Annotated in this window: 98 protein-coding genes; 53 read left to right on the forward strand and 45 right to left on the reverse strand. The window is 61.7% G+C overall.

Going from position 1 to position 105830, the window contains the following annotated elements:
- The 9 genes from H8B14_RS18955 to H8B14_RS18995 form a co-directional block, all read left to right on the forward strand.
- Positions 1-450: TraG/VirB4 family ATPase (locus H8B14_RS18955; protein WP_458363602.1), on the forward strand; the 450-nt coding region annotated here is incomplete at its 5' end.
- The gene (locus tag H8B14_RS18960) at positions 447-1553 is read left to right on the forward strand and encodes a hypothetical protein (protein WP_187317251.1); all 1107 of its coding nucleotides are present in this window, start codon (positions 447-449) and stop codon (positions 1551-1553) included. The genes H8B14_RS18955 and H8B14_RS18960, both read left to right, overlap by 4 nt.
- Positions 1554-1570: 17 nt before the next feature.
- Positions 1571-2200 carry a hypothetical protein gene (locus H8B14_RS18965; protein WP_187317252.1) on the forward strand — a complete coding sequence of 210 codons (630 nt, stop codon included), beginning with the start codon at positions 1571-1573 and terminating at the stop codon, positions 2198-2200.
- A gap of 65 nt (positions 2201-2265) precedes the next feature.
- Positions 2266-3030, forward strand: a complete 765-nt coding sequence (locus tag H8B14_RS18970) for a conjugal transfer protein TraK (RefSeq protein ID WP_187317253.1) — start codon at positions 2266-2268, stop codon at positions 3028-3030.
- Between the two features lie 27 nt (positions 3031-3057).
- A complete protein-coding gene (locus H8B14_RS18975; protein ID WP_187317254.1) occupies positions 3058-3966 on the forward strand; it encodes a DUF4138 domain-containing protein in 909 nt (302 codons plus the stop codon).
- Between the two features lie 49 nt (positions 3967-4015).
- Positions 4016-5395 carry a conjugative transposon protein TraM gene (gene traM, locus H8B14_RS18980; RefSeq protein ID WP_187317255.1) on the forward strand — a complete coding sequence of 460 codons (1380 nt, stop codon included), beginning with the start codon at positions 4016-4018 and terminating at the stop codon, positions 5393-5395.
- A 27-nt stretch (positions 5396-5422) separates the two neighbouring features.
- Complete coding sequence (locus H8B14_RS18985; RefSeq protein ID WP_187317256.1) at positions 5423-6310, forward strand: hypothetical protein; 888 nt, start codon at positions 5423-5425, stop codon at positions 6308-6310.
- A gap of 4 nt (positions 6311-6314) precedes the next feature.
- The gene (locus tag H8B14_RS18990; RefSeq protein ID WP_187317257.1) at positions 6315-6854 is read left to right on the forward strand and encodes a hypothetical protein; all 540 of its coding nucleotides are present in this window, start codon (positions 6315-6317) and stop codon (positions 6852-6854) included.
- Positions 6855-6870: 16 nt separating this feature from the next.
- Positions 6871-7257 (forward strand): hypothetical protein, encoded by a 387-nt coding sequence (locus H8B14_RS18995; RefSeq protein WP_187317258.1) that lies wholly within the window; start codon positions 6871-6873, stop codon positions 7255-7257.
- Between the two features lie 134 nt (positions 7258-7391).
- On the opposite strand, the gene H8B14_RS19000 is transcribed toward H8B14_RS18995, so the two are convergent.
- A complete protein-coding gene (locus H8B14_RS19000) occupies positions 7392-8729 on the reverse strand; it encodes a type II toxin-antitoxin system HipA family toxin (RefSeq protein WP_187317259.1) in 1338 nt (445 codons plus the stop codon).
- The gene (locus tag H8B14_RS19005) at positions 8726-9073 is read right to left on the reverse strand and encodes a helix-turn-helix domain-containing protein (RefSeq protein WP_187317260.1); all 348 of its coding nucleotides are present in this window, start codon (positions 9071-9073) and stop codon (positions 8726-8728) included. The genes H8B14_RS19000 and H8B14_RS19005 overlap by 4 nt, the downstream gene beginning before the upstream one ends.
- Positions 9074-9415: 342 nt before the next feature.
- On the opposite strand from H8B14_RS19005, the gene H8B14_RS21210 reads away from it, so the two are divergent.
- Positions 9416-9967, forward strand: coding sequence for a heavy metal-binding domain-containing protein (locus tag H8B14_RS21210; protein ID WP_187317261.1), 552 nt, complete (start codon positions 9416-9418; stop codon positions 9965-9967).
- A gap of 86 nt (positions 9968-10053) precedes the next feature.
- Here H8B14_RS21210 and H8B14_RS19015 read toward each other — a convergent pair whose 3' ends face one another.
- The 12 genes from H8B14_RS19015 to H8B14_RS19070 all read right to left on the reverse strand — a co-directional run bounded on the left by H8B14_RS19015 (position 10054) and on the right by H8B14_RS19070 (position 24061).
- On the reverse strand, positions 10054-11031 hold the full coding sequence (locus H8B14_RS19015; protein WP_261990100.1) for a DUF4396 domain-containing protein: 978 nt from the start codon (positions 11029-11031) through the stop codon (positions 10054-10056).
- 78 nt (positions 11032-11109) lie between these two features.
- Positions 11110-11745 (reverse strand): DUF305 domain-containing protein, encoded by a 636-nt coding sequence (locus H8B14_RS19020; protein WP_261990101.1) that lies wholly within the window; start codon positions 11743-11745, stop codon positions 11110-11112.
- A gap of 123 nt (positions 11746-11868) precedes the next feature.
- On the reverse strand, positions 11869-12609 hold the full coding sequence (locus H8B14_RS19025; protein WP_187317263.1) for a DUF6577 family protein: 741 nt from the start codon (positions 12607-12609) through the stop codon (positions 11869-11871).
- Between the two features lie 22 nt (positions 12610-12631).
- Positions 12632-15109 (reverse strand): TonB-dependent receptor domain-containing protein, encoded by a 2478-nt coding sequence (locus H8B14_RS19030; RefSeq protein ID WP_187317264.1) that lies wholly within the window; start codon positions 15107-15109, stop codon positions 12632-12634.
- A complete protein-coding gene (locus tag H8B14_RS19035; protein ID WP_187317265.1) occupies positions 15090-16457 on the reverse strand; it encodes an HTTM domain-containing protein in 1368 nt (455 codons plus the stop codon). Before H8B14_RS19035 ends, H8B14_RS19030 begins: the two co-directional genes overlap by 20 nt.
- On the reverse strand, positions 16457-17566 hold the full coding sequence (locus tag H8B14_RS19040; protein WP_187317266.1) for an imelysin family protein: 1110 nt from the start codon (positions 17564-17566) through the stop codon (positions 16457-16459). The genes H8B14_RS19035 and H8B14_RS19040 overlap by 1 nt, the downstream gene beginning before the upstream one ends.
- Positions 17567-17659: 93 nt before the next feature.
- On the reverse strand, positions 17660-18811 hold the full coding sequence (locus H8B14_RS19045) for a DUF4856 domain-containing protein (RefSeq protein WP_187317267.1): 1152 nt from the start codon (positions 18809-18811) through the stop codon (positions 17660-17662).
- Positions 18812-19173: 362 nt separating this feature from the next.
- The gene (locus H8B14_RS20955; protein WP_315984853.1) at positions 19174-19710 is read right to left on the reverse strand and encodes a DUF6122 family protein; all 537 of its coding nucleotides are present in this window, start codon (positions 19708-19710) and stop codon (positions 19174-19176) included.
- A gap of 349 nt (positions 19711-20059) precedes the next feature.
- Positions 20060-20635, reverse strand: a complete 576-nt coding sequence (locus H8B14_RS19055) for a DUF305 domain-containing protein (RefSeq protein WP_187317268.1) — start codon at positions 20633-20635, stop codon at positions 20060-20062.
- A gap of 138 nt (positions 20636-20773) precedes the next feature.
- Positions 20774-21397, reverse strand: a complete 624-nt coding sequence (locus H8B14_RS19060) for a helix-turn-helix domain-containing protein (protein WP_187317269.1) — start codon at positions 21395-21397, stop codon at positions 20774-20776.
- A gap of 9 nt (positions 21398-21406) precedes the next feature.
- Positions 21407-21784 carry a cupredoxin domain-containing protein gene (locus tag H8B14_RS19065; RefSeq protein ID WP_187317270.1) on the reverse strand — a complete coding sequence of 126 codons (378 nt, stop codon included), beginning with the start codon at positions 21782-21784 and terminating at the stop codon, positions 21407-21409.
- A gap of 3 nt (positions 21785-21787) precedes the next feature.
- The gene (locus tag H8B14_RS19070; RefSeq protein ID WP_187317271.1) at positions 21788-24061 is read right to left on the reverse strand and encodes a heavy metal translocating P-type ATPase; all 2274 of its coding nucleotides are present in this window, start codon (positions 24059-24061) and stop codon (positions 21788-21790) included.
- A gap of 379 nt (positions 24062-24440) precedes the next feature.
- On the opposite strand from H8B14_RS19070, the gene H8B14_RS19075 reads away from it, so the two are divergent.
- The 18 genes from H8B14_RS19075 to H8B14_RS19155 all read left to right on the forward strand — a co-directional run bounded on the left by H8B14_RS19075 (position 24441) and on the right by H8B14_RS19155 (position 41469).
- The gene (locus H8B14_RS19075) at positions 24441-24923 is read left to right on the forward strand and encodes a hypothetical protein (protein ID WP_187317272.1); all 483 of its coding nucleotides are present in this window, start codon (positions 24441-24443) and stop codon (positions 24921-24923) included.
- Positions 24924-25055: 132 nt separating this feature from the next.
- Complete coding sequence (locus tag H8B14_RS21215; protein WP_261990102.1) at positions 25056-25187, forward strand: hypothetical protein; 132 nt, start codon at positions 25056-25058, stop codon at positions 25185-25187.
- Between the two features lie 68 nt (positions 25188-25255).
- Complete coding sequence (locus tag H8B14_RS19080) at positions 25256-26203, forward strand: heavy metal-binding domain-containing protein (protein ID WP_187317273.1); 948 nt, start codon at positions 25256-25258, stop codon at positions 26201-26203.
- Between the two features lie 63 nt (positions 26204-26266).
- Entirely contained in the window at positions 26267-26995 is a 729-nt protein-coding gene (locus H8B14_RS19085; protein WP_187317274.1) for a DUF305 domain-containing protein, read from the forward strand.
- 88 nt (positions 26996-27083) lie between these two features.
- Positions 27084-27641 (forward strand): heavy metal-binding domain-containing protein, encoded by a 558-nt coding sequence (locus H8B14_RS21220; protein ID WP_187317343.1) that lies wholly within the window; start codon positions 27084-27086, stop codon positions 27639-27641.
- Positions 27642-27745: 104 nt separating this feature from the next.
- Positions 27746-28993 (forward strand): TolC family protein, encoded by a 1248-nt coding sequence (locus H8B14_RS19095; protein WP_187317275.1) that lies wholly within the window; start codon positions 27746-27748, stop codon positions 28991-28993.
- A gap of 12 nt (positions 28994-29005) precedes the next feature.
- On the forward strand, positions 29006-29635 hold the full coding sequence (locus H8B14_RS19100) for a hypothetical protein (protein ID WP_187317276.1): 630 nt from the start codon (positions 29006-29008) through the stop codon (positions 29633-29635).
- Between the two features lie 12 nt (positions 29636-29647).
- Positions 29648-30793, forward strand: a complete 1146-nt coding sequence (locus tag H8B14_RS19105) for an efflux RND transporter periplasmic adaptor subunit (RefSeq protein ID WP_187317277.1) — start codon at positions 29648-29650, stop codon at positions 30791-30793.
- 34 nt (positions 30794-30827) lie between these two features.
- Positions 30828-31337 carry a YybH family protein gene (locus H8B14_RS19110; protein WP_187317278.1) on the forward strand — a complete coding sequence of 170 codons (510 nt, stop codon included), beginning with the start codon at positions 30828-30830 and terminating at the stop codon, positions 31335-31337.
- A gap of 103 nt (positions 31338-31440) precedes the next feature.
- Entirely contained in the window at positions 31441-34662 is a 3222-nt protein-coding gene (locus H8B14_RS19115) for an efflux RND transporter permease subunit (protein WP_187317279.1), read from the forward strand.
- Between the two features lie 3 nt (positions 34663-34665).
- Positions 34666-34977, forward strand: a complete 312-nt coding sequence (locus H8B14_RS19120) for a DUF6122 family protein (RefSeq protein ID WP_187317280.1) — start codon at positions 34666-34668, stop codon at positions 34975-34977.
- Between the two features lie 12 nt (positions 34978-34989).
- Positions 34990-35619, forward strand: coding sequence for a helix-turn-helix domain-containing protein (locus tag H8B14_RS19125; protein ID WP_187317281.1), 630 nt, complete (start codon positions 34990-34992; stop codon positions 35617-35619).
- Between the two features lie 86 nt (positions 35620-35705).
- The gene (locus H8B14_RS19130) at positions 35706-36041 is read left to right on the forward strand and encodes a four-helix bundle copper-binding protein (RefSeq protein ID WP_187317282.1); all 336 of its coding nucleotides are present in this window, start codon (positions 35706-35708) and stop codon (positions 36039-36041) included.
- Between the two features lie 160 nt (positions 36042-36201).
- Positions 36202-36846 (forward strand): hypothetical protein, encoded by a 645-nt coding sequence (locus tag H8B14_RS19135; protein ID WP_222840656.1) that lies wholly within the window; start codon positions 36202-36204, stop codon positions 36844-36846.
- Between the two features lie 161 nt (positions 36847-37007).
- Complete coding sequence (locus H8B14_RS19140; protein ID WP_187317283.1) at positions 37008-37214, forward strand: heavy-metal-associated domain-containing protein; 207 nt, start codon at positions 37008-37010, stop codon at positions 37212-37214.
- A gap of 94 nt (positions 37215-37308) precedes the next feature.
- Positions 37309-37506, forward strand: a complete 198-nt coding sequence (locus H8B14_RS19145; protein WP_187317284.1) for a hypothetical protein — start codon at positions 37309-37311, stop codon at positions 37504-37506.
- A 318-nt stretch (positions 37507-37824) separates the two neighbouring features.
- Positions 37825-39027 (forward strand): DUF2231 domain-containing protein, encoded by a 1203-nt coding sequence (locus H8B14_RS19150; RefSeq protein ID WP_187317285.1) that lies wholly within the window; start codon positions 37825-37827, stop codon positions 39025-39027.
- Positions 39028-39033: 6 nt separating this feature from the next.
- Complete coding sequence (locus tag H8B14_RS19155) at positions 39034-41469, forward strand: multicopper oxidase domain-containing protein (RefSeq protein ID WP_187317286.1); 2436 nt, start codon at positions 39034-39036, stop codon at positions 41467-41469.
- Positions 41470-41484: 15 nt separating this feature from the next.
- Here H8B14_RS19155 and H8B14_RS19160 read toward each other — a convergent pair whose 3' ends face one another.
- Positions 41485-42411 (reverse strand): toxin-antitoxin system YwqK family antitoxin, encoded by a 927-nt coding sequence (locus tag H8B14_RS19160; protein WP_187317287.1) that lies wholly within the window; start codon positions 42409-42411, stop codon positions 41485-41487.
- Between the two features lie 154 nt (positions 42412-42565).
- Between H8B14_RS19160 and H8B14_RS19165 the strand changes: the two genes are divergently transcribed.
- Positions 42566-43246, forward strand: a complete 681-nt coding sequence (locus tag H8B14_RS19165; protein ID WP_187317288.1) for a hypothetical protein — start codon at positions 42566-42568, stop codon at positions 43244-43246.
- Between the two features lie 100 nt (positions 43247-43346).
- The gene (locus tag H8B14_RS19170; RefSeq protein ID WP_315984854.1) at positions 43347-44306 is read left to right on the forward strand and encodes a site-specific integrase; all 960 of its coding nucleotides are present in this window, start codon (positions 43347-43349) and stop codon (positions 44304-44306) included.
- A 102-nt stretch (positions 44307-44408) separates the two neighbouring features.
- On the opposite strand, the gene H8B14_RS19175 is transcribed toward H8B14_RS19170, so the two are convergent.
- The 10 genes from H8B14_RS19175 to H8B14_RS19220 form a co-directional block, all read right to left on the reverse strand.
- Positions 44409-45149: a DUF6602 domain-containing protein gene (locus tag H8B14_RS19175; RefSeq protein WP_187317289.1), complete on the reverse strand. Its 741-nt coding sequence runs from the start codon at positions 45147-45149 to the stop codon at positions 44409-44411.
- Positions 45146-47284, reverse strand: coding sequence for a ThiF family adenylyltransferase (locus H8B14_RS19180; protein ID WP_187317290.1), 2139 nt, complete (start codon positions 47282-47284; stop codon positions 45146-45148). Before H8B14_RS19180 ends, H8B14_RS19175 begins: the two co-directional genes overlap by 4 nt.
- Positions 47277-48239, reverse strand: a complete 963-nt coding sequence (locus H8B14_RS19185; RefSeq protein ID WP_187317291.1) for a nucleotidyltransferase family protein — start codon at positions 48237-48239, stop codon at positions 47277-47279. Before H8B14_RS19185 ends, H8B14_RS19180 begins: the two co-directional genes overlap by 8 nt.
- 151 nt (positions 48240-48390) lie before the next feature.
- Positions 48391-48612 carry a DUF2188 domain-containing protein gene (locus H8B14_RS19190; RefSeq protein ID WP_187317292.1) on the reverse strand — a complete coding sequence of 74 codons (222 nt, stop codon included), beginning with the start codon at positions 48610-48612 and terminating at the stop codon, positions 48391-48393.
- Positions 48613-48909: 297 nt separating this feature from the next.
- Positions 48910-49962 carry a type II TA system antitoxin MqsA family protein gene (locus H8B14_RS19195; protein ID WP_187317293.1) on the reverse strand — a complete coding sequence of 351 codons (1053 nt, stop codon included), beginning with the start codon at positions 49960-49962 and terminating at the stop codon, positions 48910-48912.
- Positions 49949-50353 carry a type II toxin-antitoxin system MqsR family toxin gene (locus tag H8B14_RS19200; protein WP_187317294.1) on the reverse strand — a complete coding sequence of 135 codons (405 nt, stop codon included), beginning with the start codon at positions 50351-50353 and terminating at the stop codon, positions 49949-49951. The genes H8B14_RS19195 and H8B14_RS19200 overlap by 14 nt, the downstream gene beginning before the upstream one ends.
- A gap of 109 nt (positions 50354-50462) precedes the next feature.
- The gene (locus H8B14_RS19205; RefSeq protein WP_187317295.1) at positions 50463-53915 is read right to left on the reverse strand and encodes a class I SAM-dependent DNA methyltransferase; all 3453 of its coding nucleotides are present in this window, start codon (positions 53913-53915) and stop codon (positions 50463-50465) included.
- Between the two features lie 547 nt (positions 53916-54462).
- A complete protein-coding gene (locus H8B14_RS19210; protein WP_187317296.1) occupies positions 54463-58284 on the reverse strand; it encodes a LamG domain-containing protein in 3822 nt (1273 codons plus the stop codon).
- A gap of 12 nt (positions 58285-58296) precedes the next feature.
- On the reverse strand, positions 58297-58974 hold the full coding sequence (locus H8B14_RS19215; protein WP_187317297.1) for a hypothetical protein: 678 nt from the start codon (positions 58972-58974) through the stop codon (positions 58297-58299).
- A 595-nt stretch (positions 58975-59569) separates the two neighbouring features.
- Positions 59570-60196: a recombinase family protein gene (locus H8B14_RS19220; RefSeq protein ID WP_187317298.1), complete on the reverse strand. Its 627-nt coding sequence runs from the start codon at positions 60194-60196 to the stop codon at positions 59570-59572.
- Positions 60197-60312: 116 nt separating this feature from the next.
- Between H8B14_RS19220 and H8B14_RS19225 the strand changes: the two genes are divergently transcribed.
- Positions 60313-63282, forward strand: coding sequence for a Tn3 family transposase (locus H8B14_RS19225; RefSeq protein WP_187317299.1), 2970 nt, complete (start codon positions 60313-60315; stop codon positions 63280-63282).
- A gap of 1232 nt (positions 63283-64514) precedes the next feature.
- Positions 64515-65444 (forward strand): replication initiation protein, encoded by a 930-nt coding sequence (locus tag H8B14_RS19230; protein ID WP_187317300.1) that lies wholly within the window; start codon positions 64515-64517, stop codon positions 65442-65444.
- Positions 65445-65796: 352 nt separating this feature from the next.
- Here H8B14_RS19230 and H8B14_RS19235 read toward each other — a convergent pair whose 3' ends face one another.
- The gene (locus H8B14_RS19235) at positions 65797-66564 is read right to left on the reverse strand and encodes an MBL fold metallo-hydrolase (protein WP_187317301.1); all 768 of its coding nucleotides are present in this window, start codon (positions 66562-66564) and stop codon (positions 65797-65799) included.
- A 63-nt stretch (positions 66565-66627) separates the two neighbouring features.
- The gene (locus H8B14_RS19240; protein ID WP_187317302.1) at positions 66628-67209 is read right to left on the reverse strand and encodes a TetR/AcrR family transcriptional regulator; all 582 of its coding nucleotides are present in this window, start codon (positions 67207-67209) and stop codon (positions 66628-66630) included.
- Positions 67210-67747: 538 nt separating this feature from the next.
- Here H8B14_RS19240 and H8B14_RS19245 point away from each other — a divergent pair.
- From H8B14_RS19245 to H8B14_RS19305, 13 genes are all read left to right on the forward strand, one after another.
- The gene (locus H8B14_RS19245; protein ID WP_222840661.1) at positions 67748-69112 is read left to right on the forward strand and encodes an Nramp family divalent metal transporter; all 1365 of its coding nucleotides are present in this window, start codon (positions 67748-67750) and stop codon (positions 69110-69112) included.
- Positions 69113-69193: 81 nt separating this feature from the next.
- Complete coding sequence (locus H8B14_RS19250; RefSeq protein ID WP_187317304.1) at positions 69194-70081, forward strand: transporter; 888 nt, start codon at positions 69194-69196, stop codon at positions 70079-70081.
- A 27-nt stretch (positions 70082-70108) separates the two neighbouring features.
- Positions 70109-70579 carry a hypothetical protein gene (locus H8B14_RS19255; RefSeq protein WP_187317305.1) on the forward strand — a complete coding sequence of 157 codons (471 nt, stop codon included), beginning with the start codon at positions 70109-70111 and terminating at the stop codon, positions 70577-70579.
- 80 nt (positions 70580-70659) lie between these two features.
- Entirely contained in the window at positions 70660-70989 is a 330-nt protein-coding gene (locus tag H8B14_RS19260) for a DUF6660 family protein (protein ID WP_187317306.1), read from the forward strand.
- 195 nt (positions 70990-71184) lie between these two features.
- Positions 71185-75588 (forward strand): CusA/CzcA family heavy metal efflux RND transporter, encoded by a 4404-nt coding sequence (locus tag H8B14_RS19265; RefSeq protein ID WP_187317307.1) that lies wholly within the window; start codon positions 71185-71187, stop codon positions 75586-75588.
- Between the two features lie 34 nt (positions 75589-75622).
- Entirely contained in the window at positions 75623-76801 is a 1179-nt protein-coding gene (locus tag H8B14_RS19270) for an efflux RND transporter periplasmic adaptor subunit (protein ID WP_187317308.1), read from the forward strand.
- Positions 76802-76844: 43 nt separating this feature from the next.
- Complete coding sequence (locus tag H8B14_RS19275) at positions 76845-77174, forward strand: YnfA family protein (RefSeq protein ID WP_187317309.1); 330 nt, start codon at positions 76845-76847, stop codon at positions 77172-77174.
- Between the two features lie 5 nt (positions 77175-77179).
- Positions 77180-77794, forward strand: coding sequence for a hypothetical protein (locus H8B14_RS19280; RefSeq protein ID WP_187317310.1), 615 nt, complete (start codon positions 77180-77182; stop codon positions 77792-77794).
- A 48-nt stretch (positions 77795-77842) separates the two neighbouring features.
- Positions 77843-80104 carry a heavy metal translocating P-type ATPase gene (locus H8B14_RS19285; protein ID WP_187317311.1) on the forward strand — a complete coding sequence of 754 codons (2262 nt, stop codon included), beginning with the start codon at positions 77843-77845 and terminating at the stop codon, positions 80102-80104.
- A complete protein-coding gene (locus H8B14_RS19290; protein WP_187317312.1) occupies positions 80101-80997 on the forward strand; it encodes a cation diffusion facilitator family transporter in 897 nt (298 codons plus the stop codon). Before H8B14_RS19285 ends, H8B14_RS19290 begins: the two co-directional genes overlap by 4 nt.
- Positions 80998-81043: 46 nt before the next feature.
- Entirely contained in the window at positions 81044-82465 is a 1422-nt protein-coding gene (gene lpdA, locus H8B14_RS19295; protein WP_187317313.1) for a dihydrolipoyl dehydrogenase, read from the forward strand.
- A gap of 12 nt (positions 82466-82477) precedes the next feature.
- Entirely contained in the window at positions 82478-83206 is a 729-nt protein-coding gene (locus H8B14_RS19300) for a DUF305 domain-containing protein (RefSeq protein ID WP_187317314.1), read from the forward strand.
- Positions 83207-83264: 58 nt separating this feature from the next.
- Entirely contained in the window at positions 83265-83993 is a 729-nt protein-coding gene (locus H8B14_RS19305) for a DUF305 domain-containing protein (protein ID WP_187317315.1), read from the forward strand.
- 275 nt (positions 83994-84268) lie between these two features.
- On the opposite strand, the gene H8B14_RS19310 is transcribed toward H8B14_RS19305, so the two are convergent.
- The gene (locus H8B14_RS19310) at positions 84269-85252 is read right to left on the reverse strand and encodes a lipid A deacylase LpxR family protein (protein WP_187317316.1); all 984 of its coding nucleotides are present in this window, start codon (positions 85250-85252) and stop codon (positions 84269-84271) included.
- Positions 85253-85442: 190 nt separating this feature from the next.
- Here H8B14_RS19310 and H8B14_RS19315 point away from each other — a divergent pair, with 190 nt between their 5' ends.
- A complete protein-coding gene (locus H8B14_RS19315) occupies positions 85443-85805 on the forward strand; it encodes a DUF3703 domain-containing protein (protein ID WP_187317317.1) in 363 nt (120 codons plus the stop codon).
- 95 nt (positions 85806-85900) lie between these two features.
- Positions 85901-86347: a DUF5990 family protein gene (locus H8B14_RS19320; protein WP_187317318.1), complete on the forward strand. Its 447-nt coding sequence runs from the start codon at positions 85901-85903 to the stop codon at positions 86345-86347.
- A 10-nt stretch (positions 86348-86357) separates the two neighbouring features.
- On the opposite strand, the gene H8B14_RS19325 is transcribed toward H8B14_RS19320, so the two are convergent.
- The 11 genes from H8B14_RS19325 to H8B14_RS19375 form a co-directional block, all read right to left on the reverse strand.
- The gene (locus H8B14_RS19325) at positions 86358-86603 is read right to left on the reverse strand and encodes a GDCCVxC domain-containing (seleno)protein (protein WP_187317319.1); all 246 of its coding nucleotides are present in this window, start codon (positions 86601-86603) and stop codon (positions 86358-86360) included.
- Positions 86604-86613: 10 nt separating this feature from the next.
- Complete coding sequence (merTP, locus tag H8B14_RS19330) at positions 86614-87243, reverse strand: mercuric transport protein MerTP (RefSeq protein ID WP_187317320.1); 630 nt, start codon at positions 87241-87243, stop codon at positions 86614-86616.
- Positions 87240-87617, reverse strand: a complete 378-nt coding sequence (locus H8B14_RS19335) for an ArsR/SmtB family transcription factor (RefSeq protein WP_187317321.1) — start codon at positions 87615-87617, stop codon at positions 87240-87242. Before H8B14_RS19335 ends, merTP begins: the two co-directional genes overlap by 4 nt.
- Positions 87618-87724: 107 nt before the next feature.
- Positions 87725-88567 carry a GNAT family N-acetyltransferase gene (locus H8B14_RS19340; RefSeq protein WP_187317322.1) on the reverse strand — a complete coding sequence of 281 codons (843 nt, stop codon included), beginning with the start codon at positions 88565-88567 and terminating at the stop codon, positions 87725-87727.
- 52 nt (positions 88568-88619) lie between these two features.
- Positions 88620-88817 (reverse strand): hypothetical protein, encoded by a 198-nt coding sequence (locus tag H8B14_RS19345; RefSeq protein ID WP_187317323.1) that lies wholly within the window; start codon positions 88815-88817, stop codon positions 88620-88622.
- A gap of 38 nt (positions 88818-88855) precedes the next feature.
- A complete protein-coding gene (locus tag H8B14_RS19350; RefSeq protein WP_187317324.1) occupies positions 88856-89167 on the reverse strand; it encodes a hypothetical protein in 312 nt (103 codons plus the stop codon).
- A 38-nt stretch (positions 89168-89205) separates the two neighbouring features.
- Positions 89206-90546: a Fic/DOC family protein gene (locus H8B14_RS19355; protein WP_187317325.1), complete on the reverse strand. Its 1341-nt coding sequence runs from the start codon at positions 90544-90546 to the stop codon at positions 89206-89208.
- A gap of 92 nt (positions 90547-90638) precedes the next feature.
- Positions 90639-90929 (reverse strand): hypothetical protein, encoded by a 291-nt coding sequence (locus H8B14_RS19360; RefSeq protein WP_187317326.1) that lies wholly within the window; start codon positions 90927-90929, stop codon positions 90639-90641.
- Between the two features lie 43 nt (positions 90930-90972).
- Complete coding sequence (locus H8B14_RS19365) at positions 90973-93111, reverse strand: TraM recognition domain-containing protein (RefSeq protein ID WP_187317327.1); 2139 nt, start codon at positions 93109-93111, stop codon at positions 90973-90975.
- Positions 93112-93151: 40 nt separating this feature from the next.
- Complete coding sequence (locus H8B14_RS19370; protein WP_187317328.1) at positions 93152-94177, reverse strand: DUF5712 family protein; 1026 nt, start codon at positions 94175-94177, stop codon at positions 93152-93154.
- A gap of 4 nt (positions 94178-94181) precedes the next feature.
- Complete coding sequence (locus H8B14_RS19375; RefSeq protein WP_187317329.1) at positions 94182-94619, reverse strand: hypothetical protein; 438 nt, start codon at positions 94617-94619, stop codon at positions 94182-94184.
- A 747-nt stretch (positions 94620-95366) separates the two neighbouring features.
- On the opposite strand from H8B14_RS19375, the gene H8B14_RS19380 reads away from it, so the two are divergent.
- Both H8B14_RS19380 and H8B14_RS19385 read left to right on the forward strand, forming a co-directional pair.
- Complete coding sequence (locus H8B14_RS19380; protein WP_187317330.1) at positions 95367-96095, forward strand: ParA family protein; 729 nt, start codon at positions 95367-95369, stop codon at positions 96093-96095.
- Positions 96095-96622, forward strand: a complete 528-nt coding sequence (locus tag H8B14_RS19385) for a hypothetical protein (protein WP_187317344.1) — start codon at positions 96095-96097, stop codon at positions 96620-96622. Before H8B14_RS19380 ends, H8B14_RS19385 begins: the two co-directional genes overlap by 1 nt.
- On the opposite strand, the gene H8B14_RS19390 is transcribed toward H8B14_RS19385, so the two are convergent.
- From H8B14_RS19390 to H8B14_RS19415, 6 genes are all read right to left on the reverse strand, one after another.
- Complete coding sequence (locus H8B14_RS19390; RefSeq protein WP_187317331.1) at positions 96609-96905, reverse strand: hypothetical protein; 297 nt, start codon at positions 96903-96905, stop codon at positions 96609-96611. The two genes, H8B14_RS19385 and H8B14_RS19390, sit on opposite strands and share 14 nt — an antisense overlap.
- A 102-nt stretch (positions 96906-97007) precedes the next feature.
- Positions 97008-98303: an ArdC family protein gene (locus H8B14_RS19395; RefSeq protein WP_187317332.1), complete on the reverse strand. Its 1296-nt coding sequence runs from the start codon at positions 98301-98303 to the stop codon at positions 97008-97010.
- A gap of 298 nt (positions 98304-98601) precedes the next feature.
- Positions 98602-98862: a hypothetical protein gene (locus H8B14_RS19400; protein WP_187317333.1), complete on the reverse strand. Its 261-nt coding sequence runs from the start codon at positions 98860-98862 to the stop codon at positions 98602-98604.
- A 368-nt stretch (positions 98863-99230) separates the two neighbouring features.
- Positions 99231-101510 (reverse strand): toprim domain-containing protein, encoded by a 2280-nt coding sequence (locus tag H8B14_RS19405; RefSeq protein ID WP_187317334.1) that lies wholly within the window; start codon positions 101508-101510, stop codon positions 99231-99233.
- An 87-nt stretch (positions 101511-101597) separates the two neighbouring features.
- Positions 101598-101996 (reverse strand): hypothetical protein, encoded by a 399-nt coding sequence (locus H8B14_RS19410; RefSeq protein ID WP_187317335.1) that lies wholly within the window; start codon positions 101994-101996, stop codon positions 101598-101600.
- A 45-nt stretch (positions 101997-102041) separates the two neighbouring features.
- Positions 102042-102467, reverse strand: a complete 426-nt coding sequence (locus tag H8B14_RS19415) for a hypothetical protein (protein WP_187317336.1) — start codon at positions 102465-102467, stop codon at positions 102042-102044.
- A 232-nt stretch (positions 102468-102699) separates the two neighbouring features.
- Between H8B14_RS19415 and H8B14_RS19420 the strand changes: the two genes are divergently transcribed.
- The 4 genes from H8B14_RS19420 to H8B14_RS19435 form a co-directional block, all read left to right on the forward strand.
- The gene (locus tag H8B14_RS19420) at positions 102700-103176 is read left to right on the forward strand and encodes a hypothetical protein (protein WP_187317337.1); all 477 of its coding nucleotides are present in this window, start codon (positions 102700-102702) and stop codon (positions 103174-103176) included.
- A 53-nt stretch (positions 103177-103229) separates the two neighbouring features.
- A complete protein-coding gene (locus H8B14_RS19425; RefSeq protein ID WP_187317338.1) occupies positions 103230-103643 on the forward strand; it encodes a hypothetical protein in 414 nt (137 codons plus the stop codon).
- A gap of 9 nt (positions 103644-103652) precedes the next feature.
- Positions 103653-103979 carry a hypothetical protein gene (locus H8B14_RS19430; RefSeq protein WP_187317339.1) on the forward strand — a complete coding sequence of 109 codons (327 nt, stop codon included), beginning with the start codon at positions 103653-103655 and terminating at the stop codon, positions 103977-103979.
- Positions 103948-105830, forward strand: a 1883-nt coding sequence (locus H8B14_RS19435; RefSeq protein WP_187317340.1) for a TraG/VirB4 family ATPase, incomplete at its 3' end; no start/stop codon positions are given. The genes H8B14_RS19430 and H8B14_RS19435, both read left to right, overlap by 32 nt.

Here is a 105830-nt window from a genome sequence, read left to right on the forward strand (position 1 = left end):
ACCAGCAGCAAGATTGGCCCGGCCATCATCAACAACTCGGCCACCAAGATTATCCTGCGCCACGTCAACCCCGACTCGCTGGCCCAGCTGCAAGCCCCGCTCGGCCTCACCGGCCACGAGATGGATTTGATTAAGTCGGTGCGCTCCACGGACGCGCTGCGCGAAATCTTCATCAAGCAGGGCGCCAAGGGCAAGATATTCGGGGTGGAAGCCTCGCCCCAGCTCGATGCCATTCTCACCTCCAAGCCCGTGGAGCGCAACTACCTCAACAAGCTGGTGAAGTTCTACCAGCAAACCAACCGCAAGCCGGTGCTCGACAAGAGCGGCCGGCTGCAGCTGGACGCCGAGGGCAACCCGCAGTACGAGCCCGTCAAGGTGCAGCGCCTGGACTACGCGGTGGACCAGTTTGTGGAAGATAAACAGGCCCGTACGGGCGTGCTGGCCAAATGAGCGGCCTCTACCTGATGGTCGCCTACGGGGCCGACCCGACGTTTCTGAGCGCCTGTGACCAGACCCTGCAAATCGTGCTGCGCGCCTGCCGCTTCATCACGCCCACCTTCATGCTCATCGCCCTGCTCTACACGGTCGGGCGGGGCTTCCTCTCGGGCCACGGGCTCTCCATGGACTGGGGTCCCATCCTCAAGGCCGTGTGGATATTTTTCCTGCTCTTTTTCTACCAGGAGCTGATTGACACGCTCAGTTCGGGCGTCGCCAATTTCACCCGGCTCTTTGCTACCCCGGACGGCTCGACGGCTGCCTCGGCGCTGGGCGCCACCATCAGCAGCGCCGACACCCTCTCGCAGAAAACGGTGGTCGAGCAAGGGGTGGACGAAATCAGCAACCTGCTCAAAACCATCACCTCGTTCAGCTTAACCAACATTCTGCTGCAGCTGGTGACCGGAGAGGTGGTGCTGTTGATTCGGCAAATCATGCAGTTCATCCAGCAGTTCATCCTCGGGTTCCTGTTTGTCTGCGGCCCCATTTCCATTTGCCTGTCGGTCATTCCTTCGTTCGGCCAGCTGGCGATGAAGTGGCTGCAAAACTTCCTGGCCGTGCAGTTCTGGGGGCTGTCGTTTGCCCTGCTGGACCTGCTCTACACCTACTACACGTCCTCCAATACCACGTTCGGCGGGGTGTTCGCGGGGCCGGCAGCCGTCGAGCAAGACACCAAGCAACTGGTGGTGTCGGTCGCCTTCATCATGCTGTACCTCATGGTGCCCTACCTGACCAGCCTCATCATCGGCTCCTCGGCCGCACAAAGCTTCGTGGGCTCGGTGGTGGGCATGGCCGCTTCGGCGGCCGCGGCGGGCGCCGGCGTCTCGGCCGGCATGAACGGCGGCGGCCACGGCGTATCCGGCGCCATCGGCCGGGCCATGGGCGGCGGCAGCAAAGCGGCGGGCGGCGGGGGAGGTGATGGGGGTGGCAGCTCTGGCGGCGGAACACCGGCTCCAAGTGGCGGCAGCTCGGCTTCAGCGGGCCTGCCCACCATCACCATGTCGGACGCGCTGAACCCTTCCTACCGGCAACGCCCCTCCGGGCTGTGGACGGTTTAACCAATCCTTCTTTTCCGATGAACCATTCAACCCGTTACCTGGCCCTGCTCGCCCTGGGCCTGGCCAGCGCCTGCCAATCCCAGGAGGAAAAGGCGGCCGCGCAACTTGTCGACGCGCTGCAAACCAGCGCCAGCAGCCCCGCTGAGCAAGCCAAAGCGGACGCCTGGAAAGCCGCCACTACCCTGCCTCCGGCCCTGCCGGCGTCGGCAGTGAACGTGGAGCCCGGGGTAGCCCAGATGCTGCCCGAAGAAGGCTATCTGGAGCTGGTTTCGGTCACCAGCCAGGTCCCGATTGCGGCCATCCTCGCCCTGCCCGCCGGCTTGCGCAGCGCCCAGCGGGGCTACCCCAAAGTAGGGCCGGGCTACCGCATCCCCTTTGCGGCCGTGCTGCGCTGGAAGCCCATGGGCTTTGGCAAGAGCAAGCCCGGCATCGGCAAGCTGCAACTGCCTTCTGCCCGGGATTCGCTGCGCGGCTTTTTTATCAGCGACATCGACCGGGGCGGCCAAGTGGTGCCGATGCGGCCCGCGCAGCGCGTCACGGTTCAGGGGGTGCTCTATGCCTATGCCAGCCCGGATGGCGGTAAAGACGCCGGCCTACTAACCTACCCCTACCGCGGGCTACAAATCTCCCTGCCCCTGGCCAAATAAGGGGCCGTGGGGATGAAAATCCCGGCTTCCTACATCCCCTCTTGATGACTTAACCCGCATTTGCAATGGATTCTGCCAAAAACCTAAGTACCTCTTTTTCCACCATGCGCAACCTCGCCATGGGGAGCGTGCTGGCCCTGCTGCTCGTGGCCCTCGCCGCCGGCTTTCTGGTGTACCGCGCCTACGAGAACAGCGGCCGCCGCGTGTACGTGGTCGGCCAGACCGGCTCGGTGGCCGCGCTGTCGGCGCCCACCACCGAAACGCACACTGCCTACGAGGCCCGCAACCTGGTGCGCAACTTCATGCTGACCATGTTCGGGCACGACCAGTACACCTACAAAACCAACCTGGATGCCGCCCTGCCGCTCATCGAAGGCCGCGGGGGCCGGCGCATCTACGACGGGTTCACCCGCGGGCAGGTGCTGCAGAACTACGAGCGCTACGCCGCCCGCAACGTGGTGACGGTGGACAGCGTGAGCGTGGACATGAACCACCGGCCCTGGTCGGGACGGGTGTACATCAAGCAGCGTATTTTCATCGGGGGCGAGCAGAAAGAGCCCCTGCCGCTGGCCGCCAAGTTCAACCTAGCCGAAACCAACCGCTCGGACGCCAACCCCTACGGCCTGCTGATTACCAACTTCGATTACATCCCCTACAACCCGCAGGTGTCGCGCGAGGAGCTGCAAGCCCTGAAAGAGCAGGAAGCCGACCGGCAGCGGGCCCTGCAGGAAGCCCAGCGCAGCGCGGGGGCAATGGCTCCCGACGCCGGCCTCGCTCCGGTCTCGCCTGTGGCCCCTGGTCAGGCCTCCCCGGTATCGCCCGGCAAATAAGTCTCTCCCTTCCTAAAGCGTATTCCCATGTTGTCTAAACTTCTGCTGGCCCTGGGCCTGCCGGTGCTGCTGGCTTCGGCCAGCTCAGCCCAAACCACTTCTGCTACGTCGGCCCTGCTGCGGCCGGCCTCCTCTGCGGCACACGGCGCTCCAACCTTGCTGGACGTGGCTGTGTCGGACAGTTCCACCACCTACCTCGTGTTCAGCGGCCCCGTGTCGCTGGTCGACGTGGGCATGGCAGGTAACTACCTGGTCAAGATTGAAGCCAACGCCGTGTTTGTGCGCGCCCGCCGCAAGTCAGCGCCGCCCACCCCCATGCTCATCCGCTTCGGCAGCAAGTACTGGATGGGGCGGCTGGTGTACGTGAACCGGCCCGTTCTGCAGCTCTACGACTTCCAAAAAGACGGGGCCTTGGGCCTGGGCAGCGGCGCAGGCTCCGTGGCGGGCTCGGCGCCGGAGAATGAGTTGGCCTTAGACAAGGAGCGGGAAAAGAAAGCCGCGGTGGAAGGCAAGCTCTCCGCGCTGCGCAAGTCCAAGGAGGAGCACCAGGCGGTGGCCGTGGTCGACAACGACCTGGTGCTCTCGTTGGCCAACGTGCGCAACGACCGGGACTTTACCTATCTGCGCTTCAAAGTCATCAACCACTCGGCCATCGACTACAACGTCGATTTCACCGACTTCCAGCTGGTGGAAAACGCCCAGAAGAAGTTTCTGGCCAAGAAAAAGAACGAAGCGCGCCGCCCACTGGCCCCTTCCGGCGGCGGGACCAATCAGGTCGTGTCGGGCCGCACCACCGGCTACCTGACCTACGCCATTCCGCTCTACGCGGCGACCGACCGGGGTTACCTGGAAGTGACGCTGCGGGAGCTAAACGGGGCCCGGGTGCTGGTGCTGCCCGTGCCGTCGCGGGTCATCAATCGGGCTTCCACCATCTAACCCAGCCCCACTTATGGAACCTGCAAACCCACATACTCAATCTCATTCCATGGCCTCAGCTGAGCACGACGACCAGGAACGCCTGGGAGCGGACCGGCCTACTGTTGACAGGTCGAAAGCAGCTCCGCTGGAGCTGCTGCGCAACAACTGGATACCCCTGGCCGGCCTGCTGGTTTTGCTGGTCGCCGGGGGCCTGTTCCTCTGGCTGCGCTCGGCCGCGCAGGCCGCCCAGCAACAGAAGGAAGTCGTGGCGGCGGCTTCGGAAAACATTGAGCCCGAAATCAAGGCGGCCCCCACCGAGCCGGCCGCCCCTGTTTCCCCCTCGGCGCAAATCGAGCAGCAGCGGCGGCTGGAGCAGGAGGCCCAGAGCACGCCGGTTCGCCCCAACACCGACGAAGTAGTAGAAGCGTTTGTAGCTGACACTCTGGGCCAGGCCCTGCGCCGCAAACGGCGGGCCGCGGCGGCTACCCTCACCGCCCGACGCCGGCAGGAGGAGGCCCGCTTAGCCGCGGCCGACGTGGACACGATTGAAACGACCCTGCAAGACCCCACGACGGGTTCGTACCACGCGCAAACGCTGGTGGTCCCTCGGCGTCGACCCGGCCAAGCGGTAGGCGCTTCGGCCCGCCGGGCGAGCTACCGGGCTGGGCGGGGCCTGCGGGCCGGGCTGCTGCCCGCGACCGATATTGACGGCACCCCGTTTGAAACGGACCCGGACGTGCTGGCCATGCTGGGTTCCTCGCCACCCGAAACCCGCGCCGCCTACGAGCGCATGACCGGCAAACGGTTTCGCGACCCCAAAGCGGCTGCGCAGACTCTGGCCAACCGCGCCAACGCTGCCGGCCGGGATGGCTTCAACACCGTCAAGGTGGGCAACTCGGCCCGGATGATGGCCCAGGGCAGCCAGGCCGAGCTCACGCCGGACGTGTTCTTCAAGTGCGTCATCAACGGAGAGCAGAAGGTGCGCACCGGCTCGGTGGTCCTGCTGCGCCTGCAGGAAGACGCCGTGGTGTCGGGCGTGACCTTCCATAAGAATTCTGTTTTTGCCGGCATTGCCAGCGTGGGCACCAACAACGTGATGCTGGAAGTCAACCGCCTCGGTCCCACCCGGGTCGCGGCCAGCATATACGACTACAACTACCTACCGGGCATCATGATAGACCCGGTCAAGCGGGTCGCCAAGGATGCCAGCCTCGCCGGCCAGGACCTGCAGCAGCAGTCTATGCAGGAAGTAAGCACCGCCATCGACCGCTCGGCCTCGGCCGCCAACTCGGTGGTGGGCGTGGGCGGGCGCGTGGCCATGAACGTGCTCAGCCGCCCGAAAACCCGCAACAAGCTGCGGGAGGTGCTGCTGCCCGACGGCTACCCCATCCTAATTACCACGGCCGCCGCCGGCCAGCTGGGGCCGGCTACGGCGTCGGGACGCTAACCCTTTCCATTCACTCATTCTACAACCATGAAAAAGACTCTTTTTCCGGCCCTCGTGGCTGTCGCGTTGCTACTTGCCCCGGCTGGCCAAGCCCGGGCGCAGATGGTCGTTAACGACCCCGTGCACATGGGCGTGCACATTGGGGACTTCGCCAAGCGCCTCGCGCAGTGGACTGAAACAGTCAAAAACTACCAGGTCGTCAAGGATGCCCGCCAGATTGCCGGCGTCACCAAGGACATTACCAGTGAGGTCCGCAGCCTGACGCAGGAAGCCCTGGACTTGCAGAAGCAGGTGCAGGCGGACTTGCGCAAGGTGCAAAGCATCCAGGATTTGCGCCTCTCCAACCCGCAGGAGCTGTTTGCGCGGGCCCTGGCCATGTCGGGCCGGAGCCAAACCAACCAGATGATGCCGGTTTATGCCAAAGCCCAGCGCCTGCGGCAGGCCCTGCAGCTGACCAACCCCGCGCAGGACGTGAACACCATGTACGACGTGTTTTCGCGCTTCGGGGCTAGCTCAACCGACCCCAACGGCAACCTGACCAGCGACCAGTACCAGGCCAAGCGCGAGGAGTCGACGGTTTCCCTGTTTGCAGCCGAGGAGATGATGGCCAAGCGCAAGCTGGCCATGGCCGTGAACTACTACAAGATTGCCGACGAGATGACCGCGCAGAGCGTGGAGATGCAGGCCACCCTGAAAAACCCGGGCCGCTACGCCATGACGGAAGGGGAGCGGATGGCCGCGCTCAACTCTTCGAATGACAACATGATTAAAGCCATGCAGCTGCGCGAGCAGGGGGACCGATTGTTCATGGAAGCCTCGCAGGCGGGGCCGGCCCACCAGGCTGCCGAAGCCGTGTACGCCTCGACCCTCAGCCGGAATGCGCTCATTAAAATGGACCGTAACCGGCCGCGCTAGCCCTATGAAAACGCTTCTTTTGGTGGTGCTTCTACTGGCAGGGGCTGGCATATTGCCGGCCTCCGGTCAGCGCCACGTTAAACACATTGCAAGCTGGGGTGCCCACGTCGGCCGCTCGGAAACGGGCGACTACTACGAGCTGAGCTACACGCCCATGCTCACCAACCGCCTGGCCCTGCGCCTGAGTGGAGGCTACGAACACGGCACGCTGCCGGCGCGCGGGGAATACTCGGTTTACCAGGGCCGCGTGCTGCTCTCCCCCCAGCTGTTCCGCCTCGGGGAAGTAGCTTACTTCCACCTGCTGCTGGGCGCGGGCGCCGGCTACGAGTGGACCAACCAAAACGGCAGTGGGGAGCTGGCTACCGGGTCGGGTGAGCCCCAGCGCGTCACCTACGGCCCGCAAGCCGGCCTCGAAGCCGATGTCTTCCTGGGCAATCGCCTGTCCCTGGTAGCCACCAGCACCAAAGGCTACCTCTTCAATAACCCGCTCATTGACCGCTGGCCAGGTATGGCCAGCGGCGGCCTGCGCTATCACTTCCGCTAACTTTCCTTTCTGACCTATGAAACGACTTGCCTATCTGCTGCTGAGCTGCGCAGCCCTGAGTGCGGCCTCCGGCTGCTCAAAAGATGACGCTACTCCCTCCGGGCCAAAAGAATACCAGGTAGAGTACAAGGTCACCTCGAACGCCCCGGTATCGGACTACCTGAGCTACACCAATGAAAGCGGCGGCAACACGACGCTTAACAACACGCCCCTGCCGGCCAGCTACCGGTTTAAGCGCACCATGAAACGGGGCGACAACCTGACCATCCTGGCCAGTATCGACGGGGGCACGGCGGCATCCGAAATCACCTGCGCCATTTTGCTGGATGGCAAAGAGGTGAAAAAGGAAACGGGGCGGGGCGTCGACGCGCAGGCCGTTCCCGTGTATGTCATTGGGCAGTAGGGGAGGTCATTTTCCGCTACTCGCTTCCTTGAAAAATCCCGCTTCTTTGGCACTATGTGCGCGAGGCAAGGGGCATGCAGCAGCCTCAAAGAATTCCCATTGAGCCCTTCGGCGTCCCAGCGGTATCGATACTGCTAGGATGCCGAAGGGCTCAGTTGATTAAGGCCTTTGAAGAGCTGCAGGCGGTGCGTTTTGGCAATATCCTGTTGCTGTTTCTTCGGCACGCCAGCTTCGGCCGCAAACCTGGGCCAACCAGCTACTGCGTCGACTACCTGCTGAATTATCTCCCGGGCCTTTTTCACCTGCACGCTCTTGGCCAGGTGCAGAAAATCTTCTTCCGTAAAATCGTCGACCTTGTCCGCCAGCCTCATCTGGTGCTGGCTGGACCATTGCCCCGTTGGGTTGTAGGAATGCGTCACGTCGTAGGCTGGGGACAAGCTCCACTTGCCCGCCGGGTTCATCAGGAAGGAGATGTTCTTGGTGTGGTCGTCCTGGTTGCGCGCCACCACGTTGAACACCAAGCGCCGGTAGAGTTCCTCTATGGCCGGGTGCGGCAACTGAAGCTTCCGCAAGACCTGAAAAGCCTGCTCGTAAGTGTACTCCCCGGCCCGGTTGTAGTCGAAGTGCGCCAGCCCGCAGAGCGTTTGCATGTGCAGCCGCTGGTTGCCGCCTGCCCGGTCGAATCGCCGCGTCATGAAGTGCGCCCGGCCATTCTCTTCTTCCAGTCGGCAGTCGGTCATCTCTATCCCCGCCTGCCGGGCCATCAGGTGGTAGGCGTACTCGATGCGGCCATACCCGGCCGGGTCGCCCAGGCTGGCATTGGTCACCCCATCGAGCTTGAGCAGCCAGTGTTCAAAGCCTTCGGGGGCATCGACCTGCCCGGAGCGTACTTCCTTGGTGACGGAATTATAGGCAATAACAGCCTTGGCCCGGGCGCCGCCGGCGGAAGTGCCCACGCTGATGATTTCGGCCAGCCCCTCGGCGGCGTTGGCAGCCAGCGACGTGTGCAGGCCCTCCCGGTTGGTGAGCACCTGCCGGGCAAATTTCACCAGCTCGCCCACTTCCAGCGAGGCGCCCTTTTCCAGCGCGGGCTGCGAGGCCGGTTCGTACACCAGCGCGCCCATGCCCCGGTGGCCGAGGTAGCACAGGTGCTCCACCGGGGTAAAGGAAGCCGCGTCCCGTCCCTTGGAGGCCAGCCAGGCGTCGATAAGCTGGCGCCCGTACCGGTCGGGCAGGCTGTCGGCCAGCAGCCCGGGCAGCCCCTGGAAAGTGTCGCGGTTGAGGACGGGAAATTGAAAAGGCGGCGGCCGGCGCCCCTTGGGCAGCGGCATGGTAACCGGTGCCAGCTCCAGGCCGCTCCGGATAAAAGCAGGCTCGTATTCAAACACGCCCAGGCGGCGTTTTTCGTCCCACAGTACGGCCCCAACAGATTGGCCCCAGATAGATACCGTGGCCGTTATCAGCGCACTCATACTCCCGTGGTTGAAGAGTTGTCGTCGCGGCGGCTGGCCCGCTGCCGCTGCTGGCGTGCCAGGCGCACGGCCTGCAAGGGGCTGATGGTGGCCGACTCTTCCAGCACTTCCAGCACATCGAGCCGCCCCAACGCGCGCAGCAGCTGCACCAGTGTCAACGTGGAAGCGGGCCGGCCGTTTTCGACCTGGCTGATGGTCAGCCGGCTCAGGCCCGTTTGCACCGCCAACTCCTGCTGGGTGATGTCCTGATTCAGCCGAATAAGCTGCAGGTTGCGGCCGATTTCTTGTACTGCGGCCACGTCTGACAAAGCGTACCAGTCCATAATGATGCGTTTAAGCAGCATTAACTACCATTTCACGCGTTAATGCTACGTGAAGATAGCAATAATGGGGCAAAATACAAGCAGGTGAGTACGCTAGTAATGATACGTTCAGCTTGCATTACTGACATTTTTGGCATCTAATGATACGCGAAGAATGCATTAATCCAACAACCAGAAAAGGGCGATGGTTGTGCTCCGCCGATAAGACTGGTCGCGGAGCTATCTACTCCCACTGCCACTTCTTTGAGGAAATTGGCACAAATGATGATTAATAACCGATTAACCGGCATCATACCGGCCGTACTCTCCCCATGGGCTAATGCTCGCCCTGCCGGCTCCTAGAATCCACCCCACCTTTACTTCATGAAAATCTCGCACTTTCTGCTGGCAGCTACGTTGCTCGCCGCCCCGCTTTCTCTTTCGGCTCAGCACAGCCACAAGCCCGGCGCGGCCGCCCACGGCCATAAGGCCGCCGGCGAGACTCACGCCCACAAGTCTCCCCACGGCGGCACCGTGCGCACAGCTGGTAAGTACCACATCGAGCTGGTGCAGCACGCCAACGAGGTGCACGTGTACCTGCTCGACAGCAAGGAGAATTCACTGGACGTTAACCGCACCACCGGCTCCGTCATGCTGCTCAGCACGACGGGTAAAACCAGCACGGTAAAGCTCACGCCCGCCGGCGACCATTTAGTGGCCGCCCTGCCCGCCGGCTCGATGCTGCGCACGGCCATCGTGAGCGTGAAAGCCAACGGCAGCTCGCTCAGCGCCCGGTTTGAAAAGCTAGACGCAGCCGCCAAAGCCGGCAAGATGATAGGCACGGCTTACGAGTGCCCCATGAAGTGCGAAGGCAGCGCAAGCGACAAGCCCGGCAGCTGCCCCAAGTGCGGCATGGCTCTCGTGAAAAAAGCCTAAAAGCTGCTTAACTGCTGCAAGCCAACGTCCTGCCGCTTGTTTTAGCCAGCGCGGCCCCATAACTCGTTTGGGGCAGCGCTGGCTATTTACATTCGGTGGCCCGGCATGTCCATGCCGGGCATGGCTTCCATCGGCTCGCCGGGGCGCATGGACAAATCGCCGTAGCGCGCCGCCAGCCAGTAGCCGACCGCCAGCATCACCAGCGTTATCAAGGTGACCACCGCTTTGCGCAAGCCCGATACGTGGACTCCACCTTCCATGCTCATAGGCATCGCGGCCATGGCGTGCCCGGCGTGCGCAGTGGCGGGGGACGCAGTGTGTGGCATGCTGGCCATGGAGTGACCAGCGTGCGCCGAAGCGCTGACTTCTTCCCGTGCTGCGCCGCCTTTGCCTAATGCGCGCTCGGTGCCCATGCCGTGCTTGAGCTGATTCTTAACCAGCCAATAATTAACGGGGTAGGAGACCAGCACGCCCACGAGCGTCGCCGCCGACATGGCCGCCCAGAACCAGGGCGAAGTGGCTTCCATGGCTCGCATGTCGCGGGTCATCAGCACGACCATGGTGGGCAGCATGCCGGCCATCATGGCGTTCATCGACATCCACTCCGGCAGAAAGGATTGGCGCAGGGCCTCCCAGTAGCTCAGGCCCATCATGTCCTTCATGAACAGGGCCTGGAAGATGAACAGGCCGAAGCCAAAACCGGCGGCGTACTCTATCCAGATGTCCACGCCCATGCTCAGCCCAAAGTAGCCGGTAATGGCGGCGGCCACGATGATACCCGTCGCATCACCCGCCGCGCAGTGAATCGTCGAGCCCACGGCCTGCTTCCACAGCGGCGCTATAAAGGCCTCGTGGGTACCCGGCGAAGGTTCGCGGCAGGAAAACCAGTAGATGAGCAGGCCCACCGGGCCGGTGTAAAGCGTGACCAGCACCCAGCCCCACTTCATGACCTTCATCTCCGGGGTGCGGGTGAACAAGTCCCAGGCCACGTAGAGCACCGAGAACAGCGTCAGGCCAAACCAGAGCCAGAGCGCCCAATCCGGGGCCCAGGGGGTAGCATGCATTTCCATAGGGGCGGGGGTTGAAGTAAAAAAGCAGCGAACCGGAAGGTCCGCTGCTTAGGGATACGAGCGAGGGAAGCGCTAGTATTTTTTGTTGGCTAGCAGAAAGTCCTGCAGCATCTTGATTTCCATCTTCTGGTCGGTGATGATTTGCTGGGCCAGCACCCTGGTGGCGTTGTCGCGGCCGAACTTGAGCAGAGCGTCCGAATTCTCAATGGCAGCTTGGTGGTGGTCAATCATCAGCTGAGCAAAGTCGAAGTCCGGGTCGCCGGTGAGGGGGCGCAAATCCACAGCCTTCATCATCTGCATCATGTTCATCATCTGCAGGGCGTTGAACTCGGGCACAGCCGGGGCGTGCGCCGGGTGGCCGGCCAGGAAGGCGTTGAACTGGGCGATTTCGGCCTGCTGCTTGTCGATAATCGACTGAGCCATGGCCTTCATCTCGGCGCTTTTGCCGCTTTTAATCTCCTCCTGGCTGTTTTTGATGGCTATCTGGTGGTGCATAATCATCATGGTGGAGTAGTCGTTGTCCGGGTCCTGCGTTTTGGGCATGGACTCCATCATGGCCATCCCCTCGTGCATGTTGCGCATAAACACGCTCTCATCGTGGCCGATAAGCTCCAGGCCGTTATCGTCGTCCTTGTCGCAGCTGGTGAAAGAAAGGGTGGCCCCGAGCAGGCACAGTGCGAGCAGGGGCATTCGAAATATCTTGTTCATGGGTAGCGGTTGTTGGTGAAAAGCAGCTACCCTTAAAAACGGCAAAGCATAAGCGTAGATTTACGACAATCCTGCCCCGGCTTGCATAATTTGGCGGCTCACGCGGGCCAGAACCCACTTAACTCACGCGGCCGTGGCCAGCAGGGCTTGCCACCGCGGGCCTGTGTTGCGGCGCGTGGCGTATTGCAACAATTGCTCGGTGTGCAGGTGGTAGCGAATGCCTAGCACGGCAACGGCCCGGGCCAGCGCTTCATCCGAAGGCACCAAGCCGGGCGTTTCGGCGACGTCTACGAGCATTTTTTCCAGGCGCGCCGTCGTCACGCCGCCCACCCGGCGCACGAGTGAGGCCCGTTGCACGGGCCGCAGCAGCACAAATTCCCGGCCATCGGAATCTACTGGGCTACTTTCATCGGTTAGCTGAAATTCGGCGGAATCACGGATAAGCCGCGTGGCCCACTGCACCTCGGCCCAGTTGACCTCCACTACTAGACGCGCCGGAATCTCAGGCATCGCCGGCCGCAGCCACTGCGTGGACCAGAGACTGCCGAGCGGCAGGACTAACCGCTCTTGCAGCAGTTGCCACAACGCAACATGTTGCGGCGCCACCTCGGGCTTGAAAGCGGCCGGGGCCTGGGCACCGCCAAACGCCACCAAGCCGGGTGCTACCGGGTGCAGCAACTGGCTGCGAACCAGCCCCTGACGGATAGTAGGCCACACCTCGGGCGTTAGTGCGGGCAGGGCCCGGTCAAAGAAGGCCTGCAGCTCGGCTTCCGCAACCTGTGCACGGCCCAGGAAATGGCCCCGCAGCTGCGGCCAGGCCCGAAGCAACTGTTCGTATTGGGGAAGGGATTGTTTGGTTTGCATGGCGTTTAAGGCTAAACCGTCACTACCATTTGACCGCCACCGTCAGAAAATAGCTACGGCCATCCGAAGGCAGGATACCTGGGCCAGGGTAGCCCGTGGCGCGGCGCGTAAAGTAGCGGGTATCGGTCAGGTTATTTACGCTGCCTTCCAGCTTCAGCCAGCGCCGCTCCCACGATACGGAAGCGTCGAGTAGTTGGTAGGCCGGTACCAAGCCAACGACTGCCAAGCTGGGGTCCGGGCGGGCATCGTTCGGACTATTGGGGGCGTTGGTGGCTTCCGAAAACTGGTCGGAGAGGTAGGTAAACTGCACCGAAGCCTTCACGGGGCCAAAGCCGCCCTGCATGCCGGCCTTTAAGTTGACGTTGGGAACAAACTCTACTTGCTTGCCCACTACCTCCCGGTTCTGACTTTGGGTGTAGCGGCTGCGAATCACTGACACGTTGCCGAAGGTGGACCAGCGCCAGCGGCCGGGCTCGGCGCTCGGACGCAGCACCCGCAGCATGTCGGCTTCGGCGTAGGACTCGACCCCTAGAATCAGAGCCCGGCCGATGTTGTCGCGGTAGCGATAGGGGCGGTCAAAACGGTCGGAGGTGCCCACCTCACCGATGCGGTTGTTATAAAAAAGCGCAAACAAGCTCAAGTCGTAGGTCAGCCACTGGCCTTGTTCGCCGCGCAGTCCCAGGTCGGCGGAATAGCCCTGCTCATCCTCCAAGTCCGGGTTGATGACCAGCGCGCTGTTGACAATCTGCATATCGCCAAAGGTGATGGAGCGGTAGTTCTGCGACACGTTGGCGTAGAACTCACGCTGCTCCACCGGCTTGTAGGAGGCCCCCAGCCCGCCAATGACAAAGGAGCGGGGGCTGATACGCTGCTCGTCGGTGGTTCGAACATCCGTGATGTTGCCGGCCAAATCCCGTGACACCGTCTGGTAGGAGCCGTCGGCGCGGGTGCGGATGTACTCCACACGCGCGCCGGGCGTGAGCGAGAAATGCTCACCGAAGTAGAAGATGTTCTCCGCAAAGACGGCCGCGTTGTAATTCGGGAAGCGGTAATCCGACGAGGCCGATGGAGCGTTGAGGCCCGCCGCCGGCTCCTCAAATCGGAATTCCGCCCGGCGGCCGGCCGGGCCGGCGCCCTGGATGCTGTGGTTGTAGCCCCGATAAAGGCGCGTGCCCACCAGCAAGACCCCACTTTTGGTTTCGCCTAGGTCGTAGCGAGTCAGGTAGCGGGCTTCGGCGCCCACGTTGCGGAAGTCGCCAGTGATGAGCTCGCGCTGCTGGGTGTCGGCGTCAGGCCGCTCGACGAAGTTGGTGCGAAAGCCCAGGGCATTGCGCGAAGCCAGCAGCCCGAACGTCGTCACATTCAGGTTGGACCGGGGGCTCAGCTTCCAGTCGGCCGAGAGGTTAAACAGGTTCCAATCCACTTCAAACCAGTTGCGGGCCCGGTTACTCTGCCGGGGGTCGTCGGCAAACTGCCGGTCGCTGAGCCCGCCCGGCTGCTGGGCCAGGTAGTCCATGTGGGTGACCTGGGCACCGACCTTGAAGTTCTCCGTGAACTGGTAGCGTACATCGGCGTAGGCGGTTTTGCTGTCGAAATTCGAGTTGGGCCGCCACCCGTCGCCGCGCTTGTACTGGGCAAAGGCATAGTAGCTCAACTTCTTAACCGTGCCGCTGACGCTGTTAAAGGAGTTGAAAAAGCCGAACGAGCCCGCCGTTTGCCGCGACACCACCGATACGGTCTTGTCGGGCTCGGGTGCGCGCAGCTCGAAGTTGAGCAGGCCGCCGAACTGGGTGCCGTACTGCAGCGAGGCGGCCCCACGCACGAGCTGGATGCGCTTGACGGCCTCCACGGGCGGGGTGTAGTAGCTTTCGGGGTAGCCCAGCGCGTCGGCTGAGATGTCGTAGCCGTTCTGCCGCACGTTGAAGTTGCTGGTGCGGTTGGGGTCGAGGCCGCGCCCCCCGATGCTAAGCTGCAGGCCACCCTGGTCGCTTTCCCAGATGTTGAGCCCCGCCACCCTCGAATACACCTGCCGGGCGTTATTAGTGGCCAGGTTGGCCACCAGGTTGTCGGGCACGATGACCTCGGTTTTCTTGGCCGCGAAGATGGCTGTGCCCTCCACCTCGCGCAGGCGCTGCTGCCCGAAGCGCGACTGGGGTGCGGCCACCACTACTTCCTGGAGCTGCCGCTCGCGGCGAATCAGCGTGAATTCCTGTACGCTGCCGTCCGCAGGCACTTCTACCACGGCTTTGAAGGGCTCGTGGCCGATGGAGGAGAATTGCAGCTGCTGCCGGCCGGGGGCCAGCTTCGCCAGCGTAAACAGGCCGACCGAGTCGGTGCGGGCAATCTGGCGGGAGCCGCGCACGTACACCTCGCAGCCCACCACGGGGCGGTCCGTGCCCGCTTCACGCACCCGGCCCTGCAGGCTCACCTGCTGGGCAACGGCCGTAAAGCCGGAAAGCACACCTACGGCCACCACGGCGCTATAAACCGGTAATCTCATCGTCGAAAGGTAAAATCCAGGGCTTGGGCCGCAGGTCGTCTGCGACGCGGGCCAAATCCACGGTGGGGTCGATAAAGCTTTTGCCCAGCCGCCCGTTCAGGCTCACGTAGGCATCGGCGTATACTTTGGGGTTCTGCACTCCCTGGCCGGCGTAGTAGTCGCGCAGGTAGTGGGCAAACTGCACCAGCATGTCGGGCTGGGTGCTCATCATCTTTTCCTGCAGCACGCTCAGGTGGGCGCGGTTGTCCACCTGCCGGATGCGGCCCGTCACGCCATCCACGACCTTGAACTGCACGTAGCCCATTTTCTCCATCAGCATTACCCGCCAGGAAAACCGGTACCCTTCTTCGGTCCAGAACAGCTCGTGGGGGTAGAGCAGGTAGCGAAAGGGCAAGACCAGTTGCACCACGAAGAACACGCCCAGGGTCAGCAGCAGCAGCTGCCGGCGGGCCGGGCCGTAGCGCAGCGGCGTGGGGGGCAAGGGGGCTGTGGGGGAGAAGCGCAACAGCCCGCGCATGCGCTGCAGCACCCGCTCGTGCCAGTCGGCCGGAAAGAAAACCAGGGCGGCCACCATCATCACGTAGGGAAACATGCCGATGGGAAATAGCACGGCCGTCAGCACGTGAAACACGACCACGGTGGCGTAGGCCCAGGGCCGGGTGCGCCGGTTGAGCAGGAAGAACGGCACCGTCAAATCGTAGAACGCGCCAAACCAGCTAAAGGCGTAGGCCACCCACACCTGCCCCAGCAGCGGGCCAATCAGGGGCAAGTCGTTTTTGGCCGGCAGCCAGATGCGCAGCGGCATGGCTTCCAGGAGCCAGTCGGAGTTGAGCTTGGCCAAACCCGCGTACACGTAGACGATGCCCATGAGCAGGCGCAGCGCGTCCACCGTCCAGCGCGGCACCTCGCTGCGCCAACGGGCTGGATTCAGGTGGGTGTCGAGGGCGAAGTAGCGCCCGGCCGGCAACAAGGCCAGCAGCAGCGCCGCCAAACTCACGAAGTAGTAGTGGTTCAGGTAGGTGCTTTTGTCCATGAGCTCGATGTAGGTGAAGCTCAGAAACACCCCCAGCGCGGCCGTGCGGTACCAGTAGCCCACGGCCATGAGCAGGGCGCACAGCCCGCAGAAGGCAAACAGCCCGTAGGTGTAGACGCCCAACGGGCGCACCCACTCAAAGCCGTAGTAGGGGAAAAAGAACTTGGGCTGCAGGTATAGCTCGGCTATCCAGCCCTTGGCCCAAAAACGCACCACGCTGGCCAGTACCAGCAGGCCAAAGGCCATCCGGAACGTAGCCAGCGGGGCGGCTGGGGTGTAGGCGTGGAGGTAGCGTTGCAGCCGGCTGGTCTGCATTAGTCGCCGTCGTTGTCCACGTAGGTTACCGTGACGCTCAGGGCCGAGGTCATGTCCACCTTGAGCAGGCGCACCGCTTTTTGCATCTCGTTGTAAGAGGCCACGGCGTCGGCGTTGCGGGCCGTGATGGTGGCGTGCAAGTCAGGGCCCAGCGCGGCCAACTGCTGCGCCGAGATGCCGAACTGGGTGTTGATGATGCTGGTCAAACTCTGGCCCGTGCGGCTGTCCTTGGCGCCAACCGCATCCAAATAGCTTTTCAGCGAGGGCTGGCCTGTACGGCCGTTAAAGAACTGCTGCACCGCGGCGTGGGCCGTGGTGGCTAGCTGCAGGGGCAGGGCGCCGCGCTGGTAGTAGGCTTCGATTTTGGCGGGCAGCGGCGCCCCGGTCATGGCGCCGGCCGGAATACCTATTTTGCCCGCGCGCAGGTAGCGCTCAAAGTACAGGGAGTAGGCGTTGATGACCCGCGACAGGGACGAGCTGGCGTCAGTGCCGGTGTTGTTGATGAAGGTATCCCGGTAGGAGCCGTTCCACTGCGCGTACACCGTGCCGAAGGTTTGCTCCATCTTGGCCACCACGTCAGTCAGGTAGCGGCGGTGGCTGGCCGAGGAAGCGTACTGCTGCGCGATGGCCGCGTCGCCGGTGGCCACGCCGTTGAGCAGGTAATCCAGCGTGGGGAAGCCCTGCTGGGGAATGGCCGTCGACAACTCAAAGTCGTAGGTGCCCGTGCTGATGTTGCGGTTGATACCCGTCACGTCGGCCGGGTAGATGTTGAAGTGGTTGCGCAGGCTGACCTGCTCGGCGGGACCAAACTCGTAGAGTTCCACCTTCTGCCACTCCACGTACGCCGCCTGCCAGGCCTGGCGCACGTCGACCAGCGTTGCCGTGGTAGGCGCCGCCGTGAAGGCGGAGGTCTTGGCCTTCAGCGCCACCAGCTTCTCGTTGAAGCGCTGGTAGCCGGGCTTCACCAGGCTGTCAGCCCAGTGCGTGAGCAGGGCCTTGCGGTCCGGGCCCGTGCTGGGCTCGGGCGTAGCGCCGGGGTCTTTCTGGCAGCTAATGATACCAACGGCCAGCAACAGCAGCGTGAGGGCAAACAGCAGGGACTTTTTCATGGAAAGCTGATTTCGTAGCGAAGGCCAACCCGCCTGGCAGCAGCGCTGACAAACGGGTTGGCCTAACGGTTTCGCCGGGTAGGCGGTTCCGGATTACTGCAGGTTAAACTTGGTCTTGATGGCGTTAATGGCCACGTCGGCCTGGGCATTGGTCAGGCTCCAGGCCCCGTTGGTGCCGGCGGTCAGGGGATTGAGAACCCCATCGGAGAAGGCCGCGTCGGCGCCGTACTTGGTGCAGAAGCGCAGCGAGTAGATGAAGCCGAGGCCTTCGCCCAAAGCGTGGGCCTTCACGGCCGGGTCGGAGGCGGCCTTCCAGTTGCTCAGGTACGACACGGCCGAGAGGGCAATGGTCTTTTCCAGCTCGGTGCGGATGATGGCGGCCTGGGCCTGCACGCCGGCGGCGTCGTTGTTAACGATGGCGGCGCGGCCTTTCAGGAAAGCCATGTACACGCCGGGCGACGCCGGGCCGTTCTTCTCATTCAGGTAGCCGGCCAGGAACCGCTCGCGGGGCGTCAGGTTGATGTCGGTGGTCATGATGGCGTTGCTGGTCAGGTAGCCGTAAGCCAGGTCCCAGTTGTGCTCCAGCTCCGAGTAAGCCTTGCCGTCCACCACTTTGCTGTTGTTGGCTTTCAGGGCGTTGTCGGTCAGCATTACGTTGCCAATCTGGTCGAGCAGCAGCGCGCCGAGCAGGGCCTTCTGAATCACTTGATTCACTTCGACACCTTTCTCGTCGACCAGGTAGCGGCCAATGCGACCGGCAACGCCGGGGGCAGCAACTTGGTTGACCGACTGGCTGGCGGTGGCCAGCTTGGTAATCTGCTGGTCCATGTAGGTACGAACAGCTTCGGCCTGCGTGCCGCTCATTGACGCAGCCGTGGTGGCGCGCAGCGACAAGCCCGAAGCGTTCAGGCCGGCCCCGGTGAAGTAGCTGCCCGTGTTGGCGTACATACCCCGCAATTTGGCTACATCCAGCGTCTGCGGTGCAGCCGGCGGCGCAACGGCTACCAGGGACATGTAGGTGTTAAACTCGGTGAACATGTCCAGCCGCTGGTTCGAAGTCACCAAGTCAACGGTGCTCTGGCCGCTGGCATCTTTAAACGACTCGGTGTAGCGCGAAGTAGCCGTCAGCGTGCTGGCATCCATCTTGGTGCGCAGGGCTGGGGCTGTTTCGTTGTCGTTCTTGTCACAGGAAGAGAAACCAAAGGCAAGGGCAACCAGCGCGAGCGAAGCGTATTTAAAGGACATGAAACGGGGGTTAGAGTGATGACAGGGCAAAGGTAATTTCTTATTTGGAATGATTACAGATAGTGGCAGAGTTTTTTACTTAGACAGATTTTAAACAACCACCCTTCGTCATCAACGGCAACTGCTTCACACCATGTTTTAGTAGCTTTTATGCTGACCATCCCCCCAGCTCCCGTTCCCTATCATAATGCTTTCATGAGGCTCAAACGCCATTTTTCAATGCTTTAAGCACTGCTAATCCCAGATTGAGTTCTTTGTTTGACACAAAGGGACAGAGGTAATTCGCCTAATTTGGAAGGTGAGTTAACCTTCGCTTGCATAATTTCAAGCAGCAAGGTTTTACTACGCTCAACTGCCTCACCTTACTCGACTACCTCACGGCCCAGTATCTTTTTCACCCAGTTGCGCAAGGCGTAAATCCGGGAGCTGAGGTAGCACTCGTTGCAGTGGCTGAAGTTCCACAGGCAGTCCACCGTATCGGTGAACAGGTGGAAAAGCAAGCCCACGGCGACCGGTTGCAAGGCCGGCAGCAGCAGGAGCAGCGCATACACCGGGAAGGCGTAAAACGAGTGCAGCGGATGATACCCCACGCTGCAGCGCAGCGGGTCGAAGATGGGCTTGGCCAGCAGGTGGTCCAGGTCCATGAGCATCGTGGCCAACATCATCAGGTAGGCGGCCTGCCACATCGCGGGGAAAAACACCAGCGCCAGCACCGCCGGAAAAAGAAAGTGCAGGCTGTAATGCACCAGTGTCTGGGCGCTGAACAGTTTGGTCGGGAATTGCCGGCGCAGCCCGCGTGGTGGCGTTGGCTGGGTAGCGCGGCGCACAGTGTCCCCGGGCGCTGCTTTGGCACTCTCCCGGCCCGGCTCGGCAGCCGGCGCCCTTTCGACTCGAGGCACAGGGACTTGCGAACTTATGACTGGAGGCTGCACAGCTACCTCTGTCCGCCGCGGCGGGGTGACGGGGCGCGCAGGGGCCGTGAGGACCGTGGCCGAGTCAACGCGCGGTGCCGGTCGCGGGTGGCGGTACCCGGCGGAAGCAGGGAACGCCGGGACAACAGCGGTCCGGCAACCGGCAAGCCCCAGGCCAACAGCCACGGATACGACAAGGCGGAAAACAGGCAGTGGGGGCATCGTGAACCTTTTCATGAAACGAGCCGGTGAGTGCCCCTGGGCTGCCCACCACTCATTAAAAGCAAAAAAGGCAGCCCGGGAAGAGCTGCCTTTGGGGAGAGGGCAAAGCCTATTGTTACCGGTTGCGCGTCAGCCAGTTTTGCAGCGTGGCAATCTCCTGGCGCTGGTCGGTGATGATGGCCTGCGCTAGCTGGCGCATTGTGGCGTTGCGGCCGTGCTGGAGCAGCGCCTCCGAGTTGTCGATGGCCGCCTGGTGGTGGTCTATCATCATTGCTGCGTAGTCCACGTCGGTGCGCATGGTCATGGTGCGGGCGTTGCTCGCGGCCATCATGCGGTCCATGTTGGTTTTCTGGATTTGGTTGAACTGCGGCACCAGCGGCTGCATGGGCTGGTGCCCACCCAGGAACGTGTTGAATTGCGTGATTTCGGCGCGTTGCTTGGTAATGACGTCCTGGGCGATGGTTTTCATCTCCTGGTTGCTGCCCGCGCGAAGCTCTTCCTCACTCATCCTGATGGCCGCGTCGTGGTGCAGCACCATCTGGGCGGCAAAGTCGTGGTCGGGGTCCTGGGTCTTGGCCTGCGCGTCCATCTGCGTCATCATGTCCATCATGATTTTCATCAGCGGAGTGTCGTGCTTCATGTCGTCCATGTCGTGGTCCATTTTGCAGGCCGAAAACAGGGAAACAAGCACAAGCAGGGACAAAATAGGCAAACGGAATAAGCGGTTCATGCGCACGGTCGGTGGGGTCTGATGGTGAGCATTATAAACGCCCCGCCTACACGCCCGGTTTTTACACCGTTGGCCTTTTTCCTTGCATAATTTCGGAGGCTACAGCAGCGAGTCCAGGCTGCGTCGGGCGTGGCTGGCAGGCCCAAGCCGCTGAAATTCCGAGGGCGTCAGGCCCGTGACCTGCCCGAACTGCCGCGAGAGGTGGGCCGGGGAGCTATAGCCCAGCTGCCCGGCCACCTGGGCAATGCTCAACTCGCCGTAGCCGATGAGCTCCTTGGCCCGCTCCACCTTCTGGCGGATGATGAACTTCTCGATGGTCAGGCCTTCCTCCGACGAAAACAGGTGCGACAGGTAGTGATAGTCGCGCCCCAAATGCTGGACCAGGTAATCCGAGTAGGTCAGCAGGCGCGGGCCGGGCTCGGGATAATGAATGAGCGTCACCAGCAGGGTCTTAATCTGCTCCACGAGCTGGGCCCGGAGGTCTTCGAGCAGGGCAAAGCCCGCCGCCTGCAGGCTAGTTCGCACGGGCTCCAGGTCCGGCTCCTGGCCGTCGGCGGTGCTCACGTCGGCTTCGCCCAGCACCACGCGGTGCACCTTCAGGCCCAGGGCGGTTAGGTCTTCCGTCACCACCCGGATGCACTGGGGGCACACCATGTTTTTAATCAGCAGCCGGTGGGTGCCGGGGGCAGGCAGGGTGAAGCCGGAGCGGAGTTGGGAGTTCATGAGCGGCATCTATTTTACGACTAAGCTACCGCGCAGCATGCCCATGCCGCAGGTGAACGTAAAGGTACCGGCCTGCTGGGGCAGCAGCTCCACCAGCGTGGTCTTGAAAGCCGGCAGGTCGCGGCGGATGCTGAAGTCAGGCATCAGCAATTCCTCCGAGCAAGAGTTTTCCTCGTCCCGGTAGAAGCTCAGCTGCACGGGCTTGCCCCGTTCCACCTCAATCACGTCGGGCGAGTAGCCCCCCTTGACGGTGATGTCCACTTCCTGTACGCCGCTTGACGTGGAAACGGCCGCAGCCGTCTGGCGGGCGGAAAAGAAGAAGTACCAGATGACGAAGGCCGACAAGGCCAGCCCCGTCAAGGTCACGATGATTTCAGAGCTGTCCATAACTTAGTTTTTAGCGGGGGAGAAGCTGCGCAGGCGCAGCGAGTTGGTAAGCACCGACACCGAGCTCAGGGCCATGGCCCCGGCCGCGAGCATGGGCGACAGCAGTAGCCCGAAGAAGGGGTACAGAAGTCCGGCCGCGATGGGGATGCCCAGCGTGTTGTAGATGAAGGCAAAAAACAGGTTCTGCTTGATGGTGCGAATGGTTTGGCGCGAGAGCTCAATGGCCGTGACCACGCCTTGCAAATCCGAGCGCATGAGCGTGATGCCGGCCGCTTCCATAGCCACGTCGGTGCCGCCGCCCATGGCCAGGCCAATGTCGGCCTGGGCCAGGGCCGGCGCGTCGTTGATGCCGTCGCCCACCATGGCCACGATGCGGCCCTCGGCCTGCAGCTCTTTCACCTTACCCGCTTTGCCGCTGGGCAGCACCTCGGCGAAGTAGCGCTTGATGCCCACTTGCCCGGCCACCTGCGCCGCCGTCTGGGGGTTGTCACCGGTCATCATCACGACCTCCAGGCCCATGGCCTGCAGCCGTTTAATGGCCGCGGCGGAGGTGTCGCGCACGGTATCAGCTACGCCGATGAGGCCCACGGCCTGCTTATTGACAGCGACGTACAGCACGGTCTTGGCCTGGCCTAGCAGCTCGTCGGCCTGCCGGCGCACGGCGGCAGAAAGGGTGATGCCGGCCTCATCGAGCAGGCGGAAGTTGCCGATGAGCACTGCCTGCCCATTCACGGACGCCTGCGCCCCCTTGCCTTCGATGGCCTGAAAACCGGTGGCGGAAATCGCCATGGCCTGCTGGGCATCGGCGTAGCGCACCACGGCTTCGGCCAGTGGGTGCTCGCTCTGCCGTTCCACGGCCGCCACAACCTGCAGCAGCTGGCCCGCATCCTGTCCCTCGGCGGGCACGAAGTCCGTCACGGCTGGCTCACCGCGGGTGATGGTGCCGGTTTTGTCGAGCAGCACGGTGTTTACCTGGTGGGCCTTTTCCAGCGCCTCGGCGTTGCGGATGAGCACGCCGTGCTCGGCGCCCTTGCCGGTGCTGACCATGATGGCCGTGGGCGTGGCCAGCCCCAGCGCGCAGGGACAGGCAATGATGAGCACGGCCACGAAGTTGACCAGGGCCAGCGGCAGGCGGGCCTCCACGGGCGCCAAATCAAACCACAACACGAACGTCAGGATGGCAATGACCACCACCGTGGGCACGAAGATGGCGCTGACCTTGTCGGCCAGCCGCTGAATCGGAGCCCGGCTGCCTTGGGCGTCCTCCACCAGCTTCACAATCTGCGCGAGCATGGTGTCGGCCCCCACTTTTGTCACCCGGAAGCGAAAAGAACCGGTTTTATTCAAAGTAGCGCCAAACACCGGGTCGCCGGTTTTCTTCTCCACCGGCAGGCTCTCGCCCGTGAGCATGGCCTCGTCCACGGCCGACTGGCCTTCCTCGATGATTCCATCAGTAGCCACCTTCTCACCGGGACGCACTATGATGAGGTCATTGAGCTGCACCTGCTCGATGGGTACGTCCACTTCCTGGCCGTCGGGGCGCACCACCCGGGCCGTCTTCGCCTGCAAACCCATCAAGGCCTTGATGGCGGCGGAGGTCTGGGTTTTGGCGCGTAGCTCCAGCACCTTGCCCAGCAAAATCAGGGCAATGATGGTGGCCGTGGTGTCGTAATACACTTCGGGCATGATGCCCCGGCGCATAAACCAGCCCGGCACCACCGTAGCCGCGAGGCTGTAGAGAAACGCCGCGCCGGTGCCCACGGCAATGAGCGTGTCCATGTTGGCGGCCCGGTGCTTAAAGCCGTTCCAGGCCGAGGTGAAAAATTCGCGCCCGCTGTAAAACAGCACCGGCAGCGTCAGCACCAGCAGCCCATAATTCAACCACTGCATGTTGACGCGGGCCATCATGGCGGGCCAGAGCATGAGCATGCTCAAGGGCATGATGACGATGGCCAGCACCGTGGCTACCCAGAAACGACGCTTGAGCTTGACATAGGCTAGAGCCTTTTGTTGGTCGATTTCCGCTTGCCGGTCCGCGGCTGACGTATCGGGGGCCCGCTCGGTGACGCCGTAGCCGGCCTTGACCACGGCCTCTTTTAAAGTTGCTGGAGAGGCCTGCGTCGGCAGGTAGTCGATGGTGGCTTTTTCGGTGGCGAAGTTCACCATGGCCCGCTGCACGCCGGGCGTGCGGGAAAGGGACTTCTCGACGAAGGACGCGCAAGAGGCGCAGGTCATGCCTTCGATGTCCAGGGTTTCGGTTTTGGTAGTTGGTTCCATAGAAATAAGCAGCTGTGGTGCTGCAGTGGGCCGGGCAACGCGCTGTTGTCCGGGTTAGAAAGCACAGTACAAAGGAACGGCGCTCCCGCGGCGGGGTTGGTACGGAATCTCACTTGAAACTTGCATAATTTGCACGTGGCGGGCCGGTAATGGATTTACATAATCCGGCCGCAGGCTTGCATAATTTTGCGCTGGCCGAATGGGACCGTTTCGGCTAATCGCCACTTAAAACACCCTGGTGGCCCTTTGCGGCCCTTTTTTTCAGGTTAAGCGGCCACCCGCCGGGACGGCCCGGAAACTCTTTATTTAGAAATGGGGTAAATAGGCGGTACCGCCTTTTCGTGGAGAAGTCTACTTTTGCGGTTGCTTAGCGCCTCTCATGTTCCGTAGCCTGTTCCCTTTCCGCCGTTTGCTGGCGACGAGCTTCCTGCTCGTCTTCGTCAACGTGTTCGTGGGCCAGTGCTACTGCGCAACCCTGAACCCGGTGCAAGCGGCCCCGCTGGCTAAGGTCACCCCGCCGCAGAAGCCTTCGCATCCCGGCTGCCACGGTCACGGCAAAGGCCCGGCCCAGCAGCAGCCCACAAAGGCCAAGCATGACCATGCCAAGCACAACTCCAAGCCTGCGGGCCAGGATGACTGCTGCAAGGACAACTCGGCCGCTATTCTTAAGTCGCTCGCCACGCCTAGCGAAAAGCAGCTGCTGGCGTCCGCGCCGGCCCTGCTGCCGGCCAGCAGTGACTTCTTTTTCCGGCCCGCGGCCGGCGAGTGGGACCGCACGCACTCGGTCGTTCTGGTGCTCCGCGAGCACCTGCCCCCCAAAATACCCGACATCCGAATCTTTATTCAGTCCCTGACGGTCTGATTGATTTGACGTGCCCAAGGCTCGCCCTGGCATAGCGCTGCTATGTCCGGGGCGGGCCTTTGCGTTGTCGTGTCCGCCCGGCGCCCGGTTGCGCCCCCCTCCCTCATCTTCCTGGTTTTACCCCGCCCAACAATGAAGAGTTGTTGCGAAGAAGCCGGCGCCCCCGCTCGCAAAGGACCGGTTCGCCGCCTGCTTTCCTACCTGCTCTACGCCGTGGTCGCCGCCGTGCTGGGCTTCGTGCTCTGGCAGCAGTGGCAGGCCTAACGCCGCGCCGAGAGCCCCCGGGCCAGCTGATTCCAGCGCCCTTACCTGTTCAACCCTATTCCCTTTTTATGTACCGCATACCGCTTTCCCTGCTGGCCTTGGCCAGCATCCTTACCGTCACCAGCTGCTCGTCCGAATCGGAGTCCAGCAAAACCACCGACACCGTCACCACGCCCACCAACGGCCCGGCCGAAGGCACCGCCGAGCACGGCGGCGGGCACACCTACGCCTGCCCCATGCACCCCGAGGTGACCAGCACCAAGGAGGGCGAAAAGTGCCCCAAGTGCGGCATGAACCTGGAGCACAACGACAAGGTGGCCAACGGCAAAACCTACGAGATGAAGCTCGTGCCCACGCCCACGCAGGTGACGGCCGGGCAGCCCACCACCCTGGCCTTCACCCCCGTGGAAACGGGCAAGGGCTCAGCCCCTGTGCCGCTGGACGTGGTGCACGAGAAGAAGATTCACCTCATCATCGTCAGCAAAGACCTCGGCCAGTTCTACCACGAGCACCCCGAATACACCGCCGACGGCGACTACAAGGTGCAGTACACCTTCCCCAAGGGCGGCGAGTACGTGCTGTTTCAGGACTATACGCCCACCGGCGCGGGCCACCAGCTGGGGCGCCAGCCCCTCACGGTAAAGGGCGCGGCCTATGCCCCGGTCAGGTTTAAAAATGACGACATGCAGTGGGAAAAGGACGGCTACAAGGCCACGCTTGCCTTTGATAAGGATTTGAAGGTGGGCCAGCTGCTGGGCATGAAAATCAACATCAGCAAGGATGGCCAGCCGGTAACCGACCTGGCTAACTACCTCGGCGCGCTGGGCCACGTGGTGGTCATCAGCGAAGACACCGAGCAGTACCTGCACGTGCACCCCAACGACCAGGCCGACAAGGGCCCCAACATCGGCTTCAACACCAATTTCGAAAAGCCCGGCCTCTACCGCGTCTTCCTGCAGTTCAACCACGCGGGCAAGATTCACACCGGCGACTTCACCGTCAACGTGAAGGCCTAGCGTGCGGGCTTGGCCCCATCCCTGCTTTCCCACTTCATTTTTCCACTTACCCCAACCAAACCCATGAAAAAGTCCGCTTTTTTCCTCGCCGCCCTCTGCTCGGGCTCCCTGCTGGTGGCCAGCTGCAGCAACGACAAAGCTGCCGATTCAACGGCCACGACCACCGAAACGACCACCACCGAAGGCGTCGCCTCCGGTGATATGGCCGGTATGGACCACTCGGCCGGGGCCGCGGGCAGCGCCGCCGCGGGCGGAGACTCCCCCCTGATGGCCTCGATGAATGAGATGATGCAGAAGATGGAGGCCAGCAAGCCCAAGGGCAATACTGACCACGACTTTGCACACCACATGCTAGAGCACCACAAGGGCGCCGTGGCCATGGCCGACATTGAGCTGCGCGACGGCAAGGACGCCACCATGCGCCAGATGGCCGAGAAAATCAAAGCTGACCAGCTCAAGGAAATCACCGAGCTCGAAGCCGTGGCCACCCGCCTCGACAGCGCCCCCACCAACTACAAGCCCAACGACCCCGCCGACCCCTTCACCAGCAAGATGAAGGCCTCGATGGACGGCATGATGCAGAACATGCCCAAGCCCGTGGCTAACCCGGACATGAACTTCAACATGCTCATGACGGTGCACCACCAAAGCGCCGTGGACATGGCCAAAGCCGAGCTGGCGCACGGCAAGGACACCAAGCTCAAGGAGATGGCCCAGATGATGATTACCGCCCAGGAGAAGGAAATCGCTGATTTCAAGGCCTGGCACGACCAGAACACCGACAAGATGTAATTCCCGGCAGCCGGTGGCGCCGCCGCGTGGCGGGTGCCACCGGCTGCCATCCTCACCCATCCCCACCATAACAGCTATCCCGTTTCCCATGAAGATTGTAAAGATTTCGTTCGTTGCTGCCGCGCTTTTCGCCCTCGCTCCCCTGGCCTCGCAGGCCCAGCACGCCCACGGCGCGGGTGCCGCAGACAAGCACATCGCCCCCGGCGAAACCCACGCCCACGCCTCGCCGCACGGCGGCATGGTGCGCTCGGCCAAGCCCTACCACATGGAGCTCGTGCAGCAGCCCACTGAGCTGCGCATCTACCTGCTGGGCGACAAGATGGCGGCCGTGCCGAACAAGACCCTGACGGGCTCGGTGATGGTACAGACCACCGACAACAAGACGACGACCGTGCCACTGACGGCCGGCGGCACCGACTACGTGGTGGCCAAGCTGCCCGCCGGTGCCAAAGCCCGCACCGCCATCGTGAGCCTGAAAAACGGCGAGCAGGCGCTGAACGTGCGCTTCGACAAGCTGGACACGGCGGTCAAAGCCGGCAAGTCGGTGTCGGCTGCCTACACCTGCCCCATGAACTGCGAAGGCTCGGCCAGCGACAAGCCGGGCAGCTGCCCGAAGTGCGGCATGGCCCTGGTCAAAAAGGCATAGACGGAGCCTGTTTTTCGGACGCAGTGCGTCCGGGCCCTTCTCCGTCTTGGGTCGTCTGCTGCTGCAACGGCGGGCGGCCCTCTGACTGGCATTAACCTGATTATATGAAGTATCTGAAAATGACAAATGGCGGGCGTTGGCTGCTGGTGCTGGCCCTGGTGCTGCTCGGGCTGAGCCCGGACGAGGTGCGCGCGCAAACGGTCGTGAGCCTGGACAGCGCCGAAGCCCAGACCCTGCGCCGGCACCCGCGGCTGCGGCAGTCGGACCGGGAAATCGAGGAGCAGCGTGCCCTCAAGCGGGGCTCGTTTGCGCCCGCCAACCCGGACTTTTTGTTCTCGGCCCCCACGGGCGAGATGTGGGCCCCGGGCGTGGTCCAGACTATCGACCTGCCCAACGTTTACCGGCAGCAGTCTAAGGTGGCGCAGGCCGGCATTACCCTGGCCGAGCGCAACCGCGACGTGAGCCGGGCCAGCGTGCTGCGCGACACCCGCCTGGCGTACTTAAGCCTCCAGTTCGCGGAGGCGCAGGTGCGGCAGCTCACCTACCAGGATAGCTTGTTCCGGGTATTGAGCCTGGCTACCGAGCGCCTGTTCAAGGCCGGTGAAGTCACCTCGCTGCAGCGCATCAGCACCGACGCCGAAGCCCGGCAGGTGACCGTGCAGCTGCAGCAAGCCACCGCCGACCGGCAGGCCGCCCAGCGCCGCCTGGGCTTATTGCTGGGGCGGCCCAACGAAGCGCTGGCCACCAGCACTGACCTGGGCCGCACCGGCGCGGAGCTGGCCCAAACGGGCACCGCGCTACTCGCGGGTCTGCCTGCCGAAGACAGCAGCGCCTTGGTGCGCAGTCCTACGCTAGCGGCCGCGGCCCAGAACGTAGCCTTGAGCCAGTCGGGCATCAGCTTGGTACGTGCCCGGCGCACCCCGGCGTTAACGGTGGGCTATCAGAACCAGGCCTTTGAGAACTCCGCCATCAAGTACCGCTTCCAGTTTGGCGTGTCCGTGCCCATCTGGTTCTGGACCTACCGCTCCCAGCTGCAGGCGGCTACCGCCCGCTCTCAGGCGGCCAGCTACCAGCTGCAGGCCCAGCGCCTGGAGCTCAGCAGCCAGTACCAGCAGGCCCTGGCCGATACGCGCAAATTCTCCGCTTCGCTGGGCTACTACGAGCAAACCGGCCTGCCGCAGTCGCGGGCCATCATCAGCCAGTCCCAGCGCCTGTTCCGGGCCGGGGAAGTGAGCTACCTGCAGCTCATTTTGAGCTTGAACCAGGCTTTTGCCATCCAGAACACCTACCTGACCACCATCCGCGACTACCGCCAGGCTTTGGTCGAGCTTAACTACCTGCGGGGCGAATAACCGTCAACCATCATGAAACAACTCCTGATTTTGCTGCTGGGCCTGCTGCTGTGCGGCACAGCCTACGCCCACGGGGGCGAGGACCACGGCGACGGACCCAAAGCGGGCACGGCCGCGGGCGCGACGTCGTTTTCGGTGGCCGCGCTCTCCGAGCAGTTCGAGGCGCTGCTGCGCTACGAGCCCCTGGAAGGGGGTAAGCCCGCCGATTTGCGCCTGTTCCTGTCCGACTACGCCACCAACGCCCCCATCAAAGGCGCCAAGCTCACGCTTACCACCCCGGAAGATGCCAACCTGAAGTGGGCGGTGACCGAGCAGGAGCCGGGCGTGTACCTCGTGGAAGGCCAGTTTCCGGCCAACAAGGCCTACAGCTTCGCCCTCAACGTCGTGGCCGGCGAGACGGCCGACCTGCTGCTGCTCGAAGGCATCAAGGTCGGCGAGAAGCTGCCCGTGGCGGCCGCCGCCCCCGTCGCGGCCACGTCGCTTTTCTCGTCCTGGAAAACCATCCTGGCGTTGGTCGGCGCCTTTGTGCTGGGCATCGGCCTCACGGCCCTGCTCATGCGGCGCCGGCGCCAGCCCCCGGAGCCCGCGCTGCAAACCTCGGAGCAGGCGTTGACGGCCAGCCGCCGCACCCCCTTTCCTTAATGCTACCCCGATATGAAAACCAAGCATAAATTCCTGGCGGCCACGGCCGCCGCGGGACTGGTACTGACGGTACTGCTCCCTCCCCCCGGCCTGGTACAGGCGCACGGGGGCGAAGACCACGGCGGCACGGCCAAGGCCAGCACCGGCGTAGCGTCCACCGACGAGGTGCTGCTGCCCAAGGAAAGCCAGTTCCTGTTCGAGGTCCGCACCAGCCTAGCTGCCTTCTCGACTACTTACAGCCGGGCTACGCTCTACGGCACGGTATCGGCCGCGGCTGGTGGCGAAGGCCGCGTGGTGGTGCCCCAGACGGGGCGCATCGTGAGTCTCGCTGCTCAGGTTGGTAAGACGGTGCGCGCCGGGCAGACGCTGGCCGTTATCGAGCAAACCCTGGACGCCACCCAGCAAATCGGGCTCAGCACCGAGCGGGCCAACGCTCAGGCCGAGCTGAGAGCGGCCCAGCAGGACTACGCCCGCCTGCAAAGCATCGCCGACATCGCCGCCCGCAAAGACGTGGTGGCCGCCGAGCTGCGCCTGCGCCAGGCCCGCCAGAACGCCAGCATCCAGAACGGCCAGGCCGGCCAGCGCCGCGTGTCCATCACCTCGCCGGTGAGTGGTACCGTGGACGTGTTTAACCTGGCCGTGGGCCAGCAAGTCAACCAGGGCGACGAGTTGTTCCGCGTCATCAACCCCGGCAAGCTGCGGGTGGAAGCTCAGGTGTTTGCCCAGGATTTGGCTAAGGTCACGCCCGGCGCCCGGTTTCGGGTCGAAGGCCTGCAGGGCCAGTCCGGTGTACCCGCCAGTCTCGTGGTATTCTCGAACGTGGTGAATCCGGTGAACCAGGCCCGACAGCTGGTGCTGGAGCTCGATGCCGCCGAAGGCAGCGCCTACCGCGCCGGTCAGGCCGTGAACGTGCAGGTGGTGGGCCAGACCGGCGGCGGTACCCCGCAGCTGGTGGTGCCCACTTCGGCCATTACCGATTTGAATGGCAAGCCCGTGGTGTTCGTGCACACCGAGCCCGAGCGCTTCAAGATTCGCTTCGTGCAGCCCGGGGCCGTCAACGGCCAGCAAACGGTGCTGGTGCAGGGCCAAGTCAACGAAAACGACCGGGTGGTGACCACCGGCACCTACCAGCTCAAATCCATTTACCTCAATCAATAGGTACCGCTCCGCGGTGACTGCTTCCTCCTTCCCCATGAAAAACCTCTTTGCTCCCGTGGTGCTGACCGCCACGCTTTCACTTGCCACTGCCAGCGTGCAAGCTCAGACGGCCCCGGCCGCCAGCTCCGCCGACGAGGCCGCCGTGAAAGCGGTGCTGACCAAGTACCAGCAGGCCGTGCAAAAGCTCGATACCACGGGCACCGCCCGCCTGTTCACGGCCAACTCCCAGGTGTTCGAGTCGGGTGGGGTGGAAGGCACCTACCGGCACTACGCCGAGCACCACCTGGCCCCGGAGCTGAGCGAGTTCAGTGCTTTCACCTTCAGCGATTACAAAGCCGCTGTGCAGGTAGACGGTCCCTACGCCTTCGCGACGGAAACCTACACCTACACCATCAACCTCAAGAAAGACCCCAAGGAGAAAGAGGCCAAGGCGCCCATCGTGCGCCGCGGGGTGGCCACGTCCGTGCTGCGCAAAAACGCCGCCGGTCAGTGGCAAATCATGAGCACTCATACCTCGGCCCGCACTCCCCGCGTCAAAAAATAAGCTGTTCGGCAGGCTTGGGCGACTGCCCGGTTCGCTGCCTATTCCGGGAGGAGAGGGGCCCCACCCGGCCGCTCTCGCTTCTTCCTCTTTGCGCTAACCACCGATGCTAGACAAGATAATTCGCTTTGCCCTGCAGAACCGCCTGCTCATGCTGGCTTTTGCCGTGGGACTGCTCATTGCGGGTAGCTACACCGCAAATCAACTACCCGTGGACGTACTGCCCGACCTGGACCGGCCCCGCGTAACGGTGTTTCTGGAAGCGCCCGGCATGGCCCCCGAAGAAGTGGAAGCCCTGGTGACACTGCCCGTGGAAACCGCCCTGAACGGCGCCACCGGCGTGTCGGCGGTGCGCTCCAACTCAGCCATTGGCCTCGGGATGGTGTTCGTCGAGTTCGACTACGGCACCGACATCTTCACCGCCCGCCAGATAGTTAGCGAGAAGCTGCAAACCACAGGCGAGCAACTGCCCCAGGGCGTTACGCCGGTGCTGGGCCCCATTTCCTCGGTCATGGGGCAAATAATGCTGGTCGGGCTGTCGGGTGGGAAGGAGACGAACGCGGCCGACCTGCGCACGCTGGCCAACTACACCGTACGCCAGCGCCTGCTCAGCATCCCCGGCGTGGCCCAGGTCATTCCCATCGGCGGCGACAACCTGCAGTACCAAGTGCTGCTGGATATGCCCCGCCTGAACGCCACCGGCTTGACCGTGAACCAGGTGGAAGAAGCCCTGCGCCAGTCCAACCTGAACACCACTGGCAACTTCTTCGACCGCAACGGCTCGGAAGTGCTGATTCGCAACCTAGGCCGGCTGCGCTCGGTGGCCGACATTGAAAATATCATCGTCGGCTACCGCGAGCAGTCCCCTATCCGGGTAGCAGACATTGCTAAGGTGGAATTCGGGGCCCGCTTCAAGCGCGGCGACGGCAGCGTGAACGGCAAGCCGGCCGTGATTCTGAGTATCGAAAAGCAGCCGGGCGCGGCCACCGTGGGTTTGACCGAAGCGGTAGAAAAAGCCCTGGTCGAGCTGAAGCCCTCGCTGCCCAAGGACGTGCAGGTCAATACCCGCTTGTTCAAGCAGTCCGAGTTTATCGAGTCCTCGATTACCAACGTGGAGGAAGCCCTGCGCGACGGCGCCATTCTGGTCGTCATCGTGCTGTTTGCCTTTCTGCTGAACGTGCGCACTACGTTCATCTCGCTGGTGGCCATTCCGCTGTCCTTGCTGGTCACGGCGCTGGTGTTTCGCTTTGCCGGCATTAGCATCAACACCATGACGCTCGGCGGCCTGGCCATTGCCATCGGCGAGCTGGTGGACGACGCCATTGTGGACGTGGAAAATGTGTACCGCCGCCTGCGCGAAAATAAGCAGAGGGCGAACCCACAGCCGGTTCTGAAAGTCATTTACTCGGCCAGCTCCGAGGTGCGCAACTCCATTGTGTACGCCACCATCATCGTGGTGCTGGTGTTCCTGCCGCTGTTTGCGCTGGAAGGCATGGAGGGCCGCATTTTCGCGCCGCTGGGCATTGCCTACATCACCAGCATTGTGGCCTCGCTGTTCGTGTCGCTCACCGTCACGCCGGTGCTGTGCTACTACCTGCTGCCCAAGATGAAGCAGATGGACCACCCCGAAACCGACGGCGGGCTGGTGCGCTGGCTCAAGAAAAAAGACACCCGCCTGCTCGGCTGGGGCCTGCAGCACCCCAAAGCCATCCTTGGGGTGACCGGGGCGCTGTTCGTGGCGGCCATGACACTAATTCCCTTCTTCGGCACCGAGTTTCTGCCGCCCTTCAACGAAGGCTCGCTCACGGTCAACTTCTCGGCCCCGGCCGGTACCTCGCTCATCGAGTCCAACCGCCTGGGCAGCCTGGGCGAGCAGCAGATGCTCAAGATTCCGGAAGTGGCCTTCACCGCCCGCCGCACCGGCCGCGCCGAGCTCGACGAGCACGCCGAGTCGGTGAACAACTCGGAAATTGAGGTGGCTTTCAAGACCGAAGCCGAGCTGGAAAAAGAGGGCAGAACCATGCGCAGCCGCGACGAAATCCTGGCCGACATGCGCGACAAGCTCAGCTTGATTACGGGCGTGAACGTCAACATCGGCCAGCCCATTTCCCACCGCCTCGACCACCTGCTCTCGGGCGTGCGGGCCCAGGTGGCCATCAAGGTGTTCGGCAACGACTTGCTGGAGCTGCGCCGCTATGCCAACGAGGTGCGCACTGCCGCCAGCACGGTGCCCGGCGTGGTGGACCTGCAGGTGGAAAAGCAGGTGCAGATTCCCCAGCTGCTCATCCGGCCCAAGGACGACGCCCTGCGCGCCTACGGCATGGCGCGCGGCGAAGTGGTACGCGACCTGGAAACCCTGTTTCAGGGGGCGGTAGTGTCGCAGATGCTCGACGGGCAGAAGCGCTTCGACCTGGTGGTGAAGCTGCCCGAAGCCCAGCGCAACGACATTGCCGCCATCGGCCAGACGCGCATCGAAACGCCCAGCGGCGCCATGATTCCCGTGAGCCAGGTGGCCGACATCGTCTACGAACCGGGCCCGAACACCGTCAACCACGAAAACACCCAACGCCGGATTACCATCTCGCTCAATGTGGCCGAGCGCGACCTGGGCTCCACGGTCAAGGAAATTCAGGCTAAGGTGAATTCGCAGGTGAAGCTGCCGCCGGGCTACTACCTCACCTACGGCGGGCAGTTCGAAAGCCAGCAGTCGGCCTCGCAGAAGATTCTCTGGCTGAGCTTGTTTTCGCTGGCCGGCATTTTCCTGGTGCTGTTCTCGCACTTCAAGTCCAGCTACATGGTGGGACAGATTATGCTCAACATTCCGCTGGCCCTCATCGGCTCGGTGGTGGCGGTGCTGCTCACCGGCGGCACGTTCAGCATTGCCTCACTGGTGGGTTTCATCACGCTCACTGGTATTGCCTCGCGCAACGGCATCATGATGATTTCGCACTACATCCACCTCGTGGAGCACGAAGGGGAGAAGTTCGGCATCCCGATGATTATCCGCGGCTCCTTGGAGCGGCTGGTGCCCGTGCTGATGACGGCCCTGGTAGCGGCCCTGGCCCTGGTGCCGCTCACGCTGGCCAAGGACGCGCCGGGCAAGGAAATCCTCTACCCGGTAGCCACCGTCATCCTCGGTGGCCTGCTCAGCTCCACCTTCCTCGACATCATTGTGACGCCGGTAGTGTTCTGGCTGGTAGGGGAGAAGGCCCTGGCGCAATACTTCGCCTCCCACCAGGAAACGGGTTTGGATGACCACCCGCAGGAGCTTGACGCGCAGCCGCTCACCCCACCCTCGGATTTGAATCCGGTGCTGCCCATCCGCTAGGCGATGCTGCACGCTTTTCTGCACATCACGGTGCCGGGGCTGTATGCCCTGGCCTTTCACCGCCCCCACTGGCGGCGGATTTGGGCGGTGCTGGCCGCTGCCCTGCTGCTGGACCTGGACCACTTATGGGCCACGCCCTTCTATGACCCGAACCGCTGCAGCATCAACTTCCACACCTTTCACACCTACTGGGCCATCGGCGGCTACGCGCTGCTCTTGCTGCCCGCCCGCACGCGCATCTGGGCCGTGGGCTTTCTGCTGCACATGGTGCTGGACTACACCGAATGCTGGCAGCGCGGCATTTACCTGCCTTAATCTTTCTTGCTAATGCCCAATAGCCCCGATTCTGCTTTGCCCACCACCGTGCTTTACATCAAGCACATGGTGTGCGCGCGCGGTATTCGGGTAGTGCGGCAGGAGCTGGAGGGAATCGGATTGCAGGTACTCGACGTGCGCCTGGGCGCGGCCACGGTAGCGGGCACGGCCGAAGAGCTCGACTGGCCCCGCCTGCGGGCCACGCTGGAAGCGGCCCGGTTTGCGCTGCTTGAAACCTTCCACCAGACCTTGGTGGAACGCGTGACCGTGGCCGTGAACCGCCTGCTGCGCGAGCCCGGCGAAAGCCTGCGGCACCGGGCCTTTGGGGCGGCCGTGGCCCGGGAGCTGGGCCTGACCTACGGGCAGCTCAGCGCCGCCTTTGCCCGCCTAGTGGGCGACAAGACGCTGGCGGCCTACATTCTTAGTCAACGCCTGGCCTATGCCCAGGAGCTGCTGCTTTCCTCTTCTCTGAGCGTGGGCCTCATTGCCCGGCGCCTGGGCTATGCCAGCCTGGCACATTTCTCCGGCCAGTTCCGGCGTTTGGCCCGCTGCTCGCCTTCCGCGTATCGCCGCCTGCTGCGGGCCGAAATGATTCCAGTAGTCAGCGAGGCGGCCCCAAATCATGCAAGGGAAGGAGAGTAATATGTAAAACCGTAGGCCACAGAGCAGGTATACTTAGGCAGCGACCCGGTTGGGTTGCCTCGTTCGTTCACCTACACCCCTTTCCCATGCATACCCAAAACCAAAGCCTGCTCGACGCCCTCAATGCCTGTATCGCCGCCTGTGAGCATTGCGCCACGGCCTGCCTGCAGGAAGACAACGTGAAGATGATGGCCCGCTGCGTGCTGTTGGACCGCGACTGCGCCGACATCTGCGCCCTCACGGCCCGCTTCACTGCCCGCGGCTCGGAGCACGCCGCCCATCTGCTGCGCGAGTGCGCTGAAATCTGCAAAGCCTGCGCCGACGAGTGCGAGAAGCACGGTGCTCACTCCGAGCACTGCCGCGAGTGCGCTGAGGCGTGCCGCCGCTGCGAGCAGGCCTGCCGTCAGGGCATTGCCGCTTAATTATTCCGGAAACCATGTGAAGCCAGCCCGTCACGTACGGGCTGGCTTTTTCGTGGGCAACGGCGGGAAATTATGCTGTTTCGCGGCCTAATTCTGTACGCCTGTCCTGAGCGACGCCCCTACTTTTACGGGGTCGTTTACCCCCTCAACCGCCCTGCTGATGACGATGGCTCCCGCCCTGCGCAAATTCATGCTCACCGCCCACATCACCTTTTCGGTGGGCTGGCTGGGTGCGGTGGCCGTGTTTCTGGCCCTGGCCATCACCGGCCTGACCAGTTCCGACGCGCTGCTGGTGCGCACGGCTTACCTGGCCATGGGGCTGAGCGGCTGGTTTGTCATCGTGCCCTCCAGCCTGGGCTCATTGGCCACCGGCGTGGTGCAGGCATTGGGCACACCCTGGGGCTTGTTCAAGCACTACTGGGTCTTGGTCAAGCTGGTGCTCACGGTGGGCGCCACGCTGCTGTTGCTGCTGCACATGCAGCCCGTTACCTACCTGGCCGAGGTAGCCGCGAAAACCAACCTCTCGGCAAACGACCTGCGGAGGCTGCGCCTGCAGCTACTGGCCGATGCAGCTGCCGCGCTGGTGGTCCTGCTGGCGGCTACGGCCATTTCAGTGTACAAGCCCTGGGGGCGCATTGGCAAGTGGCGGCAGCAACAGCAGGCTCACGCCCAGGCTGTGGCCGCGGGCCACGCAACTGCGCTGCCGATGCCTTGGGGCCGCTATTTGCTCGTCGCCGGGCTGGTACTGTTGCTGCTCTTTGTCGTAGGCAAACACCTGTTAAACGGGGGCATGGGTCACCATTAAAGCGCGGCCTGCGCCGTTGCAACGAGGGCTGTCGGTGGAATAGCAGCTACAAATCATGCAAGCCTGAAGCCTAATTCTGTACCCCTTCCCGGGCACGTGCCGCTACTTTTGGGTGTTTTAATCCCGAACCCGCCCACCTAGGGCGCCACGCATTTACTCCCATGAAAACGCTCCATTTCAACACCAACATTAACTGCGGCGGCTGCATCAAAGCCGTAACGCCCACCCTCAATGGCGAGAAGGGCATCACTTCCTGGCAGGTCGACACGGCCAACCCCAACAAAGTGCTGACCGTGACCGGCGACGTGACCGAAGAGCAGGTGTTAGCCCTGGTGGAGGATGCCGGCTTCAAGGCTACCAAGGCCTAACTTCTCTTTTGAGTGCTACCCACGACGTACGGACCGTGGCTTCTTGAACGACCCCGCGGCCGTACCGGCGGGCCCATCTTAACCAGTAGAACCGATGAAACGCAAGATGATGATGTTCGGCGCCGCGGCGCTGCTCTCCGGCGGCGCCCTGTTTGGCTTCACCAGCCCCACAGCCACCGCGGCTGACTGCCCACTGAAGGGAACCCCCGATTGCCCGCTGGTGCAAAACTGTGCCCAGGCCGGCACTCCGGCCTGCACGGCGGGAGCTCCTAGCTGCTGCGCCGCTAAGTAAGCTACCCGATGCTGCTATAAAACGCCTGGCCCTGTGGCCGGGCGTTTTTGTTTAGGCACCCCTTGAGCGGCCTGCAGCCAGGACTGAGGCACCTACTCAGCTACCGTGGTGCTTGAAATTATGCAACTGGGTGGCCCTTTGCGTATAAACATTGTCGCGGTTTGACTCCGTATGGTACCCAACAGGGAAAGCATTGACCACTTGGCTAGGACCAGTGGTTGGCGCGGCCTCTCCATTACCCATTAGGATTTGCCCTGGCGCTGCTGCTTGCGGTGAGCCGGGGTTTTTCCGTGTACCGGCCTTATTCAATTCGGCTCTATGTTTTCAGATTTTCCCAATCTGCACCCCCTGGTGGTGCACCTACCCATCGTCCTTATTATGCTGGCCGCGGCATTGCAGGCCCTGCTGGTATTCAAGGACTGGCCCCAGGTGCGCTGGATTGCGCTGGCCGTAATGGCCGGGGGCTTCGCCGGGGCGGTGGCGGCCAGCACGGTGTTTCATGCCATGCCCCTGGGCTTGTCACCCCGGGCAGCGGCGGTATTCGCATCCCACGAAAAGTTTGCCAGCTACACCACCTGGCTCTCGGGCATCACGCTGCTGCTGGCCGGCATCGGATTTTACTTTAAGGTGCAGCGCCGGGCCTACGAGGTGCTGGTGCTGGTGGCGGCGGTGGCGGCGGCCGGCGCGCTTTCCGTGGCCGGGCACCGGGGCGCGCAGCTGGTGTACGTGGAGGGCGTGGGGCCTAAGGGCAACCTGCTCGACAAAAGCCACGGCCACGGCGGGGAAGAAGAGATGCCCGGCATGGACATGCCTACTTCCGATGCGGATGCTCATAATGAGGAGCCCAGCACGACCGACGGTACTCACCAACCATCGGCCACGATGCCGGACAACGCCCAAGCCGGAATGGAGGGCATGAACATGGACCCCAAGCCCGCCCAGCCAGGCCAGCGCAGCCGACCTATTGGTCAGATGGAAGGCATGAATATGCCCAACCAGCCGCGGGGCGGCCAATCGCAGCCGGCCCGTAGGGCCGCCCGGCCGGAAACCATGGCGGATATGCCGGGGATGGACATGCCCGGCATGGGCACGCCGCGCTCCTCTGCTCAAACGCCCGGCCGCAAAGCGCAGCCCGCGCCAATGGACATGGGCAACATGCCGAGCATGGACATGGGGCCCACCCGCCCGAAAAACACGTCCCGGAATCAGCCTGCCACGGGCAATATGGGCCCGATGAAGGGCATGGAAAACATGCCTGGAATGCAGCCCGCCGGCGGTCAAAAGCCCGGCGCAACTCGCCAACAACCGAACGACATTTCGGGAATGCCAGGCATGAAAAAGGGCGAGTCCATGCCCGGAATGGGCGATATGAAGGGGATGGACATGAAAAGCAAGGATGGGAAAGGCATGGACATGAAAGGCGCCGGAACCATGCCCGGCATGGCCATGCCCAGCCCGATGGACAAGTACCGCTTCGAGGACAACAACCCGGCGCGCACCCAACCCAAAAGCAATAACTAAGTGACGATGCGAGTACTCTTTCTACTGGCTGCGCTGCTGGCCAACCTGCCCGCCTGGGCGCAGAGCATGCCGGGCATGCGCATGGGCAAGGGCACCGAGCCCCACCTGACCCAGTCCGCGCCCCCGGCCGCCGAGCTGCAAGGCAAAGTCGTGACGCCCCGCACGAGCTACGTAGGCAAGCGGGTAGAATACGACTTATACGTCGACGAGCGCCTGGTCAACTTCACCGGCCGTACCCGTCGCGCCATCGGCATTAACGGCCAGATTCCGGCCCCCACGCTCACCTTCAACGAGGGCGACACGGCCGTAATTCGGGTGCACAACCAGATGCACATGGAAACTTCCATCCACTGGCACGGCATCCTGCTGCCCAACGAATACGACGGCGTACCCTACCTCAACACGGCCCCGGTCGAGCCCGGCGGCACCCACACGTTTACGTTTCCCCTGATTCAGAGCGGCACCTACTGGTACCACTCCCACACCATGCTGCAGGAACAGGACGGGGTGTACGGCTCCATCGTCATTCACCCCAAGCGCATACCCTACGAGATGAAGGAGTACGTGCTGGTGCTCTCCGACTGGACCGACCACAAATCCAAGGAAGTGCTGCGCTACCTTAAGCGCACCGGCGAGTGGTTTGCGGTGCAGAAGGGGGCCACCCAGAGCTACGGCGAGGCCCTGGCCGCCGGCTACTTCAAAGACAAGCTCAAGCAGGAGTGGGGCCGCATGCCGGCCATGGACCTGACCGACATCTACTACAACAAATTCCTCACTAACGGGCAGGAAAAGGGCTACTTCAAGGATGCCAAGCCCGGGGAAGTGGTGCGCCTGCGCGTCATCAACGGCAGCGCCTCGTCGTACTTTTTCCTGCAGTACGCCGGCGGCCCCATGCAGGTCATCGCCGCCGACGGCATCAACGTGGAGCCCTTCCCGGTTACCAAGCTCGAAATAGCCACGGCCGAAACCTACGACCTGCTGGTGACCGTGCCCGCCATGGGCGCGGCCGAATTCCGGGCCACGGCCAACGACATTACGGGCTACACCTCCACCTACATCGGGGCGGGCGAGCCGATGAAAGCGCCCGACCTGCCCCGCATCAACTACTTCCAGATGATGCGCGAGATGAACAGCATGGAGGGCATGAGCGGCATGGACATGGGCGGCGCCGGCATGACCAAAGAGCAGAGCAGTGGGGAGATGAAAGGCATGAATATGAAAGGGATGGACATGTCGGGCAGCCACGGGCAGAAGCCGGCCAGCCCGGCGGCAGGCTCGGCGATGCCGGGCATGGACATGCAGCACGGGGCCGCGCCCGCCGCCACGGCGCCTTCGCCGCAGAACCGCCCCCAGAACGCCCAGGAGAAAGCCGGCAAGAGCATGGGCAGCATGCAGGACATGGGCAGCATGGCGGGCATGGACATGGGGGGCATGAGCGGGATGGCTGGCATGGGCGGCAGCGCGGGCGATTTCAACTACAACCAGCTGCGGGCCCTTAATCCCACCACCCTCGACTCGACCAAGCAGTGGCGGGAAATCAACCTGACCCTGACCGGCAACATGCTGCGCTACGTGTGGTCATTCGACAACAAGACCCTGTCCGAGGCCGACAAGATTCCCATCCGCAAGGGAGAGAACGTGCGCATGACCTTCACCAACACCACCATGATGCGCCACCCCTTGCACCTGCACGGGCACTTTTTCCGGCTCGTCAACGCCCAGGGTGCCTACTCGCCCATGAAGCACACCTTCGACATTCAGTCCATGGGCAAGGTCACCATCGAATTCGACGCCAACGAGGAGCAGGACTGGTTTTTCCACTGCCACATCCTCTACCACATGATGGCCGGCATGGCCCGCATCGTGAGCTACGAGGGTACCCCGCAGAACCAGTACGCCCGCACCGACTACAAGGAGCTAAAGAAGGAAGATAACCGGCCCTACCTCTGGGCCGACCTGATGGCGCACTCGCAGGGCGCTTTTCTGGAAAGCACGCTCTCCAACAACCGCAACGCGCTCGAATTCGAGGGCCGGGTAAACTACCAGGGCAACTTCGAAACCGAAACCCACCTGCTGCGCTACCTCGACAACCGGCAGTTTCTCGCTGCCTTCGTCGGCTTTGATTACCGCAACAACCGCACGCTGCTGGCGGAAGGGGAGCGGAACACCAAAAACAACCGGCGGGTGTTCGACGTGGGCCTGTACTACCTGCTGCCGCTGCTCGTGCGCTCGGAGCTGCGCCTGGACAGCAACGGCAAGGTGCGCCTGCAGCTGGAGCGCACGGACCTGCCCCTGAGCAACAACTTCTTCGCCGACCTGCTGGTGAACACCGACCGGGAATACAACGTGGCCTTCCGCTACATGGTCAGCAAGTACGTGTCGCTGAGCACCAACTACGACAGCGACTACAAGTGGGGCGCTGGCCTGACCCTGCACTATTAACGGGCAGCCGGCTCCCTACTTGCAGGTTTGCACCAGCGCCGTCACGCTCAACGTCGCCGTGGCGTCCGTGGTGTAGTTATCGTTGTTCACGCACACGTAGAGCCGGCGGATGCCGGGCGGCAGGCTGATGGGCAGGGTTTCCTGGGGGGTGTTGGACGCCACGCGCAGGCAGTTCTTCACGTCCTTGATGTAACCTTTCGTGTCCAGAAACTGCTGCGCCGACGCTTCGTCGGGCGTGATGTACCAGTGGCACTTGGTGCTCACGGTGGGCGGCGCATTGTTGCCCTGCTTCGTGAGGGCCGTAGCCGCCGTAGTCAGTAAGGCGGGCGCGGACATGCCGCCCGTCCCGACGACGCCCGCCAGGGCCAGGGCCGTGGACCACGACACCGGGGGCTGGCCTTCGTCGCGCACATCCAGCTTGTAGACGATGCCCACCGTGCCTTCGGGAATATCCACGGTGAAGACCTTGCGGCTGATGTGCATGCAGTTGCTGCAGTGAATGGAGGCGGTACTCAGCGGCAACGCCTCCTGCATGACCGACTTGCACTTGATTTCCCGTCCATCGTCGCGCCAGCTGCGAAAGTCGGATTGCTGCACGCCGTTGACGTACGTGCCCTTAAAGCTAACCTGGCCGTTTTCGTGCCAGCCGCAACACAGTCCGGTGGGCTTGTCGGGGGATTCGCTGGCCATCTTGCCTTCCCACTGCTTTTTCCAGGACGGATAAAAGTAGTCCCGCACCGTGCCAATGGTTTTGCCAGCGTCGTCGTGCCGGGCAATGCGGGCGTAGCTGACTTCTTCCAACGTTTCGGTGCGTTCCCAGTCCCGGTCGAAGTAGACTGTATCGGCGGGCGGCAGCGAAACCGCGGCGGGCTTGGGTCGCTGGGCGAGCGTGGGAATGCTGACAATCAGAAGTAGAAATTGAAGAATGTAAAGTTTTGCCATAGAGACTTTGCTAGTAGAATAAGCGGAAGGGCGGTCGGTAAAAGTACTAACTAGATGCTTTTACACTAATTAATGCCGCCCAATAAAATGGTCAGTAGCTGGCCACGTATTTTGGTAGGCTAATTCCACCCCCTATTACCCTTTACTTGCGCTCATGCTACACGCTACTACCCCTCCAGACAAGAATGATGCTTTCGTTACCAAGCTACTTGATAAGTTGAAGGCTGAGTTCGAACCCGAGTTGGTACCTATACGGCCGGAGCCTTATGCCAAATCGCTAAACTGCTTTGCCAATGTTATGGAAAAGGTGAAGTGGGATGGCGGGCGAATTCACTACGGATGGGCTATCCACAAAACAACTATCCTGTGCGAAGCGGAAAGGCATGCGGTCTGGGAAGATGAGCAGGAAGAGCTCACGGACATCACCCCAACTGAAGTGCAGGCCGAACACACGCTTTTCGTTTCAGACCACGAAGGGTTCGAGTATACCGGCCAAGACACGGACAATGTGCGAATCAACATCACCGGCAACCCAGTGGTAGACGATTTCATTCGAGTTAACGAAACGCTTTCCAGGATTCACGCCTACGGTACGCGAGCAGATGACATGTACATGCAACTTCCTGACGCTGCCATGGAGCTTCACCAATACTACGACGCGTTGAAAAATGTCTTGCAGGGATTCATTTACATGGGCGGTACGCCCAAGAAGCATTGTCTGTGCAAAGGACCTGACCGCTACAGAAACTGTCACGGCAAAAGTATTGGCCCACGCATCAAAGCAGACCTGCGACAGCTCAAGACTATTCTAGGTGAACCAGGCCGCTCGGCATAGGCCATCAATAAGGTATGATAAGTCTTAGTTATCATACCTTATTCATTACTTTTGGGAACCGACCACTTATCGCGTTTTCACTCCTTATATATAGGCTGCCGTGAGCTCCGTTCCCGTCGTTCCCTCATCGCCCAGCTCCATGGGCCTGGCGCACCTGACCCAGCACACGACTCGGTACGTCGAAGCCGGCTTGCAAGGCGCGCCCAATACGGCCCGGGCGTACGCCGGCGACTGGCGCCGCTTCACCGAGTGGTGCACCGAACACGGACAGGTCGCGCTGCCGGCGTCGGTGGATACGCTTGCCGGCTATGTGACGCACCTGGCCGAAGCCGGCAAAAAAGTGTCGACTATTCAGCGCAGCTGCGCGGCTATTAGCAAAGCCCACGCCCTGCGTGACCTAGCCTCACCCACGGAGGACAAGAAATTCAAGGTGCTGATGGACGGCATCAGCCGATTGAAGGGCGTTCGGCAAAAGCAGGCGCCAGCGTTTTCGCTGGCCAGCTTCAAGCGCATCCTCAAGCACCTCGATGCCAGCACGCCGGCCGGCTTGCGTGATAAGGTCATCCTGCTCTTAGGCTTTACCGGCGCCTTCCGGCGGTCGGAGCTGTCGGCGCTAGACCTGGACGACTTGACGTTTTCCGAGGACGGGCTCACCATCAACCTCAAACGCAGCAAGACCAACCAGCTGGGGGAAGCGGAAGAAAAGGCCATTTTCTACTCGCCGGACCCCACCCTGTGCCCCATTCGCACGCTGCAGGCTTGGCTACGGTTGCTAGAACGCACGTCGGGACCGATTCTGGTCTCATTCCGCAAGGGCAGCCGGCTCACAGACCGGCGGCTGACCGATGTGCACCTCAACAAAATTGTGCAGCGGCACCTGGGCCCGAAGTTTACAGCTCACTCGCTACGGGCTTCCTTCGTGACGGTGGCCAAGCTCAACGGCGCCGACGATAGCGAGGTGATGAACCAGACAAAGCACAAGACGAGTGAAATGATTCGCCGTTATACACGCCTCGATAATGTGCGCCAACACAATGCCGCTCAAAAGTTAGGTCTGTAATTCTCAAATTAACACTAGCTAATAGTTCAGACACTAGTACATCCCCACCGGTGGAAGGAAGTATTGTATAGCCCAGACGTGGTAGTTGCTACTTGAAAATTGCTACATCGACTCGAGGGCCCGAGCATATTTCTCGATATCAATTGCAGGAACGGTGCCTAGTTTTTGAAGCCTGGACAAGAGCTTTAGGAAGAAATAAATTAACGCTTCTTCAGGAGTGCTGATTTCCCTAATGTTGTCCGCATCCGCATTATAATGGATGTTAAAGCCTCCTTTATCCAGCACACACCCGATATCAATGTGACTACGGGAGTCAAGACTATCAATTACATTAATGAACGGTTCACCAAATGCCTCACTCCATGTTGAATCCAAGCTTAGCATGCCGCCGATGATATTGAAATGCTCGCGCGGCTCTTGGATACAACCATCAGCGTGATATACGGGGGCATTAGTACGGGTGAGCAATCGTACTGATTTTATCTTCTCACCCGCATATTCCAGCGTCTTCTTATCGAAGTTTTGTTTGACTTCAAACACAGCATACACGCTTTCCGCTGGAATGTGGTCCATGCCATTCACGGTCCACACGAAAGGGGAGTACTGCCGGTCATGAATCACTAAATCTATCTGGTGACTCATGAAGCCATTATGGTCTACCACGAATGCCTTACTGACACAGTACCGTTTCGGCAGGTACTCCTGGAGCCAGGAGCGCCAACTCTCTTCAGTTACGTCGCCCATTGAGGGTGCATGGGCAACGAGTTGGCGGTTGGTGGTTAGTTTGAGAGACATCTGCTTCTGCAGACTATTGAAGGCAGCTTTTAAGTCGAAATGGTTCATGCTGGGGACTGACTATAATTGTGGAGCTTGCCTTTGTGTTGGACGAAAAAATGGGGCACCACCTGATGCTGTTTGGTTTGGGCGATGAGTAGCAGTGGGGTACTGGCTCGCACCTGAGGGTGGGCCGCCAGTCGGGCAATGGTGGCTTTATCCGTTGAGCTAGGCTGGGAAGGACCATCCGGGTGCGAGTGCCAATCGCCGAGGTATTGCAGTTGCTCGGGTAGTGCTTGCAACTGCCGGTTAATGCAGGCCGGGTCAGGAGCGAATGAGGCAGGGGAATTCTTGAATTTGGTCGGAATAATAATTCGGCTGACGATGGCGCAACCACCGTCTTCCGAATAATTTCCTACCAGCACCCCTCCAAACTCTTTCGGATGATGCAGCAGGGTTAGTTGTTTAATTTGCTCTAGGCACTCGCCGGTGATAACCAGCCGCAGACCTAGCTGATTTTGAGTGTAATGCTGGTCGGCGCTAACCTGGATGCCACGACCCGGCACATGGTGCAAGCTGAAGGTGCGGAATGATTTTCTTTGACGGGCCATTTCGGCTAATTCACTAACAGCAAGTCCAACCATTGCTTCGATATTGGCGCCGGCCGCCCGGAACGTAGGATGCCAACACCCTGCCCCTTCGCGAAACTCAGGATAGGCGGGTCGGCCCACATGAGCCAATAACTGCTCGCGCCGCTCCTGCAGAGAGCATTCGTCACCCCCAGCTACTGCAATCAATTCTTCGGCTCCTTCCGTGACGGAGATATGAACGACCCGGGTAGCTGGCACGGCGTGATGGAGCGTGGTGAGCACCTCATTGTTGGCGGAGCAGTCGAATATCAGGTCGTATTTATCCAGCCATGCGGTGGTTTTCGCCCAGTTGTGGGCCCCGGGCGCGGTGTTCGGTATGCTGTCGTGTATTTGGACTGAGACGTAGGGAGAAAGAGCTTGCAGGTGCTGCTGCAGGGCCAAGCTTTTGGCCGCGCCGGCATCCCGGAACCGGTAGCGGCTTCGGCAAATGTTACCTGGCGCAACCAAGTCTGATTCAGCAAAATCTAGTTTTCGCTGGCCACCCCTCACCAAGGTTTCTGCTATGCAGCTGCCTATTGCGCCAACACCAATAATTAGAACTCGACTACCAACAAGCGCTTCCGTCAGTTGCCCACGCCCAAAGAAGCGAGAGTAGGCGGCATTGCTAGCTTCACCCCAGACCAGTCTTTGCTTGCTCAAAGCCTCAAAACGGCTTCGAACGGCGAAGGTCGATGAGTCCCGCCGAAGCAGACTGAGGGGGAGAAACAAAGTGTCCCACGTTATTTCCTGCCCACCGCTGCCCGGTATTGGGTAGCCGACAGCGAGCATGAATCGGTTGCCCAAGGTAATTGGCGACTGACGACGAAACCCGTGGTCCAATCCTAGCTGACGCAACTGCGTGTAGAAGTCTTCCGGTAGCAACGGCAATAGGTCCTTCCAGTGTTCGACACGCAGCTTGTGCCGCAGGACGGGCTCCTGGCTCAGCAATGTCCACATGCCAGCGTAACGGGCCTGCTGAGCGTTGGCAGCCCACCGAGCTGCAACATTGCCTAAGCCGGAACCAAGAAAAGCAGGCGCTTGTGTGGGCAGGTCAACGGCGGTATTGGCGGGGCGAAGCAGTGAATAAGCAAACGTGCCGCTTTGCTGGGTGGCGAAACGGTCCGCAGTATTGTCCGTGGGTTCCTCGTCGAACAGGAGATGGCCGCATTTGGCTCCGCGAATGGGAATATACTCGTAGTGCTCGTCAATTTCCTCCTGCACGTAATACCGCGTCAGCCAGCCGTGCAGCTGCTGTATTTCCTGCGCCAGGCGAGTAGGCAGATGGTTGATGGTGGGAGTGGTCAGACAGAGAAAACCGCCGTGCAGCGGGAGCTTGGCAACGCCTTGGTGCGCGTAGCCCACTATTTCTTTGGGCCAAAACAATACTTCTCCCTGCGGGTAGGCTTCGGGCACGTGCACGGTGAAATGCACGGGGCCTTTGGCCGTTTCTACCCTGATGCCACCGACGTGCCGGGCTGGAGCCGCTTCGAATACGAAGGGCTCCAGCAAGGTTACGTTGGGTTCAGCTGCGAAGAACGTGTTGAAGAACCGTGTATCCGCAACGTTATCAACCATAGGTAGTAGCGGGATAGGTGGTCTGCTTCACGGCCGCGTTTTGCTCGTAGCGGCTGGATGCCTTTGCGGGTTCCTTGTCCTTGGGCTTATCCTCGCAGGGGAACTTGGGATTGACCGGGAAATAGAATTTGAGCTTATTACTGTCGGCCTCAATCTGTTTCAGTGCCCGCTTCATTTCCTTGGCCAGCTTCTTTTTCTGACGGTCGGTGAGGCTGTTGGTGACGTTGTTGCCGGAGTTGCCGGGGTCAAGCAGGTTGATGGTTTCGATGTTGTCCCTGATGAACTCCATCGTAAGCTTCAGCCGGTCCCACCGGCCGCTGGGCACGTTGGCTTCCCCCTTATCGTCGAACGACTTGATGGTAAGCAATTCCAACAGAAACGACTTTAGCTTGGTGAAGTGCTCGAATTTCCAAGCCTTCAATAGCTTGACCGTTTCGCGCTCTTTCTTCCGGCCCTTGATGTGGTCGATTTGCTTGGCGATGTTGGTTTTCATGCGGCCCGACGAGTCCTCGTCGTTGAGGCATAAGTTCAGGTCGAAGCAGCTCGTGTCATCGTCGCTGATGCGCCGGCCAGGCGTGATGTCGAAGTTGAGTACCTCGTCGTCGACCAAGAAGAACAAGCCGACCGAGACCTTTTGGGCCCGCACTTCGGTAAGGTCGCCTACTTCGTCGCTGAACTCGTCGCTTTCGAGGTATTCCAACACGTCGTCGTACATCACCCGCAGGGTGGTGAAGGCGCTGCGCTTAAAGTTCACGCACAAGTCCATGTCAAACTTGATGTTGATGGCCGTGTGCTTGGCGTAGGAGCCCGAATGCTGAATGCAGCGGATGTTGCTACCGAATTTGTTTTCCAGCGCGGCCTGCACCTTGTCGCGCTTTTTGCGGTAGCGGTCAGCCAGGCTTTCGTTATCCTCAACCAGGTCTTCTTCCAGGTTGATGCCGTAGGAGCGGTGCACGCAACCTAGGTAATCGTTCTTGTTTAAGTCCGCCATAACGGTTTTAATGGGCATGTAAGGGGTGGCCTCCTTCCGCAACAGGGCTGCAGAGGGTGGTAGCAGTAGCCCGGCGCCACTACGGTAGTAACGCCGGGCAGTGCAAAAAATGGGGTTAGCCTTTGCTGGATTCCGGGTCGCTGCCGTAGCTGTTCTTTTCCCGGATTTGACCATTGCGGCCGTGAATCAGCATTTCGCTGCCGCGGCTAGTGGCCATTTGCCGGGCCACCTGAATGGCCTGGACTTGGGTGGAAACAATGGTGGCAGCGCGGGATGCGCCAGCGGTTTTGACGGCCCAGCCAGTGGAGCGGGGCACGACATGCAAGTTCTTGGCCATGGATAAGGGCTTCAAGAATGGGGCCCACACAGGTAAACTCAGTGGTGGGCGATGCACCGGGCCAGACACAAGGGCGCACTATTGCAGGGCAACAAACATCTGTTACCTTCGTGGCCTCGTATAATCTCACGGTAGGGGTGCGCGGCCGGGGAACCAATCCCGGCACCAGTAGTTCGGGCGCCAACCTTCTTTTACTGCATTTCTACCATGCCGGCTGCCACTGACCTGTGGCAGCCGGATTGTTTTATAAGGGGTTTGGTCAGCAAGGAATTGTTTAAGCGTGTAATGAAAAAACGCCTACGCTAAACGCAAGGCGTTTAGGTCGTAGGCGTAGGTTTGGTAGCTGATGATGTTTTTCTGGGCCTCATTATCCTGCCAGGCTTTCTCTTCATGGCTGAGGTCCTCAATTTCGCGGCGGGACTTGCGTCCCAGACGTTGCAGCACGACGGCCAGCACGTGACGTTCAGACTCGCTGAACACATCCATGTTGGGTTTACGAGCTGCTTTATAAGCCAGTACCGGCGCGCCGTTGTCGGACTGCACCAAGCTGGGGTGGAAGCCCGCGGTAAGTTGACCCCGCTGCACCATTTCCTGCAAACGCTGCCCGTATTCCTGCGGAACGGGGCCGTGCTGCACGGCGCGGTAACGCTGGCCGGTGATGGCCCGGGCGGTGAGGCGGTAGTGGTAGAAGTCGGAATAGAAGAGCAGCTTGAGCAGCCGCACTTTGAAGAGGTTGTCGAGGTAGTTGAAGAAGAACAGCACCAACTCGGCGAACTTCTCCGCGTCGGGCGTAACGTAGCCGGTGTACTGGTCGGGTTCTTCGACGGTGATGGGTGGCGTGCTACGAATCATGAAGCCACCAACCCGGTGCGATACTCCTTCCTGGTCGATTAGCTCCAGCAGGCGGTTCACCAGCTTCAGGTATTCGTTGGGGCGTAACTCGCCGCGCTTTTCTTCCACCATTCCCCGGAACGTGCTCGGGTTGCTGGCCAGGCGCAACAGGTTGGCCGTGGAGGCACTGGGTACTTCGCCGTCTTCGTAGTGGCGGTACTGATTAGCGCCCAAACCCAGGAATAAAGACATACGGGCGGCGGTCAGGTCGTACCGCTCGCGCATAGCGCGGATTTGCTCAGGAAATAGGATGGCATGCTTCTCCCGGTACTGGTTGTAGACCTGGGCGGTGTTGAGATTAGCCAACTCGGGAGTAACAAAACGCTCGCCGGTATCCTCGCACTCGTAAAAGTGGTACGTATAGTCGTAGCTCTCCTTGCGAAAAACCTGGGCATCGGATTCCCAGCGCAGGATGGCGTAGCCGTCGGAGAGGGGGCTTTCGATTCTAGGCTGAATCATCGGTTGGGGGCAAAGGGTGAGGCTTGCGCTTCAGAGGATAAATGATGGAATGCTCGGCCAGATGAAAGGAAATACAGATAACCGAGCGGCTGGGGCGTCCTAAATGTACTTTGATGTAGATTTCGTAGCCGCGAAGCTCGCGGCCGAACACCCAAACGGGCGGGTTTCCAGCCTGCTGATTAGGCGTGGGACCCTGGAAATAATCGGTGGATTCCAACTCAAGCAGGCAGCTGCGAACATTGTCGCCGTTGATACCGAGCTTGAGTAAGGTTTTTGAGCTGTTTTTGTCACGGTCGACGATTATGAAACCGAAGAACTTGAGCTTGTCCTTGAACTCGCGGAGGTATTCGGCGACCTCACGAAGCGGGGGAACTGCGCTGGGTATATTCAAAACTACGAAGTATTACGCAAAGTTCAACTTATTAGTTGATGTTTTGCAATTGTAGGGATACGCACGGATAAACCACATCAGCTACGTGGGCGTTAGGAAGGGCCCGGCATCAGGCAGCGTAGGCGTCTTCTTCGATAAGGTGACGAACCAGGCCAAGAGTGACCAGGGTATCGAGTAGCGGCTGGACGCGAGCTGGGCCTGCTCCGCGAAAGCGCTTGGCCACCTGGGCGGCTGTGAGGGGCATTTCGGCTAGCTGGATAGCCGTGCGAAGGGCTTGCATCTGCTGGGCGAGGTCCTGGGGCCAGGCGTTGGAGGCCTCTCCTACCCCGTTCACAGGTAGCGCTGCGGCGTCCGATAACTTGGTGGCTTTGTTGCCTTTGGCCGCCGCAGTGGGCGCAGGCAGGATAAGGCCGGCCTGCACGGTTTCGGGGGCCTGATAAGCGGGGCGGAGGTAACGGACGTGACCCCCTTGCTCCTCGCGGGCGCGCTGGTGGTTGAGGTGCACCAGTCGCTGGAGCAGTTCGGGAGCAGACAAGTCAGTAGGCCAGCCGTAGGCTTCGGCCACGGCGGTATCGAGCTGCTGGTGGAGACTGAGCACCACGGCGGCCAGGCCGTGCTGGTGTACGGTTTCTTCCTTGGCCGTAAGGGGCTGGCCGGCGCGCAGCTTCTCGACCACGTTGTAGAGGTCGGTGAGGGCCAGCGTGGGATGCAAGGCCTGCTGGCGCTTGCGGTGCGCATCCAGCGCCTCGGCCAGTGCCCGGATGCGCTCTTGCTGTTCTACTGTGGCTTTGGGGAAGGGAAACGGTTGAAAGCAGCGGGAGCTCGTGTATACGGAGTCGTTGCCGACACCAAGCCAGCTACCACTAGCCATTGCCCATTCAACGTGAATTCGGCTTGACAAGACCCCTAAATTGTACGCATCATCAAAAGCAATATTGACAAGCTTGTGGTCTGGGGCTATATCGACATCCAGAAATTGAAATATGCGGTGTTTGGCCGTTTCTGGTGTGGCAATGTAGCGAGTCAGACCTTGTGTGGCCGCACGTAAGCCTTTGCGGGTTTCGCCGAACTGCCACCAGATTTCCTTGAGCTTTTTGCGGTTGTTTTGGTCGCGGTCGGGCTTAACGTGGGTATAGACGTGCTGGTACACGGCCGGATAGTCGCGGATGACATCGGCTTCGTTCAGGCCAAACAAGTCAATAAGGTACACGCCACGCGGCCGGGCGGTCAGGTCTTTGCCGTTGCGGTAGGGCCGGATGCGGGTTGCAAGGCCAGCCACCGTGCCCAGGCCCAAAGTGTGGGCCTGCGCCTCAGTCACGATAAAGCCCGCACCGGCCAGCATCATGCCGTTGCTGGAAACGCCTTCATTCGCCTTCAGCGCTTTGACCCCAGCCACGTCGGCCCCCACCGTAAAGTCGGCGTTGATAATGCCCTCGCTTTCCACCAGCTCCACGGTGTGGGCATCGTCTTCGTCGGTGACCGACTCGCGCACCAGGGTGGCCAGCTTGCCCACCTGGGTGCCGGCCCGGCCTACGCTCATGGCGATGCGCACGGCCGCGCCGTTGGCACTATCCACCCACGGGTGGTCGGCAATGGCGAACGTCAGCGATAGCGGCGGAGCCGCATCGAGGTGGCGCTGGATGAGGCGGCGGTTAAAGGTTTGGGTAATGGAGTTGGTGGTGATGAAGCCGAAGGACTCGGCCTGACCCTGCCGCACTGTCTCAGCGGCCCGCTCCCACCAGTACATCACCAAGTCGGCGGACTCGTCCACTTTGCCCTTGTACACTTTGCGCAGCGTATCCACGTAGGCGTCGCCCAGCGCGCGGCGCATGGCTTTATCGCCGACAAACGGAGGGTTGCCGATGATGAAATCAGCCTGGGGCCATGCGGCAGGCCCGGCCTGGGTAAAGTCGGGTTCGTAGCTCAGTACGGCATCCTGCTGGCGGATATTCTGGTAGCTATCGAGTAGGGGCTCGGCCAGCTGGGTGAGGCCGTGGGTGCGCAGGTGCCACTGCAGGTAGCCGATGCGCAGCACCACGTCGGCAATGGCGGCGGCCCGCGGGTTCAGCTCCAAGCCCAGCAGCTGGCGGGGGGAGACGGTGGTGGCCCCACCCAAATCGAGCAGGCCCGACTGGCCGAAGCGGTTGATGGCCGTAATTACCTCCCCTTCCAGCCGCTTGAGGTGTTCCAGCGTGACGTAGAGAAAGTTGCCGGAGCCGCAGGCTGGGTCGAGAATCTTGACCGTGGTGAGGCGGGTGAGGAAGCGCAGCAAGTCTTGGCGGGCGGCTCGCTCCCCAGCCGGGCCGGCAGTTTCGTCGAGGCGGCGGGCGCTGGCGGCCTGAGCGGCGGCCCACTCGCGGCGCAGGGGCTCCAGCACGGTGGGCAGCACCAGGCGCTCCACGTAGCGGCGCGGGGTGTAGTGCGCCCCGAGGCTGTGCCGCTCTTTGGGGTCGAGGGCGCGTTCGAGCAGGGTGCCGAAGATGGCGGGTTCCACTTCAGTCCAGTCGGCGGCAGCGGCACGCAGAAGCAGGTGAATCTGGGGCTCGGTGAGGGGCAGCGTGGTGGCCTCGTGAAAGAGTTGGCCGTTAAAGCGGCGCAGGCGGGCCCGCAGGTCGCCGGAGAAGCCACCGGTGTCCATCGTATGCCAGAGGCTTTGCAAGGCGTCGGGCAGCAGCTGGCGCAATTCCGGAGTGCTGGCATACTGCTGCAGCAAGCCGGTGAAGCTGGCGCGGGGAATCAGTTCTACGTCCTCAGCAAACATAGTAAACAGGCAGCGCATCAGGAACTGGGCCACGGCCTCGGAGGCATGGCCAGCGGCTTCGAGCTGCTTGCTCAACTCGGCCAAGTGAGCAGCGAGCTGACGGGTGACCTGGGCCGCGCGGCGGCTGGGGTCGAGCTGCTGCGGGTCGGTGAAGAGCAGAGCCAGGCGCTGGCGCACTACTTCGTCTTCGAGGGCGGTGAGCGGGATGCGGAAGGCCTCGGTGCCGCCGCCGGCGGGTAGCGTGGGCTTGTAGCCGGGAATGCCGGTGAGCAGGTCCAAGAACTGCGTGAAGCCTTCGGCGGTACCGGCGAAATTGGCGTAAAGGTCGAAGCAGTGGCCCACGTCGGCCACGATGACGAAGGGCGGGCGCGGCTCCTGTGCGGGCAGGGCCTGCACATAGCGCAGGGCCTGGTTGCGGGCCTCGGTCATCATCAGGTCCCACTTGCGGGTGCCGCGGACGGCGTGCCCCCGGCGGCGACGCTCCTGGGGTGCCTGGCCAAGTGCGGCCGCGTCGGCGGCATCGGCCCGTTGCTGGTCGTCGGGTGAGTTGGTGCCCTGCTTGGTTTCGAGCACGAAGCAGCCGCGCTTGTAAAGGTCGAGACGGCCGGTGCTTTTTTTGGCCCCATCCTGAAACGTGACAGCCCGCTCGTACACATAGGCATCCTGGGAAGCTAGCTCGCCGGAGGGCTGTGGTGGCTCGACGCCAAGCAGGGCGCAAAGCTCGTGCAGGAAGGCTTGGTAATTCGCGCGCTCGGCGCCGCCGCTGCGCAGCCAGCGGGCAGCAAAATCAGAATAGGTCACGGGTAGAAGGCTACTTTGCCTCGTCGCCTTCTCCGGGCGGAAGGAGAAGGCAATGGAGAGCGAAAGATTGGGATGGCGGTCAGGCAGCTAAAGTACAAGACTGCGGCGCAGGCAGCAACTAATCGTTTTGATGTATTCATGCCGTGAACACCTTCATTTAATTCTAGCTTATGAAAAGTGGTTCTATGTGGGTTAAACGGCGTCTGGGCAAACTGTGTATGAGCACGCCAGGTGGTTAGGTTGGGCCCAGGCCCGGTCCCAATAGACTGCTACTGCTTTTCCGAGTTCAGTGGGTTAGCAGCGAAAGGATAACTATTGTAAGCTGCCGACTCTGCTCGACCGTCCGGTGCGGATTTGCTTGTCTAGGTTTACGAAGCACAAGAATCAGCTGTTCTGCCCCAAAAAGGGGTTCTTCTTCCAACGGGGCGGATTTACACGTTAAGGAGAAAACTTCAACATCAAGATATGAAATGAAGGTGCCTCTTTTTAAACACAACTGCCACGCTGGTTTCAGCGTGGCAGTTGTGTAAAGACCGTTTAGCACAATCTATTCCACTTGGAGGCGAATGAATTCCTGACCAGTCGGACTCTCGACCGTAATCAAGTAGAGGCCAGGTAGTAGTCCCCGTAGCGGCAAGGAGACCGTGTGACGGCCTGCCTCCAGCCGTGTTTTAGGCAGGGCTTCTGCGCGTTGATTTCCTGACAAGTCCAGAATACGAACCCGTACAAGCCCTGCAGACGGTTGGGCAAAGTGTAGCGTCGCTGTGTTGCTAGCTGGATTGGGCGTGACGTGCAACGACGCCAAGTGAGATATTCCTTTCTTCGTGAGGCCTAGAGACATCGCGCTACGCGATTGGCCCATGGTGTCGGCCACCGACCCACGCGAGAAATCTCCACTTTTGGTCGTCATGTTTGCGCCGGTTATCCGGAAGTTGCCTTGCACGGCACAGGGCAAGCTGCACTTGCTTAACCACGACGGATCATCCGCGCCCTCCACGTTGCTGGTACCAAGTACGCCGGGGACCAAGGGCATGCCATGGCCAGTAGCCCCACCGGCCCCATCGCCTACTTGCTGGCCCGTTGCGTCCTGAAAGTCATAATAGACAACCAAGCCAAATTGGGGGGCCGCCAGCTTCGAGGTAAAGTTTTGCCGGATCTGGTCATCCGTACGGCTGGAATTCCACACCCGCACCTCACCGAGCATACCGGTGTAATATTCGCTGAATCCACTGCCGTATGGGTCACTGGCGCCCAGGCTCAAGGCCCCGCCCGCATTGGGGCTGCGCGACGTACTCGGCGAGTAGGCTACTGCTTGTCCATCAATAAAGAAGCGCAGGCGGTTGGTTCCGTCCCGGCTTACGCCTACGTGGTGGCAGGCCCCATCGGTAGGAATGCGCATGGAAGCTTGCCCATATCCAAAGTTGACACCCTCCAATTGCAGCAATAAGTAGCCGTCAATCAGCGTGAGTAAGGCCCCCTCCAAACCATAGGTTTTGGCTGGGTTGGAGCGTCGGTTGGACAAAATGGTCTGGCCCCCGCCCATTTGTGGATTAACCGGCCGGATATACGCCTCGATGGCAAATTGCTGACCGAGACCGTTCACGTAGGAACCCGTATTGGGAATGGTCACGACATCATTGCCATCAAATGACAAAGCTTCGTTGCCGCCACCAATGTTTACAACCCCACTGTTTTGAATGTTAACGATGCCGCAAGCAGCTACTTTGTTTGTACAAGTAAGGCCAGTAGGTAGCCCCACTCCGGCCATCACGCCCATCCGAGCACCATTATCCACGTAAAGCGTGCTGCTGCCAGTTAGCGTTACGTTGCCTCCTTCTTCCACGCAGATATGCCCACCCCATCGAATAAAAAGGTCGCCATCCACCAGTAACGTGCCGCCGTTGCGTACTAGCAACGTGCCGTTTTCCCAAATATTTAGCGTTGAACCGGCGTGTACACGTACAGTTGCGCCAGCCTCCACAGTCAGATATGTGCCTTGAAACAGGTTTACACCAGCTGTCTGGTAAGGAGATGTTGAGCCAATCTCCATTTGGCTTCCTTGTCCAACCGTCACCCTTGCGAGGTCACGCAGATCGATATTCAAATGGTCATTACGTTTCGTGTAGCGCACCAATGAAGGCATGGTGCCATTATACCACCTCGGGCGAGGGCTACCGTGTAGTAATAGCGCGGCTCCGTTGGTTACCATTACGGGATCGCTAAGGGTAACGCCATTTGCATTAATCGTTTCAACGCCAATAAGGCGACCTGAAGTATCATACTCCTCTCTCACGTAGGTGGTCACGTTGTAGGACGAGCCGCTCCCGTTCAATTGGCCGGTATCCGTGCCATCGTACGTGTGTGTGTGATTGCCCGCTAACGTGCCCGGAAAATTGCCGGTGAAATAAGGCGTTTGTACTGTTGCCAAGGGCGCAATTTCATCCGTATTTAAAATGCGGAAGGATGCACTATTTATGGGGGCAGTTGAAAGATTGAAATTATAATACCAAAGGTTGCGGATATTCTGATTTTCTGCAAAACTGGTGTTGTTATCTCCCAAGAGTGCATTGTAATACTCTGTCACGGAGTAGCGAATGCGGTTGATAAATGGTCTCAGCAAACGCGCAAACGACATTTCATACTGCTCCACATAGCCTGTCATGGGGTCAGCGGGGTCTTGGTATACACCTGGTCCACCAGGGTTATTATATAAAGCAAAATTATTTGGCCCGTCCCACAGATCTAGTAATGTATTGCCAAACGACTGTTCGCTAACAAAAGGGTGAGTTAAATTTCGGAAAGTAGAGCTTCCAAAATTTATTTGCTCATGATAGTTTCCTGCCAAATAGCCGCTACCGGCTTCTTGGTCTAAGGCTCTAAACGTCATTTCATCCATGATGTATGCGAACCCATTTGCAAATCCCTCTTTAAGTGTGCGTAAATGGTGATTGTTGTTGTACTGTCCAGAGTGTTCTGAGTCTCCTTGAGCAGATGGAAGGGAATTCTGCAATTCATGTTGAACGAAGTGCCCAAATTCATGCATAACTACAAATTCAGATGCCCTTGAAATTGCACCTAGTTCAATATTTCGATTTTCATCTCTATAAACGCCTCTTTCGCCATCAACTAGCACGATCTTCAAGTCATGCGACAAACTTTTCCCAGTGTTCGTTAGAGCTGCTTGCGTGTAATCCCACGAGATTTTTGCCCACGTATATACTTTTCCAGCTTGGGGCTCACTTAACTCCACATCGTGTCCAACTGCAGCAGGTTGACCGAAGGTAATTTGAGTGATGATAGACTGGTCCGAATTGTAATTGATCGTTCTCAAGGGAGTGACAGTTGTTACAAATCGGTCAAATGCCCATGATTCTTTCACCCGAACATTCTCGCCCCCGTCCGTCATCATAATCTTTAAATAGACCCGAATATCTTTGGAGTTTGAAGAGCATTTTTCAAACTGGACAGAGCTGCTGTTGCCACTGGAGATATAGCCTTGCTCGTCGGTATAATAAGTTCGGATATGCTGGTCTGGTGCTGCGCTATGGTACTGCCAAACCTCTACGCGGGCGCGACGGATAGGTAAGCGTACATTCAAGGGTTTATTATCTGGGAGATGCCATGTAAATAAGCGCTCATCTACCAGTCGCCCTTTGTAACGGCGATACCCTATTCCACAATCATCGCGGTATTGCGGACCAGCCAAGGTGTCGGTGTTGTATCCTGTGAAGGATGTATTCCGCATAGGAATGGCATAAGCTAGTCCCTCTACATATTCCATATCGAATACTTCTCCGGCACTTGCCTGATAGCCCTGCGGGATATCCGAAACGGGAATGTCTTGCTGAGCTACAGACTGACGATTTTCAAAAGTCCGGCCATCGTCTGTGAGCCACATTCGTCGCAACTTTTTGTAATCAAGTTGGTCCCACACCTCCACGGTATTATACGGAGTGAAGTACACATAACAGGCTCGGTTATATTGTTGCACTTTGCCGGCTTCGTCGGTGTGCTCCATCATCACCTTGACCTCCACCGGATAGAACGGCAAACGGCGCCGGTCATAGGTTAAGTACAAATTGTTTGTTTGCGTTGCGCCGGCGGTCAGTGCGGTTGAACGGTTGGCCTCGGACGCATCAAAGGCAAAAAAGCTTTTGTTGTCGGTTATAGAACGCCAATCATTACTGGTGATGGTCTGGTTCGCTGTGATAGAAAGCGCAACGGTAAGCTGTCCATCTACTATAGGTGCCTCAAACGACTGAAAACTAAGTCTGTAAGGAGCCGGGCCAAAGTCAGTCGTGTCGTTTTGACCAAATGCTGAGGCATAGGAAAGCCAGGCTACCAAAAGTAGCAGTAGAATTTTTTTCATAAAGAGAAGGGATTAAGGGGTGATTTTATAGGCGATGAGTTCCCACGTGCCCAGTTGTGTATATACTAAACGAGTATAGCCTATGCCACGCGAAAGCTGATAGCGGCGCAGGAAGTTTGCCGTTGTGGAATCGCGAAATGATATAGCAAAGTGTAAGCTATGCCGGAATTGACCAGCGGGCACTGTAACAGCCATTGTGTCGAGTAGCATGGGACCAGCAGCAGTCAGTCTTGTTCCAGGAGATGGAAGCGGAAAAGACAAAATCAGACCGGGTGAATACATATTTCCCGCTTCAGTAGCTTGTTGAGCCCCCCATTCGTCACCAGTATACAAGCTACTAATATGCTCGAATCCCGTAAAATTCTGTAATGAACTAAGTCCCCGAAAAAATGATCGATTCGAATGGCTGAAGTTACATTCGTAGATTTCCACGCAAGTCGGTAGTCCAAACGTGTTTTCGCCTGGTTTAAACAGCCGCTTCTTTACTGAAAAAGCCCGAACAGTGTCTAAGATAGCCGGTACACTGCCTCGTTGTTTATATACCCAATAACTTCCCTCTGGGAAATACCAATAGTTTAGGAAGGCTTGAGGAGCTTGCCCTACCTGCGGGCATTCTTGTATCACTTCTTCCTTTCGACAAGAGGCTAGACATACTGATAGCATGAAAATGCTAGGTATAATCTTTTTCATATGTGATATTGTAGATGAAAGTAAACAAGTGGAAGAACAGGACGCATCCATGTGCTTGGATAAGAATAAAACTCGATAGATAACAAACTTGAAAACAAGTGTAAGAAGGATTGAGGAAGATTCCTAACTGGCAAACTATTTGGTAATCAAGCGCTAGGTTACGCGGTTCTGATGACATACCGGCCATTGACAATACAAGGCCACTTAGGGCAAGGCGTTGCTACAGCAGCAAGCGTATCAAAGCAGTGAGCACTTGTTGATGTGTGGCGGCTGACACGGGCAACGCCGTTAACCGGGCTAGCAAAGTCGCAGGAGAGGGCACCGGTTGCCCATCGGCTGAACGGGTCGGCCAGGCATGCGCCGCCCAGGTTTCGAGTACATAGCGAAACTGTTCTGTCAGGCGGTCCAGACGGGCTTGTCGATAGGGCGTCTGTGGCGGCAGGCTGAGCACTTGCCAATAAATAGACCGCAGCATGACGGTGGAGGAAGGATAGCTAATCTGTTCGGGCATTTCGGTGAGAGGGCGATGTTGGTACCCGAGGCGACACGAACTGTCGGTTGTCAATCAGGCATCTGGATACAGGGTCGGTTTGGGCTATTTTTCCCCAGGGAATGTGCGTGAGCGCTGGACGTATTTATATACGGTACCATACGCAATAGCTGTTTGCTTGCTAATCTGGTTCATCGACACACCTGCCGCATGCAGCTGGGCGATTTTCTGTTGCTGATCTAGCGGCAACGTCGGCCGGGAAATGGCCTTGCCTTGTGCTTTGGCCCGCGCCATGCCGGCGCGCACGCGCTGGCTGATAAGCGCACTTTCAAATTGAGCCAGCGAGGCCATGACGTGGAAAATCAATTCACCCGTTGGCGTGGTGGTATCGATGTTTTCCTGGTAGGAGATGAAGTCCACCCCCAGGCTTTGGAACTCCTTAAGCGCGTTAACCAGCGCTTGGGTGGAGCGGGCAAAGCGGTCGTAGCGCCAGACCAACACGATGTCGATTTGGCGCTTCTTGGCAGCGGCCATCATCGTTTTATACTCGCGCCGCTCCTCACTCGTGCCGGAAGCCTGGTCCACGTACTCGGACGCTACAGCGAAGCCCCGGTGCTGGGCATACTCGCGCAGGGGCCGCAGCTGCGTCTCCGGGTCCTGGCCTTTGTCCAGGGTGGAGACGCGGGCGTAGAGGGCTACGCGCTTGGGTTGGGCAGTGGGGGAAAGAGGCATTGGTGGCTATCGAAAAGGAACTCCTTTGTAAAGCTACTTTTTTGGGTGTAAAATCGGCCCGGACACCCCCAAAAAAGGGGGTGCGTTTCGACACCCTTTTCGATAGGCCGCCGCCCATGCCGCTCGACTTCCTCTCTGCCCCGGAACGGCTGCGCTACCAGACCGTGCCCGCCACCTTGCTCGAAGCCGATCTGCGGCAGCAGTTCCACCTGACGGAGGCGGACCGGCAGTTCCTCGCCTCCTTTCGCGGGGCGGCCAACCGGTTGGGCGTCGCCCTGCAGCTGGGGCTGTTGCGGCTGATGGGCTTTCTGCCGGACACCTGGTGGGAGCATCTGCCGCCCGACGTGCTGCCGTTCGTCGCTACCCAGCTGCAGGAGGAGTCGCCGGGGCTCAGCGCGTACGGCACCCGCCAGCAAACCCGCAGCGAGCATTTTCTGGCCGTGCTCAAGCACCTGGGCTTTCGCAAGTGGGAGCCGCTGGACATGGCCTGGCTGGAGCCCTGGCTGGTGGAGCGGGCCCTGGAGCACGACGACGAGCGGGTGCTGCTGGCCATGACCTGCCTGCGGCTGCAGCAGGAGAAAATCGTGCGCCCCGCCATCGGCACGCTGGAGCGGCTGGTGGGCAGCATGAGCGAGCTGGCCTACCAGGAAACGTATCGGCGTTTGGTGCCGCTGTTGAGTGAAGACGTGTGCTGGCAACTGGACCAATTGCTGTTGCCGGATGAGGCCCTGCGCATCACCCGCCACCGCTGGCTGGTGCAGATGGCTACGGTCGGCAATCCGGCCGCCATCACCACGGCCCTCGATAAGCTCCGCTACCTGGGCGAGTTGGGCGTGCCGGCCTGGGAAGTACATAGTCTGCACCCGAACCGGCAGAAGCGCCTGGCCCTGCTGGCCCGCAACCGCTCCAACCGCCACCTCGAACGCCTGCCCGCCCCCAAGCGCTACCCGCTGCTGGTGGCGTTCCTGCGCGAGAGCTACCTGACGCTCACCGACGAGGTGCTGAGCATGTTCGATGCCTACTGGGAACACAGCCTGGCCAAGGCCCGCCGCGCCCACGATCAGTACCAGCAGCAGATTGCTGCCGCCAAAGACACGGCCCTGCGTACGCTGGCTCAGGCCGTGGAAATCGTACTCGACGAGGAGCAAACTCCGGCCGGGCAGGTGCGCCCGAGTGTGTTCGCCCGCATTCCCCGCGAGCAGCTGGTTCTGGCCTGGGAAGCGGTGCAAACGATGCTCTACCCGACTCGTCATTCCCACCTTACGTTCCTGGCCAGGCGCTACAGCCTCTTCAAACAATTCACACCCCGGCTGCTGGCGCAGATCAGCTTCCAGCACGGCTTTACCGGCGACGACTTCCCGGCCGCGCTGGAATTGGTCGCCGACCTGCAGGCGGGCCGCCGCCGGAAGCTGCCAGCCGCTCTGCCCACGGGCTTTTTGAAACCGACCTGGCGCAAGCTGGTCGTCGCGGAAGACAGCCCGGAACCGGACGTGCGCCACGCCTACGAGCTGTGCGTGCTCTCCACGCTGCGTGATCGGCTGCGCTCGGGTGACGTGTACGTAGCCCCCTCGCATCAGTACGCCGACTTGAGCAGCTACCTGATTAGCCCGGCCGAGTGGGAGCGGGTGAAAGGCGAGTTATGCGCCCAACTGAACCTGCCCGCCGTCACCACGGACCGGCTCACCCAACGTTTGCAGGAGCTACAGGAGCTGCTGGCCCCGATGCAACAGCTGCTGGAAGCCGGGGGCGACGTGCGGCTGGAGGACGGGGAACTGGTCGTGGGCCGGGTCAGCGCGGAGGAAGTGCCGGCCGCAGCCCAGGCCCTGCAGCAGGAAATCAGCCGCCGCTTGCCGGTGGTAGATTTGACTGACATTCTGGTCGAGGTCAACACCTGGCTGGGCTTCACCGACCACCTGCCGGGTCTGGAACACGCCCCGCGCGGTGAGGGGCACGATACACGCCTGCTGGCCGGAGTGCTCGCGCTGGGTTGCAACATTCCGCTCACCGACATGGCCCGCAGCACAGGCCTGCCCTACCAGTCGCTCTGGTGGACGGCCTCCAATTACCTGCGCGACGACACGCTCAAAGCGGCCAATACGCTCCTGGTCAATGAGCACCACCGGCAGTGGCTGGCTTCGTACTGGGGCAGCGGCACATTTTCCTCCTCGGACGGGCAGCGTTTCGCCGTTAGCGGTAAGGTGCGTAATGCCCGGTCCCTGCCTACCTACTTCGGCACCGGCCGGGGCGTGACCATGCAGACGCACTCCTCGGATCAATACTCGCAGTACGGCAGCAAGGTCGTGCCGGCCACCTTGCGCGACGCCACCATCGTGCTCGATGAGATTGTCGATAACCAGACCGAGTTGGCCATCGTCGAGCACACGACCGACACGGCGGGCTACTCGGACATCATCTTCGCGCTGTTTGATTTGCTGGGCCTGTTTTTCTGCCCCCGCATGCGGGACCTCGCCGACCAGAAGCTCTACAAAATCCGGGGCGCGGATTGGACGTATCCCGACCTCAAGTTTACGGGTACCCTCAACCCGGACTACATCCGCCGGCATTGGGACGAGCTGCTGCGGCTGGCCGGCTCCATCAAGTCCGGCCGGGTAACGGCCTCGCTCTTCATCAGCAAGCTACAGGCCTATCCCCGGCAAAACCACCTGACCTACGTGCTGCAGGCCTACGGCCAGCTCATCAAGACCAACTTCATCCTGCGCTACCTGCAGAGCCAGCCGCTGCGGCGGCGCATTCACGCCCAACTCAATAAAGGAGAAGAACTGCACGCCCTACGGGCCTGGCTGTGGTTTGGCAGTGAGGGCGTGATCCGGCGCAAGCAACAGGAAGAGCAGGCCGAAGCCGCTCGCTGCCTGACGCTGCTCACCAACTGCGTGCTGCTCTGGAATACGGTCTATATGCAAGAGGTCCTGCAGCAGCTGCAAGCCGAAGGCTATCCGGTGGACGAGGCCCATTTTGAGTATCTCTCGCCCAGCCGCTACGAGCACATCAACCGGCTGGGCAAGTATTCCTTCGAGAATCCGGCGCAGGCGGACCCGCAGCACCGTCGACCCTTACGCCAGCCGTAAGCGCCCTTCAGGGGCGGTAAAATTCCTTAGCGTGTAAATCCGCCCCGTTGGAAGAAGAACCCCAAAAACAACTCATCAAACAGCTGACGCAGCTCGCAGAGACTTCTTTTAACACAGTTAGTAAACTTGGTTGCACAGAGCGAAAGGATAGAAAGGGTAAGCCGAAGTTGAACCTAGGAGTTTCCATCTGACGGAGAAGAGTGAGTAAAACCAACATAGGAGGCTGCAAACGCATACCATTTCTACCCTTTACTGGCAGGCTGTTGGGTCAGTAGTAAGTACAGGCGGGACTGCTTAGTAATCTGTTCCAGAAGTACCATGCTGCATTGCGGCTTATAAAACCTATTAGTTCACGTACTGGGTAAGCCGAACTGTAATCCGATGGGTCGGCTAAAGAATAGGTTTTATAAGTGCAGGGGGTGCCATAGATGCTACTACCTTGCCTAGCGATGCCCACGGGGTCATGCCAAGAGTCGCTGAAGAAGCTGTTGTGAGCTTCCTACGAGACTTATAAAATCTATTAATGAGCCCTGATTGAGCTTTCCGCATGGTTTATAGGTTACCTTTGAGGTATACAGGAATGTTCTAAATAGTAGAAAAAGGTAAAAAATTCTTTAAAAAGTGCAATCCCATTTTGTGCTTGTTTAGACTCCCTTTTTTGTTGTTTTCGTTCGGGTATCGCCCTAAACCACCACTTTATAAGCTTTTGTACTCTAGCTTCAACAAGCTTGTGAGTATTTTAAGTATTTAAGGTATTTGCAGGGCTCGCAACTTTTTGTACCTCAGTATCTTAAGCGGCTTTAGTAATAGGTTTCATAAGCCAACTAATAGGTTTCATAAGCGGGGTAATAGGTTTCATAAGCGGGGTAATAGGTTTCATAAGCCAAATTAATAGCTTTGATAAGCTAACTAATAGAGGTGGAATCCATGGCTATCATTACACCCTATGCTGGCGAACTAATAGATTTTATAAGTCACTGGTGAAACAACGCTCCTGAAGCTCCCTTCTGACCGGCTGCGAACTAATAGCTTTTATAAGTCTAACTAATAGCTTTTATAAGCCTCGCCGAAAACTCGCGACCAGCTAACTAATAGGTTTCATAAGTCTAACTAATAGCTTTTATAAGTCAGCACCACCACAGGCATTCCGGCTGCTCATAGATTCAGGATTTGGCTCTATTAGTTTCCGATTTAAGCCGTATGTTTGCTTGGTATCACCCCAGTAGCTGCGTATGGCCGCGCCCGAATCCACCGTCCCGATAGAAATTCGGCAGCATAACGCGCTGACGACGGCCCGCTACGAGATGAGTGCCTGCGAGATGGACATCGTCTTCTCGCTCCTCTCTAAGCTCACCAAGCAGGACAAGGCCGGCACCATCTACGAAATCCGGGTCCAGGAGCTGATGGAGATGACCGGGCGCACCTGGAACTACAAGCAGCTGCTCGAATCCACTGAGAACCTCAACAGCCGGGTCTATCACATCGAGACCGGCAAAACCCTGCTGCAGGTGAGTCTGCTGGCCTCGGCGCTGTACCGCAAGGGCGAGGGCACCATTGAGCTGGAGATATCCGAGCGCATGCGGCCTTTCCTCATTGACCTGAAGAGCAACTTCACGTCTTACCGCCTGCAGGCTGCCTTTAGCCTGAGCAGCAAGTACGCCAAGCGCATCTACCAGCTGGCCTCGCAGTGGAAGGACATCGGGGAGACTAAGACCTACTCCCTGGATGAGTTCAAGGGCATGCTCAAGCTCAAGGACCCAGCTGGTAAAGAGCCCGAGCAGTACGCCCAGATTTCCTCCTTGCAGAAGTACGTGCTCGACGTGGCCACGACGCAGATAAACGAGCACACCGACTTGCGCATCAAGTACGAGCTCCTGAAAAAGGGTCGCTCCTTCCAAAGCATCAAGTTCTACGTCAACACCCAGGTACCTCAGCAACTGCCTATCCCCTTCGAGCTGGAGGCCGACGACGCCAAGATGCAACTGGCCCGCAAACACCTCGAAACCCTAGGTATTGCCGAACCCAAGCTGGTGCAGGAGATTCTGCAGTCGCCCAAGCACGTGGATGCCTTGTTTGCCTTTATCTACAAGCTGAAGACTGATAAAATCAAGGCTACCAAAAATCCGGGTGGCTTGTTTCTGAAGATGCAAGGCTTGCGCTAGTAGGACAGGGAAGGAGCTTGTATGTTGCCCAACTGTTCAGAGAACGGAACTGGTATCTCATGGTAGCTGAGTGGGGCGGACGCTCGTTGTCCGGCATGCCGTCTTGGCACGGTGGAGCGTCCCGTTTTCCTCAACAATGGAAACCAAGGAGCTAGGGAAGGCTGATTACCTATACAGTCAATGCCACAAACTCGGCCTTGGTCAAAAGTTTAGTACAAAGGCTAACCGGGACAATTAAGGGGTTCCTAACCAAAGCCAACAAAGCGTTTCCTTCTTGCGATGGAAACGCTTTGTTGTTGCCCGTTAGAGCAGTCAGTCGTCAGGATTTGATTCCCGAACTATACGACCGGCATTAGAAGAAATAGGCTTCTCCGTCCGCAGGTACCAACACCTGGTTGGTCATGCCCTTTTCGGCGGCGAAGGCGCGCAACTGCTGGCGCGAGAGCGTGGCGTGGTTGGTGGCTTCCATGTGGGTGGAGACGAGCGTGGCCCGGGGCAGCGCCTGGTGCACTGCGTAGACATCCTCCTGATTCATGACGATGGAGCCGAGTCCGGTGATTTGGTTGTCGCCCGCGTTGAGCACCACCACCTCGGGCTGGTACTGCCGCAGGTTGTTGGCCACGTCCTGGTTCCAGACCGTGTCGCCGGCGATGTAGAGCGTCTTCTCCTCGGGATGCGTAAACACCACGCCGGAAACCTGCCCGAGCATTTCCCCCGCAACCGCCATGACGGCGTCGCTGCCGTGCTGGCCCGGCGTCTGGGTCAGCGAAACGCCGTTGAAAGTAGCGCCCTGAATCAGGCGCACATCGGTGAAGCCCTGCGAGCGAATCAGCGCCTGGTCCTGGGCGTGCTGGGTGAAGACGGGCAGGTGCTTGGGCAACTGGGCACTGGCGGCCTCGTCCCAGTGGTCGAAGTGGGTGTGGGTGACCACCACGGCGTCGACCTGCGTGTAGTCCTGCACCGGGCCGGGCAAGCCAACGGTGGGGTTGCTCAGGTGGCTGTTGGGGGTGCCGGGCAGCCCGGGGAAGACGCCCTGGTCGGCGAACATGGGGTCAATGAGAAATTTAACGCCGGCGTAGTCCAGGCGAAGCGTTGAGTGGCGAACCAGTTGAAGCTGCATGAGAAGTGGGGTAAAGTGAAAAATTCAGGACTGTTTGGTCCAGTAAAAGGCAAAAAAAAAGAGCTACCTGTCCAGACAGGTAAAGAGGAGCTGCTGCGCGTCGTCCAGCTGCTGGCGGCGATAACCCGCCCGGGCCATGACCTGCAAGCCGGGGAAAGCCAACACCAGGAGCCGGGCCAGCTCCCGGGCCGGGCGCGGGCTGGCCACCGAGCCATCCTGCTGGCCACGTTCAATCGCTTGGGTCAATACTTCCTCCATCTGCTGCAAGTCCTCGACCACTCGTTGCCGCACCGCGGGGTCGTGCGGGGCCAGTTCCACCGCTTGGTTGATGCTCATGCAGCCCAGCAAGGGTTCGTTTGAATTGACGTCGGCAAACAGCGAGTGGAAAAAGGTCTCGATGGCCCGGCGGGCGGGCTGCTGCTGCAGCACCCGGTGTGCGTCGCGGGCCCGGGCCTGCCGGTAGGCGTCAAAAGCCGCAAGGAACAAGTCGCGCTTGCCCCCAAAGGTGGCGTAGAGGCTGCTTTTGCTCAGGCCCGTGGCGGCCAGCAAATCGGTCAGGGAAGTCGCCTCGTAGCCCTTGCGCCAGAACGCCCGCATGGCCTGGTGCAGCGCTTCCGTGGTATCAAATTCCTGGGGACGTGACATTAGCTGGTGAGGTGAGCAAAGCGGGCTGGACTGACTTTGGGCCGGCAAGTTACGATTAAGAACCGTTCGGTCCAAAACTTAGTTCCGACAGGCGATTAAGGGAGCAACACGTTGCCGGTTGCGTCTAGCCCGCACAGAAGCCCCCACTCGTTTAACTTTTGTACCAAACTTTTAACCAAGGCCAAACTCAGCGAGGATGAGCTCATAAAGAGTGGGTACCATGCCAGGGGCTCTGGTTTCGCTGGCGTTCGGCCCTGTCGTCGGGACGCGATGAGACAACAGACTCGGCCACAAGCAGGCAGCAAACGTCAACTACATACTTAAAAGCCGTGCTGTTTTGCCGGAAACCAGCTTTCCGGCAAAATACCAACTGGACGGTTTCGCAGGGGCTATCCTGACGCAAACCATTTCTTAGCGAGTAGGCAAACCATTGAGCAGCAAAATGAGTATTTAGGCTACCTTAAATAAATATTTAGGGCAGCCTAAATATTGTACCTTGCCGGCTCACCCTATCCCTCCTGCTATGGAAACTTTACTCATGCCCCCGGCGCCGCTGCCGGTAACGCCGGCCCCGGTCGCCGCCGAGCCCGGCTGGCGCAAGCCGCGCAACGCGCCTTCGCTGCGCGAAGTGTACGCTTCCATCAAGGTGCCGCCGGCCAGCGCCTCGTTCTGGCGCAAGCTGTTTGCCTTCTGGGGGCCCGGTTTGATGGTGGCCGTGGGCTACATGGACCCCGGCAACTGGGCCACCGACCTGGCCGGCGGCTCGCGCTACGGCTACACCCTGCTGTCTGTGATTTTAATTTCCAACCTGTTCGCCATGCTGCTGCAGCACCTGGCGGCCAAGCTGGGCATCGTCACGGGCCGCGACCTGGCCCAGGCTTGCCGCGACCACTACTCCAAGCCCGTAGCCATGGTGCTCTGGGTGCTCTGCGAAATTGCCATCGCCGCCTGCGACCTGGCCGAGGTTATTGGCTCGGCCATTGCCCTGAACCTGCTTTTCGGTCTGCCCCTGAGCTGGGGCGTGGTGCTCACGGTGCTCGACGTGCTGGTGGTGCTCTACTTCCAGAACAAGGGCTTTCGGGTTATTGAGAGCATCGTGGCGGGCCTCATCGTCATCATCTTTGGCTGCTTCGTGTACGAAATCATCGTCTCGAACCCGGACTACATGGCCATGCTCGGCGGGCTGGTGCCCCGCCCCGAAGTGGTGACCAACCCGCAGATGCTTTACATCGCCATCGGCATACTGGGGGCCACCGTGATGCCGCACAACCTGTATCTGCACTCCAGCATCGTGCAAACCCGCCAGATTGAGCAGACCGAGCCCGGCAAGCGCATGGCCATCAAGTTCGCCACCATCGACTCGACGGTGGCCTTGTTTCTGGCCTTCTTCGTGAACGCCGCCATCCTGGTCACGGCCGCCGCGACCTTCCACAAGACGGGCATGTACAACGTGGCCGACATCAACGACGCCCACAAGTTGCTCACGCCGGTGCTCGGGGCAGGCGCGGCCAGCATGCTCTTCGCGGTGGCCCTGCTGGCGGCGGGCCAGAACTCCACGCTCACCGGCACGCTGGCCGGGCAAATTGTGATGGAAGGCTTCCTCAACATCAGGCTCAAGCCCTGGCTGCGGCGCCTGGTTACCCGCAGCATTGCCGTGGTACCGGCCCTGATTGTAACGCTCATTTACGGCGAGAAGGGTACCGGCCAGCTGCTGGTGCTCAGCCAGGTGATTCTGTCTTTGCAGCTCAGTTTTGCCGTGGTGCCGCTGGTGCTCTTCACCAGCAGCCGGGCCAAGATGGGCGTGTTTGCCAACGGCCTGCTGGTCAACGCTACGGCCTGGACCGTGTCGGGCATCATCATCGCCCTGAACGTGTACCTGCTCGTGCAGACTTTTTTCGGCTAGGCTAACGCCTGGCTACTGGTTGGTTTCGCCGGGGCCCTGGTCCCGGGACGCCCTCTCCTTGCCTTTTAGCTCCGGTGTTCTATGCGTGCATTTCGACTTCTCTCCCTGGGCCTGCTGCTGACCGGTGGCCTGTCCGCGCTGGCGCAAGCCCCCACCGGGCTGCCCGCCCCGGACCCCGCCGGCGTGGACACGCTGCGGGCCCGCAAACGGGTTTACACCTTGTTCAAGCCCGTGCCCGGGGCCCTGATGCGGCCGCTGAGCACCGACCGGCCCGACGCCACGGAAAGCGCCTACTCGGTGGACGCGGGCCACTTCCAGCTGGAAACCGACGTGCTGCGCCTGGGCCGCTCCCGCTTAGCGGGGCAGGCGGTTGCGCAACAGGAGCTGGGGTTCAACCACGCCAACCTGAAAATGGGGCTCACCCACAACGTGGACCTGCAGGTAGTGGTCGAGTCCTACACCGTGCAGACGGAGGGCGAGGGCGACACGGGCACCCGGCGGGCGGGCTTCGGCGACGTGACCGTGCGGCTCAAGCGCAACCTGTGGGGCAACGACGGGGGCCCCACGGCCTTTGCCCTGATGCCCTTCGTGAAGCTGCCCACGGGCCGCAGCTGCGGCAACGGCGCCTGGGAGGGCGGCATCGTTACGCCGTTCTCGGTGCAGCTGCCCCACGATTTTACCCTGGGCACGCAGTTTCAGGCCACTTTCAACCGCGACAGCGAAGCCCGGGAGCACTTCCTGGAGCTGGCGCCCACGCTAACGGTGGGCCACGATTTGTACAAGACCCTGGGGGGCTTCGTGGAAATTGCCACCGCCTGGGACACCCGGGGCCGCGCTTGGAGCGCCACGCTCAACGGCGGGCCCGTGCTGCGCCTGGGCGAGAACCTGCAGCTGGACACGGGCATCAACCTGGCCCTGACCAAAGACACGCCCACCACGTACTTTCTCGGATGTAGCTTCCGGCGCTAGCAGTTCATGCCTCTTGCCGGCCCGGCCATGGAAATCTATCACGCCCGCATCACCGACGCCCAGCGCATCCTGACGGCCCTGGACCTGCCCGCGCCGCTGCGCAGCAAGCTGGCCGGGCTGACCCTGCTGGCCCTGGCCGGGGTAGGCCCGGACACGCCGTGGACCGCAGCCAGCGACGAACGCAAGGGCATGGCCCGCGGCATTCGCGACTTCATGCGCACGGCATACGGCTGGCGCGAAGCATCCACCGAGCACTCGTTCCTGCTCATGCGCGAACAGGTGCTGCGGCCGCTGGTGGCCACGGGCCTGGTGTTGCGCAACCCCGACAACCCCACGCTGGCCTGCACCAGTCCCCGGCTGCACTTTGCCCTGACCCCGGCGCTGGTCCCGCTGCTGCGGGCTTTCGGTACTCCGCACTGGGAGAATGCCCTGGTTGTCTTTCAGCAAACGGGGAGTGCGGGCCTGGAGCTTCACCCGAAGGTTAGCCAATCCAACTAATGGGCTGGAGAGGGAACCTTCGCCGGCGATTAGCGGTAAAAGCAGCTCCGGCCCCCGGGAATTGTTACCTTCGCCGCATCATGCGCCTGCTCAGCCTGTTTTTTGCCTGCTACTTCGCGTTGCTCTCCTGCATGACTTGCACGGACGAGGTGACCGTGTGCCAGGACCAGGCCCAATCGACGGTGGCCGCGGCCACGCATTCGGACTGCAGCACGGACGCGCTGGGCGACTGGTGCTCGCCGCTCTGCCAGTGCCACTGCTGCGGCGGGGTAGTGGTAACGCTAACCAGTGGCGCCCTGGCCATGTACCCCCAGGTGACCGAGTGGGGCAGCAGCCCCCAACACGGCCGGCTGATTGTGGGCGTTCCGACCCGGGACTTCGGGGCCGTGTGGCAGCCGCCCCAGGCCTAACCCTTTCCTCTTTTTCCTGCTGACCACCCTCTCCGGGCGGCCAACTCCCGAGCGGAGTTGACCCGTCGGAGCTTGTCAACGCGTGGCGTTGGCTCCCGGGTGCGTTCCATCCCCGCCGTTCCCGCTTTAGCAGCCGGAACCGCCGGGTCGCAGGGTCTTTTTCGAAAGTGTTAGACCTAACCCCCACAGCAACGGATGTTTGACCGGCTGATTCATTTTTCCATTCACAACAAGCTCATTATCGGAATCCTGACCCTGGCCCTGGTGGCCTGGGGCGGCTATTCCCTGAGCCGGCTGCCGATTGACGCGGTACCCGACATCACCACCAACCAGATTGTCGTCTACACGGTGGCTCCCTCGCTAGCGGCCAGTGACATCGAGCGCCTCGTGTCGTTCCCCGTCGAGCAGAGCCTGGCCACCATCCCCAACCGCGAGGAAGTGCGCTCCTTCTCCCGCTTCGGCCTCTCGGTCGTGACCATCGTCTTCGAGGACGGCGTGGACATCTACTGGGCCCGCCAGCAGGTGGCCGAGCGCCTGCGCGAAGCCGAGAGTCAAATACCAGAGAGCATCGGCCGGCCGGAAATGGCCCCGGTCAGCACCGGCCTGGGCGAGGTGTACCAGTACCTGGTGCGCGCCAAGCCCGGCTTCGAGAAGAAGTACGACGCCCGCGAGCTGCGCACCATTCAGGACTGGATCGTGCGGCGCCAGCTGCTAGGCACGCCCGGCGTGGCCGACGTGGCCAGCTTCGGCGGCCAGCTCAAGCAGTTCGAAATCCGGCTCGACCCCACCCGCCTGCGCTCGCTGGGCGTCACCACCGAGCAGGTGTACCAGGCCGTGTCGCGCAACAACCAGAACGCCGGCGGCGCCTACCTCGACCAGAAGCCCACCGCCTATTTCATTCGCACCGAGGGCCTGGCCGAAAACGCCGCTGACCTGGGCAACATCGTTGTGCGCAATACTGAAGGCGGCCTGCCCGTGCTCGTGCGCGACGTGGCCGACGTGCGCCTGGGCTCGGCCGTGCGCTACGGCGCCATGACTCGTAACGGAGAGGGCGAAGTGACCGGCGGCATCGTGCTCATGCTCAAGGGGGCCAACGCCAACGACGTCATCAAGGATGTGAAAACCCGCATGCTGACGGTGGAGAAGTCCCTGCCCGAGGGCGTGGCCATCGACGTGTACCTGGACCGCTCCGAGCTGGTGGGCCGCGCCATTGGCACGGTGAAAACCAACCTGATTGAGGGCGCCCTGATTGTGCTCTTCGTGCTCATCCTGTTTCTGGGCAACTGGCGCGCCGGCCTGGTCGTGGCCTCGGTCATTCCGCTGGCCATGCTCTTTGCCATCGCCATGATGCGCCTGTTCGGCGTGTCGGGCAACCTGCTCTCGCTCGGGGCCATCGACTTCGGCCTGGTAGTGGACGGCGCCGTCATCATCGTCGAAGCCATCGTGCACCGCCTGCACGGCGGGCAGCTGCGGGTGCCGGGCAACCGTCTTAGCACCGACCAGATGAACGAGGAAACCTACCACGCGGCCAGCAAAATCCGCTCCTCGGCGGCGTTTGGCGAAATCATCATCCTCATCGTGTACCTGCCCCTGCTAGCGTTGGTCGGCATCGAGGGCAAGATGTTCCGGCCCATGGCCCAGACCGTGGCCTTTGCCATCATCGGCGCGTTTATCCTGAGCCTGACCTACGTGCCCATGATGTCGGCGCTGGCCCTGAGCCGCTCGACGGAAGTGAAGCCCAACTTTTCCGACCGCATGATGCGCTGGCTCGAAGCCCGCTACCGCCCGCTGCTGGAATGGGCATTGAGGCGTAAAGCCGTAGTGCTCACCTCCGCGGTGGCGCTGTTCGTGGGCTCCATCCTGTTGTTCCGCACCCTGGGCGGGGAGTTCATCCCGCAGCTCTCGGAAGGCGACTTTGCCATTGAGCTGCGCACCCTCACCGGGTCCTCGCTGAGCTACACCGTGGACCGGAGCCTGCAGGCCGGGGCCATCCTGCAGAAGCAGTTTCCCGAAGTCAAGGAGGTCGTGGCCAAAATCGGCGCGGCCGAGATTCCCACCGACCCCATGCCCGTGGAGGCGGCCGACGTGATGGTGATTCTGGAAAAAGACCAGGACAAGTGGACCTCCGCCAAAACCCAGGAGGAGCTGGCCGGCAAGATGGCCGAGGCGTTGAGCGTGATTCCCGGCGTAACCTTCGGTTTCCAGCAGCCCATTCAGATGCGCTTCAACGAGCTTATCAGCGGCGCCAAGCAGGACGTGGTGCTGAAGATTTACGGCGAGGACCTGCAGCAGCTGGCCTCCTACGCCGAGCGGGCCGCCCGCCTGGTACGCCAGGTCGAAGGGGCTGAGGACGTATACGTGGAGCAGGTCACCGGCTTGCCCCAAATCGTGGTCAAGCTCGACCGCAACCGCCTGGCTCGCTTCGGCCTCAACGCCGAAGACGTGAACCGCACGGTGCAAACCGCCTTTGCAGGCCAGACCGCCGGCCAGCTCTTCGAGCAGGAGCGCCGCTTCGACGTGGTGCTGCGCCTGGCCCCCGAACTGCGCCAGAATATCGGCAACGTGCGTCAGCTGCTGGTGGCCACCCCCGGCGGCGAGCAGATTCCGCTGGAGCAGGTAGCCGCGGTGGACTTGTTGGAAGGCCCCAACCAGATTCAGCGGGATGACGCCAAGCGCCGCATCACCGTGGCCTTCAACGTGCGGGGCCGCGACGTGGAAAGCGTGGTGACCGAGCTGCAGGGCAAAGTGGACCAGCAACTGCAGCTCGCGCCAGGGTACTACACCACCTACGGCGGCCAGTTCGAAAACCTGCGCAAGGCCTCCGAGCGGCTCAGCATCGCTGTGCCGGTAGCCTTGCTGCTGATTTTCGTGCTCTTGTTCTTCACGTTCAAATCGTTCAAGCAGTCCATCCTCATTTTCACGGCCATTCCGCTCTCGGCCATCGGCGGGGTGCTGGCGCTCTGGCTGCGGGGCATGCCCTTCAGCATCTCGGCCGGCGTGGGCTTCATTGCGCTGTTCGGCGTGGCCGTGCTCAACGGCATCGTGCTCATCGGCTACTTCAACCAGCTCAAAGAGGAAGGGCGCACCGACGTGTTTGCCCGCATTCTGGAAGGCACCCAGGTGCGCCTGCGGCCGGTGCTGATGACGGCCACCGTGGCCTCGCTGGGCTTTTTGCCCATGGCCTTGTCACAGTCGGCGGGGGCCGAAGTGCAACGGCCACTGGCCACCGTCGTCATCGGCGGGCTGGTCACGGCCACGCTGCTGACCCTGCTGGTCTTACCGGTGCTCTACGCCCTGTCCGAGCGCAACAGCAAAGCCAAGGAAGAAGAGCAGCCGCAGCGCACGCCGGCCGTGCCGGTGTCGCTGGTGTTGCTCGTGCTGGGTGGATTGCTGGCCGCCGCGCCCGCCCGGGCGCAGGGTCCACTGACCTCCACCCAGGCCGTGGGTCAAGCCTTGCAGGCCAACGGCACGGTGCAGGGAGCCCAGCGCGCCCTGGAAGCCCAGCAGGCCTTACGCCGTACGGCCTTCGACGTGGGCCGCACCACCATCCTGGGTACCTATGGCCAGGTGAACTCCCCGCTCTCCGACAACGTGCTGAGCATCGGCCAGTCGCTGGCCCTGCCCGGCTACTACCGGGCCCAGGCTGGTTTGAGCCAGGCCCAGATTGGGGGCCGGGAGCAGCAACTGGCCCAGGTGCAGGCTGAACTGCGCCGGCAGGTGCGCCTGAGCTACGAGCGGGCCGTGCACGCCCGGCACCGCCTGCGCACCCTGCGCGGGCAGGACAGCATCTATACCGAGTTTCTGCGCGCGGCCCAGCTGCGCTTCAAAACCGGAGAGGTGGCCCGCCTGGAGCCCGCCAACGCCCTGATTCAACAAGGCGAGACGCAGAACCTATTGGCCCAGGCCCGGGCCGACTACGCCGTGGCCCAGCGCCAGCTGCAGGCCCTACTGCAAACCAACGGGCCCGTCGCCATTGCCGACAGCGTTCTGCGCTTGCTGCCCGCCCCCGGGGGAACCGTGGATACGGCAACGTTAGCAGCCACCCCGCAGGCGCGGGTGCTGCAGCAGCAGATTGCCGAGCGCCGCGCCGAAACCCGGGTGGAGCAAGCCCAAGGGCTGCCCCAGGTGACGGTGGGCTACACCAACCAGTCGCTGCGGGGCACCTACGAGGTGGACGGGCGCGCGCAGACCTACGGCACCGGCGACCGGTTCCAGAGCGTGCAGGCCGGCGTGGCCATCCCACTGCTGCGCGGCCCTCAGAAAGCCCGCGTGCAGGCCGCCAAGCTGCAGGAGCAAGTCGCCACCACCGCTTATCAGCGCTACCAGGCCGAAGCCGCCGCCCAGCTCGATGAGCTGCGCCTGCGCCTGGCGGAGCAGCAGCGCCGGGTGCAGTTCTACGAGCAGACCGGCCTGCCCCAGGCCGCCGTCATCGTGCGCCTGAGCCAGCGGGCCTACAAGGCCGGCGAGACCACTTACTCCGAGCTGCTGCTCAACCTGGAGCGTGCCCTGAGCGTGCGCACGGCCTACCTCGACGCCCTGCTCCAGCACAACCAAACCGCCATCGACCTGGACTACCTGCTCGGCACTGCCGCCCAGTAAAGTCTCATCCACTCTTTGACTTGACCCGATTTCCATGAATAAGATTGCATCCCTACTCCTGCTGCTCAGCCTAACCCTGGCCGGCTGCGGTGCTGACAAGAAAGAAACCGCGGAGGCCGAACCCGCTGCCAAAGGCCAGGAATCCGGTGAAGCCGGTGAAGCCGAAGAAGCTTCCGATATGGTGACCCTCTCCGCGGCCGAACAGCAGGCCGCGGGCCTGAAAACCGCCCGCCTGACCGATCGGCCCATGGGCGCAGGGCTGGCCGTGACCGGCACCCTGGACGTGCCCCCAGAAAGCACCGTCAACATCACGGCCCCACTGGGCGGCTTCGTGGAGAATACGGAGCTGCTGCAGGGGGCCCGCGTGCGCAAGGGCGAGGTGCTGGCCACCATCCGCAACCCCGAGTTCGTGACCCTGCAGCAAGACTACCTCGAAACCCGCGCCCGCCTCGACTACGCCCGCACCGAGCTGGCCCGCCAAAAAGAACTCTACGAGCAGGAAGTAGCCCCCCAGAAAAACTACCAGCGCGCCCAGGCCGATTATCGGGCCCTGCAGGTGCAAACCAACGCCCAGGCGGCCCGGCTGCGGTTGGCCGGCCTACCCGTGGGTGGGCGCATCGTCACCACGGCCAGCCTCCGTGCCCCGCGGGCGGGCTTCGTGCGCACGGTCAACGTCACGGTGGGGCAGGCCGTGACGGCCACCGATGCCCTGTTTGAAATCGTGGACCCTGAGCACCTGCACGTGGAGCTTACCGTCTTCGAGCGCGACGTGGCCCGGGTGCAGAAGAACCAACTCATTCGCTTTACGCTGGCCAGCGACTCCGCCGGCTCGCGCCGCGAGCGCACGGCCCGCGTCTACCTGGTCGGTAAGGCCATTGGCGAGGACCGCACGGTGCGCGTGCACGGCCATTTGGACCAGGAAAACGACCCCGCCCTGCTGCCCGGCCTCTACGTGCGGGCCCTGATTGAAACCGGCCGCACCCAGGCCCCGACCTTGCCCGACGCGGCCCTGGTCCGCTTCGAGGGCAAGAACTACGCCTTTGCCGTGGAAGCCGCCGGCCGCTACCGCCTGGTGCCGGTAACCCTGGGCCGCAGCGAGGACAACTTCACCGAAGTCACCCTGCCCGAAGGAGTGGCGGCCACGACCACCTTCGTCACGGACGGCGCCTACTCGCTGCTGGCCAAGATGAAAAACGCCGAAGAGGAAGAATAGCCGCGCGGCCGGCAAACGCGTTCAATCCACCTTATCCCAACCGATGAGCTACCTGCAGCCCCTGTTCCTGTTTTTTCTCGCCGGCCTCTGCGAAATCGGGGGCGGCTACCTGATGTGGCAGTGGCTCAAAGCGGACCGTCCGGCCTGGGTAGGATTGCTGGGGGCCGGGCTGCTCGTCGCGTACGGCTGGGTGGCCACGTGGCAATCCACTTCTTTCGGCAAGACCTACGCCGTGTACGGCGGCGTGTTCGTCGTCATGTCAATTGCCTGGGCCTGGTACTTCGACGGCTTCCGGCCCGACCGGTTCGATGTGTTGGGCGGGACGGTTATCATGCTCGGCCTGGCCGTTATCCTGTTCTGGCCCCGTTCGTAACTCGTATGTTGGAACTCCTCACCGGTGCTTTGGTGCTCAGCTTGCTGCACGCCGCCATTCCCAACCACTGGGCGCCCGTGCTGGCCGTGGCGCGCGCCGAGGGCTGGCCCCTGCGGCGGGCGGTGGGGGTGACGATGGTGGCCGGGCTGGCCCACGTGCTCAGCACCGTGGGCATCGGGCTGGCCCTGGGGCTGCTCGGCTGGCGCCTTTCGGCCCGCTTCGAGCAGTTTGCCGGTTGGGTGGCGCCGCTGCTGCTCATCGTTATTGGCGTGCTGTACGCCTTTTCCGGGCCCGGCCACACCCACCCCGACCCGCGGCCGGTGCGCCAGCGCACGCCGCGCCGGCGGGTGGTGCTGGGGCTGGCCGCCACCATGTTCCTGGCCCCCTGCCTGGAAATCCAGACCTTCTTTCTGGCCGCCGGCACCCACGGCCCGGCCGCGCTGGCCCTGCTCATGAGCGTGTACCTGCTGGCCTCCGTGTCGGCCATGTGCGCGCTGGTAGCGCTGGCCCACCGCGGCCTGGGCCGCCTCAACGTGGACGGGCTCGCCCAACACGAGCGGCGCCTGACCGGCGCGGTGCTCGTGCTGGTGGGCGTGGCCGGCTTTTTCGTGGACTGGTAGCCCCGGGCTGCCCGCCGCCTTACTCTTACCCCTGACATTCTTATTCCCATGCCTGACCCAACCTCCCCCAACACCGACGAAGAGCTCAACACCGCCAAGCAGGCGAAGCTCGAAAACGTGGGCGCCCTGAGCCGCGACCAGCTCACGCCCGAAGCCGCCGCCGCGCCCGAAGGCCACGACGTGCCCGGCCACGACCACAGCGACCACGAAGGCCACGACCACCCCGCCGGCAAAAAGGTCGTGGACCTGGCCGGCCAGGCTGCCGACGAGCACGCCGGCCACGACCACGCCAGCGGCGACGACCACGACCACGGCCCGGTGGGTGCCAACCCCTACCTGTGGCCCGGCGTGGCCCTGGCCCTGCTGCTGGGCGGCCTGGCCCTGGACTACTACGACGTAACCTGGTTTACTAAATACGTGCGCCTGGCCTGGTACGGGGTGGCCTTTCTGCTTGTGGGCTGGAAGGTGATGAAAGCCGCCGTGCTCAGCATCCCCTCGGGCAACGTGTTCAACGAGTTTCTGCTCATGAGCATCGCCACGCTCGGGGCCTTTGCCATCGGGGAGTACCCGGAGGGCGTGGCCGTGATGCTGTTTTACACCGTGGGCGAGCTGTTTCAGGACGCGGCCGTGAACCGCGCCAAGCGCAGCATCCGGGCCCTGCTCGAAATCCAGGCCACCGAAGTCACCGTCATCCGCAACGGGCAGCCGCTGGTGCTCGACCCCAAGGAGGTAGTAGTCGGCGACACCATCGAGGTGAAGCCGGGCGAAAAAGTGGCCCTGGACGGCACGCTGACCAAGGGCCCGGCTTCTTTCAACACCGCCGCCCTGACCGGGGAGTCCGTGCCCCAGACCAAGCAGGCCGGCGAGGCCGTGCTGGCCGGCATGGTCAACCTGGAGAGCCTGATTCAGGTGGCCGTGACGGCCGGCTATAAGGACACCAAGCTGGCCCGCATTTTGGCCATGGTGCAGGACGCGGTGGGCCGCAAGGCCAAGACCCAGCAGTTCATTACCAAGTTCGCCAAGGTCTACACGCCCATCGTGGTGGCCCTGGCCGTGCTGCTGGTGCTGGTGCCCTACTTCGTGGTGGACGATTACGTGTTCCGCACCTGGCTCTACCGGGCCCTGGTGTTCCTGGTCATCTCCTGCCCCTGCGCGCTGGTCATCAGCATTCCGCTGGGCTACTTCGGCGGCATCGGCGCCGCGTCCAAAGCGGGCATTCTCTTCAAAGGCTCCAACTTCCTGGACGTGATGCGCGAGCTCGACACGGTAGTCATGGACAAGACCGGCACGCTCACCCAGGGTGTATTTGCCGTGCAGCAGGTGCAGCCCGCGCCGGGCCTGGAGTCCGCGCAGCTGCTGCGGCTGGTGGGCGCGCTGGAAACCAAATCCACCCACCCCATCGCCAAGGCCGTGGTGCTGCACGTGGGCGCGGCGGTGCAGGGCGTTTCGGTGGAGAACGTGGAAGAGATTTCCGGCCACGGCATGCGCGGTAAAGTGGACGGCAAAGACGTGCTGGCCGGCAACACCAAGCTGCTGACCAAATTCAGCGTGCCTTATCCTACTGAAGTTGACCAGATTCTGGACAGCATCGTGGTGGCGGCTGTGGATGGCAAGTACGCCGGCTACGTCACCGTGGCCGACTCACCCAAAGAGGACGCCGCCCGCACGGTTCAGGAGCTGCGCGCCGACGGCATCACCAAAATCGTGATGCTCTCCGGCGACAAGGACAGCATCACCCAGCGCGTGGCCAAGGAGCTGGGCATTGACGAGGCCCACGGCGGGCTGCTGCCCGAAGACAAGGCCCGCTACGTGCAGGAATACAAGGACGCGGGCCGCAAGCTGGCCTTCGTGGGCGATGGGGTGAACGATGCCCCCGTGGTAGCGCTGGCCGACGTGGGCATTGCCATGGGCGGCCTGGGCTCCGACGCCACCATCGAAACGGCCGACGTCGTCATTCAGACCGACCACCCCAGCAAGATTGCCACCGCCCGGCGCATTGCCCGCGCCACCCACTCGGTGGTGTGGCAGAACATCTGGCTGGCCTTTATCGTGAAGGGCATCGTGCTCATCCTCGGCGCCGGCGGCCTGGCCACCATGTGGGAAGCCGTGTTTGCCGACGTAGGCGTGGCCTTGCTGGCCATTCTCAACGCCGTGCGCATCCAGCGCATGGACTACGCCACGCCTGGCACGGGCGGTACGCCACCGGCTGCGCCTGCTGCCCCACTGGCCCAGAAAAACCTGTCGGTCGTTGAGTCCATGCCCCGCGAGCTGCGCGAAGGCCCGCACCATCATTCCGGTCCATCAGCATGAGCGGGGCCCACGGCATGAGCGGCAGTGCCGCTTCGCGCAACAAGCGCCAGCTGACCATCGTGTTTTTCCTAACGCTGGCCTACCTGGTGGCCGAAGTCATCGGCGGCTACCTCACTGGCAGCCTGGCCCTGCTGGCCGACGCCGGCCACATGCTCACCGACGTGGCCGGCGTGGGGCTGGCCCTGCTGGCCATCCGTTTCGCCGAAAAGCCGGCCACCCCGGAGAAAACCTACGGCTACTACCGCTTTGAAATCCTGGCGGCCCTCACCAACGCGGTGGTGCTCATCCTGATTTCGCTCTACATTCTCTACGAGGCCTATTTCCGCTTTCTGGACCCGCCCAAGGTCGAAAGCACCTCCATGCTCTGGATTGCCGGGGCGGGGTTAGTAATCAACCTGTACTGCATGTACCTGCTGCGCCAGGGCAAAGACGAGAGCCTGAACATGAAAGGCGCCTACTTCGAGGTACTCTCGGACATGCTCACCTCCATCGGCGTCATCGCGGCGGGCATCATCATGCTCACCACCGGCTGGTACTACGCCGACCCGCTGCTCTCGGCCCTTATCGGCCTGTTCATTCTGCCGCGCACCTGGACCCTGCTCAAGGAGGCCGTGGGCGTGCTGCTGGAAGGCACCCCGGCCGAGGTGAACCTGGAAGCCCTGCGCCAGGGCCTGCTGGCCGAGCCGGGCGTGGCGGCTGTGCACGACCTGCACGCCTGGTCGCTCACCTCGGGCGTCAACGCCCTCAGCGCCCACGTGGTGCTGGCCGAGGGTGCCACCCACGACGACGTGCTGGCCCGCGCCCACGCCTACGTGACCGGTAAGCACGCCGTGCAGCACGCTACCATTCAGGTGGAACGCGGCGACTTCGCCCAACACGAAACTCACCTGTAGAACACTACCACTGCTTTCCCACCCTTCACTCGCTCCAACTCCGCTCATGTCCGCAGCTTCCTACGACGTTCTCATCATCGGCTCCGGCCCCGGCGGCTACATCGCGGCCGTCCGTTGCGGCCAGCTAGGCCTGAAAACGGCCATTATCGAGAAGTACCCCACCCTGGGCGGCACCTGCCTCAACGTGGGATGCATCCCCAGCAAAGCCGTGCTCGAATCCACCGAGCTCTACCAGAAAGCCACCCACCAGTTTGCCGAGCACGGCATCGACGCCGACAACCTGCGCGCCGATTTACCTCGCCTGATGGCGCGCAAGGACCAGATAGTAAGCAAGGTGTGCGACGGCGTGGTGTACCTGATGAAGAAAAACAAGGTGGACGTCATTCAAGGCGTGGCCTCGTTTGTCGACGCTACCACCGTGCAGGTGGCGCCCAGCGACGGGGGCGGTGGGGAAGGGCAGCAGCTGACGGCCAAGAACATTATCATTGCCACCGGCTCCAAACCCAGCACCCTGCCCTTCATCACCCTGGACAAGGAGCGCATCATCACCAGCACCGAGGCGCTGGCGCTGCGTGAGCTGCCGAAGCACCTGATTATCGTGGGCGGCGGCGTTATTGGCCTGGAGCTCGGGTCGGTGTACGCCCGGCTGGGCAGCCAGGTGTCGGTGGTGGAATACACCGACGCCATCATCCCGACCATGGACCGCACCCTGGGCAAGGAGCTGCTGCGTTCCCTTAAAAAGCAGGGGCTGGCGTTTTACCTCTCCCACAAGGTCACGGCCGTGACGCGGGAAGGAGAGACGGTGAAGCTGACAGCTACCCCGGCGGCCGGCGGCGCCGACTTGCAGCTGGCAGGCGACTACTGCTTGGTGTCGGTGGGTCGCCGGCCCTACACCGACGGCCTGAACCTGGCCGCGGCCGGCGTGGAGCTGGACGAGAAGGGCCGCGTAAAAGTCAACGACGAGCTGCAAACCAACGTGCCCGGCATCTGGGCCCTAGGCGATGTGGTGCGCGGGGCCATGCTGGCCCACAAAGCCTCCGACGAGGGCGTGTTCGTGGCCGAGCGCATTGCCGGCCACCAGCCCCACGTCAACTACCTGCTCATTCCGGGGGTGGTCTACACCTGGCCCGAAGTAGCCGGCGTGGGCTACACCGAAGAGCAGCTCAAGGAAAGTGGCACCGCCTACAAGGTGGGCACCTTTCCCTACTCCGCCTCGGGGCGGGCTTTGGCCGGGGCCGATACGGAGGGGCTGGTGAAGGTGCTCACCGCCGCCGGCACCGACGAAATCCTGGGCGTGCACATGATAGGCGCCCGCATCGCCGACATTATTGCCGAAGCCGTAGCCGTGATGAGCTTCCGCGGGTCGGCCGAGGACGTGGGCATCATGTCGCACGCCCACCCCACCTACGCCGAAGCCTTCAAAGAAGCGAGCCTGAACGCGGCGGGCATCGGGGCCTTAAACATGTAACTCCCGCTTGCCATGCCTTCCAACCTGCTTGCCCCATTCCCCGGCACCCTGCTCCGCCGCTTCCAGTGCGACGGGGCGCGTTTGCTCGCGGCCCTGCTCGTGGCCCTGGCCGTGAGCGGCTGCAACTCCGAGCCCACCGACTCAGCGGCCCACGAAGCCGACATACACGACAAGCCCCGGCCTGCTCCGGTCCCGGTCGCGCCTCCGAATCTGGCCGACTCCCTGCAGCTCATGGTCCGCCAGTTGGATGCCGTGCGGCGCATCGGCTGCTGGGACGAAGACTTTGCCAGCCTGATGATTGTGCACCACGCCGGGGCCCAGCGCCTGGCGGCCGTGCAAATCTCGCGGGGCAAGGACTCTACCCTGCGGGCCATGGCCAAGCACGTGGTGAAAAGCCACGAAAAAGACACCCACGTGCTCGCCTTGGCTCTCAAACGCGAGCCGCCCGCCGGGCAGGAGTACCGGCCGGGCAACGCCAAAGACCCGTTCGTGCGCCGCATTGCGGCGGCCTTGGCCCCCCTGCGCCAGGTGCCGACTCTGCCCGGCAGCCCCGACGCCGACTTTGCCACTCTGATGGAGCTGCACCACCGCAGCGGCGTAGCCCTGGCCCAGGCGGAGCTGGCGTTTGGCCGCAACGCCGAGCTGCGTGATGCGGCCCGGCGCATCGTGCGCGACCAGCAGCAGGAAATCAAGCAATTTCAGCGCTGGCTGAAAAGCAACCCCGCCGGGGTGACCAACTAAACCCGGCCCAAACTGCCTTTCCCTCATTTCCAGCCTTTCCCCAGCTTATCTTCCGGCCATGTTTGCCCCCGCTTTGTCTGTTTTCAAACTCGCCGCGGTCCTGTCGCTCCTAGGACTGCTGCTGAGTGGCTGCGGCCGCAAAACCGACGAGACGCAGGACGCGCACATGGCGCAAGTGCCTTCCACCATGATGCAGGCCCTGCACACGATGGATGAGCACTCCCAGGCTTTGCCCCGCACCGGTAATCTGGACCTGTACTTTGCCCGGCTCATGCGGGAAAACCACCAGGCCGCCGTGTCCATGTCGGCCCTGGAGCTTGAGCACGGGCGAGATGCTACGCTGCGCGCCCTGGCCCGCGACATTCACCGGGCGCACCAGCAGCTGATTCCCGGCCTGGACTCGGCCATTCAGCGCATCCTGGACCAGCCGCCCACCTATCCGGAGCACACCCCGCAGTCCCACGAGCTGGGGGAGCTGCTGGAAGCGGCCACCAAGGGCTTGCACCCGGCGGCGCACCGGCTCATCGCCGGCGACACCAGCCGGACCGCCCCCCCGGCGAAAGTCGAGGAGCAGCGGCAGGACGCCGGCACCGGAGACATCGACCGTGACTACGCGACCTTGTTGATTCCGCACCACGAAAACTCCATCACCCTGGCCCGGGCCGAGCTGGAGTTGGGCCGCGACGAAGGGCTCAAAAAAACAGCTTACCTTATCCTGATTGACCAGCAGCGGGAGATTGACCAGGTTCGGGCGTGGCTCAGGCAGCACCCGGCCAAGGCCCGGTGAGCCTCTTAGCGGGCACAATCAAGAGGGCATGCAACGGAATCCCGCCCAACTGTGTTAGGCCGGCATGTGTGAACACCATAAGCCCGCCCTGAAGCTGCAACGCATGGGCATCTACCTCTTCGTCGGCGTTCTGGTCTTGCTGGGCCAGTTTTACGGGCAATAAGCCCGGGAGCGGCGCGAGCTATACCTAGACGACCAGGCGGCCAGCGTGGCACTGGGTGGGGTGGCAGCGAAAGTTCTCCTGGCAGCGGCTACCCCCTACAGAAGAAGGCTCCTTAAAAAGCCACTCGGATGCTGATGGTGGTCCATCGGTGGGTGCGGGCGCCCGTGAACTCTGGTGAAATCCAGGTCAGGGCCGTTTCCACGCGCACGCCCGCGTAGCCAAGTCCCAGCGTGCCGGTACTCTGCGCCACCGCCCGGCTCACGGCCGACGCCGGCAGCACATAGGGATTGCGGCGATTGAAGAGCCCACCCTGCAGGGTGGCATTGTAGCCTACCAAGCGGCCTTCAACCTGCGCCTGCCCGTAGGCCTGCACCCGTCCGTGCGGGCAACGAGTTGCCCGGCTTGCGACGCCAAGCCCCTCGAACGTGGGCTGGCGCCAGCCCACCCGCAGGGTAGTGCCCGCGGCCGCGTAAGTTTGCAGCGTCCCCAGCGAAGCACTGGCCGAACCGTTGAGTTCGGCCACTCGCCCCAGGGCCAGCAGCTGCTTCTCCAGCCGGGCCTCGCACCCCAGCACCACGTCGGTTTGCACCTGGTAGTCCCAGCCGCGGGGCGTCGGGGCGCCGAGCAGTTCGTGAAACTTGGTTTGGAAGCCTTTGGCGCCCGCTGGCGGACCCAGAATGCCCACGTTTAGGGCTGTGGTCAACCGCAGCCGCCGGCCGGGGTGCGTGGCCACGCGCAGCAGGTCGGCGAAGATGTAGGAGGCGTAGGGCCGGTCCCCAACGCGAATAGAGGGGTCCTGGATGCGCAGGGGCGTAAAGCCGTCGTAGTGCAGGCGGATACCGTGGTGCAGGGTACTACCCGCCGGCACCGGCCCCAGAATCCGGTTCACCGGGGAGCGTTGCAGGCCCGGGCTTACCAGCAGCAACGTCATGCCTTGGGTGTAGTAGTAGTCGGTTCGTAGAAACGCGTCGTTGGCAAAGGAGTATTCAAGCAACCGGTCTTCGCTGACCCGGGTGCTGTCCGTGGGGAGCTGGGCCTGGGCACCCAGTGGCACGAGCCCAAGCACGAATACTACCCCGCAAAGACCACGCATCATGACAAAGGCTTTAAATTAGCAACGATACCTACGCCACAGGCATCCGTTTTGGGTTGCGGGCTCAAGGGAATATCGAGGAAACCTTGCCCGCCATGAGGTGGGCCCAGTCCGGGGTAGGACCACGGAATTTCAGCGGTGCTGCCTTACTTAACAGTTATTTTTGTTACGTAATTCTCTACTTTCCAAAGCCATGCACCCCCTTCGTCTCCCTCCGTCACTGCGGCCTCACTTTCAGCGGGAATTGCAGGCCGCCCGGGTGGCCTACGCCCGGCAGGACGCGGCCGGTGCGTTTCATCATTTGGAGCGGGCCCACGTGCTGGGCCAGCGTTGGGCTATGTCCCACACGCACGTGCACCTGCTTATGCTGCTGCACGGCCTGCGCACCCGAAACCTGCGCGAAATCATAGGGCAATTGCCCCGCATCGTGTTTGGCTTTCTGGGCTCGCTAGTCGGGCAAGTGCCTACGGGCAATACCGGGGGTGCCAACGTCAAAGCCGAGCAGCCCATGCCCGTTCCGGCCGACCTGCAGCATCTGTTGACCCAATACACTTAGCCTAAAGGCATGCGTTAGCGCAAAAGCCCCTTGCGGTTTGTGCCCCATCTAATCAAGGGGCGAATGGTAGTCCATGAAAGCTCTACCTTGCTGACATGAAGCAACTCCTACTTTTTCAGCTGCAGGTACTTGATGCGCCCGTGGGTGTGCAGATGGCCGTGCAGCAGGGGAATGGAGAACTGATTTTGCCGGTGGTGTGGACCCCGGAGCGGCTCGTCTTCGAGGTTTCGTTGACGGTTAGCTTTCCTAAGGGCGAAGTGCAGCCCCGGCTCACCGGACCGGGGGTGCAAGGCCCGGTAAGCGGACGGTTTCTTTACGTGAATGCGGGCACCTCCGCTGGTCAGGTCAATTCGTGCTGGACGCGCCGGGCGAAAGTTCCGTTGCCTACGCTCACGCCCGAGATGCTGGAGCAAACCTTGAGCAGCCCCGGACTTGTCCTGCAGGCTTCCATCCACGGACAAGCCCGGGATGGCGGCCCGGCGTGCGCCAGCGTGCGATTGCTGGGCAACGGCTGGGTTCTTGCGCCGGCGTTTGCCCGCTAGTCCGGGCCGCTTAACCGCAGCAGCCTTTCGGGCCGGCGGTTTGGATGGGCGGGCAGGGCACGGTGCCGTAGGAGCAGTACACGCAGCAGTCGCCGGCCAGGGGCTTAAGCACCGTGTGGCAGCTGGTGCATTCGTAAAACCACTGGCAGGCGTCGGTCGGCATCTGCTCGGCCTGCGCGTGCTGGCACACCGGGCAAGTCAGCACCGAAGTCAGCGTCACGGTGGGCGCGGGGGTAGAAGGCGTTATTGGAATCATGGAAAGGCGCTTAACGGGTGGCGGAAGGATTCAGCACCGAATAACCCGTGCCGTTGATGGTTTTCTCGACCTTGGCTGCCGGGGTTACGGCCGCATTGAAGCGGACCTGGGCAGTGCCCTGCTCGTAGGACACTTGCACACTTTGCACTCCCGGCAGCTGCTGCACGTCGTGCTCGACGTGGCGGGCGCAGGCCTCGCAGGTCATGCCGCCGATGCGGTAGGAACTGGTTTGCAGCACCGGGGCCGCGCTGGTGGCCACCACGGGCTGGGGAGCTGCCGATGGGTAGAACCGCGCTCCGTAGTAGGGAAAGGCCAGCAGCAGCGCGGCCAGCACGGTGATTGTAGCCAGAAAGCCTCGCGACTGCATCAGCGAAGGCTTGGCCGGCACGGGGCAGCCGCAGTCATCGGCTGCCGTGGGCGCGGGTCGCAGGTGCTGAAACCAAGCGAAGCCCAGCACGCCAACGGTCAGGGCAATGAGATAGGGGCGCAACGGTTCCAGCCAGGCAAACGTGCTGGCCACGCCGCCCAGCCCGCCCACAATGGCCAGCAGCGGGGTAATGCAGCACAGCGAAGCGGCGAGGGCGGCCAGCAGGCCCGTGCCGGCCAGGGACTTGGTGGGAGTAGCGGGTGTGGAATTCATCGGGCAGGTGTGAGGGAAGCAGAGGTGGATGCCGGAGTCAGCAGCGGCTGCAGCACGGACAAATGCGCCGCCGACAGCGAGTAAAATACCGTTTGCCCTACTTTGCGGGCCTGTATCACCCCCCCGTCCTTGAGCTTGCGCAGGTGCTGGGAGATGGCCGACACGTTCATCTGCAGCACGTCGGCTAAGTCACACACGCACAGCTGCTGCTTGTCCAGCAGCAGAAACAGCATTTTCAGGCGTACCTCGTTGCCGGCCAGTGCCAACACGGCTGCCAGTGACTGCAGCTCCGGCTCGGCGGCGGCCAAGCGGTGTTTGCTCTGTTCAATGTGGGCAGTATCAGCAAAAACCCGAATGCAAGTAGGTGAGGTCATAACCTGAATTTCAACAAAGGTAGTGTTTTCTTATTTAAGCAAACGCTAAAATACGTCTCCCTTATCGTCCCGCCAATAAGTTTATGCCGGTTAATCTATCGACTGGTTCAGCCCATTATGACATTAACCCAATGGTAGATGGGACGGTACCCCACGTTTATAAAAGCTTTATTGGAAGCGGGATTGGTGATATCTGAGAGCAAACCGCAAACCTCAGCCCTGTGCTGCAACAGCCCGTTGGTCACTGTCCTCAGCAGCAAGGAAGCATACCCTTTATTCCGGTGTTCCGGCAGCGTGTACAAGCTGCCCAGCAGGGGGTTATTAAACTCCTCGGTTTCCATCACCTGCAGCATGCAGCAGACCTCGCCTTGACTTTTGACCACGAACAAGCCATTATTCTCAATTCCGTACAGCACCTGCCCAAACGCCTTGTCCTCATCCCGGGAAGGCTTGTCGGGATATTCGTCCGCATCAAACGCTAGCGTCATTTCAGTCAGCGCATGCACGTCCTCCAAGCTGCCATTTTCAACGCTGGCATTAGGTACATGGCTTTTGCCCAACACTTCATCACATTGGTAGACGAGCCGTTCCTTGAACACCCGCCACTGGCAGTCGTGCCTTTGCAGTAGCTCAACAATCAAGTCGCGCTGCCCTAGAAACTGAAAGTCCTGCTTGCAGTTGCCAACATCTACCTGCGCAGCCAATAAGTCCAGCATCGGGGCCGTCCACCCAAAGCTGAACAGATAATAACTACCCGTGACGTGCAGGGCTATTATTTGGTGGCCGTCTTCGTCCACGATGTTGTAAGCGTTGAAAACGCCTGATTCCTTGCTTCGCAGCCGGGGTAGCAGCTTAAACACGTGGAAGTAGACGTAAAAGTGCGCTTCCAGATGCTTTTGGTTATGGTCCAGGAAGTCTTGAAAGTGCGTAAACGTTAAAAGCTTTGCCATTTGAAAGAGTATGGGTGTTTTGGGCCAGCACGCGTTGCTGCCGGCCTGAATGCTACTCTGGCGTTTCGAGCTGCATCCAGGTACGGCGAGTGCCACAGGCGGTGCATTCCATCAGCAACTCCGTGGCGTGAGCATAGCGCTCCAGCACCTCTACATGGGCGTGTAGCGTTTCCTGCCGGCAAGTGGCACAGGGCAGCAACTCGGTTGCCTCCAGCTGTTCCTGCAAAAACTCAAGTTCATCGTCCTTCATCAGTGGCAAGGTAGCAGTTGGCCGCAGTCAATTGTGGCTTATCCGCTCTTCGCTTGGCTTTCCCGGATGGTTAAGGCCTCTTTGGCCTGGGCTAAGTTGAAAAGGTACTGCCGGGCCAGCGCAGGATTTTCCCGGTGGGCCCATGCCCGGGCCCGACGTGCTTTCTCAACCGGCCCTTCGGGCAGGCGCGCGGGTACTGGCTCGGGCCAATGGCAAGCGCCCTGCCGAAAGAATTCTTCGATTGCTGCCAGCAGCGTAAGCGTGCGCTCCGCTTGCTGGGGCCACTGGTCCAGCAATTGTTCCAGCTCCCAGCTGGCCGCTTCGTACTCGGCTTCTATGTATAAATCCATGGGTCTGGTTTGGGATTACGTGCGGAGATGGCGGGTGCTTACCGTTCCGGGCCTTCATGTTCACGGCCGGGCGGCGGTAGCGAGGCGATGCGCTGTGCTTCCTGCAAACTGCGCCCAGCCCCCCGCAGGGTGGCGGCATCGTCGGCCAATGCCGGTATCTTTTCGGCTCTGGTCAATGCCTCGGCCACTGCCTGTAGGTTAGCCCCGCCCAGGTAAGATGATTTCTCCACGGCCTTGGCGGCCCGCGACAAGGAATCCGCCGGCCCGGGGTAGCCCTGTTCTTCCAACCCTTCCACCAACTGTTTGGCGGCCTGCACAAAAGCGGCTGTTCCCGCGGGCGCTGAGCTGGTAACCGGTAAAGCCGGCGTGGAAGCAACTTCCTTACTTGGCACCGGGGGCTGCATAACTGCCAGCGCAGCCCCAAAACGGGCAGCCTCGCGTTTGGACTCCGGGTCCTGAAAGCGTTTATCCTGCACTACCTCCTGTAGCAGTTGTTGCAGGCCGGCTCCGTGCTGGACCACGCCGGCCTGCGGGTTGCGGTCGATGTCGAGCACCTGGCTCAGCAAGGCGTCCGCGCGCTGGTTGCGCCGGTAGTCCACGCCGGCCACCAGCTGCTGCAGGGCCGGGGTGGCGGCCACCAGTTCGCGCAGCTGCTCTATCTGCCGGACCGCGGGGGTCGGTCCGTCGGGCAGGGGGCGGACCTGACTGGAGTGGCGGGCCAACTCGGCTTCCGGCCCGGGCAGGGGCGTGGTGTTGCGGGCAAACAAGTCACGTAGGGCCTGCAAGTCCTTCTCGCGGTGAAGCGCCCCGTGCATACTCACAATACCCTGGTCCCGGGCTGGGTTAAGTTTTTCGTGCTCCTGGGCAAAGTCAACCCGGTAGCCCGCCTGCTGCGCCAGCTCACTGAATGCGGCCTGAAGCGTGCGCCCGTTGCCCTCGCGGAAGGCGTGCACGTGGTTGTAGTGGTCAAAGTAGTAGGCCGCCCGCTCGGCAAACGCGGCCGGGGTGGGCAAGCCCTTGAGGTTGTTTTCCTGCTTGAGTTGCTCACCCAGCGCGTTCAAACGCTCGTCAATACGCTCATAAGGCGCGAAGTGCATGGGCCGCTCGATACCCGGCAGGTCGGCCGCCTTGACTCCTTGAAAAGTACCCTCCCGGCGGGTCTGGCCGGCCCACTCAAATGTGTCCTGGAAAAGGTACTGGTGCGTCGCGCGCAGCCGCGCGGCATCAAAGCTGTCGCCTTGCGGGCCGCGGCCGGCGGCCAACTCCGCGAGCCGGCGCAGGGAAAGGCGCTTGGTTTCCCGGTCCAGCTCGTCAGCATCGGTGAGGCCGAGCCGGTTGTGGAAAACGCCGGTTTCCGGATTGGTGAAGCGGTCAGTCATAAACGTGCAGTACCCGGCGCTCGGTAACCGAATAACGCCGGGGGCAAAACCGCGCGGCGCTGGTGGCCGGGCTGAGGTGTTGCGAAAGAGAATTACTTGCTTGCCGCGGCGGCAGGCGCCTGGCTCGCGATGAGCTGAGCGCGGTATTCGTCGTGGCGCGCCCCCACGTAATCCAAGTCAACCAGCCCATCTATATACTGCTCGTGGAGCGCGGCCTGCCACTCCGGCACTTCATAGGGACCCTGGCTGCGGGTGATGCCCAGCGACTGGCTAATGATGAACTGCCGCTGCTCGCGGGTCTGCTCGCGGGGGCCAAACTGCGGGGTCGGATAGGCGGGCGTTTCCATCATGCAAAATACGTAAATGGGAGGAACTAGAGGCATTTAATTAACAAAAAACCGGCCCTGAAGGTGCCTCAAATACCGCCTAAAGCATGGGCTCATTGTCCGGCATCTGGCCCGGCTTGAGGGTGTTGGCGTACTGCCCGACGATGCCGGCCACGTCCTCGCGTATCAGGGCAAAGTTGGCCTGAATGACGGCCTGCAGGGCGCCGACCGCCTCGGCTGCGGGCTGGCTCCCGGCCTGCCGCGCCGCCCGGCGCTGGCTCAGCCAGTCCTGGCTGGGCTCCTTCCCTGCCGGCGACGCTTCCAGTACCGGCGCCGGCCCGCCCTCGAACGTGGCCAAGGGGTGCAGCGGGTAATTGCCTGGCGTGGCCTGACGCGCCACTTTCCCCTGGAAAAAGGGCTGCTCCGTTTCCACGGTCTGCCCGATAAATTCTCCCGTCTCCAGGGTAATGGTGTCCTGCAGGCGCACGAGGTTGCGTTCCTGCCAACTCACGCTCTGGTTGCTGCTGCTGCCCGCGCCGCGGGCGCCGCCGCTCTGGCTGCGGCCCAGGCTGGCCGATACCATCTCCCGGTCTTCCTTGCCCACAAGCTCAGACACGAACTTGGCTGTCTCTAGCGAATTGACCTTGCCGAAAAACTGATTGTTAAGGTTGCTCACCATCACCTGCATCTTCTCCCGGCCATAAGCGTCAATCATCTGGCTCAGGTCCTGGGTCATGTAAATCATGGCCACCTTGTTGCTGCGCGCCGTGGCCGGTATCACCTCCAGGTTGGGCACGTAGATGGTAGCGGCCTCGTCGAGGAACACGTAGCTCGGGTGCTTGTGCTGCTGGTTCATTAGCTTCAGGGCCACTGCTACGATGCAGCTGATGACCGGCGAGAAGGTTTCCTTGAGTGTGGGGTCGTTGCCTACCACTAGTACCTTGGGGGCTTTCTTGTCGTTCAGCTCCAGGCTGAACCCCTCCCCTCTCGCCTCGTCCGGCGTGAGCACCCAGGCAATTTCCGGTGAGTTAATGCGGGTGAGCACAATCTGCAGCGAGGCAATGACGCCGGCCACCTGCTTCTCGGCCCGCTGCTTGACGGCCGTGGTGATGGAGCGCACCATGTCCCCGCACTCGGGGTCCGAGTCGAGCATGCTCAGCACGTGGGTAAAGTCCGGGTGCAGGGCCGTGTTCACCACGTGGGGCAGGGTGCAGAACGTGGGAAAGTTCTTCTTGTAAAACCAGATGATGGCCGTCAGGAAGGCGTTGGCGCTGGTGTCAAAGAAGTCCATCTTTTTGATGCTCTCCGGGTTCAGGTTGGCCATGATGGCGCGGGCGTACTCGTTGGCATAAGCCACCACCGGCATCTTGTCGGCCCGTAGCGGGTTCACTCGCTCGCTGCGTTCCAGGTCTTTAAAGTTGATGATGTGCAGCTGCACTTGAGCGGGCTCCTTCCCTGCCGCCCTGGCTTTGGCATCGGCCAGCACAAAAGCCTTCTGCGCGGCTTCGGCCAGCACCGGAAACTTAAAGTCGTAGATGAGGCCGGCAAAGCCCTTCTGCGTGAACTGCTCAATCAAAGGTTCCCCGATGGAATACGACTTACCTGCCCCGGCGCCGCCCAGCACCAGCGTGCCCCGAAACGGGTTGGGAATGTTAATCCAGCCCCCATCGGTCGTGGCCAAGCTAAAGCCGTGCTCCGACTGCTGCTGCTGGCGCTCGGTGCGCAGCCCAAACCGCTCGGTCTTGTGCAGGGCCCGCACCACACCCGCAACCAGGCCCGCGCCCAGAACCAGCCCGGCGGCCGTGGGATAGAGCCAGGCAATGATGCCCGCCGAAAACGGGGCCAGGGCCAGCAGCAGCGTCCCACTGAGTGAGCCCACCCCCGCAGCCGCCAGCTGCACGCGCCGCAGCTGCAGCTGTGTGGGCTGCCAGCGCCGCTGCCCGGGCCGGGCGGGGGGCATTTTCAGCAGCAAGGCCAGCAGCCCCCCTCCTACCAGCACCGCACCGCGAACCAGAAGGCCGTAGCGCCGGTAGAAGCTCCCCAGCCCGCCCAGCAGACGGGTGGTAATTGAGGTGCCTAAGCCCGCTTTCGGGCCCGCAGCGGACGTGGCCCCCGCCACTAGGTCCGGGTGGGTCAGAAAGTAGTACTCGCCGCCGGCCAGCACCATCAGGAGAAAGGTCAGGCCGACGTAAAAGCCGGTCAGGCGTTGGTTGCCCGGCTGCCGGGGGGCGCTCATCATGCTCATGCAGAGTTTAGCTAAAGAGTAGGGTTTGATTGAATCACAGTTCGGCTTCCCACTGTCCGCGCCGACGCGGCTCGCCAATGTCCTCGGTTATCACGTGCTCGGGGCCTCTGTTGGCGCGCAGGACTTGCTGCAGGCTGTGCAGGGCCTGCCGCACATGGTGCCCGGTATTGGCGCGGGCCGGCTCCTCACGCCCCGTGGCCAGCAGGTGGTAGGCGTTGTCCAGCGGCTGCCCCTGCCGGGCCCGGTCTTCCAGCCGGCGCAGCCGGTCGTAGAAAATGGGGTCATAGCCCCGGGCCTGCGCGATGCGCTGCACCCGTTCCCCCTCCAGGCGCTGGCTCGGGTCCGCCTGGCGGTTTAAGTGCTCGACGCGCTCCGCAATTCGCGCGTTGCGTTTCGGGTTGGGCGCGTAGACGGCGGGGGCCTCTTTCCGTTTTGGGGCCGGACCCTGGTACTGAAACTGCCGCTCGAATTGCACCCGGGCCTCCTCCTGCCAATCGCGCAGACTGAACCGGCTTACGCGCCCGCCGGGGTTGAGCGTGATGCGCCGATTTCGGTCCCGGGCCGAGACCACCACGTGGATATGCGCCTGCAGGCCGGGGCGCGGCTGCCCCGCTCTGGCATCCCCTTCCTTCACGGCCGGGTCGGTGCCACGGTGGGTGCGCTCATGGTGAATGATGGCGCCCCATACCAGTTCGTCCTTCCCCACCGCCCCGCCGTCTTTGAGGCGGAAGTTCGCCGCGTAGGCCGCCATCACCTCCCGGGTGTAAGCGCGCAGCTTCGCCTCATCACCGCCCCCGATGTGCGCCAGCTCTTCCGGGCTGGGACTCAAGACCAGGGAGTAGAACTTGGCCTCGTTGGCCCGCAGTCCCTTCACGTTGTTATCGAGCGCCGCCAGTACGGATTCTCGGTCCAGTGCCTCCCGCTGCCCGTCAAAGAAGTGCGCTTCCTGGCCGTTTTGCCGGGCCTCGTGGGTCAGGTAATTCAAGGCCTGCGCGGCACTGCCCTGGTTATTATAAGCTTTCTTGCCGCTGGCTTTGGGGTTAATTAGCTTGGCGTGCATGACATTATTTCCCGTTACCAGGCTGTTTATTCAGAGACTTAATGTTAATGGCCGCCATCCCAGCGGCGGTAGCTTCCGCAATACGCTCCTGATTTTTGCGCTGTATTTTATGCAGGGCCTCCCCTCCTTCCGGGGCCAATAAATTCTCCACAACCCGCAGCGTTTGTTCCTGCACGACCTGCTGGCGCAGCTGGGAACGCACCATTTCCAGCAGCAAGCCCCGCTCCTGCTCCTGCAGATAAGAAAACACCCGGTCACCCAGCCGCTTCACTTCCGCCATAATGAGCTGCCCTTCCCGAGCCTGAGCTTCCACCGGGTTCAAGCTCCTTTCCGCGAAGTAGCGGATGGCCGCGTCGGCGTATTCTGTGCGGGTTAGGCCCAGCCGGGCGGACTCCGCTTTTACTAGCCGGTGCGCCGGGCCGCTGACTGTAAGGTGCTTCACGGCCGGGCCAGTGCTTGGCGGTGACAACGATGGGGGATTTTGGTCCTGCATAGCCAATTTTTAACTGCTAGCTGCTGTCTATTAAGAATTTAGAGATTCGTTTTAAGCTTTATCAACTCTGTTGATAAATAACTACCCTTTAATCAGCGCGTTAGCGCAATTAAAGGGTAGTCTTCTTGCTAACTACCCTGCTACCTTCTCTATTGGCATTCGCAAGGCTAGGTGCTAGCTGACTAGGCCGGTTCCGGCTACCGCCGCCTCCCCCGGTAGCCCGTGTTGATTCTGCTTTGGGTTGGAGCATGCTGTTCTGCTTGTGAGAGGTTAAGTCTGCTGCTTGTTCGGTATGCCATGCCGCACCGGTGATGCGCAGTCAGAAGGTGATGACCCCTTTTTATTATTTCCTAGGAAACAAGGAAAATAGAAACTCTGACCTTGCATCCCTGCCGCTTTACGCCCCGTATTCTGGTTTGTTTCTTAGGATTTTAGGAAATAAGTTTCTTAAGAGCTTTTGATAAATGTTTACTGAGAAGTTGGTAATCAATAATTTTTGTTTCCTTTGTTTTAAGTTTTTTCAAGAAATAAGCAAGACAAGAAATCAAGCAGCTTATTTTCTAGTAAAATAGTTGCTTTATTTTCTAGGAAACAAAAAAACAAGTTTACAAGTAAGTTTGAAAACTGAGAAATAAGCTGCTTATTTTGCAACCTGCCTACGCCCGTTGGGGCTTTACCCGTTAGTTCCCCCGTTTTATGAAAATCATCTGCGTTGCCAACCAGAAGGGTGGCATTGGTAAGAGTACCCTCATCACCGTGCTGGCCGGCGCGCTCTCGGCCGACTATGGCTACCGCGTGCTCGTGGTCGATGCCGACTCCCAGCAAACCCTGGCCGGGGTGCGCCTGACCAACGACCAGCCCAGCGTGGACCAGGAGCGCGCAGCCGGCACGCTGGCCGACCCTGCTTTTCCCTATGCCCTGGAATCAGTGGGCATGGGCCAAGTGTATGACCGGCTCGACGAGGTCAGCGACGACTACGATGTGGTGTTCATCGACGTGCCGGGCCGCTCGGATGATACGGCCATGATTGACGTGCTCAGCGGCGCCAACGTGGTGCTCGTGCCCGTGGGGGCCTCGGACGCCGAGCGCCTGGCCACGATTTCCTTTATGCAGCTGCTGCAGGAGATTTCCCGGCTCTCGCGGGAGCAGGGGCTGGACTTCCAATTCTTCGGCGTGCACTCGCACCGCACCAACCTGAAAGAGGAAAAGGACATGGACGAATTCACCGACGCCTTGGGCTTGCCGCGCCTGCAGGCCTCGCTGCGCCAGCTCGGCTGTTACAAGCGCCTCTCAACCCGCTACAGCTACCTCAACCCGGCCTACCGGCGGGCGGTGGGGGCCGATGCTGCCGTGGAAACGGAAGTGCGCGCCCTGTGCGACGAACTGATTGCCCGCGCTGGGCTCACCTCTGAACTCGTATCGTAATGGCCAAGATTCAACGCCTGAAAATCTCCACGGACGAGAAAATGTCCATGCTGCGCGGACAGCCCGGCCACATGCCGGCAGCCCCAGCCGCCACGGAGCCAGCGGCCGCAGCGCCCGTTGCACCACCAGCACCAGCACCAGCACCAGCACCAGTACCAGCACCAGTACCAGCACCAGTACCAGCACCGGTGGCCGCTCCGCCAGTAACGAAAGCTCCGGCAGCAGCGGCAGCAGCACCAGCGCCAGCCGCTCATCCCGTAACCAAGCCGCAGCAGGCCGCTGTAGCGCCGGAAGCCCGCAAGGGGAGGGGGCGCCCCCCCAAGGTACAAGCACCAGCTCAGGCGGAAAGTGGGGCTGTGGGGCTGCAGCCTTCCTTAATTCGCCTGGAGGGGGAAACCCAGCGGGCCGCCCTGGCTTACATCCACGAGGAGCTTATGCACCACAGCCGGCGGGTGTACTTAAAAGAGTTGGTCGACGAAGCGGTTAACTACTACCTCCAGCACGGCCCGCCCGCTAAAGGGAAGTAGAGGGAGTTCCAGCCGGCGAGCTAACCCCGGACTGCACCTCAGCCAGGACCACGGCGATTATGTCCTGCACGGGCTCGTTGAGCAAATCCGCAACCCGCAGCAGCTCGGCGATGGTGAGCGTGGACGGGTCGGCCTCGCGCTGCTTGATGGTGCGGTAAGTCATGCGCAGGTGCTCCATCAGCTCGCGCTCGGTGAAGCTGAAGCGGCCGTGGCGCAGCAGGTCGGTAAACCGCCGGGCCGGCGCGGTGGCAACGCGGGGCGGTAGGGGAGGGGGGGTAGGCATAAAAAACGTTAAGGAAGCAAGCCGGCAGACCGGGGACGGTGGAACGGTACCCCACTGCCCCCGGTCCCGCCGATGAAAGAAGATGTAAGCGACGGCTAAGGGTCAGCACTCGTCCAACGGATAGGGGCGCGGGTTCTGGCGCGCCTCCTCAGCCAGGGTTTGGTCTTCCCACTCGGCCACCCGCTGCATGATGTTGGTCAGCCAGCGGCCCAGCCGGGCGGGGTCGGTTTCGGCCAGGATGCGGCCGGTGGCCGTGCGGCGCTGCTCATCGGTAAAGGCGGGATGCTCCAGCAGGCGGGTCAGCTCGATGCGCTGCGTGGCGACCACGACCGTGGTCAGCGAAGGCAGGGTTTCCTGCCCCAAAATCACCGGTGGCAGCGTGGGCAGCACCGGGCGGGACGGTATGGCCCCGGTTTCCCCGCAGCATGCTGGCTGCGCATGCTCAGAGGCCACGACCACAGCCGCAGGGGCGGGGCTGGCGGGGGTCGGCTGCGGGTCGGGCTCGGTATCCTCGGGAGCCGGGCGGCCCAGTATCAGCTCTGCCGCGCGCTGGGCCCGGCTGGCGGCCTGCACCACCAGCTTTTTATCCCCGCGCAGCTGCTCCAGCCAAAACTGTAGGTAGGCGGCCGTGTTTTCCAGCGTGGCGCTGGGGTTTAGGCCAGCGTGGCCGCACAGAAAAGCGGCGCCCATTTCCGCCGTCAGCTCCTCGCGGGCGTAGCCGGCGCGGCCACTCGGGCGCAGGGCTTCGGCCAGGTCGGGACGGTCCAGGCGGCTGGCGTGGCCGGTGGCGTGGGTCAGCTCGTGAAATAGGGTCGAGTAATAGGCCTCGCCACTGATGAAGGTTTCCGGGCGGGGTACTTGTACAAAGTCAGGACCCGGAGCATAGAAGGCCTGCGTACCGCCGTGCTCAATCCGGGGGCAGGTAGCCCAATTCGTTACCAGGGCCTCGGCGGCTGCCAAGGGCTCGTGGTTCCGGTCTTGGGGCTGCTCGGGCAGGACGATTTCCACGCCTTCCACGTCGTCCACGGAAAAGACCGTGTAGTACTTGATAAATGGCGTTTTCTCTTCCTCGCCGGTTTGCTTGTCGGTGCGAGTCGTGACGTTGTAGTAAATCACGGGCATGCCCTTGGCACCCTTGCGGATGTTGCCGCCCAGCTCCTTGGCCTGCCGGAACGTTAGAAAGAACGGCGTGCCGCCGACCAGGTGCAGCAGAAAGGCATTGATGCCGGTGTAAGCCCGGCCGCTCACGTAGTTGCGGGGCAGACCGTAGGCCGCGTGCCAGGGCTTGCGCCAGGCAATCTGACCGGCTTCGAGGGCCTCAATTACCCGGTCGGTTACAAGCTGGTACACATCGGGGCGGGCAGTGTTTTGAGCGGCGGGGCGGGCTTGCTTTTTCATCGCTGAGTAAGGGCTAAGTGACTGTTTCTAAAACCGTTTCCTTACTTATTAAACGCATTTTTAGCGTCATTTGTTGCTTTTTTAACAACAATTATTGATTTATTTGCCCTTCGTAAAACATTTCTCCCCCACTGCCCCTTGGCGTCTGAACTACCCTGGGTAGTGGTCGCATCTGTAACCTGGGGACGGTGGAATGGCGCTTCCCCGAGCGTTTGCTTAGGAGACCGGCGGTTAGGGTTTAAAACGAAAACGCCCGATTGGATAACCAACCGGGCGTTTCAGCGAGCCGAGCCGCGACCTACTGCGCGGGGCCAAATTGCTGCTTGAGAAATTTGAGCAGGCTTTGGCGGGAAGCTTCCCCAATTTGAATCAGGGGGGCGCCGTCGTTAAGGTAAAACAGGATGGGGTTGGCCTTGGTAACGGCCTCGGACCAGGCCTCGGCCGACAGGGTCGATGGTAGTTGCAGCAGGGGTTGGTATTCGTCCCGGATAAGCTGTAAAATCAGGCCTTTCATGGCCGGGCAGAAGTTGGAAAATGGCCGGTGACCGGTAGATATCATAACGGAGGGTACTAGCGTGGAAGGGAATGCAAAGAGGGTTCCGGCCTGCCCGCAATAGCAAGGGCCGGAAAAAAAACAGCCCAGCCCGCGGGCAGTAAGCAAGCCGCGGGCAGCCGCATAATTGCGGCGGGACGTTTACCAGGAAGTTGGATTAGCCTCGATGCGGACCCACAAACAGGGCCGGGCGCTCGGAAATAGGCAGCGGCCGCAGAGCAGCGGGTGCCAGGGTCTGGTCTGCCAGGAGCAGGCCAAACGGAGCATGAGTAGTAGAACCTGTTTTTGCCAGCATGGTGGGCAGCTTGCTATTCCTGCAAAACTAAAGAATCAGCGCACATTTTCTGGGTCTTTGACTCAGAAGCAGAATCCGCTTACCGCTCGGGCCCGGCAGTACGCTCGGCTAGGGTGCTGGCACTAATACCGCTAGGAGCTAGACGGTGCCGCTCAGCCCGGTCGGCAGCGTGCTCGTGCAGGTGGGCGCCGGGCTGGCGGGCCACGTCATCGAGCGCCGCACTAACCCGCGCCAGGTTCGGCTGGTCGAGCCGGTAGCTGACTTCGATTTCACTGTGGCGCTGGTGAGTGGCTGGGTCGGTGGCGCTGCGCAGCGAGCCGGTGTTCAGGCCCGCGGCGCGCAGCTGCTCCGCTACGGCTTCCGCCTGACCGTTAGCCCCCGGCTGCGGCTCCGGCTCGTCGATGCGAATGATGGCCGTTTTCGTCACCGATTGCTGCTCCGGGGGAGCGGCGGCTAACCGCCGACGCTCAGCCTGCTCGTCAACGGGTTCGGTGAGCGTCACCAACGGCGACTTATCCAGCGCATCGAGCGTCTGGCTGAGCTGGCGCAGGCCGCCGGGCGTACCGTGGGGCTGGTAGCGTACGTCGAGCTCACTGCGCAGCTGTCCGCTGGTGGGGTCCGTTTCCGCTCGCAACTCTATTTGGGCGCCGGCCTTGCGCAGCAGCTCCCGCATCTGCTGGGCCTGGCTGGGTGTGGCCTCATCCGCCGGAGTGGGCTCGGTTACCGTCAGCTGCACGGCCCGCTGCAGGGCTGGGTCGCCGCTGGCCGCTGCGACTACGAGCCCAGCAGCCTGACGCCGGTGCTCGGCATCCCGGTGCTGAGCCTCCGGTGAGCTGGCTGCCTGCTCACGCTCGGCTTCGCGCTGCTGAGCCTGCTGGCGCTGCTCCTGTTCCTGACGGGCTTTTTCCTGGCGTAGCTGCTCCTTGGCCAGTTCGTCGGTGCGGGCTTGCTGTGCAATTTGCTCGCGGCTGAGGCCCTGACTTAACAGCTCCAGGTCGCGGTTAAAGTCCTTGCTGATGGCGTACTCGGTGCGAATAAAGTTCTCGGGCTGCCGGCCTGGCTCTTGGGACTGGCGCTCAAGCTGCTCGCGCTGCGTTTCGCGCTGGGCGTGCAGGGTGCGGGCCAGGTCTTCGAGGGCGTGGCTGTCAGCATTGGGAACAACCAGGCGCACGACGGTTTCCTGCCGGGTGGCCCGCTGCACCTCCAGGACCACCGTTTCGTCCGCCGCCGGCCGTAGCTGCTGCACCTGCGCGGTGAGCTGGCTCAGCTGCTCGGTACCCTCGGCACGAGTGGCGTGGTGATACTCCACCCGCAGGGCGGTGTGGTACTTGCCGGCGGCTGTGGCGTGCCACTCTACCGGGCGGGGGGCTTCGTCGTAGGCCACCTGGCCATCGGCTACTTCCCGGGCCCGGCGCGGCACCTGCAGCTCGTTGAGGTAATTGATGTTGAAGCGGCGGCCGGCGGCGTCGTTGTCGTTGGCCAGCACCACTTCCTTCGGCTCCTGCTTGTCAATGAGCTTTTGAATGAGTTCCACCTGCCGCTCGGTGACGGTGCCGCTGGTGGCCACGTAAAGCGTGTTGGGCTGCCCTTGCGCGCCGCGGTGGTGGAGCTGGTGGTAGCTCATGGCATCCACGGGGCTCTCCGACACCACCATACGCTGCACGGGCGTGTCCTTGCCCTCGGTGGGGTGCGACACCCACACCCCGGTTTTGGGCAGCTGCAGCAAGTGCTTGTACTCGTTGTTGCGCTGCTCCACGGTGGCAATGCCGTGCTCGTTGTAGAGGGGAAAAGCCGTGTTGCGGAAGTTGCCCTGCTGGCTGGTGAAGACCCGCCCCTGAAAAGCCGGGCTGTCGATGGTCTCATCGGAGAGATGGCGATTATGCAGGTAGCTGCGGTCGGTTAGCGTGGCGTGGGTGCCCATCACCGCCGCCACGAGACGGGCCCGGCGCTCGGCCTCCGATTCCATCTCGGTCGGCCCGGTGGGCGTGGGTGCGTACGCCGCCGGGGCGGGCAGTGGGGGAGAGGTGGCCGCCTGCCAGCCTTGCTCGGGCTCGCCCAAGTACTGGCGCAGGGTCTGCCGCACCTGGCCCAGGGTCTGGTTTTCGCGGGTTTTCACGAAGTCGATGATGGAGCCGGAGTCCCGGTCGTCGCCGGGGTTCAGGTACACCTGGTGGTCGCCCTTGCGGGAGACGATGAGCATCTCGCCGTCCTTTTCCAGCTGGTGCCAGTGACCACGGGGGCCGGCCTTTTTCACGTCGTAGCCGTGGCGCCGGGTGGCGTAGTCCACCAGGTCAATGGATTGCTTGAAGCGGTCGAGCTCCTGCGGGTCGTTGTCGCGCGGGGGAGAAGTTGCGGGCATAGAAGTAGAATGGAAGGGGTACAAACCAGCCGCGCCGCCGGAATCCGGGGCGGGAATCAAAACCAAAAAGCAGTAGGGGAGGGGCAGCTAGCTGACCAGCTCCTCGTGGGCGGCCAGCTGCTCGCGCAGCGTGGCCAGCAGCGCCGCGTCGGCAAAAAGGTAGTGCTCGCAGAGCTGGCCGCTCACGTACAGGCGCACCAGTTCGGTCTCGAAGCCGAACACGCGCAGGTGCTTCTGCACCAGGCGGTACTCTTCGCGCTGCAGGCTACCGGTTTTCAGGCCCACGCTGGTCGTGTAGGGAAAGCCATAGGCGGTGCAGGTGGCCCGCAGGCCCCCGTGGGGCAGGCTGCGCAGTCGCAGCTGCACGTAGCGCCGGGCTTCATCATAGGCTATGGCCAGAGCCGGATTGGGCAGTTGGGGGCCCAAGGCGGCCGGGGTAGTCGCAGGTTTGCTGGCCGGGCGGCGGGAAGCAACGGAAGCAGGCATAGGGAAAAGAGCAACGTGGAGCGGTCGGGCTCCAGGGCCTTTCCGCTAGTTAGGGGATGAAGTGGGCGTAGTAGGTGGCGCCGGGGCGTCGAAGGGTGGGTTGTCGAAGAGGTTGAGCTCGGCCTTGAAGCGGGTCAGGCTGTCGGGCGAGGTGAACAGGAAAAAGTGGCGGCGCGACTGGTGCACGATGATGCGCAGCAGCTCGGTGGGGAACTGGAAGTGGGTCATCAGCCGCTGCAAGAGCACGGCCTGGGTTTCCTCCTCCAGCTTTTTGATTTCAATCAGCCGGGCGTAGTTGAACTTGTGCTGCTGGGCCCAGGGCTTGAGCTGCCCGTGCAGTAGCGTGTTGAGGCGGTGGCGGATGTAGCGCAGAACGGTGGCATAGGAAACAATGAGCGCGGGGTCAGGAAAGCCCGCATTGACCGGCTCTACTGGGGTGGTAGCCGGGGGAGTGGGAATAGAGGTGTTCATGCAGCAGCAATTGGAGGGCGCGCAAGGTAGCAAACCAGCCGGCCGTCTGCACTACCGCCACTGCTGCGGGCATTTAACCACGTCGGCTCCGGGGCGAAAACACCCACAAAGCTTCGGTGTAGCTTCTTCAAAACTTCTCCTAAAGCAGAACTTATACGAAAGTGCTCCGTATAGTTGCCGCAATTGCTCATAAAAAACTTCGACCTGTTGCTTGAAACCCATGCTGTGGTTGGTGCTCTTTCTGCTCCTGGTGGCCCTGGGCGGGCTCTGGTGGCGCTACGCCATGCCAGCGGGTGCCGGCAGCGCCCTGGCCCCGCCCGCGCTCGACGGCAACCACGCCTCGCTGCGCACCCGGCACTATCGGCTGGCCGATTTCCAGGATGCGCCGCCGCAAGCGCCTCCCGTGGCGGACGTGGCGGCTGATGTGGCGGAGGCAGAAGCGGAAGCAGCCCCGACGAATGCCGCGACTGAAACGGCCGCGGCACGCGCAGATGATGGTCAGGCCGAAGACCAGACTCCCGCGGCTAGGGCAGAAGCGGGCCAGCTGCCCGAAAGCGCCAAGCACAACTACATCACGGCCCCGGCGCCCACAGCGACCGACGCGCACAACCGCGGCGTGGAATTGACTGCCGCCGAGCGGCGGGCCAAAATGCGCCTGGTGATGAACGAGGCGCTGAGCAACCAGCGCACCGCACCCGCCACTGCCTGAGACGCGGACCCTTACGCTCACCCTATTCACCTTTTCACCCTCCTACTTTTTCCATGCAAACACCCCTGTTCACCTCCCTGCGCCGCGGCGCGACTACTGCCGCAGCCCACGGCCTGAATCTGCTGGCCGCCGGCCAGACCTACCAACCCTCCAAACTGGAGCAGCGCGGCTACGCCCTGCTGACGGTGCTGGCCCTCTCGACCGGCGCGGCGCGGGCCCAAAGCGCCGAAGCGGCCCTCACGCAGGTCAAGGAGAAGGTGATTGGCATCGTGCAGGTCATTTTCGCCATCATCCTCATCATCGGCCTGATTCGGGTGGTAATGAAGTTTATCCAAGGCTCCCCCGACGCGTTGGGCTCCCTGGGCTGGCTCGTGGGCGGGGTGCTGCTCTGGTTCGGCTTCCAGCTCTTCAAGGACGACCTGGTGAGCGCCGTGGGCGGCAGCGAAGGCGGGGGCTTGACCAACTAAGCCGCTGCCATGCGCTCCTACAAATCCATCGAGCGGCCCGCCCAGGTGCTGGGCATGAACCTGCAGGACCTGGGCCTGCTGGTGGGCCTATTCATCGGCTCCGTGTTGCTGCTGGGCTTTCTGGGCATGGCAGTCAAAATCCCGCGCCTGGTCTACCTGCTGGTCATCCTGTCGGAAATCGGCCTCCTGCTGGGCCTGCGCTACCTCACCCGGACCCAGGCCCCCGGCTTCCTGATGGGGTGGCTCTCCTACACCTTCATTCAGCCCCGCCGCCTGGCGGTGGGGCAATTACCTCTTCCCGCTCATGGCAAAAACACCCAAAACAACCGCGTTTAACGCGGTGATGCCGGTGCATTCCTTTGAAGAAAACAAGGTGGTTTTCAAGGATGGGCGCGTCGCCGTGGGCTTCGTGATTGAGCCGGCCGAAATGGAAAGCTGGACGGTCGAAGACTACGATGCCTTCCAAACGGCGCTGGTGGGCGTGCTGCGGCCCCTGCCGGTGGGCACCATTGTGCAGAAAACCGACATCTACTACGACCGGCCCTACCGCGAGGACAAAACCCAGCAGACCTACTTCGAGGGCAAGATGAACAAGCACTTCTTCGAGCGGCTGGTCTTGTTCCAGAAGTCCTACCTGTTCCTCTCCTTCGCCCCGGTCGCGGTGAAAACCACCCGGACCAATGCCGTCAATGCGCTGGTAGCCCGGGCCGGGGAAGCCATCATCAAGAATCCTTTCGCGCAGCTTGTGCACACGCTGGAGGTAGCCGAAGCTGGCGCCGTGGAATTTACCCAGGGCCTCAAAAACCTGGGCGGCGTAGCGTTTGAGCGCATGAGCAGCCGCGAGATGCACCAACTCTACCTGCAGTACTTCAACCTGAACTTCGACGGCCAGCCCACCCGGCAGGAGCGCGAAATCGGCAACGACCTGGGCACGCTCAGCGTCGGCGAGCAAAAGGTCAACATCCTCTCCATGGTGGGGCAGGGCAGCGAGGCCCACGCGGCGGTCAAAAACAGCTACGGGGTCACCGCGCCCATGCTCTACCCGCTCACCCACGTTTTGCAGTGCCCCCACGTGCTCACCCAGGGCCTGCTCGTGCAGGACACACGCTCTGAATTAAGCTCGCTCGATACCGACCGCAAGCTCAATGCCTCGCTCTCGTTTCTCTCCACCCAGGACAATGCGCTGCGGGCCGCCGAAGTCGAGGAGTTCACGGCCGAGGTGCGGGCCGAGAACAAGCAGATTGTGGGTCTGCACCTTTCCCTACTGCTGTGGGATACCAACGACAACAGCCGGCGCGAAAACATCGAAAAGGCCACAGCGGCGTTTCGATACATGTTCGGCACGGAAAGCGTGGTGGAAAGCTACCTGGCTTTGCCCGTGTTCTTCGGGCTGCTGCCGGGTAACGCTTACCAGGTACCGGACCGCTGGCTCACCAGTACTGCCGACCGGGGCGCCTGCTACACCCACTGGACGGCCACCTACCGAACCGACCCGGTGGGGGAGTACCTGACCGACCGGTTCCGCAACCTGGTGCAGGTAAACCTGTTCAACACGGCCCTGGACAACCAGAACGCCATTGTCATCGGCCCCTCGGGCTCGGGCAAGAGCTACACCTTCGGCAACCTGATTGTGCAGCGCTTCGAAAAGGGCGCCCGCCAGATTATTATGGATGTGGGCGGCACTTACCGCAACGTGCTGCAGTCACTCAACGGAGAGGACTTCGACAACACCTACTTCGAGTACGACCCGCAGCGGCCCATCGAGTTCAACCCCTTCATCGTGCCCCGCGACGCGTCGGGCAAGTGGCTCTACAACGACGAGAAAACCAACTTCCACCTGGCCCTGCTCGCGGCCCTCTGGAAGGGCGGCAAGGACACGGCCCTGGACAAGTCAGAGCGCACCATTCTCTCGCGCTTTCTCATTGAGTACTACGCCTGCCTGAACGAAAGCCCGCGCCTGAACCAGAAGGACGAGGAGTTTCCCGGCATGGAAAGCTTCTACCGCTTCGTGGAGCAGTACGACCAGGAGATGCAGAAGCCGGTGGCCGTGCCCGGGGAGGGCGCAGAACCCGACCCGCTGGACGGTGCCCGCCGGCAGTACCAGAAAAATCTGAAGTACATCGACATGCACCAGTTCTTCCTGGTGCTGGGCCAGTACATCACCGGCGGCCGCTACGAGCGGGTGCT

It is taken from the genome of Hymenobacter puniceus (genome assembly GCF_014333525.1).
Classification (GTDB): Bacteria; Bacteroidota; Bacteroidia; order Cytophagales; family Hymenobacteraceae; genus Hymenobacter.

What these genes read in the sequence shown, in the direction of transcription:
- H8B14_RS19095 (WP_187317275.1), top strand. Translation starts at nt 27,746, where the DNA reads ATGAAGTATCTGAAAATGACAAATGGCGGGCGTTGGCTGCTGGTGCTG.
- H8B14_RS18975 (WP_187317254.1), top strand. Translation starts at nt 3,058, where the DNA reads ATGTTGTCTAAACTTCTGCTGGCCCTGGGCCTGCCGGTGCTGCTGGCT.
- H8B14_RS19400 (WP_187317333.1), bottom strand. Translation starts at nt 98,862, where the DNA reads ATGATATCTACCGGTCACCGGCCATTTTCCAACTTCTGCCCGGCCATG.
- H8B14_RS19280 (WP_187317310.1), top strand. Translation starts at nt 77,180, where the DNA reads ATGTTGGAACTCCTCACCGGTGCTTTGGTGCTCAGCTTGCTGCACGCC.
- H8B14_RS19150 (WP_187317285.1), top strand. Translation starts at nt 37,825, where the DNA reads ATGTTTTCAGATTTTCCCAATCTGCACCCCCTGGTGGTGCACCTACCC.
- H8B14_RS19315 (WP_187317317.1), top strand. Translation starts at nt 85,443, where the DNA reads ATGCACCCCCTTCGTCTCCCTCCGTCACTGCGGCCTCACTTTCAGCGG.
- H8B14_RS19365 (WP_187317327.1), bottom strand. Translation starts at nt 93,111, where the DNA reads ATGATGAGCGCCCCCCGGCAGCCGGGCAACCAACGCCTGACCGGCTTT.
- H8B14_RS19235 (WP_187317301.1), bottom strand. Translation starts at nt 66,564, where the DNA reads ATGCAGCTTCAACTGGTTCGCCACTCAACGCTTCGCCTGGACTACGCC.
- H8B14_RS19145 (WP_187317284.1), top strand. Translation starts at nt 37,309, where the DNA reads ATGAAACGCAAGATGATGATGTTCGGCGCCGCGGCGCTGCTCTCCGGC.
- H8B14_RS19160 (WP_187317287.1), bottom strand. Translation starts at nt 42,411, where the DNA reads ATGGCAAAACTTTACATTCTTCAATTTCTACTTCTGATTGTCAGCATT.
- H8B14_RS19110 (WP_187317278.1), top strand. Translation starts at nt 30,828, where the DNA reads ATGAAAAACCTCTTTGCTCCCGTGGTGCTGACCGCCACGCTTTCACTT.
- H8B14_RS19210 (WP_187317296.1), bottom strand. Translation starts at nt 58,284, where the DNA reads ATGAAAAAAATTCTACTGCTACTTTTGGTAGCCTGGCTTTCCTATGCC.
- H8B14_RS19340 (WP_187317322.1), bottom strand. Translation starts at nt 88,567, where the DNA reads ATGGCAAAGCTTTTAACGTTTACGCACTTTCAAGACTTCCTGGACCAT.
- traM (WP_187317255.1), top strand. Translation starts at nt 4,016, where the DNA reads ATGGCCTCAGCTGAGCACGACGACCAGGAACGCCTGGGAGCGGACCGG.
- H8B14_RS19035 (WP_187317265.1), bottom strand. Translation starts at nt 16,457, where the DNA reads ATGCAGACCAGCCGGCTGCAACGCTACCTCCACGCCTACACCCCAGCC.
- H8B14_RS19030 (WP_187317264.1), bottom strand. Translation starts at nt 15,109, where the DNA reads ATGAGATTACCGGTTTATAGCGCCGTGGTGGCCGTAGGTGTGCTTTCC.
- H8B14_RS19180 (WP_187317290.1), bottom strand. Translation starts at nt 47,284, where the DNA reads ATGGTTGATAACGTTGCGGATACACGGTTCTTCAACACGTTCTTCGCA.
- H8B14_RS19070 (WP_187317271.1), bottom strand. Translation starts at nt 24,061, where the DNA reads ATGGAACCAACTACCAAAACCGAAACCCTGGACATCGAAGGCATGACC.
- H8B14_RS19355 (WP_187317325.1), bottom strand. Translation starts at nt 90,546, where the DNA reads ATGACTGACCGCTTCACCAATCCGGAAACCGGCGTTTTCCACAACCGG.
- H8B14_RS19025 (WP_187317263.1), bottom strand. Translation starts at nt 12,609, where the DNA reads ATGCAAACCAAACAATCCCTTCCCCAATACGAACAGTTGCTTCGGGCC.
- H8B14_RS19380 (WP_187317330.1), top strand. Translation starts at nt 95,367, where the DNA reads ATGAAAATCATCTGCGTTGCCAACCAGAAGGGTGGCATTGGTAAGAGT.
- H8B14_RS19255 (WP_187317305.1), top strand. Translation starts at nt 70,109, where the DNA reads ATGGAAATCTATCACGCCCGCATCACCGACGCCCAGCGCATCCTGACG.
- H8B14_RS19100 (WP_187317276.1), top strand. Translation starts at nt 29,006, where the DNA reads ATGAAACAACTCCTGATTTTGCTGCTGGGCCTGCTGCTGTGCGGCACA.
- H8B14_RS19120 (WP_187317280.1), top strand. Translation starts at nt 34,666, where the DNA reads ATGCTGCACGCTTTTCTGCACATCACGGTGCCGGGGCTGTATGCCCTG.
- H8B14_RS19390 (WP_187317331.1), bottom strand. Translation starts at nt 96,905, where the DNA reads ATGCCTACCCCCCCTCCCCTACCGCCCCGCGTTGCCACCGCGCCGGCC.
- H8B14_RS21215 (WP_261990102.1), top strand. Translation starts at nt 25,056, where the DNA reads ATGAAGAGTTGTTGCGAAGAAGCCGGCGCCCCCGCTCGCAAAGGACCG.
- H8B14_RS19135 (WP_222840656.1), top strand. Translation starts at nt 36,202, where the DNA reads ATGACGATGGCTCCCGCCCTGCGCAAATTCATGCTCACCGCCCACATC.
- H8B14_RS19225 (WP_187317299.1), top strand. Translation starts at nt 60,313, where the DNA reads ATGCCGCTCGACTTCCTCTCTGCCCCGGAACGGCTGCGCTACCAGACC.
- H8B14_RS19195 (WP_187317293.1), bottom strand. Translation starts at nt 49,962, where the DNA reads ATGATTCAGCCTAGAATCGAAAGCCCCCTCTCCGACGGCTACGCCATC.
- lpdA (WP_187317313.1), top strand. Translation starts at nt 81,044, where the DNA reads ATGTCCGCAGCTTCCTACGACGTTCTCATCATCGGCTCCGGCCCCGGC.
- H8B14_RS19270 (WP_187317308.1), top strand. Translation starts at nt 75,623, where the DNA reads ATGAATAAGATTGCATCCCTACTCCTGCTGCTCAGCCTAACCCTGGCC.
- H8B14_RS19130 (WP_187317282.1), top strand. Translation starts at nt 35,706, where the DNA reads ATGCATACCCAAAACCAAAGCCTGCTCGACGCCCTCAATGCCTGTATC.
- H8B14_RS19005 (WP_187317260.1), bottom strand. Translation starts at nt 9,073, where the DNA reads ATGCTGCTTAAACGCATCATTATGGACTGGTACGCTTTGTCAGACGTG.
- H8B14_RS18960 (WP_187317251.1), top strand. Translation starts at nt 447, where the DNA reads ATGAGCGGCCTCTACCTGATGGTCGCCTACGGGGCCGACCCGACGTTT.
- H8B14_RS19425 (WP_187317338.1), top strand. Translation starts at nt 103,230, where the DNA reads ATGCAAACACCCCTGTTCACCTCCCTGCGCCGCGGCGCGACTACTGCC.
- H8B14_RS19290 (WP_187317312.1), top strand. Translation starts at nt 80,101, where the DNA reads ATGAGCGGGGCCCACGGCATGAGCGGCAGTGCCGCTTCGCGCAACAAG.
- H8B14_RS19065 (WP_187317270.1), bottom strand. Translation starts at nt 21,784, where the DNA reads ATGGACAGCTCTGAAATCATCGTGACCTTGACGGGGCTGGCCTTGTCG.
- H8B14_RS18970 (WP_187317253.1), top strand. Translation starts at nt 2,266, where the DNA reads ATGGATTCTGCCAAAAACCTAAGTACCTCTTTTTCCACCATGCGCAAC.
- H8B14_RS19370 (WP_187317328.1), bottom strand. Translation starts at nt 94,177, where the DNA reads ATGCACGCCAAGCTAATTAACCCCAAAGCCAGCGGCAAGAAAGCTTAT.
- H8B14_RS19125 (WP_187317281.1), top strand. Translation starts at nt 34,990, where the DNA reads ATGCCCAATAGCCCCGATTCTGCTTTGCCCACCACCGTGCTTTACATC.
- H8B14_RS19265 (WP_187317307.1), top strand. Translation starts at nt 71,185, where the DNA reads ATGTTTGACCGGCTGATTCATTTTTCCATTCACAACAAGCTCATTATC.
- H8B14_RS18990 (WP_187317257.1), top strand. Translation starts at nt 6,315, where the DNA reads ATGAAAACGCTTCTTTTGGTGGTGCTTCTACTGGCAGGGGCTGGCATA.
- H8B14_RS19350 (WP_187317324.1), bottom strand. Translation starts at nt 89,167, where the DNA reads ATGGATTTATACATAGAAGCCGAGTACGAAGCGGCCAGCTGGGAGCTG.
- H8B14_RS19305 (WP_187317315.1), top strand. Translation starts at nt 83,265, where the DNA reads ATGTTTGCCCCCGCTTTGTCTGTTTTCAAACTCGCCGCGGTCCTGTCG.
- H8B14_RS19015 (WP_261990100.1), bottom strand. Translation starts at nt 11,031, where the DNA reads ATGCATGCTACCCCCTGGGCCCCGGATTGGGCGCTCTGGCTCTGGTTT.
- H8B14_RS19080 (WP_187317273.1), top strand. Translation starts at nt 25,256, where the DNA reads ATGTACCGCATACCGCTTTCCCTGCTGGCCTTGGCCAGCATCCTTACC.
- H8B14_RS21220 (WP_187317343.1), top strand. Translation starts at nt 27,084, where the DNA reads ATGAAGATTGTAAAGATTTCGTTCGTTGCTGCCGCGCTTTTCGCCCTC.
- H8B14_RS19320 (WP_187317318.1), top strand. Translation starts at nt 85,901, where the DNA reads ATGAAGCAACTCCTACTTTTTCAGCTGCAGGTACTTGATGCGCCCGTG.
- H8B14_RS19165 (WP_187317288.1), top strand. Translation starts at nt 42,566, where the DNA reads ATGCTACACGCTACTACCCCTCCAGACAAGAATGATGCTTTCGTTACC.
- H8B14_RS19245 (WP_222840661.1), top strand. Translation starts at nt 67,748, where the DNA reads ATGCCCCCGGCGCCGCTGCCGGTAACGCCGGCCCCGGTCGCCGCCGAG.
- H8B14_RS19215 (WP_187317297.1), bottom strand. Translation starts at nt 58,974, where the DNA reads ATGAAAAAGATTATACCTAGCATTTTCATGCTATCAGTATGTCTAGCC.
- H8B14_RS18965 (WP_187317252.1), top strand. Translation starts at nt 1,571, where the DNA reads ATGAACCATTCAACCCGTTACCTGGCCCTGCTCGCCCTGGGCCTGGCC.
- H8B14_RS19045 (WP_187317267.1), bottom strand. Translation starts at nt 18,811, where the DNA reads ATGTCCTTTAAATACGCTTCGCTCGCGCTGGTTGCCCTTGCCTTTGGT.
- H8B14_RS19415 (WP_187317336.1), bottom strand. Translation starts at nt 102,467, where the DNA reads ATGAACACCTCTATTCCCACTCCCCCGGCTACCACCCCAGTAGAGCCG.
- H8B14_RS21210 (WP_187317261.1), top strand. Translation starts at nt 9,416, where the DNA reads ATGAAAATCTCGCACTTTCTGCTGGCAGCTACGTTGCTCGCCGCCCCG.
- H8B14_RS19335 (WP_187317321.1), bottom strand. Translation starts at nt 87,617, where the DNA reads ATGACCTCACCTACTTGCATTCGGGTTTTTGCTGATACTGCCCACATT.
- H8B14_RS19220 (WP_187317298.1), bottom strand. Translation starts at nt 60,196, where the DNA reads ATGCCTCTTTCCCCCACTGCCCAACCCAAGCGCGTAGCCCTCTACGCC.
- H8B14_RS19325 (WP_187317319.1), bottom strand. Translation starts at nt 86,603, where the DNA reads ATGATTCCAATAACGCCTTCTACCCCCGCGCCCACCGTGACGCTGACT.
- H8B14_RS19395 (WP_187317332.1), bottom strand. Translation starts at nt 98,303, where the DNA reads ATGAAAAAGCAAGCCCGCCCCGCCGCTCAAAACACTGCCCGCCCCGAT.
- H8B14_RS19275 (WP_187317309.1), top strand. Translation starts at nt 76,845, where the DNA reads ATGAGCTACCTGCAGCCCCTGTTCCTGTTTTTTCTCGCCGGCCTCTGC.
- H8B14_RS19075 (WP_187317272.1), top strand. Translation starts at nt 24,441, where the DNA reads ATGTTCCGTAGCCTGTTCCCTTTCCGCCGTTTGCTGGCGACGAGCTTC.
- H8B14_RS19155 (WP_187317286.1), top strand. Translation starts at nt 39,034, where the DNA reads ATGCGAGTACTCTTTCTACTGGCTGCGCTGCTGGCCAACCTGCCCGCC.
- H8B14_RS19060 (WP_187317269.1), bottom strand. Translation starts at nt 21,397, where the DNA reads ATGAACTCCCAACTCCGCTCCGGCTTCACCCTGCCTGCCCCCGGCACC.
- H8B14_RS19190 (WP_187317292.1), bottom strand. Translation starts at nt 48,612, where the DNA reads ATGGCCAAGAACTTGCATGTCGTGCCCCGCTCCACTGGCTGGGCCGTC.
- H8B14_RS19260 (WP_187317306.1), top strand. Translation starts at nt 70,660, where the DNA reads ATGCGCCTGCTCAGCCTGTTTTTTGCCTGCTACTTCGCGTTGCTCTCC.
- H8B14_RS19240 (WP_187317302.1), bottom strand. Translation starts at nt 67,209, where the DNA reads ATGTCACGTCCCCAGGAATTTGATACCACGGAAGCGCTGCACCAGGCC.
- H8B14_RS19105 (WP_187317277.1), top strand. Translation starts at nt 29,648, where the DNA reads ATGAAAACCAAGCATAAATTCCTGGCGGCCACGGCCGCCGCGGGACTG.
- merTP (WP_187317320.1), bottom strand. Translation starts at nt 87,243, where the DNA reads ATGAATTCCACACCCGCTACTCCCACCAAGTCCCTGGCCGGCACGGGC.
- H8B14_RS19300 (WP_187317314.1), top strand. Translation starts at nt 82,478, where the DNA reads ATGCCTTCCAACCTGCTTGCCCCATTCCCCGGCACCCTGCTCCGCCGC.
- H8B14_RS19230 (WP_187317300.1), top strand. Translation starts at nt 64,515, where the DNA reads ATGGCCGCGCCCGAATCCACCGTCCCGATAGAAATTCGGCAGCATAAC.
- H8B14_RS19345 (WP_187317323.1), bottom strand. Translation starts at nt 88,817, where the DNA reads ATGAAGGACGATGAACTTGAGTTTTTGCAGGAACAGCTGGAGGCAACC.
- H8B14_RS19115 (WP_187317279.1), top strand. Translation starts at nt 31,441, where the DNA reads ATGCTAGACAAGATAATTCGCTTTGCCCTGCAGAACCGCCTGCTCATG.
- H8B14_RS19000 (WP_187317259.1), bottom strand. Translation starts at nt 8,729, where the DNA reads ATGAGTGCGCTGATAACGGCCACGGTATCTATCTGGGGCCAATCTGTT.
- H8B14_RS18995 (WP_187317258.1), top strand. Translation starts at nt 6,871, where the DNA reads ATGAAACGACTTGCCTATCTGCTGCTGAGCTGCGCAGCCCTGAGTGCG.
- H8B14_RS19310 (WP_187317316.1), bottom strand. Translation starts at nt 85,252, where the DNA reads ATGATGCGTGGTCTTTGCGGGGTAGTATTCGTGCTTGGGCTCGTGCCA.
- H8B14_RS18985 (WP_187317256.1), top strand. Translation starts at nt 5,423, where the DNA reads ATGAAAAAGACTCTTTTTCCGGCCCTCGTGGCTGTCGCGTTGCTACTT.
- H8B14_RS19085 (WP_187317274.1), top strand. Translation starts at nt 26,267, where the DNA reads ATGAAAAAGTCCGCTTTTTTCCTCGCCGCCCTCTGCTCGGGCTCCCTG.
- H8B14_RS19175 (WP_187317289.1), bottom strand. Translation starts at nt 45,149, where the DNA reads ATGAACCATTTCGACTTAAAAGCTGCCTTCAATAGTCTGCAGAAGCAG.
- H8B14_RS19385 (WP_187317344.1), top strand. Translation starts at nt 96,095, where the DNA reads ATGGCCAAGATTCAACGCCTGAAAATCTCCACGGACGAGAAAATGTCC.
- H8B14_RS19405 (WP_187317334.1), bottom strand. Translation starts at nt 101,510, where the DNA reads ATGCCCGCAACTTCTCCCCCGCGCGACAACGACCCGCAGGAGCTCGAC.
- H8B14_RS19140 (WP_187317283.1), top strand. Translation starts at nt 37,008, where the DNA reads ATGAAAACGCTCCATTTCAACACCAACATTAACTGCGGCGGCTGCATC.
- H8B14_RS19285 (WP_187317311.1), top strand. Translation starts at nt 77,843, where the DNA reads ATGCCTGACCCAACCTCCCCCAACACCGACGAAGAGCTCAACACCGCC.
- H8B14_RS19040 (WP_187317266.1), bottom strand. Translation starts at nt 17,566, where the DNA reads ATGAAAAAGTCCCTGCTGTTTGCCCTCACGCTGCTGTTGCTGGCCGTT.
- H8B14_RS19410 (WP_187317335.1), bottom strand. Translation starts at nt 101,996, where the DNA reads ATGCCTGCTTCCGTTGCTTCCCGCCGCCCGGCCAGCAAACCTGCGACT.
- H8B14_RS19250 (WP_187317304.1), top strand. Translation starts at nt 69,194, where the DNA reads ATGCGTGCATTTCGACTTCTCTCCCTGGGCCTGCTGCTGACCGGTGGC.
- H8B14_RS19020 (WP_261990101.1), bottom strand. Translation starts at nt 11,745, where the DNA reads ATGAACAAGATATTTCGAATGCCCCTGCTCGCACTGTGCCTGCTCGGG.
- H8B14_RS19430 (WP_187317339.1), top strand. Translation starts at nt 103,653, where the DNA reads ATGCGCTCCTACAAATCCATCGAGCGGCCCGCCCAGGTGCTGGGCATG.
- H8B14_RS19360 (WP_187317326.1), bottom strand. Translation starts at nt 90,929, where the DNA reads ATGCCTCTAGTTCCTCCCATTTACGTATTTTGCATGATGGAAACGCCC.